90 protein-coding genes, 5 tRNA genes and 3 pseudogenes are annotated in these 111,595 nt (G+C 39.5%); 66 read left to right on the top strand and 32 right to left on the bottom strand.

What is annotated here, in order from left to right; genetic code table 11:
• Window positions 1-204: 204 nt before the first annotated feature.
• A tRNA-Lys gene (locus CHB62_RS05760) sits at window positions 205-277 on the bottom strand.
• A gap of 232 nt (window positions 278-509) precedes the next feature.
• Window positions 510-583: transfer RNA gene (locus CHB62_RS05755), tRNA-Thr, on the bottom strand.
• 255 nt (window positions 584-838) lie between these two features.
• Here CHB62_RS05755 and CHB62_RS05750 point away from each other — a divergent pair.
• The 10 genes from CHB62_RS05750 (at window position 839) to CHB62_RS05705 (ending at window position 11,503) form a co-directional block, all read left to right on the top strand.
• The gene (locus CHB62_RS05750; protein ID WP_009011273.1) at window positions 839-1,372 is read left to right on the top strand and encodes a DUF4199 domain-containing protein; all 534 of its coding nucleotides are present in this window, start codon (window positions 839-841) and stop codon (window positions 1,370-1,372) included.
• A gap of 110 nt (window positions 1,373-1,482) precedes the next feature.
• Complete coding sequence (locus tag CHB62_RS05745; protein WP_009011272.1) at window positions 1,483-2,436, top strand: glycosyltransferase family 2 protein; 954 nt, start codon at window positions 1,483-1,485, stop codon at window positions 2,434-2,436.
• Window positions 2,437-2,477: 41 nt separating this feature from the next.
• Window positions 2,478-2,981 carry a DUF6452 family protein gene (locus tag CHB62_RS05740; protein ID WP_089366057.1) on the top strand — a complete coding sequence of 168 codons (504 nt, stop codon included), beginning with the start codon at window positions 2,478-2,480 and terminating at the stop codon, window positions 2,979-2,981.
• Window positions 2,935-3,627, top strand: a complete 693-nt coding sequence (locus CHB62_RS05735; RefSeq protein ID WP_176414844.1) for a DUF6048 family protein — start codon at window positions 2,935-2,937, stop codon at window positions 3,625-3,627. The genes CHB62_RS05740 and CHB62_RS05735 overlap by 47 nt, the downstream gene beginning before the upstream one ends.
• A 151-nt stretch (window positions 3,628-3,778) precedes the next feature.
• On the top strand, window positions 3,779-4,795 hold the full coding sequence (locus CHB62_RS05730; RefSeq protein ID WP_089366049.1) for an FAD:protein FMN transferase: 1,017 nt from the start codon (window positions 3,779-3,781) through the stop codon (window positions 4,793-4,795).
• Window positions 4,796-4,847: 52 nt separating this feature from the next.
• A complete protein-coding gene (locus tag CHB62_RS05725; protein ID WP_089366048.1) occupies window positions 4,848-5,513 on the top strand; it encodes a Crp/Fnr family transcriptional regulator in 666 nt (221 codons plus the stop codon).
• Between the two features lie 890 nt (window positions 5,514-6,403).
• Window positions 6,404-8,488 carry a M3 family metallopeptidase gene (locus CHB62_RS05720; RefSeq protein ID WP_089366047.1) on the top strand — a complete coding sequence of 695 codons (2,085 nt, stop codon included), beginning with the start codon at window positions 6,404-6,406 and terminating at the stop codon, window positions 8,486-8,488.
• 131 nt (window positions 8,489-8,619) lie between these two features.
• Window positions 8,620-9,123, top strand: a complete 504-nt coding sequence (locus CHB62_RS05715) for a dCMP deaminase family protein (RefSeq protein ID WP_089366046.1) — start codon at window positions 8,620-8,622, stop codon at window positions 9,121-9,123.
• A gap of 161 nt (window positions 9,124-9,284) precedes the next feature.
• Window positions 9,285-10,955, top strand: coding sequence for a S41 family peptidase (locus tag CHB62_RS05710; protein WP_089366045.1), 1,671 nt, complete (start codon window positions 9,285-9,287; stop codon window positions 10,953-10,955).
• Between the two features lie 5 nt (window positions 10,956-10,960).
• Window positions 10,961-11,503: a 5-formyltetrahydrofolate cyclo-ligase gene (locus tag CHB62_RS05705; protein ID WP_089366044.1), complete on the top strand. Its 543-nt coding sequence runs from the start codon at window positions 10,961-10,963 to the stop codon at window positions 11,501-11,503.
• A gap of 375 nt (window positions 11,504-11,878) precedes the next feature.
• Here the strand turns inward: CHB62_RS05705 and CHB62_RS05700 are convergent, their stop codons facing one another.
• The 3 genes from CHB62_RS05700 to CHB62_RS05690 all read right to left on the bottom strand — a co-directional run bounded on the left by CHB62_RS05700 (window position 11,879) and on the right by CHB62_RS05690 (window position 14,799).
• Window positions 11,879-12,580 carry a hypothetical protein gene (locus CHB62_RS05700; protein WP_009011263.1) on the bottom strand — a complete coding sequence of 234 codons (702 nt, stop codon included), beginning with the start codon at window positions 12,578-12,580 and terminating at the stop codon, window positions 11,879-11,881.
• A gap of 14 nt (window positions 12,581-12,594) precedes the next feature.
• A complete protein-coding gene (locus CHB62_RS05695) occupies window positions 12,595-13,536 on the bottom strand; it encodes a hypothetical protein (protein WP_089366043.1) in 942 nt (313 codons plus the stop codon).
• 114 nt (window positions 13,537-13,650) lie between these two features.
• The gene (locus tag CHB62_RS05690; protein WP_009011261.1) at window positions 13,651-14,799 is read right to left on the bottom strand and encodes a replication initiation protein; all 1,149 of its coding nucleotides are present in this window, start codon (window positions 14,797-14,799) and stop codon (window positions 13,651-13,653) included.
• Window positions 14,800-15,143: 344 nt separating this feature from the next.
• On the opposite strand from CHB62_RS05690, the gene CHB62_RS05685 reads away from it, so the two are divergent.
• Entirely contained in the window at window positions 15,144-16,100 is a 957-nt protein-coding gene (locus CHB62_RS05685; protein ID WP_089366042.1) for a LuxR C-terminal-related transcriptional regulator, read from the top strand.
• 55 nt (window positions 16,101-16,155) lie between these two features.
• Entirely contained in the window at window positions 16,156-16,770 is a 615-nt protein-coding gene (locus CHB62_RS05680; protein ID WP_089366041.1) for a response regulator transcription factor, read from the top strand.
• A gap of 38 nt (window positions 16,771-16,808) precedes the next feature.
• On the opposite strand, the gene CHB62_RS05675 is transcribed toward CHB62_RS05680, so the two are convergent.
• The 3 genes from CHB62_RS05675 to kdsA form a co-directional block, all read right to left on the bottom strand.
• On the bottom strand, window positions 16,809-18,155 hold the full coding sequence (locus tag CHB62_RS05675) for a phospholipase D-like domain-containing protein (protein ID WP_176414843.1): 1,347 nt from the start codon (window positions 18,153-18,155) through the stop codon (window positions 16,809-16,811).
• A gap of 87 nt (window positions 18,156-18,242) precedes the next feature.
• Window positions 18,243-19,214: a KpsF/GutQ family sugar-phosphate isomerase gene (locus tag CHB62_RS05670; protein WP_089366039.1), complete on the bottom strand. Its 972-nt coding sequence runs from the start codon at window positions 19,212-19,214 to the stop codon at window positions 18,243-18,245.
• The gene (gene kdsA, locus CHB62_RS05665; protein WP_089366038.1) at window positions 19,211-19,969 is read right to left on the bottom strand and encodes a 3-deoxy-8-phosphooctulonate synthase; all 759 of its coding nucleotides are present in this window, start codon (window positions 19,967-19,969) and stop codon (window positions 19,211-19,213) included. The genes CHB62_RS05670 and kdsA overlap by 4 nt, the downstream gene beginning before the upstream one ends.
• Window positions 19,970-20,250: 281 nt before the next feature.
• Here kdsA and CHB62_RS05660 point away from each other — a divergent pair, with 281 nt between their 5' ends.
• Complete coding sequence (locus CHB62_RS05660; protein ID WP_089366037.1) at window positions 20,251-20,802, top strand: outer membrane beta-barrel protein; 552 nt, start codon at window positions 20,251-20,253, stop codon at window positions 20,800-20,802.
• Window positions 20,803-21,691: 889 nt separating this feature from the next.
• On the opposite strand, the gene CHB62_RS05655 is transcribed toward CHB62_RS05660, so the two are convergent.
• On the bottom strand, window positions 21,692-24,055 hold the full coding sequence (locus CHB62_RS05655) for a mechanosensitive ion channel domain-containing protein (protein ID WP_089366036.1): 2,364 nt from the start codon (window positions 24,053-24,055) through the stop codon (window positions 21,692-21,694).
• 184 nt (window positions 24,056-24,239) lie between these two features.
• On the opposite strand from CHB62_RS05655, the gene CHB62_RS05650 reads away from it, so the two are divergent.
• From CHB62_RS05650 to CHB62_RS05600, 11 genes are all read left to right on the top strand, one after another.
• Window positions 24,240-25,130, top strand: a complete 891-nt coding sequence (locus CHB62_RS05650; RefSeq protein WP_089366035.1) for an ATPase — start codon at window positions 24,240-24,242, stop codon at window positions 25,128-25,130.
• 284 nt (window positions 25,131-25,414) lie between these two features.
• Window positions 25,415-25,765: an NADH-quinone oxidoreductase subunit A gene (locus CHB62_RS05645; protein ID WP_089366034.1), complete on the top strand. Its 351-nt coding sequence runs from the start codon at window positions 25,415-25,417 to the stop codon at window positions 25,763-25,765.
• On the top strand, window positions 25,756-26,685 hold the full coding sequence (locus CHB62_RS05640) for an NADH-quinone oxidoreductase subunit B (protein ID WP_089366033.1): 930 nt from the start codon (window positions 25,756-25,758) through the stop codon (window positions 26,683-26,685). The genes CHB62_RS05645 and CHB62_RS05640 overlap by 10 nt, the downstream gene beginning before the upstream one ends.
• Window positions 26,686-26,703: 18 nt before the next feature.
• Window positions 26,704-28,278, top strand: a complete 1,575-nt coding sequence (locus CHB62_RS05635) for an NADH-quinone oxidoreductase subunit D-related protein (RefSeq protein WP_089366032.1) — start codon at window positions 26,704-26,706, stop codon at window positions 28,276-28,278.
• Between the two features lie 44 nt (window positions 28,279-28,322).
• Window positions 28,323-29,414: an NADH-quinone oxidoreductase subunit NuoH gene (gene nuoH / locus CHB62_RS05630; protein ID WP_089366031.1), complete on the top strand. Its 1,092-nt coding sequence runs from the start codon at window positions 28,323-28,325 to the stop codon at window positions 29,412-29,414.
• A gap of 12 nt (window positions 29,415-29,426) precedes the next feature.
• A complete protein-coding gene (locus CHB62_RS05625) occupies window positions 29,427-29,963 on the top strand; it encodes a 4Fe-4S dicluster domain-containing protein (protein WP_089366030.1) in 537 nt (178 codons plus the stop codon).
• A 12-nt stretch (window positions 29,964-29,975) separates the two neighbouring features.
• Window positions 29,976-30,515: an NADH-quinone oxidoreductase subunit J family protein gene (locus CHB62_RS05620; protein WP_089366029.1), complete on the top strand. Its 540-nt coding sequence runs from the start codon at window positions 29,976-29,978 to the stop codon at window positions 30,513-30,515.
• Window positions 30,512-30,820, top strand: coding sequence for an NADH-quinone oxidoreductase subunit NuoK (nuoK, locus tag CHB62_RS05615; RefSeq protein ID WP_004360908.1), 309 nt, complete (start codon window positions 30,512-30,514; stop codon window positions 30,818-30,820). The genes CHB62_RS05620 and nuoK overlap by 4 nt, the downstream gene beginning before the upstream one ends.
• A gap of 12 nt (window positions 30,821-30,832) precedes the next feature.
• On the top strand, window positions 30,833-32,887 hold the full coding sequence (locus CHB62_RS05610; RefSeq protein WP_089366028.1) for an NADH-quinone oxidoreductase subunit 5 family protein: 2,055 nt from the start codon (window positions 30,833-30,835) through the stop codon (window positions 32,885-32,887).
• A 4-nt stretch (window positions 32,888-32,891) separates the two neighbouring features.
• Window positions 32,892-34,403, top strand: coding sequence for a complex I subunit 4 family protein (locus tag CHB62_RS05605; RefSeq protein WP_089366027.1), 1,512 nt, complete (start codon window positions 32,892-32,894; stop codon window positions 34,401-34,403).
• Between the two features lie 12 nt (window positions 34,404-34,415).
• Complete coding sequence (locus tag CHB62_RS05600; protein ID WP_089366026.1) at window positions 34,416-35,855, top strand: NADH-quinone oxidoreductase subunit N; 1,440 nt, start codon at window positions 34,416-34,418, stop codon at window positions 35,853-35,855.
• Between the two features lie 637 nt (window positions 35,856-36,492).
• Here CHB62_RS05600 and CHB62_RS05595 read toward each other — a convergent pair.
• A complete protein-coding gene (locus tag CHB62_RS05595; RefSeq protein WP_240616242.1) occupies window positions 36,493-37,659 on the bottom strand; it encodes an IS4 family transposase in 1,167 nt (388 codons plus the stop codon).
• Window positions 37,660-38,100: 441 nt separating this feature from the next.
• Between CHB62_RS05595 and CHB62_RS15580 the strand changes: the two genes are divergently transcribed.
• Window positions 38,101-38,376, top strand: a complete 276-nt coding sequence (locus tag CHB62_RS15580) for a DNA glycosylase AlkZ-like family protein (RefSeq protein ID WP_497023416.1) — start codon at window positions 38,101-38,103, stop codon at window positions 38,374-38,376.
• A 20-nt stretch (window positions 38,377-38,396) separates the two neighbouring features.
• Here CHB62_RS15580 and CHB62_RS05585 read toward each other — a convergent pair whose 3' ends face one another.
• Genes CHB62_RS05585 through CHB62_RS05565 form a run of 5 tightly spaced genes read right to left on the bottom strand, consistent with a single transcriptional unit; the run spans window position 38,397 to window position 43,795 of the window.
• Window positions 38,397-40,094 (bottom strand): bifunctional alpha/beta hydrolase/class I SAM-dependent methyltransferase, encoded by a 1,698-nt coding sequence (locus CHB62_RS05585; protein WP_089366025.1) that lies wholly within the window; start codon window positions 40,092-40,094, stop codon window positions 38,397-38,399.
• Window positions 40,075-41,367 carry a phosphatase PAP2 family protein gene (locus tag CHB62_RS05580; protein WP_089366024.1) on the bottom strand — a complete coding sequence of 431 codons (1,293 nt, stop codon included), beginning with the start codon at window positions 41,365-41,367 and terminating at the stop codon, window positions 40,075-40,077. The genes CHB62_RS05585 and CHB62_RS05580 overlap by 20 nt, the downstream gene beginning before the upstream one ends.
• A complete protein-coding gene (locus tag CHB62_RS05575) occupies window positions 41,349-42,104 on the bottom strand; it encodes an SDR family NAD(P)-dependent oxidoreductase (RefSeq protein ID WP_089366023.1) in 756 nt (251 codons plus the stop codon). The genes CHB62_RS05580 and CHB62_RS05575 overlap by 19 nt, the downstream gene beginning before the upstream one ends.
• On the bottom strand, window positions 42,101-43,141 hold the full coding sequence (locus CHB62_RS05570; RefSeq protein WP_089366022.1) for a patatin-like phospholipase family protein: 1,041 nt from the start codon (window positions 43,139-43,141) through the stop codon (window positions 42,101-42,103). Before CHB62_RS05570 ends, CHB62_RS05575 begins: the two co-directional genes overlap by 4 nt.
• Before the next feature lie 27 nt (window positions 43,142-43,168).
• Window positions 43,169-43,795 carry a CDP-alcohol phosphatidyltransferase family protein gene (locus tag CHB62_RS05565; protein WP_004360929.1) on the bottom strand — a complete coding sequence of 209 codons (627 nt, stop codon included), beginning with the start codon at window positions 43,793-43,795 and terminating at the stop codon, window positions 43,169-43,171.
• A gap of 158 nt (window positions 43,796-43,953) precedes the next feature.
• Here CHB62_RS05565 and CHB62_RS05560 point away from each other — a divergent pair.
• Window positions 43,954-44,851: pseudogene (locus CHB62_RS05560) on the top strand (IS1380 family transposase); the annotation flags it as partial.
• Window positions 44,845-45,060: pseudogene (locus tag CHB62_RS15515) on the top strand (hypothetical protein). The pseudogenes CHB62_RS05560 and CHB62_RS15515, both read left to right, overlap by 7 nt.
• A gap of 126 nt (window positions 45,061-45,186) precedes the next feature.
• Here CHB62_RS15515 and CHB62_RS05550 read toward each other — a convergent pair.
• Window positions 45,187-45,591, bottom strand: a complete 405-nt coding sequence (locus CHB62_RS05550; protein WP_089366021.1) for a DUF3127 domain-containing protein — start codon at window positions 45,589-45,591, stop codon at window positions 45,187-45,189.
• Window positions 45,592-45,801: 210 nt separating this feature from the next.
• On the opposite strand from CHB62_RS05550, the gene dnaN reads away from it, so the two are divergent.
• The 33 genes and pseudogenes from dnaN (at window position 45,802) to CHB62_RS05385 (ending at window position 82,013) form a co-directional block, all read left to right on the top strand.
• Window positions 45,802-46,926 (top strand): DNA polymerase III subunit beta, encoded by a 1,125-nt coding sequence (gene dnaN / locus CHB62_RS05545; RefSeq protein ID WP_089366020.1) that lies wholly within the window; start codon window positions 45,802-45,804, stop codon window positions 46,924-46,926.
• A 95-nt stretch (window positions 46,927-47,021) separates the two neighbouring features.
• Complete coding sequence (locus tag CHB62_RS05540) at window positions 47,022-47,876, top strand: 3'-5' exonuclease (protein ID WP_089366019.1); 855 nt, start codon at window positions 47,022-47,024, stop codon at window positions 47,874-47,876.
• Between the two features lie 4 nt (window positions 47,877-47,880).
• Window positions 47,881-49,092, top strand: a complete 1,212-nt coding sequence (gene coaBC / locus CHB62_RS05535; RefSeq protein WP_089366018.1) for a bifunctional phosphopantothenoylcysteine decarboxylase/phosphopantothenate--cysteine ligase CoaBC — start codon at window positions 47,881-47,883, stop codon at window positions 49,090-49,092.
• Window positions 49,070-49,954, top strand: a complete 885-nt coding sequence (porD, locus tag CHB62_RS05530) for a type IX secretion system protein PorD (protein WP_009011232.1) — start codon at window positions 49,070-49,072, stop codon at window positions 49,952-49,954. Before coaBC ends, porD begins: the two co-directional genes overlap by 23 nt.
• 63 nt (window positions 49,955-50,017) lie before the next feature.
• A complete protein-coding gene (recN, locus tag CHB62_RS05525; protein ID WP_089366017.1) occupies window positions 50,018-51,691 on the top strand; it encodes a DNA repair protein RecN in 1,674 nt (557 codons plus the stop codon).
• Window positions 51,692-51,711: 20 nt separating this feature from the next.
• Complete coding sequence (locus tag CHB62_RS05520; protein ID WP_089366016.1) at window positions 51,712-53,394, top strand: tetratricopeptide repeat protein; 1,683 nt, start codon at window positions 51,712-51,714, stop codon at window positions 53,392-53,394.
• A gap of 88 nt (window positions 53,395-53,482) precedes the next feature.
• Window positions 53,483-53,557 (top strand) — tRNA-Arg (locus CHB62_RS05515).
• Between the two features lie 408 nt (window positions 53,558-53,965).
• Complete coding sequence (locus tag CHB62_RS05510; RefSeq protein WP_141240403.1) at window positions 53,966-54,436, top strand: hypothetical protein; 471 nt, start codon at window positions 53,966-53,968, stop codon at window positions 54,434-54,436.
• Window positions 54,437-54,757: 321 nt separating this feature from the next.
• Complete coding sequence (locus CHB62_RS15185) at window positions 54,758-56,827, top strand: RHS repeat-associated core domain-containing protein (RefSeq protein ID WP_240616243.1); 2,070 nt, start codon at window positions 54,758-54,760, stop codon at window positions 56,825-56,827.
• A complete protein-coding gene (locus tag CHB62_RS05500; protein WP_089366014.1) occupies window positions 56,824-57,291 on the top strand; it encodes a hypothetical protein in 468 nt (155 codons plus the stop codon). The genes CHB62_RS15185 and CHB62_RS05500 overlap by 4 nt, the downstream gene beginning before the upstream one ends.
• Window positions 57,292-57,567: 276 nt before the next feature.
• The gene (locus CHB62_RS05495) at window positions 57,568-59,883 is read left to right on the top strand and encodes an RHS repeat-associated core domain-containing protein (RefSeq protein ID WP_240616252.1); all 2,316 of its coding nucleotides are present in this window, start codon (window positions 57,568-57,570) and stop codon (window positions 59,881-59,883) included.
• Window positions 59,880-60,443, top strand: coding sequence for a lipoprotein (locus tag CHB62_RS05490; RefSeq protein ID WP_089366013.1), 564 nt, complete (start codon window positions 59,880-59,882; stop codon window positions 60,441-60,443). The genes CHB62_RS05495 and CHB62_RS05490 overlap by 4 nt, the downstream gene beginning before the upstream one ends.
• Window positions 60,444-60,611: 168 nt before the next feature.
• Window positions 60,612-62,795, top strand: a complete 2,184-nt coding sequence (locus tag CHB62_RS05485; RefSeq protein WP_089366056.1) for an RHS repeat-associated core domain-containing protein — start codon at window positions 60,612-60,614, stop codon at window positions 62,793-62,795.
• Between the two features lie 9 nt (window positions 62,796-62,804).
• On the top strand, window positions 62,805-63,221 hold the full coding sequence (locus tag CHB62_RS05480; RefSeq protein ID WP_025068434.1) for a hypothetical protein: 417 nt from the start codon (window positions 62,805-62,807) through the stop codon (window positions 63,219-63,221).
• Between the two features lie 207 nt (window positions 63,222-63,428).
• Window positions 63,429-63,776, top strand: coding sequence for a hypothetical protein (locus CHB62_RS05475; RefSeq protein WP_025068435.1), 348 nt, complete (start codon window positions 63,429-63,431; stop codon window positions 63,774-63,776).
• Window positions 63,763-64,176, top strand: a complete 414-nt coding sequence (locus CHB62_RS05470; protein WP_089366012.1) for a hypothetical protein — start codon at window positions 63,763-63,765, stop codon at window positions 64,174-64,176. The genes CHB62_RS05475 and CHB62_RS05470 overlap by 14 nt, the downstream gene beginning before the upstream one ends.
• Before the next feature lie 178 nt (window positions 64,177-64,354).
• The gene (locus CHB62_RS05465) at window positions 64,355-66,649 is read left to right on the top strand and encodes an RHS repeat-associated core domain-containing protein (protein WP_394341631.1); all 2,295 of its coding nucleotides are present in this window, start codon (window positions 64,355-64,357) and stop codon (window positions 66,647-66,649) included.
• Window positions 66,650-66,655: 6 nt separating this feature from the next.
• A complete protein-coding gene (locus tag CHB62_RS05460) occupies window positions 66,656-67,198 on the top strand; it encodes a hypothetical protein (RefSeq protein WP_089366010.1) in 543 nt (180 codons plus the stop codon).
• 31 nt (window positions 67,199-67,229) lie between these two features.
• Window positions 67,230-68,873 (top strand): RHS repeat domain-containing protein, encoded by a 1,644-nt coding sequence (locus CHB62_RS15180; protein ID WP_394341629.1) that lies wholly within the window; start codon window positions 67,230-67,232, stop codon window positions 68,871-68,873.
• Window positions 68,874-68,962: 89 nt separating this feature from the next.
• The gene (locus CHB62_RS05450) at window positions 68,963-69,316 is read left to right on the top strand and encodes a hypothetical protein (RefSeq protein WP_036895401.1); all 354 of its coding nucleotides are present in this window, start codon (window positions 68,963-68,965) and stop codon (window positions 69,314-69,316) included.
• A 62-nt stretch (window positions 69,317-69,378) separates the two neighbouring features.
• Entirely contained in the window at window positions 69,379-69,828 is a 450-nt protein-coding gene (locus tag CHB62_RS15175; protein ID WP_025839565.1) for a DUF6078 family protein, read from the top strand.
• A 294-nt stretch (window positions 69,829-70,122) separates the two neighbouring features.
• Window positions 70,123-71,007: pseudogene (locus CHB62_RS05440) on the top strand (RHS repeat-associated core domain-containing protein); the annotation flags it as partial.
• Window positions 71,008-71,089: 82 nt separating this feature from the next.
• Window positions 71,090-72,016 (top strand): hypothetical protein, encoded by a 927-nt coding sequence (locus tag CHB62_RS05435; RefSeq protein WP_240616245.1) that lies wholly within the window; start codon window positions 71,090-71,092, stop codon window positions 72,014-72,016.
• 141 nt (window positions 72,017-72,157) lie between these two features.
• On the top strand, window positions 72,158-72,679 hold the full coding sequence (locus CHB62_RS05430; protein WP_089366007.1) for a hypothetical protein: 522 nt from the start codon (window positions 72,158-72,160) through the stop codon (window positions 72,677-72,679).
• Window positions 72,680-73,027: 348 nt separating this feature from the next.
• Window positions 73,028-74,257 carry a hypothetical protein gene (locus CHB62_RS05425; RefSeq protein WP_089366006.1) on the top strand — a complete coding sequence of 410 codons (1,230 nt, stop codon included), beginning with the start codon at window positions 73,028-73,030 and terminating at the stop codon, window positions 74,255-74,257.
• Between the two features lie 185 nt (window positions 74,258-74,442).
• Window positions 74,443-75,639 (top strand): SH3 domain-containing protein, encoded by a 1,197-nt coding sequence (locus CHB62_RS05420; protein WP_240616246.1) that lies wholly within the window; start codon window positions 74,443-74,445, stop codon window positions 75,637-75,639.
• Between the two features lie 1,200 nt (window positions 75,640-76,839).
• Window positions 76,840-76,912, top strand: a tRNA-Lys gene (locus CHB62_RS05415).
• Window positions 76,913-76,951: 39 nt separating this feature from the next.
• Window positions 76,952-77,024: transfer RNA gene (locus CHB62_RS05410), tRNA-Lys, on the top strand.
• A gap of 98 nt (window positions 77,025-77,122) precedes the next feature.
• Window positions 77,123-78,547 carry a S8 family peptidase gene (locus tag CHB62_RS05405; RefSeq protein WP_089366005.1) on the top strand — a complete coding sequence of 475 codons (1,425 nt, stop codon included), beginning with the start codon at window positions 77,123-77,125 and terminating at the stop codon, window positions 78,545-78,547.
• Window positions 78,548-78,571: 24 nt separating this feature from the next.
• Window positions 78,572-79,876 (top strand): exodeoxyribonuclease VII large subunit, encoded by a 1,305-nt coding sequence (gene xseA, locus CHB62_RS05400; protein WP_089366004.1) that lies wholly within the window; start codon window positions 78,572-78,574, stop codon window positions 79,874-79,876.
• 41 nt (window positions 79,877-79,917) lie between these two features.
• Window positions 79,918-80,106, top strand: a complete 189-nt coding sequence (xseB, locus tag CHB62_RS05395) for an exodeoxyribonuclease VII small subunit (RefSeq protein ID WP_089366003.1) — start codon at window positions 79,918-79,920, stop codon at window positions 80,104-80,106.
• Between the two features lie 124 nt (window positions 80,107-80,230).
• Window positions 80,231-81,247, top strand: coding sequence for a branched-chain amino acid aminotransferase (locus CHB62_RS05390; protein WP_240616247.1), 1,017 nt, complete (start codon window positions 80,231-80,233; stop codon window positions 81,245-81,247).
• A gap of 280 nt (window positions 81,248-81,527) precedes the next feature.
• Window positions 81,528-82,013 carry a ferritin gene (locus CHB62_RS05385; protein WP_009011198.1) on the top strand — a complete coding sequence of 162 codons (486 nt, stop codon included), beginning with the start codon at window positions 81,528-81,530 and terminating at the stop codon, window positions 82,011-82,013.
• Between the two features lie 112 nt (window positions 82,014-82,125).
• Here CHB62_RS05385 and CHB62_RS05380 read toward each other — a convergent pair whose 3' ends face one another.
• The 8 genes from CHB62_RS05380 to CHB62_RS05345 form a co-directional block, all read right to left on the bottom strand.
• Complete coding sequence (locus CHB62_RS05380; protein ID WP_089366001.1) at window positions 82,126-82,665, bottom strand: hypothetical protein; 540 nt, start codon at window positions 82,663-82,665, stop codon at window positions 82,126-82,128.
• A 4-nt stretch (window positions 82,666-82,669) separates the two neighbouring features.
• Window positions 82,670-84,439: an ATP-dependent DNA helicase gene (locus tag CHB62_RS05375; RefSeq protein WP_089366000.1), complete on the bottom strand. Its 1,770-nt coding sequence runs from the start codon at window positions 84,437-84,439 to the stop codon at window positions 82,670-82,672.
• Between the two features lie 137 nt (window positions 84,440-84,576).
• Complete coding sequence (locus tag CHB62_RS05370; protein ID WP_089365999.1) at window positions 84,577-87,102, bottom strand: transglycosylase domain-containing protein; 2,526 nt, start codon at window positions 87,100-87,102, stop codon at window positions 84,577-84,579.
• A 92-nt stretch (window positions 87,103-87,194) separates the two neighbouring features.
• Window positions 87,195-88,106, bottom strand: a complete 912-nt coding sequence (gene miaA / locus CHB62_RS05365) for a tRNA (adenosine(37)-N6)-dimethylallyltransferase MiaA (protein ID WP_089365998.1) — start codon at window positions 88,104-88,106, stop codon at window positions 87,195-87,197.
• 114 nt (window positions 88,107-88,220) lie between these two features.
• Window positions 88,221-88,991, bottom strand: coding sequence for an acyl-ACP--UDP-N-acetylglucosamine O-acyltransferase (gene lpxA / locus CHB62_RS05360; RefSeq protein ID WP_009011193.1), 771 nt, complete (start codon window positions 88,989-88,991; stop codon window positions 88,221-88,223).
• An 18-nt stretch (window positions 88,992-89,009) separates the two neighbouring features.
• The gene (locus CHB62_RS05355; RefSeq protein WP_089365997.1) at window positions 89,010-90,398 is read right to left on the bottom strand and encodes a bifunctional UDP-3-O-[3-hydroxymyristoyl] N-acetylglucosamine deacetylase/3-hydroxyacyl-ACP dehydratase; all 1,389 of its coding nucleotides are present in this window, start codon (window positions 90,396-90,398) and stop codon (window positions 89,010-89,012) included.
• A 5-nt stretch (window positions 90,399-90,403) separates the two neighbouring features.
• A complete protein-coding gene (lpxD, locus tag CHB62_RS05350) occupies window positions 90,404-91,444 on the bottom strand; it encodes a UDP-3-O-(3-hydroxymyristoyl)glucosamine N-acyltransferase (RefSeq protein ID WP_089365996.1) in 1,041 nt (346 codons plus the stop codon).
• Window positions 91,445-91,494: 50 nt separating this feature from the next.
• Window positions 91,495-92,715, bottom strand: coding sequence for an HD domain-containing protein (locus tag CHB62_RS05345; protein WP_089366054.1), 1,221 nt, complete (start codon window positions 92,713-92,715; stop codon window positions 91,495-91,497).
• Window positions 92,716-93,198: 483 nt separating this feature from the next.
• Here CHB62_RS05345 and CHB62_RS05340 point away from each other — a divergent pair, with 483 nt between their 5' ends.
• Both CHB62_RS05340 and CHB62_RS05335 read left to right on the top strand, forming a co-directional pair.
• Window positions 93,199-93,408 (top strand): hypothetical protein, encoded by a 210-nt coding sequence (locus CHB62_RS05340; RefSeq protein ID WP_089366053.1) that lies wholly within the window; start codon window positions 93,199-93,201, stop codon window positions 93,406-93,408.
• A 123-nt stretch (window positions 93,409-93,531) separates the two neighbouring features.
• Window positions 93,532-95,073: a RapZ C-terminal domain-containing protein gene (locus tag CHB62_RS05335; RefSeq protein ID WP_089365995.1), complete on the top strand. Its 1,542-nt coding sequence runs from the start codon at window positions 93,532-93,534 to the stop codon at window positions 95,071-95,073.
• Window positions 95,074-95,229: 156 nt separating this feature from the next.
• Here CHB62_RS05335 and CHB62_RS05330 read toward each other — a convergent pair whose 3' ends face one another.
• Both CHB62_RS05330 and trxA read right to left on the bottom strand, forming a co-directional pair.
• Entirely contained in the window at window positions 95,230-95,586 is a 357-nt protein-coding gene (locus CHB62_RS05330; RefSeq protein ID WP_089365994.1) for a MarR family winged helix-turn-helix transcriptional regulator, read from the bottom strand.
• 9 nt (window positions 95,587-95,595) lie between these two features.
• Window positions 95,596-96,105, bottom strand: a complete 510-nt coding sequence (gene trxA, locus CHB62_RS05325; protein WP_009011186.1) for a thioredoxin — start codon at window positions 96,103-96,105, stop codon at window positions 95,596-95,598.
• A gap of 1,288 nt (window positions 96,106-97,393) precedes the next feature.
• Between trxA and CHB62_RS05320 the strand changes: the two genes are divergently transcribed.
• Entirely contained in the window at window positions 97,394-98,596 is a 1,203-nt protein-coding gene (locus tag CHB62_RS05320) for an esterase (protein WP_089365993.1), read from the top strand.
• A 1,286-nt stretch (window positions 98,597-99,882) separates the two neighbouring features.
• Here CHB62_RS05320 and sucD read toward each other — a convergent pair.
• Genes sucD through CHB62_RS05290 form a run of 4 tightly spaced genes read right to left on the bottom strand, consistent with a single transcriptional unit; the run spans window position 99,883 to window position 103,977 of the window.
• The gene (gene sucD / locus CHB62_RS05305; protein ID WP_009011182.1) at window positions 99,883-100,755 is read right to left on the bottom strand and encodes a succinate--CoA ligase subunit alpha; all 873 of its coding nucleotides are present in this window, start codon (window positions 100,753-100,755) and stop codon (window positions 99,883-99,885) included.
• 12 nt (window positions 100,756-100,767) lie between these two features.
• Window positions 100,768-101,907, bottom strand: coding sequence for an ADP-forming succinate--CoA ligase subunit beta (gene sucC / locus CHB62_RS05300; protein ID WP_089365990.1), 1,140 nt, complete (start codon window positions 101,905-101,907; stop codon window positions 100,768-100,770).
• Window positions 101,908-101,961: 54 nt separating this feature from the next.
• Window positions 101,962-103,026, bottom strand: coding sequence for a butyrate kinase (gene buk, locus CHB62_RS05295; protein WP_089365989.1), 1,065 nt, complete (start codon window positions 103,024-103,026; stop codon window positions 101,962-101,964).
• Window positions 103,027-103,065: 39 nt separating this feature from the next.
• On the bottom strand, window positions 103,066-103,977 hold the full coding sequence (locus tag CHB62_RS05290) for a phosphate acyltransferase (RefSeq protein WP_089365988.1): 912 nt from the start codon (window positions 103,975-103,977) through the stop codon (window positions 103,066-103,068).
• A gap of 149 nt (window positions 103,978-104,126) precedes the next feature.
• Here CHB62_RS05290 and CHB62_RS05285 point away from each other — a divergent pair, with 149 nt between their 5' ends.
• The 3 genes from CHB62_RS05285 to CHB62_RS05275 all read left to right on the top strand — a co-directional run bounded on the left by CHB62_RS05285 (window position 104,127) and on the right by CHB62_RS05275 (window position 108,758).
• Complete coding sequence (locus CHB62_RS05285; RefSeq protein ID WP_089365987.1) at window positions 104,127-105,512, top strand: toxin-antitoxin system YwqK family antitoxin; 1,386 nt, start codon at window positions 104,127-104,129, stop codon at window positions 105,510-105,512.
• 163 nt (window positions 105,513-105,675) lie between these two features.
• The gene (locus CHB62_RS05280) at window positions 105,676-107,595 is read left to right on the top strand and encodes a polysaccharide biosynthesis protein (RefSeq protein ID WP_089365986.1); all 1,920 of its coding nucleotides are present in this window, start codon (window positions 105,676-105,678) and stop codon (window positions 107,593-107,595) included.
• Between the two features lie 35 nt (window positions 107,596-107,630).
• On the top strand, window positions 107,631-108,758 hold the full coding sequence (locus tag CHB62_RS05275) for a nucleotidyltransferase family protein (RefSeq protein WP_089366052.1): 1,128 nt from the start codon (window positions 107,631-107,633) through the stop codon (window positions 108,756-108,758).
• A 253-nt stretch (window positions 108,759-109,011) separates the two neighbouring features.
• Here CHB62_RS05275 and CHB62_RS05270 read toward each other — a convergent pair whose 3' ends face one another.
• Together CHB62_RS05270 and CHB62_RS05265 are read right to left on the bottom strand one after the other, a co-directional pair.
• Window positions 109,012-109,887, bottom strand: coding sequence for an endonuclease/exonuclease/phosphatase family protein (locus tag CHB62_RS05270; RefSeq protein WP_089365985.1), 876 nt, complete (start codon window positions 109,885-109,887; stop codon window positions 109,012-109,014).
• A gap of 892 nt (window positions 109,888-110,779) precedes the next feature.
• Window positions 110,780-111,505, bottom strand: coding sequence for a toxin-antitoxin system YwqK family antitoxin (locus tag CHB62_RS05265; RefSeq protein WP_089366051.1), 726 nt, complete (start codon window positions 111,503-111,505; stop codon window positions 110,780-110,782).
• Window positions 111,506-111,595 lie beyond the last annotated feature (90 nt).

The raw sequence follows: 111,595 nt of genomic DNA, 5'->3' as shown, positions 1-111,595 counted from the left end.
ATAATTGGTGATTCTTCATGATGCAAAGGTAATAAATACTTATGAAATTATGTGCTTAAGAGGATAGACTTGCAACTGGGTTTTAGGACTGACCCGTAAGGATTGTAATGCCCTTGAATGAATGAGAAGTCTTTCAACTGTATTTGAATAATGGGATATAAAAAAAGAGAATAACTATATAGTTACTCTCTTATCTTACTTTAGTGATCCGCATGGGGCTCGAACCCATGACCCCAACATTAAAAGTGTTGTGCTCTACCAGCTGAGCTAGCGGATCTCCCTGTGCTCTTATTAAAAGCGAGTGCAAAGGTAGTGAGAATTTTTGATAACACCAAATTATTTATAACTTTTCTTGCCTCTTTAAGCAGTAAATAGATGAAATATACTGATTTGAGGCGTTTGGTAATTAAGTATCTGATGTACTAAGGTTCATTGATATTAATAAAAAGCGAAAGAGGATATGCCTCACGACATATCCTCTTCTATGTTCTTAGTCATTTTATTATTTGAGCCTCTTGTCGGATTCGAACCAACGACCCCGAGATTACAAATCACGTGCTCTGGCCAACTGAGCTAAAGAGGCGGGGTGGACAAGCGATTCCTATCGCACCGCTACAACCTTCTGCCCTTGCTCCGTTCCCGTCCTGGGGGATTCAAAGGGAGCTGGTCGTAGGAGACTTGTCCGTGTTGTGCTTATCACAAATAAGCGGGTGCAAAGATAGTGATTTATTTTTATCCCAGCAAGGAGACGTTAATACAATTTCTGTTTTTTAACAAAAAAAATTAAATTTAATAGTGTCCTACATTATTTATAATAAATAATACGTACTTTTGTAACATGATTCATGAAGATTACAAACAGTTGACAGCATACGCTCGATATGATGGTATTTATCTTGCTATCATTTGGGCGGCAAGTTTTGCTTGTCTTTTAGGTATAGAGGCATTACCAGTTTTGGCGCAATTTAGTTTTTTACTTATTCTTTCGACCCCTTTCTTCGTAGCTTATCGATTGAAGATATTTCGTGAGGAAGGGCGTAAAGGCGTTATATCTTTCCGTCGAAGTCTGTTCTATTGTCTACGTGTTTTTTTTAATGCAGCAATTATCTTTAGTTTTTTGCAGTGGTTGTATATGCGTTTCTTAGACAATGGAAAGCTACTCATGATGTTTAGTAATATCTATTCGAGTGCGGAAGGGAAAAAGACACTTACTGCTATGGGTTTCTCGTATAACCAGTTCATGGCGATATTACCAGATGTTTTACAACCTTATTCTATAGCTTCCAGCACTTTTATCACGGCAGTATTGTTTGGAGCAATTTGTTCGTTATTGATAGCTGGTGTCATGTCTAAGAATGTTAAACGCCAATAGTTATAAGATTATTAGGTAAATGGATGATAGATATTATAGGTCATAATCCTTATCTTTCAGCCTCGACTCCTAAATACTAAATTGATAATAGAAAATTCCTAATACATAATATGGATATATCAGTAATTGTTCCTCTTTACAATGAGGAGGAGAGTCTCCCCGAATTATACGCTTGGATTCAGCGTGTCATGAAAGCTAATGGCTTCACTTATGAGGTTATTTTTGTTAATGATGGCTCTAAGGACAAGAGTTGGGACGTCATTGAAGATTTGCATCGTAAGGATGCTGAACATGTGCATGCAATCAAGTTCCGTCGTAACTACGGTAAGAGCCCAGCACTCTATTGTGGTTTTAAGGCAGCGAAGGGTGATGTTGTTATTACAATGGACGCCGATTTACAAGACTCTCCTGATGAGATACCAGAGCTTTACAGGATGATCATGGATGAGAAATACGACCTTGTAAGCGGCTATAAGCAGAAGCGTTATGACCCATTAACCAAGACTATCCCTACAAAACTATTCAATGCGACAGCGCGTAAGATAAGTGGAGTACACAACCTGCACGATTTCAATTGTGGATTAAAGGCCTATCGCAGTGATGTAGTGAAGAATATTGAGGTCTATGGGGAGATGCATCGTTATATTCCTTACCTTGCCAAGGAGGCAGGCTTCGCACGTATTGGAGAGAAGGTGGTGCATCATCAGGCACGAAAGTATGGTAAGTCAAAGTTTGGTATTAATCGTTTCTTCAATGGTTATCTTGACTTATTGACCCTTTGGTTCCTTACCAACTTTGGTAAAAAGCCAATGCACGTCTTTGGTTTGATGGGTTCTTTTATGTTCTTCATCGGTTTTATCGCTTTTCTTTGGCTAATTGTTGAGAAGATTATAATGCTTCTTGGAGGAGAATATGGCGACTTACTCTCAAATCATGCATCCTTCTTTATAGCCTTGGTAGCGATGATATTAGGTACACAACTATTCCTTGCAGGATTCATAGGCGACCTCATAAGTCGTAGTAATCCAAGGAGAAATGACTATCAGATAGAGAAAGAAATGTAGGATGATAAGCCTTGCTTTTAAGCAGTTAACAAATTACAATGATGAACTACAGAAAGATTAAGCATGTATTGAGCAAAGTCTTCATGTGTATTACCTTCTTAGGAGGAATGGTATGGATGAGTTCTTGTTCTGATATTGACTGTCCTGTAACCAATGGTGTATGGTCAAATTATGTTGTAAAGGGCGATACTCTGCACGATACACTTACTATATCAGCCATTCGAGAGAATAAACCTGATACGATACTACTGAATAAACAGGTAAACACAACAAAGTTTAGTCTTCCTATGAGTTATAATGGAGAAAAAGATAAGTTTCGTTTTGTATTTACAAGTAAGGCTGGAGTGACAACTATAGATACGGTAACGATATCAAAAACCAATATAAGTCATTTTGAAAGTGTAGATTGTTCGCCAACTTTCTTCCATACACTCACAGCTATTTCAGCAAAGGGAACACGTGTGAAGAAGGTTGATATTAATAATCCAAACGTTGACTATGATGGTACGAAAGAGCATATATTTATCAGTTTTACTAACCCTTAATGTACTGTTCCTATTGACTCCGACGGTAGCCAATGCGCAGCGTCGCCCATCACTACCAAAGGTTAAGGAAGATAGTATCCCCTTTTTTAGAGGAGTAGCTGTTGGTGTCGACCTTGTTGGACCCGCTATGCGTTGGCTTGCCTCATACGGTCAGTATGAGGGAATGGTACGAGTTAATCTGAAGGATAGGTATTATCCCGTGATAGAAGTGGGTGTTGGTCAGGCTGATAAGACAGACGAAACCACAGGGACAACCTTCAAAACAACAGCACCCTACGGTCGTGTGGGTTGTGATTTTAATATGTTAAAGGATAAACATGACGCTTACCGATTCTTAGTAGGCGGTAGAGTGGGGTACACATCATTTAAGTATGATGTACTTAGTCCTGGTATTCTTGACCCTATTTGGGGCACTCAGTCCACTTATGGTAATCTTGGTAATAAAGGACGTCAGCTTTGGGCCGAGCTTGTTGGTGGTGTAGATGCTAAGATATGGGGGCCTATTCGTATGGGGTGGAGCGTTCGTTATAAGCTTCGTCTTGCTCGTAAGATGAGCGAAATAGGTGAACCTTGGTATGTTCCAGGTTATGGTCGTAGTGGTTCGTCACAGCTTGGTGCTACCTTTAATGTTCTTTTTGAATTATAATAAGATAAGTTGTTAGAAATAAGAGATATATCTTTAGATGTCTCAATAGCATCTTCATGTGATCATCAAGAGGGTTTGTTGTTCATGTGTTAAGGATGTTGTTCTCTATTTTTAACATGAGTATTGATACTAAATTAATATAAAACAGGAGATGAATAAGAAGAGATTATATTGGCAGATACCATTCCTTTTGATGCTAATCATTGGGTCTATCGTCATTGTTAGCTATCAACATTCAATGCCTTACCAGCACAACAAGGGATTTATCTTTGGTACAACCTATAATATTACCTACCAAAGTGATGAAGATCTCCAGCCACAGATAGAGGCAGAACTTAAGAAGGTTAATCAGACCTTCTCAACTTTTGAACCCAACTCAATGATTTCCTTGATTAATCAAAATAAGCCTGTAAAGGTAAATGAGATGTTCAGAGAGGTCTTCACACTTGCTGAAACGGTTTCAAAAGAGACTGATGGTGCATTTGATATTACTGTTGCACCGATGGTTAATATGTGGGGCTTTGGATTTAAGACGGGTCAACATCCATCTAAACAGGCTATCGACAGTCTTCATCAAATTGTTGGATATAATAAGGTGAAGTTGGTTGGTAATACCATTCAGAAGGATAACAAACGTATTATGTTAGATTGTTCTGCTATCGCAAAAGGCTACGGCTCAGATGTTGTTGCCCGTTTCCTGCGTCGCAATGGGGTAGAGAATTTTATGGTAGAGATTGGTGGCGAGATAGTTACGAAGGGTAATAGCGAGCAGCGTTTACCATGGAAGATAGGTGTTACAAAGCCGACGGATGATAGTTTGAATACCAATCAAGAAATTCAGACAGTACTGAATGTTACTGATAAGGCCATGGCAACGAGTGGTAATTACCGTAATTTTTATTATAAAGGAGGTAAGAAGTATGCTCATACCATCGACCCTAAAACAGGTTATCCAGTACAACATTCTCTTCTCTCTGCCACGGTCTTAGCCAAGAACTGTGCTACTGCTGATGCCTATGCTACTTCGTTTATGGTGATGGGAGTTGAGAAAGCGCGCAAATTACTTGATCGTCATCCAGAATTGATGGCCTATTTCATTTATTCTGATGCGAAAGGTAATCTGAAAACATGGTATAGTCCTTCTATGAAAGGGAAATATGTAGAATAAGTTATATTCGCTTTCTCTTTTGAAAGCGAATATATATTAGCTTTCAAACTCAATGCTTCAGCTCTACGATAAGCTTCTTGAACTACCACTTTTCATCGGTATTAGTACGGATGAATTGGCTGATATCGTGGGACAAACAAAGTTTGGCTTTTACAAGTTAGTGGCCGATAAGTCGCTTGTCAGTACGGATGATAAATGTACACATCTCTTTTTTCTGATGAGTGGAACACTCCGTGTGGTTAGTCATGCGGATAATTATTGTTATCGAATAGAAGAAGAATTGTCGGCTCCTGCCGTTATCCAGCCCGAACATCTCTTCGGTCTTATGCAAAGATACACAAAGGACTTCACGGCACAGACCGATTGTAGCCTCTTGTCATTGGATAAGACTGAGGTCTTACGCCTGCTTGATAACTACCTTATCTTCCGTCTTAACCTTCTTAATAGTATATCTATGCAAGCACAGCGAATGGGTCGTATTCCATGGCGTCAGCAGCCTATCGATATTCGTCAACAGTTTGTAAGTTTTCTTCGCCTACGTTGTCTCACTCAAGCTGGTAAGAAGGTGTTGAGGATAAGGATGGAGGATCTTGCCATAGAGTTACACCAGAGTCGCCTAAATGTTTCTCGAATGCTTAACACTCTGCAGCGAGAAGGATTCTTAACGATGAGTAGAGGGATTATTACAATCCCACAGTTGGAGACTCTACGGACGTAGTCTATTATCGAAATCGGCATAGATTACTATTTTCTCTATTATCCTTTGTTTGTCCCATTCAGCTTTTTGATGGATGTTTCAAACAGTTCTTATAGTCTTAGTGGACGCTATTTGTGTGTGAAACCTTGTGTCTGTCTGTGAGCAAATGAACACACTCTATTACATTGCCAAGTATCTCCCTGTTTACAGCCCATCAATCTATCCATACTTCTGGAGAGTTGGTAAATCTGTAAAAAATCATTACATTATATGAAGCTAAACACCTTTATAATAGGAGTATATTGTTTCTTAAAACAGAGTTTGTAACCTACAATAAATCAGTATGTTATAAACAGCTTTGAAGAAGACGCCTTTCTTGCTTCAAGAAGGGCGTCTTCAACGTGCAAGAAGGGCATGTTCTTGAACGCAGTTAAGCCTCTTCTTGTTTCTTCCTCGGCCTCTTTTCAAATGGAGTTGGGATTGCTTGTTGAAATAACTCAACAAATTTAGCTTATACAAATAGCGTTCTTTTTTCTTTTATCGACAGATTCGTAGGGTTCACCTCACTAATTGTTCTCCTCCTTGCGGGAGTGGTGGCGGATGGAGAGACAGGCTGTATAGGAGTAAGTTCACAAACCATTCCCCTTGCTGGGAAGGTGGAAAGAAAGAGAGTCTGCCTCTATGAGCATTGTTGTTTACTATCAACACCATCTATGTTAAGCATCAATAAGAATGCAGAAAGAGACAAGAAAGGGAGGTGTAATTCATCACTAAAATTACATTATCCGCTTAGTTCTTATCCATAACACACCATTGAGAAACAAAATTGCGTTAAATTCCACCTTCTTATATGGGTTTTCTCCTTTTTTTGAGTTATCTTTGTAGATTAAAATAAGAGAAAGTTAATAGAGATGATAGATAACGAATTAGATAAGAAAGAACGAGTAAATCCATTCTTTCTACCTTACGATACGCCGCATGACACAGTGCCTTTCGATCGCATAACACTTGCTGATTATGAAGAGGCAATGATGGAAGGCATCCGTCGCGATGATGAAGAGATTGAGAAGATAATTAATAATCCAGACGAACCTACCTTCGACAACACGATTATTCCCGAAGATGAGGTGAAGGGACGTAAGCATTATTATGACTTGCTGAGCCGTGTTGAGAGTGTGTTCTTTAATATGCTTAGTGCTGAGACATGTGATGAAATGGACGCATTGGCACAGAAGATGAGTCCAATTCTTACTAAGCATAATAATGATGTCAGCTTAAATCCAAAGATATTCGAGCGTGTTAAGTATGTCTACGAGCATCATCGTGAGTTGACACCAGAAGAGAATTGTCTGTTAGAGAAAAGTTATGAGGGCTTTGTACGCAGTGGTGCGTTGTTAGATGAAGCTGGGAAAGACAAGTTGCGTAAGCTAACAGAAGAAGCATCCATGCTTTCATTGCAATTCTCACAGAATGTTCTAAAGGAGAATAAAGCCTATACGCTACATCTCACAGACGAGAAACAGCTTGACGGACTACCTGATACAGCACGTGAAGCAGCACATGAAGCAGCAAAAGAGCATGACTTAGAAGGATGGGTTATCACCTTGGATGCACCAAGTTATAGTCCTTTCATGATGTATAGTACGCAGCGTGAGCTACGTCAAGAACTCTTTATGGCACGCAATACACTTTGCATAAAGGATAATGACACCAATAATCTGGAACTTTGCAAACGTCTGATTAATCTGCGTAGGGAGATTGCACAGCTTCTTGGATACGACACCTTTGCTGATTATGTGATGAAACATAGAATGGCAACAACGGTCGAGAATGTGTATAAACTCCTCAATGACCTCATTGAAGCATACAAACCAAAGGCTATCGAAGAACGTAAAGAGATAGAGACATTGGCTAAAGAGCTTGAAGGGAACGACTTTAAGATGGAGCCTTGGGACGTGGCTTATTACAGTCAGTTGCTTAAGAAGAAGAAATATGACCTCGATCCAGAGATGCTTCGACCCTATTTGGAATTGAACAATGTGATTAAGGGTGTCTTTGGATTAGCTACACGCCTATATGGTATCACCTTCAAGGAAAACAAGGAGATACCTGTCTATCATCCTGATGTTAAGCCATACGAGGTGTATGATAAGGATGGTAGTTATTTAGCTGTACTGTATGTAGACTTCTATCCACGTAAGGGAAAGCGTGATGGAGCGTGGATGACAGAGTTCCAAGGACAATGGATAGAGCGCGATGGCACGAATATACGTCCTCACGCATCACTTGTGATGAACTTCTCTAAGCCTACAAAGGATAAGCCTGCCTTATTGAGATTAGGCGAGGTCGAGACCTTCTTACATGAGTTTGGCCATTCTCTTCATGGCATCTTTGCGAATACACGCTTTGAGAGTCTGTCTGGTACCAATGTATGGTGGGACTTTGTTGAGCTTCCTTCACAGTTTATGGAGAACTTTGCAGTAGAGAAAGACTTCCTTCGCACGTTCGCTTTCCATTATCAGACAGGTGAGCCAATGCCCGACGAGTTGATAGAGAAGGTAATAGCCAGTCGTAATTATGGTGCCGCAATGGCTTGTCTACGACAAGTAAGCTTCGGCCTCTTGGATATGGCTTATTACACATGTAAGGACGAGTTCACCGATGATATTATTCCTTTTGAGAAGCAGGCTTGGGCACCAGCTATCATTGATGAACAGCGTATGGATACATGTATGACGGTGCAGTTCTCTCATATCATGGCGGGAGGATACGCTGCTGGCTATTACAGTTATAAGTGGGCTGAGGTACTCGATGCCGATGCTTTCAGTGTCTTCAAGAAGGAGGGTATCTTCAATCAAGAGGTTGCCCAGCGTTTTAGAGATAACGTTCTCTCACGTGGTGGGACGGAACATCCAATGGCTCTCTATAAGCGTTTCCGTGGTCAAGAGCCTACTATTGATGCCCTGAAAGAACGTGATGGACTTACAAAAGCATGAAGGTAAGGCTTTCCTCAATGCCCTTTAAGGAACGACTATGGTTGAGGGAAAAGCTATTGCCATCTATACTTCTTAAGTATCGTATCGTGCTCTCATTGCTAAACTGCAAAGTATAAAATTATAATAAGTAAATGAATAACAAGCATATAACAGAATCTTCATCAGCTTCTTCTCCCTTATTAGAAGGGAGAAGCAAGTCTGCTGTCGACTATCGTTATCTTCGTATGGCTCGAATATGGGCTGAGAACTCTTATTGTAAACGTCGTCAAGTAGGTGCGTTGGTCGTTAAAGACAAAATGATTATCAGTGATGGCTATAACGGAACACCGAGTGGTTTTGAGAATGTATGCGAAGATGAGGAGGGCATAACAAAGCCTTACGTACTCCATGCTGAAGCCAATGCTATCACAAAACTTGCTCGAAGTGGTAATAATAGCGAAGGTTCAACTCTCTATGTTACGGCCTCTCCTTGCATTGAGTGCGCAAAGCTCATCATTCAAGCAGGTATTCGCCGAGTTGTGTATGCTGAGAAGTATCGTCTTACGGATGGTATAGATTTACTGACAAGAGCTGGTGTTGAGGTTGAATACAAGAGTCTTGAGGAGGACAATGATCCCACTTTAGATTCTATTTAATCTGTATGCCAAATGCTTGTAGCCGTGTGATAGCGAGGAACAATCGGTCTTACAGACTCGAAAAAGATTGTTCCCACTATTATCAGAACCATATTTTATAGTTGAATTATCGAAAACTCTTTTAATTATCTCCTCTTCAGAAAGAGGGAGTTAAGGCTTTTATGAATCAGAATAAGAATAATCGTTTCATGCCGTTACTAATGGCGCTTTGTGTTGTCATTGGTATTTTTATTGGTACTTTCTATGCCAATCATTTCTCTGGTAACCGACTAAACATCATCAATAATGGTAGTAGTCGACTTAGCAACCTGCTGCACATCATTGATGATCAGTATGTTGATTCTGTTAATATAGACGAACTTGTAGACAAGGCAATCCCTGAGATATTATCAGAACTCGACCCACACTCTGTTTATATTAGTGCGAAAGACGTCCAACTGGCGACCGATGACTTGAAAGGCTCATTCTCTGGCGTTGGTATTGAGTTCAATATTCGACAAGACACATTACGCATTCAGAATGTTATTAAGGATGGTCCTGCTGATAAAGCTGGGTTATTAGCTGGCGATAAGGTTGTTAGCATCAACGGAAAGTCGTTTGTTGGTAAGATTGTCACTAATGAGGAAGCAATGCATCGACTAAAGGGACCGAAAGACTCTAAGGTCAAGATTGGTGTTAAACGATATGGTGAACAAGGTGTTAAGATGTTCACTGTTACACGTGGCGACATTGCTGTGAAGAGTGTTTCAGCAGTTTATATGCTCAATGATACGACAGGTTATATTCGTGTCAAGAGCTTTGGCGAACGCACCTATGCTGAGATGTTGGCTGCCTTACAGTCGCTTAACATCCGAGGTGCCGACCATTTGGTTATTGACCTTCGTGATAATGGAGGCGGTATATTGGAGGCTGCGGTACAGATGGCTAATGAGTTCCTTCCAAAGAATCGATTGATAGTATATACGCAGGGCCGTAAGAGTCCACGTGAAAACTATCGTAGCGATGGGAAAGGAAGCTATCAACATATACCAATGGTTGTACTCATCAATGAAGGAACAGCCTCTGCAGCTGAGATCTTCGCTGGTGCTATGCAAGATAACGACCGTGCAATCATTGTTGGACGTCGTTCTTTTGGTAAGGGTTTGGTACAGCAGCAAATACAGTTTAATGATGGTAGTCTGATAAGACTGACCATAGCACGTTACTATACTCCATCTGGTCGCTGCATACAAAAGCCATTTAAGCCGGGTGATAATGCCGACTACGATAACGATATACTCACTCGTTATCAGCATGGAGAGTTCTTCTCACAAGATAGCATTAAACATCAGGGGCCTGCCTACCACACTAATAATGGGCGTATAGTCTATGGTGGAGGTGGCATAACGCCTGATATCTTTGTTCCAGAGGATACTTCAAAGGTGACATCTTACTATAAAGAGGCTGTGGTAAGCGGTTTGATGCTGCAATATGCGTTTAATTATACAGATAAGAATCGTAAGAAACTAAGCGGTTTCGGTGAGGTCTTGCCTTTAGCCAACTACTTAGACCATCAGAACCTCGTAGGTGATTTCGTCGGATTTGCCGAGAAGAACGGATTGCGTCGTCGTAACTTGATGATAATGCGGTCACATTCTTTGTTACAGGAGTATCTCAATAGCCGTATTATCTATAATATTCTTGATGAACAAGCATGGATAGAATATGTCAATCGAAACGATGCCATGATTAAGGCGGCCGTTAATGCCTTTCATCCCAAATCTCTTCTGCTTCTTAAACCGAGGCCGAAGAGTGCGGATAAGTCTATGCTAATGCGAAAAAGCAAAGTGTAATAGCTATGGAACAAAACGAGAAATCCCTTCTTCGTAAGGAAGTAAGAGCACGAAAGAAACAGTTTACTGAAAAAGAACTGATTGTTCAGTCGGAGCCACTCATTAAGCGTGTGTTAAGTCATCCACGTCTACAAGAGGCAAAGACAGTCCTTTTATATAATTCACTGGCAGATGAGGTCTATACACACGACCTTATCCAGCAGCTTCATCAAGAGGGGAAAAGGGTTCTTCTACCGGTAGTTATGAGTGATACTGAGATGGAACTCCGTCTTTATAAAGGACAAGATTTCTTCAAGTCAAGTAGTTATGGCATACTTGAACCTATTGGAGAACCTTTTACAGATTTCTCTTCTATTGAATTTGCACTCATTCCTGGTATGGCTTTTGATGGTCAAAAGAACCGTTTAGGACGTGGGAAAGGCTATTATGATAGGTTCCTTCCACTACTTATAAATGCTTATAAAGTAGGCATCTGTTTTCCTTTTCAGTTCTTGCCAACTATTCCAACAGAGTCAACTGACCAAAGGGTTGATGAATGTATCTATTAGGTTTTATGAGAGAACGAAGAGGTTGTGTGGCTATAATTTTTCGTTCTCTTATGGTCTTAATGATATTTACCCATTTCTCCTCTTATCTTCTGTGACAGTGAGGGGTGTTAATGTCGATGATGTGGATCGTTTACACTAACGATAAGGGCTGATAACTGTGGTCTTTTTGGTGGTCAGGTGCTTCGTAATGTGTTGTTAGGAGGATTGCAAGTATTGTTAGGAAAAGTATAGACTATTCAAGGAGAACAAAGTGTACTTGGTTAGTCGGATGTTATCTATTGGTTGACAATATGATATAACACGCTATATGGCATAATTAAAGGAGTCTGCTATATAGCGTAATTAGTCTAAGTGAGCAAAGAGATAATGCTAAGTCTAAACCAAGTCTTCGTAGGCTTGGTTCATTTCATTCATTAAGTTCTCAAAGTTATCAGCGTTTAATGATACCTTTCTGAACATCATTTCTAAGTTTTCTTCCTCAAAGTTAACGGGCGACTCATGGAGTAAAGCCATCATTCCCGCTATCATTAATCGATAGACAGTAGCCTGATGTAGACCATTGACTCCTGTCTTAGCTTGTGTTATCCCTAAGGCGTATGCTTGCATCTGAACCCGAACAATAGAGCGAATGGCCAACGATACGGGTACACAGTCTTTGTCTATCAAAGCTGGACAGTCTACATAGTAGTCTTCTACAGACTGTAAATGTCCATTAAGTAAAGAGAATATTTGCTTCTGATATTCAGCAGTTACGAGAGTATAAAGTTCTTTACTTCCACAAGCATAACGTAAGAGTATCTTTGCTGAAGTAGTCTCTGAGAAATGACGTCGCTTCATATCTTCAGTCACAAACTCAAGGTCTGAATAGTTTAGACGTATGAGAATAGGAAAGAGAACAGACACGAATTGAGTAGAGAGGTTGTCGAAGTTGTTTACTAAAAGCTGTTTGTACTCCTTCGGTTCAATCCGTTTTTTCCCTGGATATAAGGCATCTACTTGTCCTGAAAAGAAAGAATGAAAGTAGCCTCTAACCATTGCAGAGGCTACTCTTGAACGACTAATATCTGTTATTCTCATATTATCTTTTACTACTACCTATGTCCACCAAAACTGCTGTTGTTACTTGGTACGTTTGAACGACTTGGAGTTGATGGAGCCTGATTGCTACTTGCTGGTGTGCTTGGGAATGATGAACGTGATGCATTCCCAAATGATGAACCACCGTAATTACCTGATGATTGACGACTTGGAGCAGGGTATTGCTGCTGTTGAGGTTGATATACAGGTCTGTTAGACTGCTGTCTTGGTCCATCAAACTGCTGATTATAAGAGCTATTTGGCGTAGAATAGGTATTATCTCTTCTTGCATTGCCAAAGCTACTATACCCGTTATTTTGCTGTGGAGTATTCCAAGCACCGCTATTCTGATATACGTCCTGGTTCGTTCTGGTACGGTTTGTTACGATAGGAGGGTTACGGCGTGCACCGAAACGGCCTGCGTAATAGCTATCATTATATCTGTTTCGCCCGCCACGATAGGTATAGTATTCTGCAGGAAGGGAACGATAATAATAGTTGCGGTCTGCATAACGATTATAAACCCTATAAGCATAGTTGTTGTTATACCAATAAACAGGACGATAGAAATAGTCTTCACCTATATAATAGTTATATTGGCGTGCATTTAAGACGTAGAACAAGTCACTATTGCGACGTGTCCAATAGTCACCGTAAAGAGAGCGCTCACCCTGCATATTAAGGAGGTAGTCAAGATTAATCTCGTACACTGCTTGATATTGTGCATCGGTAAGTCCAAGTTCGTAAGCCATCTTGTCTGACAAGAAAAGCGCTTGTCTTCGTGCCTCTTCATACCCAATTCGACCGTATGTGCTGCTGTATCCAACGTTATAACCATCATCATAAACAGCCATAGGACCACCATAACCACCACTGGCAGATAGGTATGCGCCACATGAAGAGAGTGAAAGACTTAGGAGACCTAAAGCGAATGTATATAAAATGTTCTTTTTCATATCTGTAACCTTTAATGTAAACTACTTTTGTTCATTCTCTATTGCAAAAGTAGTCTTTTGGTTTCAAATATCTTATAGGCAAATTCCTATTCGGTTGGGGAAAGTTCCTATAAGTTATTCCACTTCCTCTACGATGGTGTTAGGGACTTCCTTTGATTTCAACATTTCGTCAAGACTTTTGAAAGTGTAGGCTGCCTTGTCTTTTACAAACGTCTTAGAGAAACGGTCGCGTAGGCTCATAAGTTTTTGTACAGCTTCTTGATAAGTCTCAGCGGTAATGCGGTCTGCCATTGCTTGTGCATTCACAGGGGTGAAATCGAAGTATTGTACAAGATACTGTTGGAACTGTCGACGTTGAGTTTGCGTCATTTCCTGCAACTGTACATTCATCTTATCCTTTGCACGATGTATGATGAAGATTAGTTCATCAGGCTCACCACCACGCTGTCCACGGTCATATTTCTTCTCATACTCAAAGTGACAATCACAGAACCCACGCTCTGCAAGCTCCTTTAATTCTTGCATTGCTGGGTCGAGAACACGGCGGCAGAAATCAGAGAATTTCTTGTAGTTGTTTTCCAAACGAAGCATCTTGCGGAACTCCAAAGTCTTGATAACTGTACGACCTTTGTCCACCCAAGACTCGATGAACATATATATACGTTGTGTATAGCGGTTCTTACAAGCGAAGACAATCTGTTTTCCCAAACGATGATAGCCAAAGTCTAATGATACAAGACGCTCGGCAACAGTATGATCAAGCTTTAGAATGGCGTATTTGTTGTAGGAACGATCCTCTGGTATATATACATCACAAAGGTTAGTTGCCTTGGTGTACTTTCTTCCTTCAGCCGTTTTATATGGGATTTCGACAGGTATTGAAGCCAACATCTTCAGTGAGTTACGTAACTGTGGATAGTGGTTCGGGTCAACACCTAATTCCTTGAAAGGTAGCTTGATAGGCATACGTCCATCCTCATCCAGCTCATCCGTGTGGAATAAGTCAAGTTGAAAGCCTCGTTTATTGTTCAATATTCCATGTAAGATAGACTGTAGACTCTCAACAATAGACACCAAAATTCTAACCTGAATGAGTGAATAGTCATGGCGCATCATGGTCACAGCAATAGGCTGAAGAAGCCATGTCTCTTCTTCTATTGGGATAAGATCATTCGAGATAGTACGGCTTTTTAAGGGAGCTTTCTGTGCTTTTGCACCTCGTTTACGCGTTACCTTTCTTACGGCTGTTTTATCTGTTGTCATATTAACTGTCTTAGCTTATCATGTATCTTATAACACTTTACAAGCTACAAAGATACCGCTTTTATTTGGAACAAGCCACTAAAACAACAAAAATAGTTTCTTCTTAGTTTTTTGATGGCTATCTTGTAGATGCTGTTCTATTAATAAGTAAAGCCTCTTTGGGTAACTCGTTGTATGGTGTTAAGCCTTATTACGATTGGTGTTTACTATTAACAAATTTCGTGTGGTGTATTACTATGCGCCAGTAATAATTAATGATAAAAAACCAAATACTTTACAACTACTATTGCATTATTGACTTTTTTTTTGTTATTTTGCATACGATATCATTACGAAGTAACAAGATGAAGAATCAGAAGATGTATGAGCCTGATGATAAGATGATTTATCTTATCAGAGATAATTATGACTTATTACAAAGCTTAGGGTGCTTTGGAATAAGTTTGGGCTTTGGTGATAAGACCGTGAGAGAGGTTTGTGATGATCAGAATGTAGACACTTACACATTCTTGGCAGTCGTTAATTTTACGATAAATGGATATAAAGCTTTTGATGATGTAGACCGATTGTCAATCCCAACGCTTATGCAATACCTGCGAGCAAGCCATACTTACTATCTTGAATACAAGTTACCTTTCATACGGAAGGAGCTGTGTGCGTCTTTGGATGAGACTGATAATCTTGCTCGTCTAATCCTTCGTCTATATGACGAATATGCTCATTCTATCCATAATCACATGCAGTATGAGGAGAAGAATGTGTTTCCATACGTGGATTCGCTGCTGAAGGGTGAGGCAAATGATACATACGATGTTGAGACTTATTCTAAGCATCATAGTCAAACAGATGTGAAGTTACGTGAGTTGAAGAGTATTATTATCAAGTATCTACCTTCTGATACGCATCATAATAATCGTCTGACAGCTACTTTATATGATATCTATAACTGTGAAGCATGGCTTGAGCAACATGCTTTAGTAGAAGAAGAAATCTTCATACCAGTGATTAGACGCTTAGAACAAAAGAGTAAGCAAAATGACGTAAGTGTGAAGATATCAAACATGATTACGCAGAGTCCTCTGTCTGATGAGGTTCTTAGTGATCGTGAGAAAGATGTTATCGTTGATGTAGCTCAGGGTATGACGAATAAGGAGATAGCCGATCATCTTTGTATCTCAACGAACACTGTGATTACACATCGTCGTAATATTGCACGTAAGCTACAAATACATTCACCAGCAGGATTGACAATTTATGCAATTGTTAATAATCTTGTGGATATCAGTAGTGTGAAGCTATGATAAGTAAGAACAAGTAGGAAAAGAGAAACTCTCAGTTACTTAAAGACAAATACGAATGAAACATCCTTCTAACTTAGATATGGGTCGTCCTAAGATAGCCATAGTCGATTCCAATACACTTGTTATTTTAGGTTTGAAACAGCTTCTACAGAATGTAATGCCTATTATGACTGTGGAGTCGTTCTCTACTTTTCAAGATTTTGAAAAGGCGCAAGTAGACTCATTCTATCATTACTTTGTATCGCAAGTAATTGTCTTAGAGAACAGGCAGTTCTTCTCTCAATGTATCCATAAAACTATTGTTTTGACAATTACGAAAGACCCTAATTCACAACTCTCAGGCTTTCATAGCTTCTGTATCAATGTGCCTGAGGATGAGCTTGTCAAGGCAATCTTAAAGATAGCACAGTATGGTCATCCTGGTGGAAAGAACCTTCCTGAACTTCCTCAGGTACTAAAGAATAAGATACTTAGTAATCGTGAGATAGAAGTTATGTCGTTAATTGTACAAGGATTGATTAACAAAGAGATAGCAGAAAAGCTGAATATAAGTCTGACAACAGTAATAACACACCGCAAGAATATTATGGATAAACTCGGAATGAAGAGTGTATCTGCTTTGACAATCTATGCTGTTATGCACGGTTATATAGACATAAACAAGATATAAGAGCTTAATCTCAACCTTTATATATCTCCTTTCTATTATTATAAGAAAGGAGATAATAGATGAGCAAACCATCCACGGAAACGTTGCCAAGGTGTGCGCCATTGTTTCCACTTAGTTTCTGTCAGTTTAAAACTATCTTTCTTTTGTGCCTCAAAAAGGTTATCTAACTCGTGAGTCGTACATGCGTCTATAATGACAGCATTCTCTTCACGGTCCCAACGAAGACTTCTTGCATTAAGATTGGCCGATCCAACGGTACAGAATTGACCATCTACAGTAATAATCTTTGTGTGGTGGAAGCCTTTCTCATACAGCCAAACAATACATCCTTCTTTCATTAATTTGTGTGCATTATAGAACCCACAGTCAGGGGTTAGAGGGATATCACTCTTCACACTGAGTAGTATCTCCACCTTTACACCTCGTTTAGCAGCATTGCGTAAAGCCTTCTTCAAGGCCCTACTTAGTGTGAAATAAGGGTTGATAAGCTTGATACTATCTTTCGCATCATTGATAGCATTAACATAGAAGTAGCGGATAATATCTTTTGATGTATGTGGTTCACGGTTGATGATACCAACCATTTTATTCCCAACAGTACCACAAGTGTCTTGTTTTAAGCCTTTTATATAATCGGCATTAGATACACCACGATAGTATTTTGCACCATGTATCTTCTGTCCTGATGCCAAATACCACATTCTTAAAAAGATGTTTTGAAGCGTGTTAACCTCATCTCCCTCTATACGACAGTGCATGTCATGCCATGAACCAACGACTTTAGTACCATTGATGTAGTAGTCTGCCACATTCATCCCACCTGTGTAAGCCACCTTCCCATCAATGACAACAATCTTGCGATGGTCACGATTGAAGATATCATGCAACCACGGGAACTCCATAGGCTTGAACTCGTAAATCTGAATACCCTTTTCACGGATAGATTTCAAGTTCTTTTTCTTCATAGGGCGATTATTACTTGCATTGCCAAAGCCGTCGAAGACGGCCCTCACCTCAACCCCCTCTTTTGCTTTTGCTGCTAAATGCTTAATCAACTCCTCATTGATAGAGTCATTACGAAAGTTGAAGTATTCCAGATGAATACTCGAACGTGCTTGGTCAATCGCCTTAAAAAGGTCATTAAACTTTTCCCTTCCTGTTGTAAGTAAGGTCACAGAGTTGTTGTGAGAGAAGTGTACACCTTTCTTTCTAAGCTGGTTAACAATCAAAGAATCAGCCCTATCTGCCGTCATCTCATGTCTTTCAGCTAAAGAGCCTTGCGCCTCCGTCTGTGCTGAAAGATGTGTTGGACATATTATACTATATAGTGCCATCACCGTTGTGATGGTTTTTCTTATGCTAAAACTTACTTTTATCTCTCTCATTTTTCGTCGATAGCAGTAGCAATCTATTGTTGTAATAGATTGTCCCACTCAATATAAATACATAGATAAGATAATCGCATCTTATCTTTACAGCATACAGCTATAATGGTCTACAACACCTAAAAGGTGTTTCTCCTTATCGCATACCAATACAGTATGGATTTTGTTTTGCTGCATAATATGCTGAATCTCTGTTATCTTTGTTGTTGGCAAGACCGTTTTAGGGCTCTTTGTCATAATGTCACTGACCGTATGATCAAAGAATTCTGCCTGCCAATGCTCCATAGCTCTACGGATATCGCCATCAGTTATCAGTCCTATCACTTTCCCATTATCAACCGATACACCCAAGCCGAGCTTACCTTTGCTGACATGTATGATTGCTTCGCCTAAGTGCATATCCTTTGGTATGATAGGAAGTTCGTCTGAACGCATAACATCTTGTGCTGTTGTCAGTAGACGTTTACCTAACTCTCCACCTGGATGGAACTGTGCGAAATCCTGTGGCTTGAAGTCACGAACACGCATGAGAGCAACTGCTAATGCGTCACCCATGACCAGTGCAGCTGTTGTCGAGCTGGTTGGAGCAAGGTTGAGAGGACAGGCTTCCTTCTCGACCCATACTTTTAGGTGGGCTGTAGAATACTTTGCCAATAGGGAATTAGGGTTGGCACTCATTCCTATAATAGGGATATCCATGTGAAGAACTATCGGAATGAAACGGAGCAATTCGTCTGTTTGACCGGAATTAGACAGGGCTAAGACGACATCCTCCTTGGTCATTACCCCCAAGTCACCATGATAAGCGTCTAAGGGATTGACGAAGAAAGCAGGTGTACCTGTTGAAGAGAGTGTTGCCGCTATCTTTGCACCTATATTTCCACTCTTGCCAACACCGGTAACAATGATTTTACCCGTACAATGATACATCAAGCTAACGGCCTTATCAAAGTTCTCATCCAACTGATTTATTAAGTTGAGTGTTGCGTCTGCCTCCTCTTTTATACATTGTGTGGCATACGCTCTGACTTGCGTCAATCTCTCTTCTGCTTCCATCATATTAGTTTTCCTATTAATTCGTCTAACTTTTCAAGCTCTAACATATTGGCTGCATCAGACAATCCAGCGTCTGGTGTAGGGTGGACCTCAAAGAAGTAACCTGTTGCACCGAACGCTTTAGCTGCCAAAGCCATTGATGGTACGAACTTGCGATCGCCCACAGTTTTCCCGTCTCCAGCGCTTGGTCTCTGTACACTATGCGTACAATCCATAATGACATCGGGAACAATCTCTTTCATGTCAGGTATGTTTCGAAAATCAACAACAAGGTTGTTGTATCCAAAACAGTTCCCACGCTCCGTCAGCCACACCTCTTTAGCTTCGCTCTCTTGGCATTTCTGAACAGGATAACGCATGTCTCTGCCACTAAGGAATTGTGCTTTCTTTATGTTTACAATCTTGCCTGTCTTTGCGGCAGCCGCTAATAAGTCTGTTTGTCGACATAGGAAGGCTGGTATCTGAATGACATCAACGACGTCTCCTACGGCTTTAGCTTGATAACTCTCGTGAATATCAGTCAACAGGCGTAGTCCATATTTATCCTTGATAGCCTGTAACATCTCAAGACCCTTCTCAAGTCCTGGACCACGAAAGGAGTGTATACTCGTTCGATTAGCTTTATCAAAGCTCGCTTTGAAGATGATATCGATGTCGTATTTATTGTTGAGTCGCACTAACTCTTCGGCTACAATGCCGAGAAGCTCTTGACTTTCTATAACGCAGGGACCTGCAATGAAGGTAGGTTTATTCATCATTATTCGATTATATAAATAGCTTCTTTTACCATGAAGGGCTGATATTTTCTGCCAGAAGTGAGTACAAAGTTATATATAATAAGGTGAAGAGACAAGTAATTAACGTTCATTTAGATGTTTAAAGTAAAACTTATGCGTAAAATTTGGCAGTTTAATAGAAAACCCTTTACTTTGCACACAGAAAACAAAGCTTATTGTCTCTTACGGCTTAAACGGTTGTTGGGATATATAGCACAAGGTAAAACAGATATAATTCAGTATTAATTAAAAAGTTTTCTATTATGAAAAAGATTTTATTGTCACTTGCAGTAGCATTCGTTTCACTTGCTGCTAGCGCACAGGTTTACGTTGGTGGTAGCGTTGGTATCGCTTCTTCTAAGACAGACGGGTCTGATGCTGTTACTACTTATCAGTTCCTCCCAGAAGTTGGTTACAACATCAACGGTGACTGGGCAATCGGTACTACACTCGGTTGGGGTAAGGGTGACCCTGTAGAATTTGAGACTGGTGCTCGTAACTACGTTAAGGTTGCACCATACGCTCGTTACACTTTCGTACGCTCTAAGTATGTAAATGCTTTCGTAGATGGCGGTTTCGGTTATGCTCACTACAACCATGCTGATGCTGCAACTCCATCTATTAATCAGTGGGAAGCAGGTTTGAGACCAGGTCTCGCAGTTAACCTCAGCCCAAAGGTAAGCTTCGTAAGTCACATTGGTTTCGTTGGATGGAAGTCTGCTAAGTATGACGTAAGTGGTGCTAAGGCAAATAACGTTTGGGGTGCATCTCTTAATGGTAACAATATCACCTTCGGTGTATATTACAACTTCTAATCAATCGGGTTGAAGAAACTTAATAATTATATGGAGGAACGCTGTTTAGCGTTCCTCTTTTCGTTTCTGTTTCTTTCCCTTGTGGTGCCTACCTGCATGCCAAAACCTGTATTTCTCTGTGAAGGAAGAAAGACCTCTTTTTTTAGCTATCATCGTTTCCAGTAGATTAATTTAGTATTCTCTCCATACTTCAAAGGAATTAGTAGGCTTGTGAAAAGTCATTACAAAATATTGAGTAAATCATTCTCAAAAAAAGAGTATAATCTTTCCTAAATGTTAGCTTGTAACTCTCACGAAATCAATATATTACAAGTAGCGCTGAAGAAGACGCCTTTCTTGCCCTAAGAAGGGCGTCTTCTATGAGCAAGAAGGGCATGTTCTCAATTGCAGGTAGGCGTCTTCTATTACCTTATAGAGCATATAGTGGATTCTAAGGAAGTAAAAAAAGTAGCTTTCTCTCCAGTCTTTCCGAAAGAAAGGGAGTATCTACCGAGATAGAACTCGCTGTTATATTGTATTCAATGAGCAAAGAGAGATAATATCATTTCAGCCTTTACTTGTCCTGTTCTCCAACTTTTCTTCGAAAGAAAATAGGATTAAATGTCTAATAGTGGGTATTGGTAAGGGGAGTAAAATGTATTCTTTTACTCGCAGATCAATACTAATTTTTGCGCACAGCAATACAATATAAACAGATATTTTACCCTCGATTTTTTTCGTGTTTATACTCCGTACTACTCGTGTACATATTCCTCCCGTTCGTAAGAAAGGAACTTAAGGCTTGTGTTAGCTGCCATGAAAGAATAGAATGAGTCACTGATAACTAATTATATAGTAATGGTATTATTCAAGCTTTGATGCATTTTGAATACATGAATAGTCCCGTCACTTAATTATTATTTTGTTGTTTGATAGTGATTTCACGCTGTGGGAATGGGATTTCAATGCCATTCTTATTAAGCGTCTCGTAGATACATTCCATGATATCACCAATGTCACTACCTCGTGTAAATACATTCAGCCAAACAATAATGCTCAATGTAATGCAGCTATCATCAAAACTTTTAAGTCTGACAACGACTGGTTGTGCTTCGTAAGTGACTCCCAATGAAGTTATAGCGTCTGTAAGAAGAGCTTTTACCTCCTTAATATTAGTCCCATAAGCTACTCCAACCTCAAGGATATCCAACTCATAACCATGATTCTTTGTCATGTTCTTGTAGTTCTTGGTGAATAGTTGTGAGTTTTGGAAAGCAATAACCGAACCATCGAGGGCTTCTATCATAGTCGATGTATAGCTGATAGAGCTTACCCTACCACGAATGTCATCACAAATGATGTAGTCGCCAATCTTGATACGACCAGCCATCAGAGAGATGCCATAATAGATGTTTTCGAGGATATCCTTCATCGCAAAACCTATACCCGTTGACAGTCCACCCGTCACAACGACCAACCATGTGCTGCTGACCTTGATGATGCTAAGTGTAGTTAATAGCCATGCACCCCAGATAACAACCTGTAAGACATTGATATACATTGTTGCACGTGCTTCAGCTGTTGATGGGTCGTTTCGTTTGAGATACAATTTGATTGCATCACGAATCGTTAGGTTTAGATAATTAAATACGAACCAAAGAATGGTTACAACGGCTATGGCGTAGACACTAATCTTTATGTTCGTAGAGTCAATGAAGTTGTCACGAATCAAATCCCAAGTCAACCCACTAAGATTGAACACGTCTGTTGCCCAATAAACGGCCATAAAGAAAGATATGACCAAAGCAATAGGGATGAGAACAATGTCTATGAAGCGTAGTGCCCATACCTTTATAGGCGATAAGTTCTTGATAGGGTGTTTAGCTCTATATTGATTCAGATAGTCTTTGAAGAAGGCGATTGTAAGAATACATGCCAATTGCATTGACCACCAGATAATTACTTGTACGGCAAACATCGTATATCCTATCCATGCACTCACAAGTGAGAAGACAAAGACAAGTTGAGACATATAAGCGAAGTTCAGGTCGTAACGAGGTACAAGCTTGTGATATCTGTAAATCATTCTTGCCTGCCACAAGGTGTCGATAAGTAATAGAGGCGGGAAGAGGAGCGTCACGATAGAGCTTGGGAGCATTACAATACGGAAGGTAATGACGAAGAACCCAATCATTATCAATGGATAGTAGATGCGATAAGCGTTGTGTGTCTGTGAGCCTTCTACACGCAGGAGCAGGGAAGCAAAGATAACTGTCAGCATCCATGTGTACTCTAAGAGTAGGCTGCAAGCCATGTGTACGAAATTAGAAGGCGAGAACAATCTGATGATAACAAGTATGATACTAAACGTAATCACGGAAGCCAACATAATAATACACGTACGCTTTGCAAGGAAAGCATGACTCTTCTGCTCAAACCTATTGGTTTTCATGACCTTAGTCACTAAGAAGCGAATACTCAGATAGTTGATAAGGATGGCTATTAAACCATAAATGAGTATCATACTAAAAAGTGTGATAATCCACTTTACATCCCATTGTGAGGCAACAACAGGGTCGGAAGTGTATTTCTCGGAGAGTGTTGTGTTCATTTGGTTGAAGCGTAGTCGGGCAGTCTTTAGGAACTTGAAATAGTTGTCTCCAGAGTTCGTAAAGATACCAGACTGTATCTCCTCATACCTTTTCTGTGCGTAGGCATCGAGTGCTTCTAATTGTTGTTGGCTAAACTTATAGTATTGGATGTATTCTTTATAGGAGTCGTTGCGCTCTTTTAGCATCCTTCGAATACTTGCTGCAAGGGTAAGACAGACGTTACGGTCGGTCTTCATCTTAGGCGTGAGACCAAAGATATACATCGTACTAAGTACGTTGATTAATGAGTCGTAGCGTGCTATCTCTTCATTACTTTCTGTGATAAGGTCGTGGAAGGGACGGGTCTTGGTTTGAAAGTCTTTCCATAATTCGGTCGCTTGTTGGCAGGCATAAGTAAGGTCGAAGATGTTATCCGTCTTTTGAGAATAAAGCATCAAGGATATTTGAGCAGAATTATCACCAATCTCCTTCAGTTGGCTTGTAACTTGTTCGGTAATAAATCTTGATTTATTCAGCTGTTTTGTTAGTTCTAAATGCTGCGCAATCAGTTCAGAGCGTAGTACTTGTAGAGAGTTTTTTAGTGAGTCCTCTTGTAGAACAGCATGTGTCGGCAGTGTGAGGATGAAAAGTAATATAGTGATAAAAAATAGCTTTTTGCGCATATCTGTTTGACTCTAAAAAAGGTTGTTATGTATTATATAGGTGTACAAAGATACGGAAACTTTACCATTTAGGGCTGTATAGGAATGTAAAATGATACTAAAGATAGCTTTGTTTGTGCTTTTCTTATGTCACATGGCGTGTAAACGAATAAAAAATCGTAAGTTTGCACGAAAAAAGAGCACTATGATATTAATTGCCGATAGTGGAGGTTCTAAAACAGACTGGGCATTGATAAGTCTACCAACAGATACCAGTAAGTGCGTTCTGAGAGTCCGTACACAGGGATTGAATCCTTTTCATCAGTCGAAGGATGTCATTTTACATACATTAGAACAGGAGCTAATACCAGCGTTAATCAAGGCTACTGAACAAAACAACAATTCTCTAAGGAAGACAGATATAGCCAAGTTGGTCACACAGATATACTTTTATGGGGCTGGATGTACGAAGAATCTTTCACCCATTGTAAGTGAAGCACTCGGCATGGCATTCCCTTCTGCTTCGGTGAAAGTAGAGAGCGATTTGTTAGGTGCAGCTCATGCAGTATGCGGGCATGAGGCAGGAATCGCTTGTATATTAGGTACTGGTGCTAATAGCTGTCAGTATGATGGCGAGCAGATTGTTGCAAATATCCCCCCTTTGGGTTATATCTTGGGAGACGAAGGCAGTGGAGCTGTTCTTGGAAAGTTATTACTCAATGGCATCTTCAAAGGTGATTTGCCAACAGAGATACGTGATCTGTATTTAGAATGGAGCGGATTGAGCTATCCTGAAATTATTGATAAAGTATATCGTCAACCACTTGCAAACCGCTTTTTAGCAGGGATCTCAAGATTTATCAAAGACAACTTGCAACATACTGAATTAGAGGCTTTAGTAGAATATAATTTCGATAATTTCTTTAAGAAAAATATCTTGAAGTATAAGTCATCTCCAATCCGTACTATTTCTGCGGTTGGAGGGATAGCAGCAGCTTTTGAACCGCAATTAAGAGCCAGTGCTAATCGCTTCGATTATCAAGTTGGTAAGGTGATAGCCTCACCTATAGAGGGTTTGATTGAATATTATTCTTAGGATGAATTGTTAATTATGACTTGTGAATCTGATATTTATGTAGCCTGTTCTCTCTGCCCTTTGAGAACAACAAATAATTAATACAATGTATTTAACAGACAACCGATTATCGTCTTGTAAATATGGCAATACGTCGTTTGTAAAGTAGAGTTTGCAAAAAGTGGTATGTTTTTCTGTTCAAAATGCAGTTGTTCTCAAATAATTTTGTAACTTTGCAGATGTTTTAAAACATATTACATTAAGAGCAAGATTGCACAATTAAATTATAGCTATATATAAAGTTTATGTATTTCACACTTTTTGTTACCGTTTTGATAACGGCCGCATTCTTGGTAGTGGCAGCTTATGCTATCGCTAAGTTGATTGGTCCGCGTTCATACAATCCAGCGAAGGGTGAGCCTTACGAGTGTGGTATACCGACTTACGGAACCTCTTGGTTACCAGTACATATCGGTTACTACCTCTTTGCTATCCTCTTCTTGATGTTTGACGTGGAGACAGTATTCCTCTATCCATGGGCAGTCGTTGTAAAAGAAACCGGTCCACTCGCACTTGCAACGATTGGTTTCTTTATGCTGGTATTAGTATTTGGTCTTGCGTATGCTTGGCGGAAAGGAGCACTTGAATGGAAATAAGAAAGCCAAAAATCAAGTCTCTTCCATACGAAGAATGGAAAGACAATGACACGCTTAGCAAAATGGCAAGCGAATTGAACGATGGTGGTACAAACCTTGTTCTCGGTAACTTGGATCAGCTCATCAACTGGGGTCGTAGTAATTCTCTTTGGTCGCTAACCTTCGCAACATCATGTTGTGGTATTGAGTTTATGTCTGTTGGATGTGCACGTTATGACTTCTCTCGCTTTGGATTTGAGGTTACACGTAACTCACCACGTCAGGCTGACTTGATTATGTGTGCTGGTACAATTACGAATAAGATGGCTCCAGCATTGAAGCGTCTGTATGATCAGATGGCTGAGCCTAAGTATGTAATTGCTGTCGGTGGTTGTGCTATCTCTGGTGGTCCATTTAAGGATAGCTATCACGTTATGCGTGGTATTGATGAGATTATCCCTGTGGATGTTTATATCCCTGGTTGTCCTCCACGTCCAGAGGCCATTATCTATGGTATGATGCAGCTTCAACGCAAGGTGAAGGTCGAGAAATTCTTCGGTGGTGTTAACCATAAGCAGACAGCTGAAGAGCGTGAATTAGGTAAGAGTAATTCTGAGCTCATCTTTGAAGAGAAGTTAGGTATTAATCCAGAGGAGATAAAGGAGAAGCGTGAGGCTGCTTGGAACGAGGCAAAGAAACCTGCTCCAAAGCCAGCACGTCCTGTCGCTAAGCCTGCTCCTGCTGCTGTTAAGCCTGCTGAAGCAGCTGAGAAACCAAAGGAAGCTGCGGTTGCATCTTCTTCAGAAACTGTTGTTCCAAAGAAAGATACGATTGTTGTTGACCAGCCTGTAACAAAGGAAGATGTTGAAAAGTTGGGTAAAGAAATCGATCAGATAGGTGCAACAGGTAAGGTTTCAGACGAGACTTCTACTAATAATTAATATATAAGGTACGCGAGAATGAAATTAGAAAATAAAGAGTTCGGTTTTGATAGCTTTGCTTCTGAGATGGCAAAGCTAAAGAATGAGAAGCATTTCGATTACCTTGTAACTGTTGTCGGTGAAGACTTTGGTGTAGAGGAAGGTCTTGGATGTATCTATATCCTTGAGAATACAAATACTCATGAACGTTGCTCTGTAAAGCAACTTGCAAAGAAGGTAGGGGAGGAGTCTGTTATTCCTTCTGTCTATCAGCTTTGGAATGATGCAGACTTATTAGAGCGTGAGGTTTATGATTTCTATGGTATCAAGTTCCTTGGTCACCCTGATATGCGTCGTCTCTACCTAAGAAACGACTTTAAGGGATATCCACTCCGTAAGGATTATGACATGGATCCAAAGAAGAACATGTACACAACGGAGGATGATGTAGAAGTTGATACAACAACAGAATGGAATCTCAATAATGAAGGTGAACTTGTTCAGACACAACATGCGCTATTCACTGATGATAATTTCGTTGTGAATATCGGTCCTCAGCACCCATCTACTCACGGTGTGCTTCGTTTGCAGACTGTGTTGGATGGAGAGACGGTAACCAAGATCTATCCACACTTGGGATATATCCATCGTGGTATTGAGAAGCTTTGTGAGCAGTTTACTTATCCACAGACTTTGGCATTGACTGACCGTATGAACTATCTGTCAGCAATGATGCATCGTCATGCACTTGTTGGTGTTATAGAGGAAGGTATGGGCATTGAGTTGTCTGAGCGTATCCTCTATATCCGTACTATTATGGATGAGTTGCAGCGTATTGACAATCACCTCCTTTATACATCTTGTTGCGCTCAAGACTTAGGCGCCCTCACAGCCTTCCTTTATGGTATGCGTGATCGTGAGCATGTGTTGAATGTAATGGAAGAGACGACTGGTGGTCGCCTGATTCAGAACTATTATAGAATAGGTGGTTTGCAGGCTGATATAGATCCAAACTTTGTTTCAAACGTGAAAGAACTTTGCAAATACTTACGTCCAATGGTACAAGAGTATTTGGATGTCTTTGGTGATAATGTCATTACTCACCAACGTTTCTGCAATGTTGGTGTAATGGATGAGAAGGATTGCATTAGTTATGGTGTGACTGGTCCTGCTGGTCGTGCAAGTGGTTGGAAGAATGATGTTCGTAAGAACCATCCATACGCCATGTATGACAAGGTTGACTTCGAACAGATAACTTTGACACACGGCGATTCTATGGATCGTTACTATTGTCATATACAGGAGATTTATCAGAGCCTCAATATCATTGAGCAGTTGATTGATAATATCCCTGAGGGTGAGTTCTATATTAAACAGAAACCAATCATCAAGGTTCCTGAGGGACAGTGGTACTTCTCTGTTGAGGGTGCAAGTGGTGAGTTTGGTGCTTATCTGGATTCACGTGGTGACAAGACAGCATATCGTTTGAAATTCCGCCCAATGGGTCTGACACTTGTTGGCGCCATGGATAAGATGTTACGTGGTCAGAAGATTGCCGACTTGGTGACTACTGGTGCTGCGCTTGACTTCGTTATCCCTGATATTGACCGCTAACATGGTTATCAATAAAGTAATCAATTAAGAATTAAATTCATACTATGTTCGATTTTAGTATAGTTACAAAATGGTTCGATGAATTGCTTCGTGTCACTTGTGGACTAAGTAATTTTTGGGCCGTTCTGATTGAGTGCGTTGTGGTGGGATTGGCAATACTTCTTGCTTATGCTTTACTTGCAATAGTACTTATCTTTATGGAGCGTAAGGTCTGCGCCTATTTCCAGTGCCGTATTGGCCCTGTCAGAGTAGGATGGTGGGGAACTTTACAGGTCTTAGCTGATGTGTTGAAGATGTTGATTAAGGAAATCTTTGCTGTAGATAAAGCGGATAAGCTACTTTATTATTTGGCACCTTTCTTGGTTATTATCGCATCTGTCGGTACATTCTCTTTCCTTCCTTGGAATAAAGGTGCTCATATCCTTGATTTCAATGTAGGTATCTTCCTGGTGACCGCCATTAGTTCTATTGGTGTTGTTGGAGTATTCATTGCTGGATGGGGTAGTAATAATAAATATTCAGTCCTATCTGCTATGCGTGGAGCAGTACAGATGATTTCATACGAATTGTCATTAGGTGTATGTTTAATCTCTGCTGTTATCCTAACACAAACAATGCAGATTTCAGGTATAGTCGAAGCTCAGACTGGTCCTTGGCAGTGGTTGATAGTACAAGGACATATCCCAGCTATCTTGGCTTTCCTTGTATTCTGTATTGCGGGTAATGCGGAGGCTAATCGTGGTCCGTTCGACTTGGCAGAAGCTGAGAGTGAGTTGACTGCAGGTTATCATACAGAGTATAGTGGTATGGGATTTGGTTTTTACTACTTGGCAGAGTACCTTAATCTATTTGTTGTAGCAGGTATTGCAACTACTGTATTCTTAGGTGGTTGGGCTCCTTTGAACATTGGATTAGATGGCTTTGATGCTATTATGAATTATATTCCAGGTCTTGTTTGGTTCCTTGGTAAAACATTCGCAGTAGTATTCTTGCTGATGTGGATTAAGTGGACATTCCCACGTCTCCGTATCGATCAGATTCTGAAATTAGAGTGGAAGTATCTTATGCCACTATCATTGGTTATCCTTGTGTTGATGACGGTGTGTGTTGCATTCGGTTGGACGATTCACTATTAATGGTTAAAGAGAATGGAAGATAAAAAACTATCATATTTTGGTGAGGTCGGGAGCGCACTCAAGACACTTGCTACGGGTATGAAGGTGACCATGAAGGAATACTTCACACCAAAGTCTACCGAGCAGTATCCTGAGAATCGCAAGACAACCCTTCACGTAGCCAAGCGTCACCGTGGCCGTTTGGTCTTCAAGCGTGACGAAGAAAAGAATCACAAGTGTACTGCTTGTACAATGTGTGAGAAGGCTTGTCCTAATGGTACTATCAAGATTCTTTCAGAGATGGTTACCAACGAAGAGACAGGTAAGAAGAAGAAACAGCTCGTTGATTATGAGTATGACTTAGGCGATTGCATGTTCTGTGAGTTGTGTGTTAATGCCTGCAACTTCGATGCAATTGAGTTTACGAATGATTTCGAAAATGCTGTCTTCGACCGTTCTAAGTTAATTCTTCACCTTGATAAAGAGGTATATGAAGGAGGTTCACTGCCAGACCTTATCGACGGTGGTGCAGACTGGAAGGTAGGAACATTCAATACTAAAAAGAAATAAAGGTTTAGAGATATGGCAAGATTAATTATGTTTGCGGTTCTCGCCGTTATTATACTGGCTTCAGCCGTATTCTGCGTGTCGACGAAGCGTATCATGCGAGCTGCGACAGCATTGCTGTTTGTGCTCTTTGGCGTTGCAGGTCTCTACTTCCTGCTCGATTACACATTCCTTGGTGCTGCTCAAATCAGTATTTATGCTGGTGGTATCACAATGATGTACATTTTCGCTATTCAGTTAGTAAGTAAGCGTACATTGCAGGGTCTTTCTGAGCGTTGGTTAGGAAAGCGTACTTTCCTTGCAGCCTTCATTGCTTTAGTTGGTTTTGGTACAGTAATCCTTGTTCTGTTAAAGAATGAAGTTTTGCGTCACACTGTAGTGAACGGTGATTCTTTATCAAATGAGGTTACAATGGAAACCATCGGTCGTAATTTGATGACAGCTGATAAGTATGGTTATGTTCTCCCATTTGAGTTCATCTCTGTATTCCTTTTGGCTTGTATCATTGGTGGCTTAGTTATATTGAATAACAAAAAGAAGGAGGAAAGCAAATGATACCAGTAGGATATTTCTTTGTCCTTAGTGGACTATTGTTCTTTATCGGAGTATTTGGTTTTGTAACCCGTCGCAACCTTGTTGCAATGCTTATCTCCGTAGAGTTAGTTCTCAATAGCGTAGATATCAACTTTGCTGCATTCAACCGTTTACTTTTCCCTGATGGATATGAGGGTATGTTCTTTACTCTTTTCTCTATCGGTGTAAGTGCTGCTGAATCAGCTGTTGCACTCGCTATTATCATCAATGTTTACCGTCATTTCCACAGCGATCAGGTGAACAGTATTGAAAATATGAAATTATAAAGAGAAACAAATATGTTTGATTACGCATTTTTGATACTTCTTCTCCCGTTCCTAAGCGCTGTTGTGCTTGGCTTGTTCGGTATGAAGATGCCTCGCAAGGTCGCTGGTATTATCGGCACCTGTATGTTGGGAACACTATTTGTGCTTAGCCTCTACACTGCTTACCATTATTTCTTCTATACTGGTGAGTATACAGCTATGGGCGAGACCTTCAATGTAACTGATGGTCGTTTGGCAAATGGTACATACCCAACTGTTACAGTCTTCAACATTACATGGTTGAAGTTTACTGAACTTTTGACATTCAACATTGGTTTCCGTCTTTCTCCAATCAGTGTGATGATGTTAATCGTCATTACTACTGTCAGCTTGATGGTTCACATCTATTCATTCGGTTATATGGCTGAACGTGATGAGAATTATAAGTTTGAGGAGTATGAGCACGGCTTCCAGCGTTTCTATGCCTACCTGTCACTCTTTACGATGTCAATGCTTGGCCTTGTAGTGGCAACTAATATTTTCCAGATGTATCTCTTCTGGGAGTTGGTAGGTGTATGTTCATATCTGTTGATTGGATTCTATTATCCAAAGCACACTGCAGTTCATGCCAGCAAGAAGGCTTTTATTGTCACACGTTTTGCTGACTTGTTCTTCTTGATTGGTATCTTGTTCTTCAGTTTTTATGTTGGAACATTTAACTATGATCTCAGTGTAAACCCAGGTCTTGTTGAGACATTGAGTGGTTTGGCTAAGAATCCACATTTGACTTGGGTACTCCCAACAGCTCTTTTCTTGATGTTCATTGGTGGTGCTGGTAAGTCTGCGATGTTCCCATTGCATATCTGGTTGCCAGATGCTATGGAGGGCCCAACACCTGTATCTGCATTGATTCACGCAGCTACGATGGTTGTTGCCGGTGTCTTCCAGGTTGCATCATTGTTGCCAATCTATGTGCAGTTTGGTGCACAGGAGCAACTCCATTGGATTGCTTGGATTGCTGCTTTCACAGCTTTCTATGCAGCAGCAGTAGCTTGTGCTCAGCGTGATATTAAGCGTGGTTTGGCATTCTCTACTATCTCACAGATTGCTTACATGCTCGTTGCACTTGGTGTTTGCTTCTATGAGAAGGAGCACGGTTCATTCTATAGTGCAGAGTATCTCCACCATGGTGGTCTCGGCTATATGGCAGCAATGTTCCACCTCTTTACTCATGCAATGTTCAAGGCTCTGCTCTTCCTTTGCTCTGGTGCTATTATTGTTATTATTGGTAGCAACTTCAAGGAGTATATGGGTGGTTTGCACAAATACATGCCAATTACGAATATCTGTTTCTTGATTGGTTGCTTGGCAATTGCAGGTATTCCTCCATTTGCAGGTTTCTTCTCTAAGGATGAGATTATCTCAGCATGTAATGCACTTCCTGGTGTAGAAGGACAGGCTTTGAAGTGGATTATGACACTCGTAGCTGGCATGACAGCATTCTATATGTTCCGTCTCTACTACGTAATCTTCTGGGGTGAGTCTTACTACGAGCAGGACCCAGAGAACCGTCGACGTCCACAGGAAGTACCTTTCGTAATGTGGGGTCCATTGGTATTCCTCGCAATTATCTCTATCACTGCAGGTTGGATCCCATTTGGCCACTTTGTGAGTGCTAATGGTCTCAGCTATGATATCCATATTGACTGGAGCATTGCTACAACCAGTATCTTTGCCGCACTTATCGGTTTCGCTCTTGCAACTTGGATGTATGCTGGTAAGAAGCAACCTGTTGCTGATGCTTTGCAGCGTACCTTCCCACGTTTGCACAAGGCTGCCCTCAACAGATTCTATATTGATAACGCATGGCAGTTCTTTACACACAAGATTGTATTCCGTTGCTTCTCTATTCCAATCGCATGGTTCGACCGCCACGTTATTGATGGTACGTTTAATTTCATGGCTTGGGGTACACAAGAGGCTGGTGAGTCTATCCGTTCATGGCAGAGTGGCGATGTTCGTCAGTATGCCGTATGGTTCATCACTGGTACTGTAGCATTAACATTAGTATTACTTTGCTTGATTTAAAGAAATGAGTTGGATATTAACTGTATTTGTAATTATCCCCGCCCTGATGCTTTTCGCCCTTTGGGTAGCGAAGAATGATAATCAGGTACGCGGTGTGATGGTAGCCGGCTCTACGGCACTTTTGATAGGTGCAATCTGGCTGACTGTTTATTTCGTTCAGCAGCGCAACGCAGGTAATCATGATGCGATGCTGTTGACAAACTCCGTAATGTGGTTCAAGCCTCTAAATATTGCCTTCTCGGTAGGTGTAGATGGTATCTCTGTTGTAATGATTTTGCTTTCTGCAATCATTGTTTTCACAGGTACTTTTGCCAGCTGGCAGCTTGAACCAATGAAGAAAGAATACTTCCTTTGGTTTGTACTCTTGTCTTCAGGTGTATTTGGCTTCTTTATCTCTACGGATATGTTCACCATGTTCATGTTCTATGAGGTTGCTCTGATTCCAATGTACCTACTCATCGGTGTATGGGGTACTGGTCCTAAGGAGTATTCAGCAATGAAGCTTACCTTGATGTTGATGGGTGGTTCTGCTCTCTTGGTACTCGGCATCCTTGGTATCTACTACTTTAGTGGTGCTACCACAATGGATGTAATGGAGTTAGCACGTATGCATGCTATGCCTAAGAACATCCAGAACATCTTCTTCCCATTGGTGTTTATTGGTTTTGGTGTACTCGGTGCTTTGTTCCCATTCCACACATGGTCTCCTGACGGTCACGCTTCAGCGCCTACAGCAGTATCAATGCTCCACGCTGGTGTATTGATGAAGCTTGGTGGCTACGGTTGTTTGCGTATTGCAATGTTCCTTATGCCTGATGCATTGGAGATGTGGGCACCAGTATTCCTTGTGTTGACAACAATCTCTGTAGTATATGGTGCACTTTCAGCTTGTGTACAGACTGACTTGAAGTATATCAATGCTTATTCTTCAGTTTCACACTGTGGTATGGTACTCTTTGCATTGGTTATGACCACACAGACTGCTATCACAGGTGCTATTCTCCAGATGCTTTCACACGGTTTGATGACAGCCTTGTTCTTTGCATGTATCGGTATGATTTATCACCGTGCAGGAACACGTGATGTTCGTTACCTTGGTGGTCTTATGAAGGTTATCCCATTCTTGGCTGTATCTTATGTAGTAGCAGGTCTTGCTAACCTTGGTTTGCCAGGTTTCTCAGGCTTCGTTGCTGAGATGACAATCTTCGTAGGTTCATTTGAGAATGCAGGTACATTCCATCGTGTAGCAACAATCATTGCTTGTACAGCAATTGTAATCACTGCTGTATACATCTTACGAGTGGTAGGAAAGATTCTCTTCCAGAAAATTCCAAACAAGAAGTTCTATGAGTTACATGATGCTACATGGGACGAGCGATTCGCTATTGGCTGTCTAATCTTCTGCGTTGCAGGTTTAGGTCTCTGCCCACTCTTCTTTGAGAATATGATTATGGATGCGGTTCATCCTATCTTTGATCACATCTTCACATATATACCAAATTTGGGTAATCTTTAATAAACTGGCGAAATGAATTATAGTGATTTCTTTAAGATGATTCCGGAGGCAAGTCTCATTGCCATCCTGATTGTTTTGTTCGTTGCTGACTTTGCAACGGCAAAGACTGAAGAACGCAAGTGGTTCAATCCGCTGGCTTCTGTACTCTTGCTTTTGAACACCTTCGTGTGTCTTTATCCTATGGGCACACAGAATCTGTTCGGTGGTATGTATGAAACAACACCTGCTGTTGATGTGATGAAGGCTATCCTCTCTATGGGTACCTTTATCGTTGTCGTTCAGAGTCGTGTTTGGGCTGCAAAGAGCGGTAAAGAAGCTGAGTTCTATATGCTCATTGTTTCAACATTGCTCGGTATGTTTACCATGATGAGCGCAGGCAACTTCCTGATGTTCTTCCTCGGTCTTGAAATGGCATCTGTACCTTTGGCATGTACTGTTGCTTTCGATATGTATCGTAAGAATTCTGCAGAAGGCGCAGCTAAGTTTATCTTGACAGCAACCTTCTCAAGCGGTGTAATGCTCTATGGTATCAGCTTCCTCTATGGTCAGTTTGGTACTCTTTACTTCGCTGATATCGCTACAAAGATGCAGGCAACCCCATTGGTAATCATGGGTCTTGTGTTCTTTTTCAGTGGTCTTGGCTTCAAGATTTCTCTTGTTCCATTCCACTTCTGGACAGCTGATACCTATCAAGGTGCACCAACAACTGTTACTGGTTATTTAAGCGTAATCTCAAAGGGTGCTGCAGCCTTCACATTGTTGAGTATTCTCTTCCATGTCTTCGGTGACATGATGGAATACTGGCACGTATTGCTGATGATTGTAGTTGTTCTTTCAATTACTATTGCCAACCTCTTTGCTGTACGTCAGAACGAGTTGAAGCGTTTCATGGCTTTCAGTTCAATCTCTCAGGCAGGTTATATTATGTTGGCAGCTATTGGTAATAATTGGGCAAATTCAGTTGCAGCACTTAGTTACTACGTTCTGATTTATGTTGTTGCTAACATGGCAGTCTTCACTATTATCTCTGTTGTAGAGCAGAACAATGGTGGTAAGACGAATATTGATGATTACAATGGTTTCTATCAAACCAACCCACGACTGAGCTTCTTGATGACCTTAGCGATGTTCTCACTCGGTGGTATTCCTCCGTTTGCAGGTATGTTCTCTAAGTTCTTCATCTTCATGTCAGGCGTTAATGGTGCTGACATCAACACCACAATGGGAGCATGGGCTTACGGAGTTGTATTCATCGCTTTGCTCAACACTGTTATTTCACTCTACTACTATCTTAAGATTGTAAAGGCTATGTATATTGTTCGTACAGACAATCCATTGCCAACCTTCAAGAGTGACTGTAACACTAAGTTCGCTTTGGCTATCTGCATGGCAGGTATCCTCCTCTTCGGTGTTTGCAGCTTTGTATATGAGTGGATTGCAGCAGCAGTTTAATAGGCTACAGACTTATTAAATAAGTATATAAATCGCCCAAGGGTTTCGGTAAATCCTTGGGCGATTTTTTGTTGATTATGGTTTATGATGGGTGAGAGATGATACCGCTTTTTGTATCAGTTAGTCATTAATCTCTTATTATATGATGATTATAATGCCCTTTCCCTCTCATCTTTTTCTGATGTATTATCCCAAATCGCTCATTAGATCCTAAACATATTTTGTTTTATTATCGAGTAGATTGTTTGACTTTGTAATGCAGGCGTAGCGGGCTACGTCAAGTTATAAAGACAGACAAGATGCCGATAAGAAAATAAAAGATGTTAGGAAACAATACCATAGTAATAAGAATTATATATATTGTGGTCTGATAACCGATTTGGGATTATTATTTAGCACATATCGTGTTTGTGCCCAGCACGTGTTGTGCTGATAGTAAACACAAATGGTGCTGAGTGCAAATTAGCTTGCAATAGGTTATCAATTGCTCGCAATAATGTTTACATTAATATAGTCTTATAAGCTTCAAAAAAGTAATATTGCTGTCCGATAAAACCTCTACATGCTGCAATACTCTCTCTCAATCCTACTGAAATGCACATGATTAGTTCTAATTTCAAATTCCAAGCCCCCCCCACTAGAATAATGACAACTCTTCTGGTGGGGCTTTTACCTGGGTAATCAATCTATCCCAGTCTCTATGTGGCTGCTCAAAGAATCTTTGTATTGAGACATAACTCATAAGTAGAATTCTTATCATTGTTGCCAAGCCTGAGAAACTCCAAGGTCTCTTTATTTTGTTCTTCACTAGTGTTATAAGCTGATTGGCTATAAGCGTAATCCATATTTGTATTTTTATAGCGTTCGCACTCTCTCCATAGAAGTATCTTAGTGGGAAATTCTGTTTTATTTGTTTAAATAAGGTTTCTATTTGCCATCGTTTCTTATAGATAGCTATAATATCTTCTGCCGACATCTGAAAATCATTGGTCAGCAGTGATATAAATCTGATTTTCCCTTTCTTGGTCTTATCCTGATATGTGATTTTTCTTGCTTTATGGTAGATATCTTTTTCCTTTGTATGCTTATGGAAGAGAATGGTTTCTATACGTACAGCTCCATAATCTGTAGTCATCTGGTAATCTGTATCAGCAATTCTTTCAAAGCTAAGATTACTTTTCATCTTAGTTACATATATAACGCCTCTTTGCGTCAGTTCAGAGAACTTTTCATAGTTTATATAGGCTCTGTCAAAAGCAATCAGTTCCTCATTGGCGTATCGTTCTGGAATAAGTGCAAATTGGTCATGACTGGCTGCGGATGTGAACTTGATATCGCTTGGAACATTCTCATTGGCAAATATCTCTGTATGTACTTTTATTCCACCCTTTTTCTTACCAGTTTTGGGGTTACGTCCTACACCTTTAAAGACCAAGTTAGAAAACAGACTTATTGTCGTAGAATCTATTATCTTTAGATTCTTCAGCCATTTAGGCTGTCCACAATTTCGGCTGTCCGAGTAAAGCTCATGGCGGTATTTCTCATATAAGTTCATATAGATTGAACCGAATATCTCGGAATCTCGACGTTTGTTTGCATCTAACAAGGTACTTCGATAAGGAAAATGCTTTAAACCAAGATGATTAAAGCGATTAACATTAGCAAAGAGAGAGGCCTTTATCTCACGCAGAGAGTCTAAACGCATCATTACTGCATAAAGCATGACGACAAGATGATGCCATGCGTCAAACTTCTTTATATAGTGTTCACCTCCCTGAGCTTGGCTCAGAGATGCAAGTTCCAAAACGAAGTGCAATAAAAGAGTGTCCCTCTCCGAGTAGATGTACGACACCGCGAACCAGCATATCTATGACATGTTGAGCGGCGGAAAGAGCCTTGCCAAACAGCAAATTACAGAACGAATGGCTGAAAAAGGCTTACCTTCGGACACTGTTTTTATGAACCTTTTTTGGAGAATGCCGAATGCGAGGCACTCATTTGCAGCGGCCCTGAAGTGGGAAACGCACATACCTACATGCTCTTAGACGAGCGAGTAGCCCCTATACCCTTACCCACAAAAGACGAGGCGTTGAGCATTTTGGCACGCAATTACTTTAGAAGTCATGCCCCAGCAACGTTAGACGACTCCTGTTGGTGATCGGGATTGTCAGTGAAAGAGGCGCGATTGGGCGTTGAAATTATTGAAAAAGAGTTTTAAAAGGTCGTTTTCAACGATAAAACTTATCTGCTGCACGAATCTTCTTCAATCGACATCAAAGAGAAAGAAAGATTTATCTTTCTGTCTGCTTACGACGAATACATCATTGCCTACAAGTATCGCGGCGATGTTTTGCAAGCTTCTCACAACAGCAAAGCATTTACTAACGGTGTTTTCTTTCCCCTTATCCTACAAAATGGTAGGGCGACGGGTAATTGGAAAATGACTTTGACACGCCGAAACATCGCCATCAACACGTCTTACTTTGATAACAACGCCCCCAACAAATTTGTCTGCGGCTGAAGAAAAAGCCCGTTTACAACTTATTTCGTTCCATAACTAACGGTAAAGATACCGAAGTTATCGAGTTTCATGCCATATTTGGTTAAACCATAAAAGGCGAAAAGACTGTCTAGTTCGCGTTGCGAACGCCGCCGCATAATCCAATCACGCTCTTGATGGTTGTTTAATACGAAAGCAATCATTTTTAACTGAGGGTGCCAAGGCTGACCAGTATAGACCAAAAAGCCGCCCAGTTGTAGTGCGGATAAAGCACCAGAGATGGCCTTACAAACAAGCTCGTTATCACCAAACAGCTCAAATATACCAGAAATAATAACAATATTAGGTTCAAAATTCAGCTGTCGATATGAGTCTTTATTAAAACAATCAAGACGAGTAAACCGTATATTTTGAAGTCCTTGCTGTTGTATCTGTGCCTCGCCGAAAGCAATATTTGCTTCCGAAAAGTCGTTTATAACCACTTCTATTTCCGGAAACTTGCGTTTGATGTCGAACAAATAATTACCCGTCCCACCGGCAATATCGAGTATTTTCACGGGTTCATTGCGCTGTTTAAGCGTTTCAATACGCTCTTCTACGGTTGCGATGAGATGCTCTCGTCGTATTCTTACTCCTCGCCAACCAATGGCGTTAAGATAGCCTTTGTCTATCCATCGCCCAATTGGTCCGCATCCTTGTGCTTGGTTGCGATAAACATAATCCAGAGACATACCCGAATCAAAACCATATTTTAGTCCCACACGCATTCCTTTACTAAGAAATCCCAAGTGATGGAGCATCCATTTCTGCATCCGAAAGCCCCAACGTTCAATTCGGGGAAGCATATTCAAAGTCATTTTGTTATACTCGTCAACTGTAAATTTATCAGGCATACAGGTCGCCGGCGGTTGTTCGAGTGAGAAACAGCGGTTAATAAACTCAGCAATAGGATTGTAAACCTGCTCACGTTGCGTTTCAAACAATAGCCCGTGATAAAACCCTTTAAGCTTGACAAACCGCTTTTGGGTGGAGCTGATGTCAACAAAAAACCGCTTTTGCATATCGTCTTTCACCACGTAATCTTTACCGGCAGAGAGCAATAGCGTCGGTATGGTTATGGCAGCAGCATCTTCTACTATACGCTTTCCTGCTTTCAGCAAATCCAAGAGATAGTGCGCATCAATTTCTCTAGTAATTAGCGGGTCGGTGTCGTACGCCTTTTGCTGTTCCACATCATGTGTCAACACCTTCGATTTTACATAACTGGGCACTGTTAGGTGTTTGAAGAGCCGCGCTGCCAACGCAATTCCCGTCTTTGCAAAAGGCACATATAACTTAATGGTAAACGCAGGAGCAAGAAGTGCCATACCAGCAATACGGGGCGCAAAGTCGTGACACCACGCCGAAACAATTACACCTGCAATGCTGTTAGCCACCACAAAGATGTCTCTCTCAACAATTCCATACTGCTCATAGAGGTATTTTACGAAAGCATCCAAGTCGCGTACATAGTCCATAAAATGGGGCGAAACGGATTGCGAAGTATGCCCCAGTCCACGCATATCAAAGCCAAAGATGTTGAAATGCACAAATTGCTCGTTCTCGGCAAAGGCTTGCAAACGTCCCGAATGTTCGTGCCCGCGATGCAATATCACAATGGTTTTCTGCGAAGGGTTGTAATTCCACACCCTATAAAAAATATCTGCGTTGTCAAAACTCTTAAATGTTCCTGTTTCCATTTTTATCTTTGGTTAAATTTTTACTTATCATTAACTGCACCATTTCACCTATTCGGCGACTCCGAAAACGGCCCATTGTACAATGAATATATAGCTTTCGAGGCACATCTTCGGCTTTCATCTTCTCTAAAACTGTATTTACAATACGCTCCTCACAGGCTTTGGGGATAGTGGCAATATCCAAAAGCGGAAAGCAATGGTAATCTGCCGATGTGCGAAAGTAGGCGTTTTCGGGTAATTCGGCTGAAAGGTCGAACACCGAAACCTCTCCCAACATGGCGAATTTCCGAGCAGAACGGCATGAAAGCAAGCCTCCAACGAAGATGTTGGGTGCAATTTCTACAGGTGCCTGACGAGAAAACAACCACAATATGCGATACACTGCGATATAGGGAAAATAGAAAATATAACGCAAAAAACCGATGCAACCGTGGTCGTCTTTAAGAAAATGTCGATTAGAGCGATAATAAGCACGGCCCAATAAAAGCAAGACGAGTATGCCCCACAATAAAAAAATACTTCCTAAAACCGAATGTTCGATGGCAAACAATAACGCCGTCAACCCCACAGCGGCAACAAAAAAGTAAACCGTTGCTATTTGTTGGTTGCGCTTTTTACGGTAAGGAAACATCCATAACGTCAGAAAACCTGCCATCAAACCGGTAGTAATATCGATGAAATGGTGCTGATACACCAAAAGGGTAGACAGCATTAACAACACCAACCACATTCTCAGTAAGTTTCTGAACCTGCTATTTCGCACCCCACTCCAAAAGATGCAGGCATAACCTATATGTAAAGACGGCATCTGATTAAAAGGTGTATCGTACGTATTGATGAAAGAAAACAAGATATGGGCTGTTTCTGGACGTACAAAACTTTGTTTTAACGGAAAGATAATAAAACAAATTCCCGATAAAACGGTTATAAAAACGATGCGTTTACTTAATGTCGATAGCTGCCGAAAAGTATTGCAGAGGAAGAAAACCCATATAAAAAACACCACACTACTGCTATAAAAATAGATGGCAAAAGGTACAAACGGTATGGCTTTTTCAAACGAAAAGCAAAGCGAAGACACCTCTTTAAGCGATGCCGCATAGCTTGCAGCAAAAGTATAAACAGCATAGAATACACCCCAACAAATAACAAGGGCGATGTATTTGCTTACTTGCAAGCATTTGTTATCTATACCGCAACGCCGCATCAAACCGTTTGGCAAGGGCCGCTTACACGTCCATACAGTTTTGTTGTTTATTTGGGAATGCTCCATAATGTCTTTCGGTGCATAAAAGCCGATAACAAACAAGTGGGTAAAAGCGAAAGAAAAGCGATGGATAGGCGCATTTTTGGCGGAAACACCACCTGTTCTTTGCGCTGCGCTATGGCCTTTGTCATTGTTTCAACAGCTCGATTTAAGGGCATGCAGAACGGACATTTGGAAAGGTCATTACGGTATATCTCTCTCAATCGTGGCGTGTCTATGTAGCCCGGAACAAGTGTTGTAACCGTTATTTGATAGTCGGCAAGACTTCGGCGATAAGCATCGGCTATCTGTATCAATGCTCTTTTGCACTTGGCATATACGCTTGCGCACGGATAATGCAACAATCCTGCCACCGAAGCAATCACTACCAAATGTCCGCCGGATGCATTCATTGCTTCTCGTGCCACTTCCATCGCATTCAATGCACCCGCGATATTAACCTTCAACATTTGTGAAGTCTGCTCAAAATCCACTTCTTCAGTAACGCCGTTACGGTAATATCCAGCAGCAACAATCATCATGTCCAACCCCTTATCGGCACAAAACACTTCTACGGCAACGGTTAATGCGTCCTTATCACACACATCCAGCTGGTATGCAAGCAACAGTTTGTTAACCTCATCACTCCTGTCTATTCGTGCCGTATTTCGTCCGCACACCCCCACCCGATGGCCTTTGGCAGCATAAAACCGCGCCAAGGCCAAGCCGATACCCGATGTTCCGCCCGTAATAAAGATGTTCATACCTGTTTGTTTTTAAAATGTTGGGCAACCCTATCGTATCCGTATTGCCATTGAAAGTTCATATCTTTTACAAACTGGGCATAGGTTTTGGGCAGTTTCAGTTCTACCTGGAGCTTCAGAAGATTGATGTTTTTTTCGATGTAATGGCCCGAAAGTGCCTGGTTCATGTCGGCCGTGTCTACCCAATAGTTCACCGAATGCGTCATCACTTCTTGCAATCGGCGGTTTCCACTATATCCAAATACGGCTCTAATAAGTGCCTCGTCGATGGTGCCAAACCCCTTTTTCTTCTCAAAGATAATTGTTTCGCCAAGTTGTTCGGCCAGTTCTATGGGCATCAAATCAATAATTCCGCCCGCAAAATAGGCACCTTTGTAATGCACGGGCTGAACGTAGAACATATCCGAAACAGATATTCGGGTGGCAATGGGTAAGGGAACATCTTGAAACAGCTCAACTTGCGAGTCGATGGCACTACCCTCATAGCTTTTAAAATTGCAGTTAACAGCCGGCAAATCGATGTTTCTAGCTGTCTCGGCATCGGTAAAAAGCACCTTCCGATAAAGTTTTCTTCCGTTTCTTTCTTTACCGATGTCAGCCCTGTCAAACAACAATCGGGCACCTACTACGATGGTGGGAAGGGTTGGTCGAACAGCCAACGAGGGCAAAAGCGGGCGTATGTCGGTGGGCATGTCTACGATAAATTTATCGAAAATATTTTCTATATAAGGAGCATAGAATGTGTTTCGCACCTTGCGCTGGCAATAGACACCTATCTTATACAGCATTTTGAAACGTGTCATTCGGGTGTTTTGCACAAAGCGATACAGCTCTTCCGACTGTATAAAGGCCTTTCGCTGCTCGTCGGTAGCAAACGAGTTGATGATGTTGGCAGCGATACTGCCACCGCAAGCGGCAATCAGCAGGTCGGGCTTTACACCATAATGTTGCATCGCCGCATACATGCCGAGATACAAAGCATAACGTGTACCACCGCCAGAAAAAACCGCAACCGTTGGATAAGGTTTCTTTTTCATACTCCACTGCTTATCAATACCATCAGTTTACTCAGGCGTTTGCGAATTCCTGGTTACTTTTAACGTCTTCTTTATCCTAATCCACGTGCTGAGTACAAGCAACAAATCGATAACCCCAAAGATGTAAACAGAATATCCTGAAAGGTTTATACCAAACAAACAGACCACCCCGTAGAGGCCGAGAACGAAAGCACGGTCGCTCTTGCCCATCGGACCATCATACCGTCGTTCTGCCGACAGCACCTTTCCCATCACTCCTGCGTATTCATTAATAATGCTGAGGGCAATGAAAGCCACAATAAAATAAAGACTTTCGGGATGATACTTCAACAGCGGAAAATAAATAATGGTGTCCGAAACGACATCACCCACTTCGTTTAACAGCTCTCCCTTTCGGGTTATTTGATTGTAACGACGAGCCATCATGCCGTCTAAGGCATTCAGGGCCATACGTATCAGCAGTCCCACAGGCAGGCAAAGGTAGAGCCATGTACCCACATCGCCCGCAAACCAAAACAAAATGCCGATGACAAGTGAGAGGACACAAGCCCACAAGGTGATTTGGTTGGCAGTAACTTTTGCACGATGCAACAACTCTAAAATAGGCGTTAACACCCGTTGAAACTGCGGTTTGATGGAATAGACAGATATCATAAGTACTTTGTTTTACATGAACATTCTTAATTCCGCAACACTATTATAAATTAAATTTTTTAAGTACCAGAGCAACAAAAAGTTGCTCAGGATTTTGCCATGTCAGAGTTTTCACTTATCTTAGTGTTTCAAAAAAAAAAGAGAATCCGACGATGGACATGGCAAAGATACAAATTAAATCTGAGAGACTCACTCCTTTTGGGGTGTTATTTTCAATCATGGAGCAATTTGACTCCACACATTATCATCTGTAATCGACTCAACCCTCGGTCTAAGGTGTAGATCGTTCGGTTATCAGTACAGCGAAATCATTCGTTCTCTCATGAGTATCTACTTCTGTGGCGGATCATGTACCCCAGGATGTCACTACTCATTTGATGAACCACCTCTCGCTTCATCTGACACTTCGCACTTGTAGCTCTGATACTATCCTCAGAGCGATAAAGGAGTTGACGCAAGAAAACATTTCATACACATCAGATATGGGCAAGACCTACGATTTCAATACGGCTGACACTCTCAATACTTTATTGCTCAATTGTATATTTGCATCTGGCCAACTGAAAGGGAGTGAGATGTATGATGTTGATTTCGACCATCAGATCATAGAGATAGAGAAGTATGATGCAAAGCCTACATACAAGAAATTCTTTGGTTATCGCCCTGGCGTGTCGGTTATTGGCGATTTGATAGTCGGTATAGAGAATAGCAATGGTAACACAAATGTTCGTTTCCATCAGAAGAACACGCAGAAGAGGTTCTTTGAGAGATTTGAACAGAATGGACTCATTATCAATCGCTTCAGAACTGATTGTGGAGCATGCTCCAAGGAAATCGTGGAGGAAAAAAAAACACAGCAAGTCCTTCTATATCCGTGCTAACCGCTGCAGTTCGATCTACAATGACACCTTTGCTCTCAAAGGCTGGAAAACAGAGGAAATCAATGGCATTGAGTTTGAATTGAACTCTATCCTTGTTGAGAAGTGGAAGAGTAAAGCATACCGACTTGTGATTCAAAGACAGAAACGGATGGATGGTATGCAGGATTTTTGGGAATAATACTGCGTATTGCCTCAAGTCACATTGTGGGGTAAGGGGATATTGTATGCAGAAGTGGGTGTTTCAAATTCAAATTATCTGCAAATTCAGTAATGAGAGGATGTGTAAATGCAATAAGGATGTTGAAAGGCTTAGTTGCGGATTTGAGGTACTATAAATTTGATAATAGGTTTTGCTTTTATAGACATTGTGTTTACAACTCATAGTATCACCATATAATAAGGTATAAAGTTAAGATTTTTAGTAATAAGAATATCTGTTAAAACAAAAAGACAGACTCTACAAAATCAGAGAGTCTGTCTTTATCTATATCAGAAAATAGTGTAATTTTATTAGAATGGTAAGTCATCTGTAGAGTTCTCCTCTGGCTGTGCAGGAGGGAATGGGGCTGGTTGTGATTCTGCTGCAGGTGCTGGCTGCGGATTAATAGGGGCAGCTGCTGCAGGTGCACCAGCCATTACAGCCGTAGCATCAACACGTTGAATGTTCCATGCACGAATATTGTTAAACCAACGACCGTTGTATTCATGTGCATCAATATCGAAGCTAACATTGAGTTCTTCACCTGCTTTAATAGCAAACTGTTCAATTCTATCAGCGCCAAAAACATCGAAGACCATCTTTTTTGGATACTGGTCATGGGTTTCGATGACATACTGTTGTGACTTCCATGGTCCTCGAGCAGAAGTTCCTTCACGTGCAGGGAGGACAGCGATTACTTTTCCTTGTAAATCCATTTATCTACTTGTTTTGGTTATTTTAATACTTTATTCTGTTTGCGAAATTACTAAAATAGTTCTAAAAACCGAAACTTTTATACTTAATTTTTGTTTTTCACGGCGCTTTTTTGTATTTTTGTACGATGAAGAAGAAAGACGACTATGATGAGAAGTCTGGTGTCTTAATTCGGATATACATAATATGAATATTAACTAAAATACATACTAATGAGATTTAACCTTTCAAGTACTGCATTGAGCAGCCGGTTGTTGACTCTCTCTCGAGTAATAAATAGTAAGAACTCTCTGCCTATTTTGGATTGTTTCTTGTTTGAAGTCCATGATGGACAGCTTACAATAACAGCGTCTGACAGTGAGAATGTCATGCGTGGGACATTGAATCTTGAGAATTGTGAGGGCGAAGGTGATTTCGCAGTGAACAATCATACGATTCTTGATGCTGTGAAAGAACTTCCAGAACAACCACTAACATTGGATGTTAATTTGGATGAGATGAAGATATATGTTACCTATCAGAATGGTTCATATAATTTCCCTATTCTTGGAGCAGATGAGTATCCGAAGGCTCAATCAGTGTCTGAGAATGCAACAACGATCACACTTCAAGCTGAGATGTTGTCTGATAGTCTGACACGTTCACTCTTTGCAACAGCGCAAGATGAGCTTCGCCCAGTTATGAATGGTGTTTACTTTGATTTGAAGGAAGATGCTTTGGCTGTTGTAGCCAGTGATGGGCACAGACTTGTAAGGAATAAGATTTTCTCTATTAAGAGTGATACTCCAGCCTCATTTGTCCTACCTAAAAAGCCTGCTTCATTATTGAAGAATGTGTTGGCAAAGGATGGTGGAGATGTTATCATTCGTTTTGATGAGCGTTCAGCAGAGATTTCTTTTGCCGAAGGTAATCTTTCTTGCCGTTTGATAGAAGGTAAATATCCTAATTATAATAGTGTAATTCCTCAAGACAACCCTAACCAAGTCACGATTGATCGTAAGACTTTGATTGGTGCTTTGCGTCGTGTGTTGCCGTTTGCGAGCGATTCTTCTCAGCAAATTCGCTTCCATGTGTCAGCTGGTCTGATGGAGTTGAATGCTGAAGATATTGATTTCGCAACAAGTGCAAAGGAGAGTGTTATCTGTGGATATGGTGGTAATCCTATGAGCATAGGCTTTAAGGGTTCAAGTATGCTCGATATTTTGAATAATATTGAGAGTGATGATGTCATTATACAGTTGGCAGATCCCTCTCGTGCTGGTGTTATTGTACCAGACAAACAGCCAGAGAATGAGGACATTCTCATGCTGATTATGCCGATGCTATTAAGCGATTAAAAGAGTAATAAAATAAATCTTATTTGGGGGGATGGCTGTGTATCTCTATATAGCCATTCTCCTTTATGATTATATATAGGGTTATACACAAACGTATGAAGCTGAATTTGACAAAGCCATTGATAGTCTTTGATTTGGAGACAACTGGGCTTGACCTTGTAAACGACCGTATTATTCAAATCTCTTACATCAAGGTTTATCCTGATGGAAGGGAAGAAAGAGAGAATATCTTTATCAATCCCGGGAAGCCTATACCTGCAGAAGTAACGTTGTTAACTGGTATTTCGGACGAGGATGTGGCTAATGCGCCTACCTTTAAGCAGAAGGCAAAGGAATTATCAGAGAAGTTTGCAGGATGTGATTTTGCTGGCTTTAATTCCAATCGATTTGATGTTCCGATGTTGGCAGAAGAATTCTTACGTGCGGGTGTTGATTTTGATTTCTCAAAGTGTCGCCTTATTGATGCACAGAATATCTATCACAAGATGGAACGTCGCAATCTTGCTGCAGCATATAAGTTCTATTGTGGTAGGAAAATGGAGGATGATTTCGAAGCGCATAGAGCTGATCAGGATACTGAGGCCACATGGCGTGTTCTACAGGGTGAGCTTGATATGTATGCTCCTGGTAAGCAAGAAGAAGCAGAGCGTTCATTGAATAATGACATGGATGAGCTTGCAGAGTTCTCAAAAATGAATGATTTTGTAGACTTTGCTGGTCGTATGGTGTGGCGTGATATGACAGATAAGGATGGTAATCAGCTATTGGATGCTACAGGAAAACCACGCCGACATGAAGTGTTTAACTTTGGTAAATACAAAGGTTGGGATGTAGCTGAGGTATTACACAAAGATCCTGGTTATTATAGTTGGATGCTTGCAAGCGATTTCACCTATAACACAAAGCAGGTCTTGACGCGTATTCGACTAAGAGAGTTCAATAATAGATAAGGTGATGTTGACAGGGAAGAAAATAGTTTTAGGCATAACAGGTTCTATAGCGGCTTATAAGAGTTGTCTTATTATTCGTGAGCTGATAAAGAGTGGGGCAGAGGTACAGGTGGTTATCACCCCTGCTGGTAAAGAATTTATTACCCCTATCACATTGTCGGCCTTGACACATAAACCTGTCGTAAGTGAGTTTTTCTCACAGAAGGATGGTACGTGGAATTCTCACGTAGACCTTGGGCTATGGGCAGATGCTATGGTCATTGCACCTTGTACAGCTGCAACGTTAGGCAAAATGGCAAATGGAATAGCTGACAATATGCTTATTACTACCTATCTCTCTATGAAAGCACCTGTCTTTATTGCGCCAGCAATGGACTTAGATATGTATAAGCATCCTTCTACACAGAAGAATATAGAGACATTGCGTAGCTTTGGTAATTATATAATAGAGCCAGGTAGCGGTTTTCTTGCCAGTGGTCTGGAAGGGAAAGGGAGGATGGAAGAGCCAGAGAATATCGTCAAGGCATTAGACAAATTCTTCTCTGTTTCATCTGAGTCACAGTCTGCTTTATATGACCTAAAAGATAAAAAAATTCTTATAACAGCTGGTCCTACATACGAAAAGATTGACCCAGTACGTTTTATAGGTAATTATTCGTCTGGTAAGATGGGCTTCGCTTTAGCTGAGGAATGTGCCCGACGTGGTGCAAAAGTGGTGCTTGTAGCAGGACCAGTAAGCCTTACGTGTTCTGATGGCATCCAACGAGTAAATGTTGAAAGTTGCAAGGAAATGTTTGAGGCTGCTGTCAGAGTATTTCCTGATTGCGATGCTGCGATACTTTGTGCAGCTGTTGCTGACTTCCGACCTGAGGCGATTGCAGAAGAAAAGATTAAGCGTGTAGGTGACGACTTAGTCTTAAAGCTGAAGCCAACACAGGATATTGCTGCGACAATAGGGCGTATGAAGGAAAAGAGTCAACGCATTGTTGCATTCGCACTGGAGACGAATGAAGAAGAAAATAATGCTCAAAGAAAGTTGGAAAAGAAGAATGCTGATTTCATCGTATTGAATTCAACGAGGATACCAGGGACAACTTTTCAGGCAGATGATAACCAAATAACGATTATCAACAAAGAAGGTAAGAAGCGTTATGCAAAGAAACCAAAGGCAGAAGTGGCTCGTGATATTATTGATGAGCTTGTTGCTATTCTCTAATAGAGAATTATCAGCACAAGAGTTGAATGCGAAAGTGACCGTGAATCATAATCAGATTCAGGGTACGGATGCTTCTGTCTTTGAGAATTTACAACAGACTTTAGAACAGTTTATTAATACTCGTCAATGGACTCATTATCAGTTTCAAAGAAAGGAACGTATAAACTGTAACTTTAATATTACTGTTAGTAAGTATGACCCAGGTAATAACCTTTTCACCTGTACGGCTTTAATTCAGGCGAACCGCCCTGTTTATAATGCAGCCTACACTTCTACGCTCTATAACAATCAGGATGGTGATTTCAATTTCACCTTTGCTCAATTCGATCAGATTGAGTTTAATGAGGAGAATATAGATAATCAATTGACAGCTCTGATAGCCTATTATGCTTATCTTATCATAGGCTTAGATTTAGACTCTTTCGCTCCTATGGGTGGTGAAGATATTCTTCAACGTTGTATGGTTCTGACGAATAATGCACAGAATCTTAACTTTACGGGTTGGAAAGCTTTTGATAATTCACGTAATCGGTTTGCTATCATCAATGACTATCTTGATGGTGCAATGAAACCATTTCGCCAGTTACAATATGACTATTACAGAACAGGATTGGACGAGATGGCTAACAATGCTGAACGTGGACGTACAAACATAACTATTGCATTGGAAAATGACTTAAAGAAAGCACATGACAATCGCCCGATAAGTATGTTACCACAGATATGGACAGACTATAAAAAGGACGAATTGGCTAATATATACAAAGGGAAAGGTACACAGAAAGAAAAGGAATCAGTTTATGATATCCTCTTTGGCATCAATGCCAGTCAGAACATTACATGGGACAAAATAAAACAGTAGTAATTCTATTGTAGTATGAAATAGTCCTATATTCTAACTTCACTTAGTATTATTGATAAATATATGCTGAAACATCTATATATAAAAAACTACACGTTGATAGACCAGTTGGATATAGCCTTTCATTCTGGTTTCTCGGTTATTACTGGTGAAACAGGTGCAGGAAAGAGTATTATCCTTGGTGCTATTGGATTATTGTTAGGTAATCGAGCTGATAGCAAACAAATTAAACAAGGAGAGAAGAAATGTACTATTGAAGCACATTTTGACCTTTCTAACTATGGTTTTGATTCTTTCTTTGCAGAACATGATATTGATTTCGAGCCAGAAGATACAATTGTTCGTCGTGAACTAACGGCTACGGGCAAGTCTCGTGCTTTTATTAATGATACGCCAGTGTCGTTGCAGATGATGCGTGCATTGGGTGAGCAGCTAATAGATGTTCATTCACAGCATCAAAACTTATTGTTACAGAAGGATGATTTTCAACTGAATGTTATAGACATCATTGCTCAAGACAGTAAGGAACTGGCTGCTTATCGTTCAGCATTTCAGCAATATAAAGAGGCTGAACGACGTCTGTTAAGTGTGAAAGAACAGATCTCAAAGGCACAGGAAAACGAAGAGTTTATGCGTTTTCAGTTTAGTGAATTGGATAACGCAGGGTTGGTAGAAGGCAGGCAAGAAGAGTTGGAGCAGGAGAGTGAGACTCTCTCACATTCTGAAGATATCAAAACAGCTTTCTATGAAGCTGATAATCTGCTGAATGATGATGATAGTGGAGTTATTAGTAAGCTTGGAAAGAGTCTGGATAGTCTTAGCGATATAGAGAAGGTGTATCCTAAAGCACAAGAACTGATACAACGACTGTCATCAGTACATATAGAGTTGAAGGATATTGCAGGTGAGGTCAGTGGTGAAGTTGAGAATATCGACTTTGACCCTTCACGCTTAGATAGTATCAATCAGCAGCTTGACTTACTGAATACACTTGAACAGAAATTCCATGTTTCTACAGAGAAGGAGCTCATCGAGATTCGTGATAATATTGCAGAACAGCTTAAGAATATCGATAATAGCGACGAAGAACTGGATTTACTTGAACAAGATGTGAAAGCAAAACTTGTAGCTTGTGAAAAGCAAGCAGAGAAGTTAACAGGGCTAAGACATAAAGCTATAAAGATTGTTGAAGAACAGATGAAGAGCCGTCTTATACCGCTCGGTATTCCTAATGTTAGGTTTAAGGTTGATTTGTCGCCTAAGGCTCTATCATTAGATGGCGCAGACAAGGTTCAATTCCTTTTCTCTGCCAATACAAGTACAGCTATGGAACCAGTAGCACAGGTGGCTTCCGGTGGTGAGATTGCTCGTGTGATGTTGTCGTTAAAGGCAATGGTAAGTGGAGCAGTGAAGTTACCAACAATTATTTTTGATGAGATTGATACTGGTGTTAGTGGTAAGATTGCACAGAAGATGGCACTCATCATGCAAGAAATGGGCGATAATAATCGTCAGGTTATTTCTATCACTCATCTTCCACAGATTGCTGCTTTGGGTAGCTCACATTATAAGGTTGAGAAAGAAGAAACAGCAGAAGGTACTCGTAGTCACATGCGTGAGTTGACACAAGAGCAGCGTGTGACAGAGATAGCACAGATGCTTTCGGGAGCTGATATCTCTGATGCAGCTTTACAGAATGCTCGTGAACTGTTAGAATTAAGCAAGAAGAAAAAATAACACCTTACTAAAAACATACAATGAAAGAAAGAATGAACATGAAACTAAGAACTTTAATTTTGGCCATTTCACTTGTGTTTGGTGTGTCTACAAGCCTTTTCGCACAGCCTGCTGCTGTGAAGAAAGCTGCAGATGCAGCCTTTACATTGACAACTTTTAAGGCAGATGGCAGTATTTTGGCAACTTCTAATGGTGTTTGCATAAGTACTGATGGTATTGCTGTCAGTCCATGGAAGCCTTTTATAGGTGCTGATAAAGCTGTTATTGTAGATTCGAAGGGACAGAAGCATGACGTGGAATGTCTGCTTGGTGCGAATGAAATCTATGATATAGCAAAGTTTCAAGTGAGTGGTAAGACTGCTGCTGCACCTTTAGCAACAACTGTTTCTGCAGGTGACGAGGTTTGGCTTACTCCTATACTTAAAAGTGGAAATGCTGAGAAAGCCAATGTGACAAGCGTTGAAAAATTCATGGATAAGTATAACTATGCTATTTTAAGCTCATCTGCAACAGATAAGATGAATGGTGTTCCGGTCTTTGATAAAAAGGGACAGGTTATAGGTTTGTACAATAAATCTGGTGACTCCCAGAGTTCCACGGATGCTAACTATGCGAAGGAGTTTGTTCTTAAGGGTCTTTCACAGAATGATGTAACGCTTCGACAGAGTGATATACGAATCGGTTTACCTAACACGTTGGAAGAGGCTGTTGTTGCTTTGATGCTTTCTTCAGAGAAGCCTGCTAATATACATGAGGCTATTGTCAACGAATTTATTACTAAGTTCCCACAGTCAAATGATGGATATTATGCGTTAGCGAACATACAGATTGCTAAAGGTGAGGTCGCAAATGCTGATAAAACAATGCAGACTGCTATTGGAAAGGTTACTGCAAAGGATGAAGCTCACTATAATTTTGCTCGTCTTATTTATCGTAATGCGTTTATCCCTGAGTTTGAGGAAAAAGCTAAAGCTATTGGGTGGACACTTGATAAGGCTTTGGATGAAGTCCAAAAGGCTCAATCTGCAAAAGCCAATGATGCTTATCGCCATTTGCAAGCACAAATTACTTATGCAAAGGGTGATTATGCAAAGGCTTATACAGACTTTGAGGCACTAACTAAGACGAAATTTAATAATCCAGAGTTGTATTTGGAAATGGCACAGAGTCGCCAACATCTGGGAGGTACTGATCAGGAGATTCTCGACTTGCTCAATAAGAGTATCGAACTTTGTGATACACCATACGTATCTACTTCTGCACCATATTTCTATACACGTGGACAACAGCTGGAGAAGATGGGGGAGTATCGAAAGGCTGTACAAGATTATTATACGTATGAATATTTTAATCAAGGACGTCTTGGCGCAGCATTCTATTATATGCGTGAACAGTGTGAGGTGAAGGGACGTATGTGGCAGCAGGCACTACAAGACATTCTTGTTGCATCACGACTTGACCCTAAAGAAGCATTATACCCAACGGAGGCAGGAAGCCTTTTGTTACGTTTAAATAAGCTTGATGCTGCTATGAGTGCTGCTCAACAAGCAATCCAACTTGATGATACTCAGCCTGATGCATACCTTATCTTGGGTATAGCACAATGCGAAAGTAAACAGAAAGAGTCTGGAATAAAGAATATTCAAAAAGCAAAGGAACTTGGTAATACACAAGCCGATACGTTTTTACAGAAATATAAATAATTTGACAAGATAGTTTAATAGGTATGAAATTTGAAGGAATGGAATTTGGCAGAACCGAATTTATTCCGTACCTTTGCACCCGCATGATGGTTCCGTAGCTCAGTTGGATTAGAGCAACAGCCTTCTAAGCTGTGGGTCTTGGGTTCGAACCCCAACGGAATCACTGAGTGTTATAAGAGGAATATCCGCAAGGATGTTCCTTTTTTTATTTTTATTATCAGAGTGTTTATAGTGTTACAAGCTAAAGTACTGGTGGCATCGATAATAAAGAGGATTTTTTATTAGGCTTATTAATTCTTACTGATAGCTACTTTTATTTACCAATATTTGTTTATCTTTGTTTATTGGATGATATTACTTGTTATACAAATATTGCGGTCTTGTTATTAATATATAGCTAACTTCTCTTTATGAGAATTCCCAGGAACGTACGACGTCTATGTATTAGATGTTTGATATAGAGCCTAATGGAATAAGAGCTGTTTATCATAAAGCTATTGGAGATGGCTTTAATATAAGTCATGAAGGATAATCTGATAGATTCAGATATTTAAGAACAAATAAGATGGTTATGATGGACTGGTATCAAATAAAGAAACATATATATTATACTAATGATGATTATGTAAGAGATATAATTGCTTTTCATCTTAAGAGAGGTGCTATGACAGCTATCTACAACTATATCTGTAAAACCCCTTTCCTCTCTATGGAAGAGAGTATTAAAGATTTTGCAGACTGTATAGAACATGGTGTTCATAATCAAATAATAACTGTTTTCTTATATAATAAACCTGTTATTAGATGGTACTTAAATAGTACAGAACAATTAGAAATGGATATTGATGTTCGGTTTGTAAATAGTTTGAATGTTCATAATAAGATTTGTGAATTTCTCACAGGCTTATCTTGTTTAATCGACGATGATATCTATATATTAGATGATGTTATTAAGGAAAAGTCTTCAATCTTAATGGCTTTTAAGCCTCAGACACCACCTCAAATAATAGAAGGTAATCTACGTTTACAGCAAGAGACTTAAACAATATATAAAATCTTTTTGTGAAACAAGGTTGATTCATTACCTTTGTTGTCAAAAGGTAGATTCAATCTGTAGGAGAAGTGAACCACTGAATGTATAAGAATTCAACTCTATCATTTCTTTCACGCCATTCTGTATAGTTGAGTTGGCCTAATGAAGGTATAGGCTTCGGGGCTTTTTCGCAAGGACGTTCAGCAAATATTGGCTCTAATGAGTCGGTATATAATGTCCTCATTTACAGTTTGGAAAGATACAGTCTATCAAAGTATAATAAAGGAATAGATAAGTCTATACTTAGGATAGCAGTGTGAACGTCTGCAGGTGATGAACCTTACAGCGGATGGTCAGACTGTGATGGAAAACAGGTATCGCTATGATGCTGTGGATAATATCCTCGGTATCACGAATGCCGCCAACCCAACGTCGCTGACGAAACTCAACAAGGCGAAGTTAGGAGGAAGGAGTTCGCATACGTATGAGTATGATGAGCTGAACCGTCTTATTCATGCAAACGGTAAGGCGAAGCGTGCATCGTATGATATGGTGATGTCGTTCGGACGGATGAGTGAACCGCTCACAAAGGTGCAGAAGGTGGACTCAACGACAACTGCTAAGTCTTATAACTTTGCTTATAAGTATGAGGACAGTAACCACCCGACGGCTCCAACGCAGATTGGTCACGACCATTATACCTACGATGCTAATGGTAATCCAACGCTGGTAACGAACGACTCGGCGAACACTACCCGTGAGATGTACTGGGATGAGGATAACCGCCTCATGGTCTTAAGCGATAACGGTAAGACGAGTCGTTACACTTACAATGCTGCTGGTGAGCGTATCATGAAGAGTTACGGAACGATGGAGGGTGTGTATATCAACGGTGCGCCGCAGGGTATCACCTTCCACGAGACGGATAACTTCACGCTCTATCCAGCAAGTATCCTCTCTGTCAATAAGAATCGCTTTACAAAGCATTATTTTATTGGTGACAAGCGTATCGCTTCAAGGATAGGAACAGGTCTGTTCAATAACGTCTATGGGCGCAATGGCTCATACGTAACAGCTGGTCAGCAGGACTATGCAGAGCGTATGAATCAGATACAGACACAGAAGGAAGCGTATTATAAGAAGGTGGGTGTAGCTCCAGGTGTACCTACAGAGAAGGGTGCGTATGGTGATCCGGAGAACACGGGTGTTGGTTATAATGCCGTTCTCACAGAACTTGGCAACCATGATGTGCCTCAGGGTTGGATTCAGACTCCACGCCCCAACACCACACCGAATACCAACCCCGGTCCACCTGTAAGTTGGAATGACCCAAGCAACCCTGATGACCCACAGGCTGGATATGGTTATATTCCAAACGACACTACGAAAGAAGAAACCTTCTTCTATCACAGTGACCACCTCGGCTCAACATCTTACATAACTGATGATAAAGCCAACATCACCCAGTATGATGCTTACCTGCCATATGGTGAACTGTTAGTTGATGAGCACAGCAGCAGTGAAGACCTGCCGTATAAGTTCAATGGCAAGCAGTTCGATGACGAGACAGGCTTGTACTATTATGGTGCAAGGTACATGAATCCCATCACGAGTCTGTGGTATGGGGTGGATCCGTTAGCGGAGAAATATACAACTACTGGTGGATATGTCTATACTTTTGACAACCCAATTAAGTTGATTGATCCTGATGGGCGAGGACCTGGTTGGAATAGATTTACAGGAGGGTTACGTGTAATTGGAGGTAGTCTACAAATAATAGCTGGTATTACAGGAGGTATTGCTACATCTTGGTCAGGAGTAGGTGCTGTTGTAGGGGGAATAGCTGTAGTCCATGGGGTAGATGATGTTCAGGCTGGTGTAAGACAACTTTGGACAGGTAAAGAAGTTGATTCATTTACCTTTCAAGGAATTAAAGCTGGTGTAAAATTTGCTGGAGCTAGTGACAATACAGCAAATAGTATAGCAACTTTTTCAGACATCGGTTTAGGGCTAGTTGGTGGTGGAGCAGGCTTATTTAAAGTGCTTAACAAAGGAACTAAAGTTGCAGAATTCACAGTTGCGGAGAGTAAATTTGATTATTTCTTCGGCAGAGTAGTTGAAGGCAATGTGCATAATGTCCAAAGATCTGCTCAAAACCTGAAGGAATTAACCGCCTTAGGTATTAGTTCTAAAAAGCAATTAGCAAAAATATTTGCTACAACATTAGTCAAAGGAACTGAAGTTTCTAGAAGCACTAATAAATATGGTATTACAATAAATAAAGTTTTAAATATTGGTAAGAAAGGTCAGATTCAAACTAGTTTTTTCTATGCTGGCGGAGATATGACAAAAGCACCAAAAGTAACAACAATCATTCCCAAAATATTTAAAAAGAAATGAAACTTAAGATTATAAACTATTTTACATATAAAAAATTAAATTATGATTCAGTTTTTGATGATTCCCATAATGATTCTTATCGAATATATGGGAAATTAGTGGAAGGCAATTTTTATGCAAAAATAGCTTGGTCAAGCGACTTATTACAACCTGACTTCCTAAAAATATATCCTAAAGTATATGCTATAGGAATTGACCAAAATTTTGCTATTTATGATTTTAGAAAAAAACATAGGATTATGTGTTTGGATTTAATGTATCTTTTTTGCGAAATGGTTATGTATGACAAAAAGATATTTGTAGCTACTGAATTAGAAGTTTTTGTTATAGATATAAAGCAATATGAAGTCATAAAAACAATATCATTACCTGACACATACAATAAAATTGAAAATAATTGTGGTAAAATTGAAATTCATTGTATGGATAATACTTTAATAAAATATCAAATTAGTAATAATTAAAAAATATAAAATGTATGTAACCTCCTGACGAAGCTCACGGCAGAGCTTAGGAAGTCGATATCTGACAAGGGTTATATCTCTTACACCTACGACTTCGAGCGGCTGCATGAGGTGCTTTATCCAGAAAATCTCTTCAACCGTGTTACTTATACCTATGGTAAGGCTGGCGATAAGTATAACCGTGCCGGTCGTCTTGCCCTCGTTGAGGATGCTTCGGGTGGTGAAGCGTATTACTACGGCAGACAGGGTGAGGTGACAAAGACCGTCCGTACGGTGATGGCGAGTGTGGCGGATATCAGGACTTATGTCTATGGTGCTACGTATGACAGCTGGAACCGTGTGCAGACAATGACTTATCCTGACGGTGAAGTGGTAACCTATCACTACAATGCTGCCGGACAGGTGGAGAGCATGACGAGCAATAAACAGGGACGTCAGAGCGTTATTGTTGACAGGATAGGTTACGATAAGGAGGGTCATACGGTCTATACGAAGCTTGGTAACGGCACGGAGACCACCTACTCCTACGACAAGCAGCGTGAACGTCTGCAGGTGATGAACCTTACAGCGGATGGTCAGACTGTGATGGAGAACAGGTACCGCTATGATGCTGTGGATAATATCCTCGGTATCACAAATGCTGCCAACCCAACGTCGCTGACGAAACTCAACAAGGCGAAGCTGGGAGGAAAGAGTTCGCATACGTATGAATATGACGAACTGAATCGCCTTGTTCATGCCAGCGGTAAGGCTAAGCGTGCATCGTATGATATGGTGATGTCGTTCGGACGGATGAGTGAACCGCTCACTAAGGTACAGAAAATGGACTCAACGACAACTGCTAAGTCTTATAACTTTGCTTATAAGTATGAGGACAGTAACCATCCGACAGCTCCAACGCAGATTGGTCACGACCATTATACCTACGATGCTAATGGTAACCCAACATTAGTAACGAACGATTCGGCGAATACTACCCGTGAGATGTATTGGGATGAGGATAACCGCCTGATGGTCTTAAGCGATAACGGCAAGACGAGTCGTTATACTTACAACGCTACTGGTGAACGTATTATGAAGAGCTATGGAACAATGGAAGGTGTGTATATCAATGGTGCGCCACAGGGTATCACATTCCACGAGACGGATAACTTCACGCTTTATCCTGCAAGTATCCTCTCTGTTAACAAGAATAGATTCACGAAGCATTACTTCATTGGTGACAAACGAATCGCCAGCCGTATCGGTACAGGATTGTTCAATAACGTCTATGGACGCAACGGTTCATACGTAACGGCTGGTCAGCAGGACTATGCTGAGCGTATGAATCAGATTCAGACACAGAAAGAGGCGTATTATAAGAAGGTGGGTGTAGCCCCTGGTGTACCGACAGAGAAGGGTGCGTATGGTGATCCAGAGAACACGGGTGTAGGTTATAATGCCGTCCTCACCGAACTCGGCAACCATGATGTGCCACAGGGTTGGATTCAGACTCCACGCCCTAACACCACACCAGGCACCAACCCCGGTGCTCCTGTAAGCTGGAATGACCCAAGTAGTCCTGATGATCCACAGGCTGGTTATGGCTACATCCCTAATGACACTACGAAAGAAGAAACCTTCTTCTATCACAGTGATCACCTCGGCAGCACGTCTTACATTACAGACGATAAAGCCAACATCACTCAATATGATGCATATCTTCCATACGGTGAACTATTAGTTGATGAGCACAGTAGCAGTGAAGAACTGCCATATAAGTTCAACGGCAAACAGTTTGATGATGAAACAGGCTTGTACTATTATGGTGCAAGGTATATGAATCCTGTTACAAGTCTGTGGTATGGGGTGGATCCATTAGCGGAGAAGTATCAGAACATCGGCTCGTCCATCTATTGCGCTGGTAACCCAGTAAAACTTATTGACCCTGACGGTAATCGAATAAATTATTATAATACAATCTCAAAGAAGTTTTATACTTATCTAAATGGAAGATTCTATAACTACGAAGATGTAGTCTTCAATGAAGGTAAGAATAAATTTGTTGCAATTGGAAAACCAATAACTGTTAGCGGAAAGTCAAATGATATTATGACTATTACTCTTAAGTCCCTAAAACAACTTGACTCTTTCAAAGATCCCGTTATAGAAACAGTTTTCAATGACATAGTTAATTCAAAGAAAGAGGTTACTTTTAACAGAAGTTCGTCGGTCACTATCAACAATTTTGAACAGCACAGAGGAAGCTTTACTCATGCAATCAATTCGAGAGAATTTGACATTTACTTAGACTTCGCTTATGATTTAAGAAAGGGCTCCGAACTACGTAAGTTTAATACATCATATACAGACATAATAGGTCACGAGCTAAAGCATGCATATGACAAAATGAACTACATTGCTAATAACAATAAAGTTCCAGGCCACTCTTTTACATATGACGAATTTAACACCGTCGCATTTGAGAATCATATCAAAAGTTCTGAAGGGAATAGATACAGACGCACTACCTACGCTGGACTCCCAATCCCCGATGCCTATAATCGAGTTATTTTAGCAAATAAATCAAGTCGAAAAAGAAATATAAGATGAGAAAAATACAGTTATTCTTCTTTATAGTTTTTGTTGTATATCTCACTGGTTGCAACCAAGAAAACCATCATGCTGACTTCTTACGAGTTTTCGGATATTATCAAAATATCCATAGAAAAGCCTTTAACGTTACTAAAGACGTAGAAGACAGCATCTCCAACTTCTTGGTTTGCTATAATGACACTTGCAAATTAATGTTGAGATATGGGAACATCCATTATAGATATTTTATAGGTTCCAACGACTTAACTTATAAGGGTGAAAGGCACATCGAAATAGATAATGAGAATGCCACTGGCATAATATTCAAAGAGACTTTGGATGATCCATCACTCGGACGTTTAATGGACTCTATAGTGTTCATCGGCAATCAGACTTATATAGAAGAATTGAAACAAAAAGCAGCTAAAATAGGTTTTTCGTATATTGATTCAGATAGTACAAGAATGAGCTACTCTGAATCATGGTATGTTGAAGACTTTCCTTATATGAGAATTTATTTGCTTACATTCGAAAAAATGGGAAAAATCCAGACAGCCACCTTAACATATAATATATAAACAAATAATTTGAAATATAATTTACTGTAAATCAGAAATATATAAGGTTTTTAAGGGTTGACTAAGTATAATCGTGCTGGTCGTCTTGCCCTCGTGGAGGATGCTTCGGGCGGTGAAGCCTATTACTATGGTCGTCAGGGTGAGGTGACGAAGACCGTCCGTACAGTCATGGCGAGTGTGGCGGATATCAGGACTTATGTCTATGGTGCCACCTATGACAGTTGGAACCGGGTGCAGACGATGACTTATCCTGATGGTGAAGTGGTGACTTATCACTACAATGCGGCAGGACAGGTGGAGAGCCTGACGAGCAATAAACAGGGACGTCAGAGCGTTATTGTTGACAGGATAGGTTACGATAAGGAGGGTCATACGGTCTATACGAAGCTCGGTAATGGCACGGAGACTACCTATACATATGACAAGCAGCGTGAACGTCTGCAGGTGATGAACCTTACAGCGGATGGTCAGACTGTGATGGAAAACAAGTATCGCTATGATGCTGTGGATAATATCCTCGGTATTACGAATGCTGCCAACCCAACGTCGCTGACGAAACTCAACAAGGCGAAGCTGGGAGGAAGGAGTTCGCATACGTATGAGTATGACGAGCTGAACCGCCTTATTCATGCCAGCGGTAAGGCTAAGCGTGCATCGTATGATATGGTGATGTCGTTCGGACGGATGAGTGAACCACTGACAAAGGTTCAGAAAGTGGACTCAACGACAACTGCGAAGTCTTATAACTTTGCTTATAAGTATGAGGACAGTAACCATCCGACGGCTCCAACGCAGATTGGTCACGACCATTACACATACGATGCCAACGGTAATCCAACACTGGTAACGAACGACTCAACGAACACTACCCGCGAGATGTACTGGGATGAAGACAACCGTCTGATGGTTCTCTCTGACAACGGTAAGACAAGTCGTTATACTTACAATGCTGCTGGTGAGCGTATCATGAAGAGTTACGGTACGATGGAAGGTGTGTATATCAATGGTGCGCCACAGGGTATTACCTTCCACGAGACGGATAACTTCACGCTCTACCCTGCTTCGATAATCAGCATCAACAAGAATCGCTTCACAAAGCATTACTTCCTTGGTGACAAACGAGTTGCTTCAAGGATAGGAACAGGTCTGTTTAACAACGTCTATGGGCGTAACGGTTCATACGTAACGGCTGGTCAGCAGGACTATGCAGAACGTATGAATCAGATTCAGACACAGAAGGAAGCATATTATAAGAAGGTGGGTGTAGCCCCTGGTGTACCGACAGAGAAGGGTGCGTATGGTGATCCGGAGAACACGGGTGTAGGGTATAATGCCGTCCTCACCGAACTCGGCAACCACGATGTGCCACAGGGTTGGATTCAGACTCCACGCCCCAACACCACACCGAATACTAACCCCGGTCCACCTGTAAGCTGGAATGACCCGAGTAACCCTGATGATCCACAGGCAGGTTATGGATATATTCCAAACGACACCACAAAGGAAGAGACCTTCTTCTATCATAGTGACCACCTCGGTTCAACGTCTTACATCACAGATGATAAAGCCAACATCACACAGTATGATGCCTACCTGCCGTACGGCGAACTCCTTGTAGACGAGCACTCATCGAGTGAAGAACTACCGTATAAGTTCAATGGTAAGGAGATGGATGAAGAAACTGGACTGTATTACTATGGTGCCAGATATATGGACCCAAAAATCTCCATGTGGTTGGGGGTAGATCCTATGATAGAGAAATATCCAGAAATCAGTCCATACATTTATTGTCATAATAATCCTATTGTCCTAATTGACCCAGATGGGAGACAATCCAAAGTACCACCGACAATTATTCAAATAATAGATTATGGTACAAAAAATAGTAAAAAATTCTCATCTTTAATGAAAGCTGCAAATGTAAATAAAGCAAATATTAATAGTGTTATTCGCTTTGGAAATGAGACTAGTACGGATCCTATTACGGGGCATATCCAAATAACGAAGGATAAAAGAGTAAAATTCCAAGTTATAAAATTAACACACGAATTAACTAATAGGGCAAATAAAGCTAAGCTTGCAAAAGCTACAAATGATGTTGCAAATAAGAAAATATCTCCAGAAGTTTATGCTAAGAAGATAATGGAGATAGAACTTGATGGTCAGATAAACCAAATAAAGGTTGCGGCTGATATTGGGTTTCAATATCCAGGAGAAGAAAATAAAAGAATTAATTCCTTAATTCAAAATTATTCTAAAAATAAAAATATAAACTTACGGAAGATATTATCTCCCAACACCTCACTCAGAAAAGATTATATCAAACAAGGTAAAGCAGTACGAAAACGATAAAAAATAGATATGAAAAGATTTGGCTTACTATTGATTGGCGTAATGCTTGTTATTACAACTAACTGTAATAATCAGCAGTTAAATAACAGATATTCATCGAATAACTTATCATTTATAAAGAATGATAAACTTCATTATAATATCCTCTTAGTCGCATGTGACACCTGTGTTCCTATTATAAATAAGGGCTATAGAGTGCGTGTTAAGCTGACAGATAAACAGAAAAGTATCGTTAAGAAAATAAAAAAGGAAATGTGGAGGCACTTATTATCTGATAAGAAGACCGATTTTGCAGCAAATCTGATCCTCTATGATATTTATGATAAAGATGCTATTCTACTCTTTGGATTAGGCAACAATATAAGAGATTGGAGGAAAAATCTAAAACGGGATGATACATTGTTTTGGTTGAAGAAATTAAAATGAATTCGTATTGGTCATCAAATATAAAGCGTTATGAGGAATATTATATTCATTTTATCGATGCTTCTCATAAGGGCGGGACACTCCTAAAGCAGATACGAGCAATGGTAGGCTTTGGACAAAGAAAGTGAATTAATAAAAAATACTTATCAATGGAGTATGGCATATATTGCTCCATTGATAAGTTAAAGTTTTGATTTCCTCTATTAGATGATAAAGACAGGGAGAGTTATAAATAAAGAAGAAATGTCTGTGAAGTCTATCATAGCAGAAACTCTTATAAGCAAAGGTGTTGGACATATCCTCCCGTCAAGCTATCTAAAAAAGGCAACAACAGAGGCTAGGCATAACTATAGTGTTGCTTTACATAAATTAGAAAAATTACAGTCACGTAGAACTCCTAACATGAAATTAATTAGAAATGCTAAATCAGCAATGAGAGAAGCGAGAGCATTATATGGGACTTTGGTCTCATTTACAACAGGGGTAGAGACGGTAAAAAAAGAAGTTGGAAAGAAAGTACAATCACAATTACCTAAAGATTATGGTGGTCAATAAAATGGAATACAAACAAGTTTGTAGATATCTTCTATTGATGATCTCTGGCTGTATTATATATTTATTCTACAGTATTATAGTTGTTTATTACGATACTCAAGCAATAAAATCGGGTCCAATTAAGTCATATAAAATAGTGTCAGAACATAGTGGTGCTATAAATATAACTTCCTATATCATTGTACGTTATATGGGTAAGGAATATACTGTCACTGTAAGTAGGAAGGATATAAATGAAGGGAATCTAAATAAAATTTTATACCATAATAAATGGAATGATACACTTTTTTATGATGAAAAAGAGGATATATATGTTAGATTGGGAATCCTTTCATTAGGCTTACTCTCAGTACTTTGCATGAGATCCTACATGAAAGGCTATCATGAAAGTAAGGAATGAAGATTATTTTTGCCCTTTTGTTCTTGCTCTTGTAGAGAATGCTTCGGGCGGTGAAGCCAATTACTATGGTCGACAGGGTGAGGTGACGAAGACTGTCCGTACGGTCATGGCGAGCGTGGCGGATATCAGGACTTATGTCTATGGTGCTACGTATGATAGTTGGAACCGTGTGCAGACGATGACTTATCCTGATGGTGAAGTGGTGACTTATCACTACAATGCTGCAGGACAGGTGGAGAGCATGACGAGCAATAAACAGGGACGTCAGAGCGTTATTGTTGATAGGATAGGTTACGACAAAGAGGGTCATACGGTCTATACGAAACTCGGTAACGGCACGGAGACTACCTATACCTACGACAAGCAGCGTGAACGTCTACAGGCGATGAACCTTACAGCGGATGGTCAGACTGTGATGGAAAACAGGTATCGTTATGATGCTGTGGACAATATCCTCGGTATCACGAATGCTGCCAACCCAACGTCGCTTACAAAACTCAACAAGGCGAAGCTGGGAGGAAGGAGTTCGCATACGTATGAGTATGATGAGCTGAACCGCCTTATTCATGCAAGCGGCAAGGCTAAGCATGCATCGTATGATATGGTGATGTCGTTCGGACGGATGAGTGAACCGCTGACTAAGGTGCAGAAGGTGGACTCAACGACGACTGCTAAGTCTTATAACTTTGCTTATAAGTACGAGGACAATAACCACCCGACAGCTCCAACACAGATTGGTCACGATCATTACACGTATGATGCCAACGGTAATCCAACATTAGTAACGAACGATTCGGCGAATACTACCCGTGAGATGTATTGGGATGAAGACAACCGACTCATGGTCTTAAGCGATAACGGCAAGACGAGTCGTTATACTTACAACGCTGCTGGTGAACGTATTATGAAGAGCTATGGAACAATGGAGGGTGTGTATATCAACGGTGCACCGCAGGGTATTACCTTCCACGAGACGGATAACTTCACGCTTTATCCTGCAAGTATCCTCTCTGTAAACAAGAATCGCTTTACAAAACATTACTTCCTTGGTGATAAACGAGTTGCTTCAAGAATAGGAACAGGTCTGTTTAATAATGTCTATGGGCGTAATGGCTCATATGTAACGGCTGGTCAGCAGGACTACGCTGAACGCATGAATCAGATTCAGAAGCAGAAAGAAACATACTATAAACAGCAGGGCATTGCCCCTGGTGTACCTACAATGAAGGGTGCGTATGGGGATCCTGAAAATACAGGTGTGGGCTATAACACTGTGATTACCGAGCTGGGCGACCATAGTGTACCAGAGGGCTGGATACAGACTCCGAAACACAACACTACTGAAGGAAATGAGCCTGGTGCTCCAATTAGCTGGAACGATCCAACGAACCCAGAGAATCCACAGCCTGGCTATGGCTACGTGGACAATGACACAACGAAGGAAGAGACTTTCTTCTATCACAGCGATCACCTTGGTAGTACAAGTTATATCACAGACAGTAAAGGCAATATCACTCAGTACGATGCTTATTTGCCGTACGGTGAATTGCTTGTTGATGAACATAGTAGTAGTGAGGATATGCCGTATAAGTTCAATGGCAAGGAGATGGATGCAGAAACTGGCTTGTACTACTATGGTGCAAGGTACTTGAACCCTGTTACCTGTCTGTGGTATGGGGTGGATCCGCTGGCAGAGAAGTATAAAGAAATAGGTTCTTATGTTTATTGTGCAGACAATCCAATAAATTTATTTGATCCTGATGGTCAGAAGTTTATATACAATGCTCAAGGAAAATTCTTAAGGAAAGAAGGAAAAGATAATCTTGTATATATTGAACGAGATGGTAAATTGACTCAGTTAATTGATCATGGAAATGGTATGACAGATGAACAGTTTAATATTGCTGCTCATATTGTAGATGTAGAATCGAGTGATGCCCCAAATGAAAGCTTGTGGATTGCACATGCAGCTAATAATGCAGTTGATGATAAAGATGTGAATTACGCACATGTAAGAGTAAAAGGAGGGCCTAGAGTAAAGAACCATTCTTTATATGAACAACTGAATGATCAAAATTATTCGACTACTCCTGCATCAGCAAGAGTTGCTTATGATAAAGATTATCTTACAAGTTCTACAAGAACTACTGCAAGAGCAGGTATAATAGATGCATTACAATCAGATATTGATCCAACTCATGGTGCAACGTTGTGGGACGGAACAGATTTTGCAACTAAAGGGCTTAGCCATCCAAAATTTAGACAGTATAATAAAATAACAATACCAGATAATATCAGAAAAGATTATGTTTATCGAAATGAAAGCTATTTACAGAGGATAAAATCAAAGATGCAGGTGTCACCCGTTTTTGAGAGGAATGGAATTTTTATTCATGATGGCAAAAGTACAGCAAAATTCTCTCTAATAGCGACAGGTACATTTGGTAGAACTATATTTTGGCATAAAAAATAATTTTATATGAAAAAGTTTATTCTTATTTTATTCATTATTATTTTTTCAGCTCCTAGTATAAATGGGAAAGCTCAAAGAAAATGGCAAGGATATTTAATTCCACAAGGGTATGTTATTGTTGATAGCCTTACCTTAAATGGACAGAATACCCAAATAGCTATATTTAGCCCTTATAGTATGACAGCTGACGGTTGTGAAAAATACGTTGATAAAGGGGAAAATAGGATTCTTTTGATTAAGCGTGATTCTCACTTTTATAGATTTGATAATGTTATATCTAATGACGTTTATGGTTATATTGATGGGAACGAAAGTCTTAAAGAAAATGGGAATGGATTTGAATTGTGGTTTGAAAAAGGGCAGAGTTGTACTTTTGAGTATCACATTTATATTGGATTTTTTAATTCAAAAATTAAAATAACGCACATTACATTAATTACTTTATGTAATGATAAAAAGAAGGTAAAAAATATAAGATATAAAAACTTTTTACTTAAGAATTTTCATCGGAATTTAATCGATAAATTAAAAAATAAATATAGCATGTAATCTATTAGAAAGATATTTATCTTATGATCATATGCTATACTGGGAGGAGGAGAACCGCCTGATGGTGTTGAAAGACAACAACGGCATCAACCGCTATACCTACAATGCTGCTGGTGAGCGTATCATGAAGAGTTACGGTACGATGGAGGGTGTGTATATCAACGGTGCACCACAGGGCATCACGTTCCACGAGACGGATAACTTCACGCTTTATCCTGCAAGTATCCTCTCTGTAAATAAGAATCGCTTTACAAAGCATTACTTCATTGGTGACAAACGAGTTGCTTCAAGGATAGGAACAGGTCTGTTCAATAATGTCTATGGACGTAACGGCTCATACGTAACAGCAGGTCAGCAGGACTATGCTGAGCGTATGAATCAGATTCAGACACAGAAGGAAGCATACTATAAGAAGGTGGGTGTAGCCCCTGGTGTACCGACAGAGAAGGGTGCGTATGGTGATCCGGAGAACACAGGTGTAGGTTATAATTCTGTCCTCACAGAACTTGGCAACCACGATGTGCCACAGGGTTGGATTCAGACTCCACGCCCTAACACCACACCGAATACCAACCCCGGTCCACCTGTAAGCTGGAATGACCCAAGCAATCCTGATGACCCGCAGGCTGGTTACGGCTATATCCCCAATGACACGACGAAAGAAGAAACTTTCTTCTTCCATTCAGACCATCTTGGCTCAACTTCTTATATCACCGATGACAAAGCCAACATTACACAGTATGATGTCTACTTACCATATGGTGAACTCCTCGTTGATGAACACAGCAGCAGTGAGGACCTGCCGTATAAGTTCAATGGCAAACAGTTTGATGAAGAAACAGGCTTGTACTATTATGGTGCAAGGTACATGGATCCCAAAATTTCCATGTGGTTAGGGGTAGATCCGCTAATGGAGAAATACCCGAATGTTACAGGGTATTGTTATACGATGGATAATCCTATAAAGTTTATAGATCCTAATGGTAAGGAAACATATGTGATTAAAAACAAAACAGGTACTTATACTGTTGTTGGCGGTATTCTCAACAATAATAGAGGAATCTATATTGCCTCAAAAGATAAATCTGGAAAATATACGATTAAAGGAGAAATGATAGGGATTTCTACTTCTACCACAACTTTTTATAATACCGATGCCAATAAAGGTAAAGGGGGGTGGGCTATAGGTGCTCAAATTAATCCCAATGATAAAAGCGGTATAAATTTCCTTAATAAGATTGTAAGTTCTAATGTAACATTAGGCGATTACATGAATAATGCGCGAACAAATCATCCATATGACTTTAAGGTGACTAATGGAGGGGATAAAGTTATAAGTAACACTCAAACCTACATATATAGAGGAGTGCCAATAGGAAAAGATGGTTTCGGGTATATCTTATATTCATCCGGACGTGATATTGGCAATATGGCTGCTGGTATTGTTGCTGCAAAAAATGGTATTCCATGGAGTATCGCTAGAGCTGCGTTTGATGCTTACCAAACAAAAAATAATATGGATAAGCGCGGGTATTCTCTTGACAATATAGATGTAGAGGGAAAGTCTACGCGAAATGCAGAATATTACGGATGGTCGCAGATTTACAAATACTCAAATACTAAATCTAAAGCATCAAATCTTTGGAATAGTATTAAAAGATTCTTTTCTAAATAAAAATGAAGTACATAATTATATATGCATTCGTTTTATTTCTTGTTATTTCCTGTACAAACAAAAAGATAAAAAAGCGATATTATTGTGATATGAATAATATTTATATATCCGTTTCCGAGGGTGATAAGTATGATAGTCTCATCATTGGGGATACAGATTCTATCATTATTCGCAAAACCAATGGTTATTATGGAGAGATCCTGCTCTATTTTATTACCGGAACAGATACAATTTATGTAGATAACTTATATAAGAACATTTACAGGATACACCCACATTCCTTCTCTTATAAAACGATACGAAGAGATGGGGCTTTTAATGTGTTGGATTCTTTCCCCATGAAAGGGAGGAATATCGGTATTGTGGGTAACGGGGCTGAGTATTATTCTTTCTCGGCAGAAAAGAATGGTCGATACGTAAAAGATTTAGAGATTATCAAGTAAATTATTATCTTTGTAGTTGTAAAAAAGAATAAATTAACAGCTATATTTGATTAATCATATTTATGCAGATTGAAGAAATCCCCTTCGGCTACGCCTCATGCTACGCCACAGACAAAGAATGCGCGAAAGCAGTACACTGCCTTCGCCGCCAAGTTGCCCGACTATATCAGTTGCAACCCGAACCGCCGACAACGAACTATTGCGTAACGCCCGCCTACGTAGCACAAGTAGCGAAAGGCGAAGCGTGCCGCGAGTTTCGCAGTGACGCCCCCATGCGATACGCCCGAGGCATGCGCCGACTGTTCGACCATATCCCCAAAGCGCAGTACCACAGCGTGCGCTACGATGTAATGAACGTGTTCAGCAGCGAGCGCGCTTTCTATTACGCCCAAAAGGGAGACCAGCTCATTTCGCCCGAGCAGCAGGCAGAAATAACAACAATATTCAATGAATACGAACTCCCCGCCCCGCAATTCGACAGCTACGAACAGCGCCCCGACTGGGAACAATGAATCGATATAACGCGCACATTTACAACATGTTCAAGGCGGACAACACCGAACGAATGAATCGATACAACGCACTAAATCATTTCGCAATAGTACTGCAGAGATTCTGCACCCGCGTTGCAGTCTCACTGCAGAAGCCTTGCAGAAACACTGCAGCACGCATGCAGTAACACTGCAAGGCCTTTGCAGAAGAACTGCAAGACGTATGCAGTAATCGTGCAAACTAAGTAAATTAAAATTCTTCGATAATATAACAATGAACAATACGAGTACACGGAACAACCTCAACTACGCATCTACGGCAGACAGGGCGAAGTTGTTAAGACTGTCCGAACGGTCATGGCGAGCGTGGCAGATATTAGGACTTATGTCTATGGTGCTACGTATGACAGCTGGAACCGTGTACAGACGATGACTTATCCTGATGGTGAAGTGGTGACCTATCACTACAATGCTGCTGGACAGGTTGAGCGTCTTACGAGCAATAAACAGGGAAGTCAGAGCGTTATTGTTGATAGGATAGGTTACGACAAGGAGGGTCATACGGTCTATACGAAGCTCGGTAATGGCACGGAGACTACCTATAGCTACGACAAGCAGCGTGACCGTCTGCAGGTGATGAACCTTACAGCGGACGGTCAGACTGTGATGGAGAACAGGTATCGTTATGATGCTGTGGATAATATCCTCGGTATTACGAATGCTGCCAACCCAACGTCGCTGATGAAACTCAATAGGGCGAAGCTGGGAGGAAGGAGTTCGCATACGTATGAGTATGATGAGCTGAACCGCCTTATTCATGCAAGCGGTAAGGCTAAGCATGCATCGTATGATATGGTGATGTCGTTCGGACGGATGAGTGAACCGCTGACTAAGGTACAGAAGGTGGACTCAACGACAACTGCTAAGTCTTATAACTTCGCTTATAAGTACGAGGACAATAACCACCCGACAGCTCCAACACAGATTGGTCACGATCATTACACGTATGATGCCAACGGTAATCCAACATTAGTAACGAACGATTCGGCGAATACTACCCGTGAGATGTATTGGGATGAAGACAACCGACTCATGGTCTTAAGCGATAACGGCAAGACGAGTCGTTATACTTACAACGCTGCTGGTGAACGTATTATGAAGAGTTACGGTACGATGGAGGGTGTCTTTATCAATGGAGCATCATAGGGTATTGCCTTCTAAGAGTAACAAGAAGAGGCATGAAGGCGATTCTCGCTATAGAACAATAATAATCATTCAAGAAATGAAAAAGAAACTCATTTTTATTCAGCTCTGTATTGTATTGATTTTATTTTGTATAAATGTAAAAGGGCAGAATGCTTCTCTAAACAAAGCATTGGAAATCTCATACTATAATTTCTTAAGAACAGTACCTGACAGGTGGAAAGATAAATTTGACAGAAAAGATTTCTATCTCGTCAATAATTATAATCCATATGGTTTTAATGTTCAAAGAATAAAGGACTGGAATAATTTACACCTTAAGAACGGTAAACTTATAATAGGAAAGAATCTTGTCGGATATCCGCTTTTACAAATGATAGGCAGGGATACACTGCTAATAGAGATAGGGCAGATCTTTTGCAGACAAGATAAAATGTGGGCTTTTACAGACGGATATACATCACTCTTTAATGTGGATAATAAAACTTTTAAGGCAATAAAAATTTCTCAGAAAGACTTATACTACAAGCCTGAAAATGCTAAGAAGCAAGGAAAACTTATAGACTTTGACAGTATTTATGATAAGGCCGTTAATAGAGCGATTGGCTATTTGGGAAGATCGGGAGTCCCTCGGCATTTAATATATATAAATAAGGAATATTTTCCAAGTTGGTTTTTCAAAAACCAACAAGAGAATGTCATTGAAGGTTCTGAATATAAAAAATACATCAAAAAGAATTATTACATTATCGGTTGGCCTATTTTATTTATAAAAAAAGGAAATATAATCGTCAGGTTGCATTGTTCATACAAATCTGGTATAAGAAAGAAAATTATTTCAGAAGTCCAATATACATTTGACGAAAATAAAAATAAATGGACACTTCATAATGAAAATTCCACTACTATGTCTATTAAAATGAAATTAGTTGATGAGCATAGTAGCCGTGAGGACCTGCTATATAAAATCTACGGCAAGCAATACGATGAGGAGGGTGACTTGTAACTATGGTGTAAAATATAAGAAACCTGTAGTAAGTCTTTAGTATGTGGTAGATTCGTTGGCTGAGTAATATGCCACAATGGCTATATCGCTCAGTCGTACAGGGAATAATGCTGGAAGTGAAATTTATCAAAAACTTACGAGATGATGAATCTAAAAAAAATATTAAAGGAAGAAGCAACTTGGTATTTTTTGGCCTTAGCGGGGCTGTGGATACTACTCTATATGGGAGCGAATGTCATTATAGATACGTATTTCTATATGATATCATTAAACATTTTGATTTTTCTATTTTCTTATATAATACTTAGGATAAAGAAAAAAATGCATTACTACTCTTATGTTGTAGGCTGTGCGTTTTTTGCAGTTTGGTTAATCTTTTATAGTATATGCGATTTGAGAAGCAGAAGTTTGAAAGGTTATCTCACCAAACAACTCCCAGTATTGTATTATATTCCAACGGGTACTGCAGGAAGAGGGACAAGTAGTGGATTTAGAATAGAATGCAAAGGAAGTAAGCAAAAAATCTCAACAACTCAAGAATCAGATAGCCTGTATCAGATTTACGGGGACTCGATCATCAATCATGTCGTAGTACGATTTTTGCTAAAGGAACCTTTTCCTGATGTATATTATGTAGATAGCGTAGGAATAACTTACAAATAAGTTAGTTCTCTCAAAACATACTAATATGACGAACTAAACCGCTTAAATTTTGCTACAGGTATAGTTAAAAATGCCTTTTACTCTAATGAGATGACTTTTGGACTGATGGATAAGCCAATTTGTTAAGGTGTAGAAGGTGGACTCAGCATCGACAGCTAAGTCGTGAGGATAAGACAATCCGTTATACTTACAATGCTACAGGTTAGCGCATCGTGATGAGTTGCAGTATGATGGAGAGTGTATATCAATGCTATTGTTTGGTGCATTTCTCGCTGTAGGCTGACTTTAGTGCCTAATCATATCAATTCTGTAAGAACAAATATATAATGAAATAATAATTATAGTGTTATGAGTAAAGTATGTCTTTTATTACTTATTCTAAATGTCGTAGGGATGGTGAGTTGTATGGAACAGCCTCCGAAGCAATCTCGAAAACAACAGGGCCATCAAGAAAGACTTGTGAAGAGGGAGGTAGACTTGATAAAGAAAAATGACCACAAAATCAGAGAATATTATCGAGAACTTGCAGAAGTAGGACTTGATGGGGTCACGGTAATGCCTATAGACAAGAAAGTGGAGTATACGGATCTTGCAGTAGAATTGAATTTCGAAATCCTTAAAAGGATGGGATTCCAGCCTGTTAGCGATGTTGTGGCACAAAAGGCTCTCAAGAAGTATTATAATATAGATATATCTGAAAGAAATAACTCTCTGTTTAAAAAAGGACTTCGCAGATATGTAATTAAAGACGGGCTACCTCAAGAGCGTTTGGAACAGCGTAGGTCTATGGACGATGGAGCTACGGAAACCCTATTTTGCTTTTGGTATCGGAATATTTTTGTTCCTAAATACAACTATATTATATTCCATCCTATAATTGAAGGTGCTATCGATCTTGAAGGCTTTGATGACGAAGATGCTGATAATAATGTAGTCAAAAAGGGTAAATTATCTTACAGGACAGATGAAGAGCTTTTCTATAAAAATCAATTTATCTTCCACGACAGTAAGGCTGCACTCACTTGGCTTATGAATAATAACAGGAACTTCCTGCGTGATCTGTTCCTGGAATACGGCTATGACAAGTCAGATGTGATTAATAAGATGATGATAGATGAAGTGAAAGGGGAGGAAGAACTCCCTATAGGAAAAGAGTACAAGGAACTCTTTGTTTCAAAAGCTGTGGATGGAAGACTTCTCATTCATCAAGGACTGCTGCAGTATATGTTGAAACATGCTGATAGGAAGAATTTGTATTACTGTATGTTGGATGAATATTTATTTTCCTTGTTGGACTTGGAAAATGAACCAGAGTTCGACAACCTGACGAAGGAAGAAAGATACAAAGCCGGTGCATACATCGGGTATTATTATGGTCTGATGTATGAGAAATGTATAGGGACACCTTGTGATAATCAGGGTTTTGGATATGCCCTGTACTATCAGAAAGACTTTGTCCCATTCATCAAGAAGAATAATTACTTCCACTTGAAGGACTTTGATAAGATAATACAAAGGCACTATGACCGGTATCAGGAAGGAGTTGAGATAGAAAGACATCGTATGTCTGGTGAGTAGTATAATATTATGCTATTATTTAACTTTATATGGATAGCTTATCTCTAATGTCACTTTTTATGTCTATCGGTGGATGGAAAGAAGATCTCTATAAGGCATTTTTCTCATCAATGATAGTAAAGATTGCTATATGTAAGGTAAGGATGAATTATGAATTGATATAACAACCTATAGTAGAAAATTGGATGAAAGAACGCATATTTATAATATTTTGTTTGTTTGCATTGGTTGCTAACTTTTGTCAAGCACAGTCTTCTGGTTCCCACCATATAATGGTTGAGAATGAGTTTGTTAATACAGGATTAATGGAGTGTGAAGACAGTATGCAATCTCTCCTATTGGAAGAGTATGTGAAATCACATGGTTATAAGACACCAGACTATGACGTGTTCAAAGAAAAGTGTCTACAGTTATTTGGAATACGACTTCATCCGTCTGCACAAGTGTACAGCTTAGATATAAACAAGGATATTATATATTCAGTCAATGAGTTCGGCAGGTTTATTTTTACAGGCAATGAAAGTCTATTTTATCAGCCAGCATTAGACCATGAGCCGACTATGAGTGAGGCTCGAAAAGTTCTTTATACGAAAGAAAATGGCATAGCGGATATGTTCCTGGCATATAACAAATTACTTTTCAATGACAATCCCTCTTCTTTGTCTTATTTCTATAAAAACAAGGACAATGCGATAGATGTTGTCTTTGACCTAAATTATGAAAAGAATGACCAGCTTATCCGTCGTGCTATAGATTACGCTTGTCAAAATGGTTATATAGCCAATGATGTCAAGAATGTTTTGTTCTATAACAATCCATCAAGAGGATACAGGAAGAAATTAATTACCATGTTTTATCAGCAAGCGGTATCAAATAAAAGTTGTATGGAGGCTTTTGAAAACCTTGTTTATGCCTACTACAAGCATTATAAGCAAATCAACGTGGAGCAGAAAGTGAAAGATGAATGTTTGGTATGTTTGTTGGACTGTTTGAATAAATATGACGAAGCGCATCAAAGTAATATTCTCAAGGTAATGGATAAAAAAGCATACCAACATCTTTATAACTTTATGTTGGTTGACAAGGGAATTGCACAGAGGATAAGAAGAAATAATTATTATGGAAGAACTGCTTTGCGAGATATTGTTGAAGCAGCAATCCTGTTAAACTCCACGACAGATGATCGAACAGATTATTATATCGAAGATTCAGATGGTTATACTAATATACGTGAGTCTGGAAGCCCTAAAGCTAAGATAATAACTCGAATTAAATCGGGTAGTTTCGTTGATGTTATAAAGAAGAATGGGGAATGGTGGCAAGTAAAGACTGATAACGGTAAGGTTGGATATATCCACAAGAGTAGAATTAGATGTAATTAGTTTCTTCCTACATATCGGTTGAGATAGCCAATATCCTTTTATATTGTCTCTTATTATGCTTTTGTGTGTCATAAGATCTTTCTTACTAAAAATTAACTCACTACACTTAGCGGGCTATGCAAGTCGTTAAATGCCTCATTCCCTCATAGATTAGATTCTTGAAAAGATACAATTCGCAAAAATAGTAGATGTACATATTGAGTTAGCCGTCCTCTATATTAGACAATCTAAAGGTCTCTTTACGGAGTGTACATGACGTCTGGACGAAATGTACGAGGTGCTCGGAAAGTTTGTCCAAAGCCTCCGGACGATTTGTCCGAGGCCTCCGGACACATTGTCCGGGGCGTCCGGACAAATCTCTATTGGGCTAAATACTAACTTGAAAGGAAACAAAGATGATACTTACTTCGTATTTTTAGCTTTCCCCAAAATGTAGAGTGATGAAATTTATAAAACAACAGGAGAACTTATGTAAGTACTTGGAGGATTTTACATCTGCGAAACTTAGTACAACATCTCTTTGATTGTTCTGTATTTTTAGTAGACTACATGCTTTTTGTTGACTCTTCGTGTGTGTAAATAACTCCCTTCTCTTTCGTTATCAGAATGTGAAAGGTTACGTACGATATTGCGGTACACAAAGTCGCTGTTCGCTATTTTGGTTTTTCATTCAAGGCCAGTAACAAGATAAGGTGCACTTGCAGATAATGGATAGCCACATAATAGGACACCATTTATTCAGTAAACAGTAAAGGGCAACATTCCTTTTGTTGCTTCTGTGGAAGTTTTAGTTTTGGAAAATCGCTTCTAATTTTGCTGTCATATCTGTCATTATTATCATTGGTGTAACAATTTAATAATAAGTGATTTACGCTAAATGTTAAAACTGACAGCAAATGAAAATAAAAATAAGTTAGGGTGTAAATGATGTAATCGAACTATTATAAGTAATCAAACACATGTTAAACTACAATTGATGATTTGTTCGAATAATAAGATTAGATACATAATCCTAATAAAGAAAAATAGGGTTGTTTATAGGATTTATAACATTTTCTAATCATCATATTCTCATATAGTTATAAAGTATTTATTCTATAACAGCATAGGATTTATAAGAACTTTATTACTAAAAAAGATAGAAAAAGTTTGGTTAGTTCATAAAAAAGTAATACCTTTGCACTCGCAAAAACGAAATGAGCACCCTTAGCTCAGTTGGTAGAGCAACTGACTCTTAATCAGTGGGTCTAGGGTTCGAATCCCTAAGGGTGTACAAGAATTGATTTCTAACCCAGGTCTTTTCGTTTAGCATGCACCCTTAGCTCAGTTGGTAGAGCAACTGACTCTTAATCAGTGGGTCTAGGGTTCGAATCCCTAAGGGTGTACAAGAAGGATTTCCTCATATGAGGAAGTCCTTTTTCTTTTGTTTTTTTCTTATCTTTTCTACCGTATAATTCGATTATTTTGTGTAAGTTTGCACATTATGAAACGAACTCATTACAAATTATACATAATTGTTGCCCTTCTTTTGATAAGTACCACAATGTTGGCTTATAGTAGTGGGGTAGAGCTGATAAGTTATCCTGGAGGTAAGTGTTATATGTTTCGTGTAACATTAAAGGACAAGAATGGAACACCTTTTTCATTGGATAAACCTGATAGGTTCCTTTCAAAAGCTTCTATCCTTAGACGTGAACGTCAGGGATTGAAACTTGATTCAACGGATTTACCTGTATCTCCTGTCTATCTCCAGCAGATAAAGAAAAGAGGATGTAAAGTTGTTGCTATAAGCAAATGGAACAATTCTGTGCTTGTTCGTGGTGACAATCGACAGACGTTAGAAGACTTAAAGGTATTATCCTTTGTCAAAGATAGCAAGTTAGTGTTTACATCTCCAGATTCGATTCGTCCTTTTTCTCAGCGTGTACACTATAATTCAGTGCTTCAGACCCTTGACTCTTCTGCCCACGATTATTATGGTATGGGGAAAGAACAGATAGAGAACTTGAATGGAAGAAAATTACATAATCTTGGTTTCATGGGGCAAGGTATAACGATAGCAGTGCTCGATGCAGGGTTTATGAATGTTGATAAGATGCCTGCCTTTAAGAATTTAAGTCTTAAAGGAACGCGTAATTTTGTTGCAGGGTCTAAAGATGATGTTTTTAAGGAAATGGATCATGGGACAAAGACATTGTCTACTATCGCTATGAACCAACCCACTTTATTTGTTGGCACAGCTCCCAAGGCTGATTTTTGGCTGCTTCGCACGGAGGACTATCTAACGGAAAGTCCTGCAGAGGAAGATTATTGGATTGCTGCTGTCGAGTTTTCAGATTCTGTGGGGGTGGATATTATTAGTTCATCTCTGGGATATCATGGGTTTGATGATAAGACGCTGAACTATTGTTATTCTGATTTAAATGGAAAAACTGCGGCTATATCACAAGTTGCATCACGTTTAGCAGACAAGGGCATGATTCTTGTTAATAGTGCAGGAAACGATGGGATGGGAACATGGAAGAAAGTTAATGTTCCTGCCGATGCTTATAATATTCTCACAGTAGGTGCGGTTTCACCAGATAAGATAAATGCTCCTTTTTCTTCAATAGGTCCTACAGCTGATGGACGAATAAAGCCAGACGTGATGGCTTATGGTTGTCCGACAAATGTTGTATCGGGTAGGGGATATATTATTCCAGATAATGGTACATCTTTCGCTTGTCCACTCATTGCCGGAATGGTAGCCTGTCTGTGGCAGGCTGCGCCTAACAAATCAGCCTCAGAGATAATAAGTATAGTACGTCAAGCAGGAAGTAATTGTCAATCTCCAGATAATATTATGGGATATGGAATTCCTGACTTTTGGTTAGCATACCAGGCTGCTACTCGTTATAGTGAGAAGTAAAATAGTAGAAAAGAATCACAGAAAATGACTAAGACACTCTCACTTTTCGAATTGAACAGTCTTGTGGCAGATGTTATTAACACTACGATGTCACGTTCTTATTGGGTAGAAGCAGAACTATCTGAAGTCCGTGAGAATCGTGGCCATTGTTATATGGAGTTGATTGAAAAGAATGAGAATAGTAATGTTCCTATTGCACGGGCCTCTGCTAAATGCTGGAGTAATATCTGGTCTGCTATTAAACCTTATTTCATTCGTATCACAGGACAACAGATAAGAGCCGGGATGAAAGTAATGTTACAAGTTCATGCTCAGTTTCACCCTCAGTATGGTTTCTCCTGGATTGTAGATGATATTAACCCTGAATATACAATGGGCGATATGATGCGTAAGCGTCAAGAGATAATTCGTCAGTTGAAGGAAGAAGGAGTATATGATTTACAGAAGGAACTGAGTCTTCCATTGTTTGCGCAACGAATAGCTGTTATCTCTTCAGCAACAGCTGCTGGATATGGGGATTTTTGTAATCAGTTAGAGAATAATGAGTTGGGACTATATTTCCATGTAGAATTGTTCCCAGCAATCATGCAAGGTGATAATGTTGAAAGTAGTATTATTGCATCCTTGAATCATATAAATAATCGTGAAGAAGAATTTGATTGTGTTGTTATCATTCGAGGTGGTGGAGCAACTGCTGATCTTAGTGGTTTTGATACGTTAGGTCTTGCCGAAAATGTAGCTAATTTTCCATTACCCATCATTACAGGGATTGGGCATGAGCGTGATGAAAGCATCTTGGACATGGTTTCATATCAGCGTGTAAAGACACCAACAGCAGCCGCGGCCTATCTTATCGATCATCTTACTTCAACACTTATAAGAGTTGAGAGTGCCCAATCAACGATTATAGATTATGTAAAAAAAGCATTAGAAATAGAGAATATGCGCATTAAACATATTGGCGCTCAGATTCCCGTGTTGTTCTCTATCGTCCGAACAAAGCAAGAAGCACGACTTGAAAGTTTGTTTCAGTGTTTATTTACAGCGTCCAAAGAGCTTATGAAACAATCTGACTTTCTACTGCTCTCTTTACAACAACGGGTACAACCTGCAGTAAGAGGTCGGTTGTCTTCTGAGCATCATCGACTTGATGTACTTGAACATCGTGCTCGGTTGCTTGACCCTACTTTACTTTTAAAACGTGGGTATAGTATAACGTTACATAACGGTAAAGCTATTCATAATGCTAACGATTTAAAGATTGGTGATACGATAACTACTCTACTTGAAATAGGGCAGATAGAAAGTAAAGTTGAAAAACTATCTTAAAAGTTTATATGCAAATAGATATAATTTATAAATAAGGAATAATGAAAGATATTAAATACGAAGAAGCTGTTCGACAGTTAGAAAAGATTGTTGATAAGATGGAGAGTGGTGAACTTGATATTGATTCAATGGCTGCACAATTAAAAAAGGCACAAGAATTGGTAAAACTTTGTAAGGACAAACTAAAGCGCACAGATGCGGATATACAAAAGCTCTTGGAAAAGGAATAAGGTTGAGTTATTAATTATAAATTGACATATAAGTATATTTAACTTGTCAATTGGTTGTATGATAAAATAATTTTGTTTACTTTTGTATTTAATAATCATGAATAATAACTTAACACACAAGAATATGAAAAATATCGAATGGTCAAGTTTAACTTTTGGCTACATGGCAACAGATTATAATGTACGCTGTTACTATCGTAATGGTAAGTGGGGTGAAATTGAAGTCTCTTCAGATGAGTATCTAAAACTTCACATGGCTGCAACCTGTCTTCACTATGGCCAAGAGGCATTCGAGGGGTTAAAGGCTTATCGTTGTCCAGATGGTAAGGTACGTGTTTTTCGTGTAGAGGAGAATGCAGCACGTTTGCAGAATACAAGCCGTGGTATTGTAATGCCAGAAGTCCCAACAGACTTATTTGTTGAGATGGTAAAGAAAGTAGTCCGTCTCAACCAAGAATTTATCCCTCCTTACGAAAGTGGTGCCTCTCTTTATATTCGACCTCTTTTAATAGGAACTTCTGCTCAAGTAGGTGTACGTCCTGCCGAAGAATATTGTTTCTTAATCTTTGTTACTCCAGTTGGTCCATATTTTAAAGGTGGATTCTGTGCTAATCCTTATGTTATTGTTCGTGATGTAGACCGTGCAGCTCCGTTAGGAACAGGAATGTATAAAGTCGGTGGTAATTATGCTGCGTCATTGAGAGCCAACCGTCGTGCACATGAGCAAGGTTATGCGTCAGAGTTCTATCTTGATGCTAAGGAGAAAAAATATGTGGATGAATGTGGCGCAGCAAACTTCTTTGGTATAAAAAACAATACGTATATTACACCCAAATCATCCTCAATCTTACCTTCGATTACAAATAAAAGTTTGATGACGATTGCAGAAGATCTTGGTATTAAGGTAGAACGTCGGCCTATCTCTGAAGATGAGTTAGATAGCTTTGAAGAGGCTGGTGCTTGTGGTACGGCTGCTGTTATATCTCCGATTTCTCATCTGGATGACATGACAACTGGTAAGGTTTATAATTTTGGAGACAAGCCAGGACCATGGTCAACAAAGCTCTACGAAACACTTCGTGGCATTCAATATGGTACGATTGAAGATAAGCATGGTTGGACTATGGTTGTCATTGAGTAAGTTTACTTTAATACGAAAAGAAATCTTGTCAAGTTAAGAGACATAATTATCAAAAATTACATCAAAGTATCGATAAGCTTATTGCTTAGTGCTTTGATGTATATTTTTATGCAGGTAAAACACGTTATAAAGTCTTTGGGTAAAAGGAATTGATACTGTAGATAAATATTTATAAGTGAATTATTTGGAAAAATAACAATAAAGTAGTAATTTTGCAGTCGGAATTATGCTTGATGACTTTTTTATTAAGAATTAAGTTACATTTTAAATAATAATTGAAATGAATATATCAAAGAAAATGCAGGATGCGTTTAACGCACAGATTGCAGCAGAAATGTGGTCATCAAATCTTTATCTTCAAATGTCATGCTGGTTCCGTAAGGAAGGCTGGAAGGGTTTCTCAAGCTGGATGTATAAGCAGGCGGAAGAAGAAAGACAGCACGCAATGGATATGGCTCAGTTCGTTCTCCATCGTGGTGGTGAGGTACTCCTTACCAGTATAGATGCTGTTAAGACCAGTTGGACTGATGCTAAAGAGGTATTTATCGAGACATTAGCTCATGAGCGCAAAGTTACTGATCTTATCAATAAATTGGCTGACGTAGCTGATGAGGAGAAAGATCGTGCTTCACAGAATTTCATTGCGAAGTATATCGACGAGCAGGTTGAGGAAGAGAAGAATGTTCAAGATATCTTGGATTCTTTCTCTCACTTGGAAAGTCACGCTATTGCACATATCGATAGCAAACTTGAGCAAGCTCGATAAGAATGGAGAAAATAAAAATGTCAGGGCATTTAGCTCTGACATTTTTGTTTGTTTGTATTAGTTAAAACTTACGGATAAGATTATTCTTATCATATAGATTATTTATTTCCAACTATTTCTGATGTTGTTGGATGCTCTTTGGTATGAACTTTATCATATCTTTATTCAGATGAGTAACACTGATTTGCTGTCCATCCTTACTAAAAACAATTTTATAGAAACCTCCCGTTTTATCTTTCCGTTCGTAGGTGTAGGCAAATTTATTAATATTCCAACAAGTATCATGCTGTGCTGCAAGCTCTATTCTTTGGTAAAACGTCTTGTTAGGAATGGTGTCAAGTATTAGAGTTGCAGTATAGTTACCACTTGCAACAGTCTCCTCATCAGCTGCTAAACTGACAGAGTCGGGTATGAAAGGAGTAGTCTTAGCCACTTTGTATTTAGGGAAATGAATAGAAGTGATGTTGAATAAGTCTATATTCAGTTTCCCATTCTCAACTTGTGGAGTGAACTCCTTTGCGGCGACAGTATCCTCATCATTACTACCTTCAATTGTCTTACTCTTATGACAGGATGCAATGACAATAATAATAAGTACTATTACAAGCAATATTTTAGCTATATGTTTTGAAATACTATTCTTCTTTTCCATGTTGTTATAGTTTTTTGCAGAGAGGTTTTAATTTCTCTAATCTCTTTCTTGCAGTAGGATTGTTAGGACAGAGTCTAAGCGCCTTTTCATAGTTTGCTATGGCTGCATCCGTCATAGCTTCCTGTTCACATTCTTTTCCCATCATAACATATTCCACCGATAATTCTTTTAGGTATTTATCCTTTTCTGCCTGTTCTTTTTTCAGCGTCTCAATTTCATCTCGTAGCTGATTAATGATATTCAGTTTTCTCCTGATAAATCGTTTTGCTGCTGGACGTTCAATATCATATCGGCTATGAATAGCAAGGAAGAAGTTACGGAGGAAAGAATCAAAGTCGCCTTCGTTGAAAGCAGATATAGCGTCGTAGTACTCTTTATCTGCCTTACTCTGTTTAAGTGCTGTAGAGATAATATTATTATCATTATAGTGTTTGGCAAACTGTGTTACCTCACTTCTTACAAATACCTCATTCCTTCGAAGTGGTTCTTTTAATGTAATGCCCTCCAAACTTGTACACCGTGAAAGTGCAACGTATGCTTGTCCACCAGCAAAGACACCACCTGTGAAATCAATATTAACGTTCTTGAATGTAAGTCCTTGACTTTTGTGTACTGTAATAGCCCAAGCCAACTTAATAGGAAACTGTATATAAGTGCCAATCTGCTCTTCCTCAATTCGCTGTTCATCTTCATTAAATCGATATCTTATATTCTCCCACATCTCTCGTTGTACCTGTAGGTCGTTGCCTTCTTCGGTATGTATATATAGCATACCAGCTTCTTCGTCAATACCGATGATGATGCCTAAGGTCCCGTTTACCCATTGCTTTTCTACGTCGTTCTTAATGAACATAATATGAGCACCGACTTTAAGATTTAGTTCTATAGGAGTAGGTAGACTACTTTCAGGGAACTCTCCTTTAATTTCTCCCAAGAACATTACAGCGTCCCCATCAAGGCATTCAAGTCCTTCGTTGTTAATCCAGTCTACTGTATCTCGCTTGGTGGATAGTGTAATCATAAAATCCTCTTCAGTTTGTCCAGTATGTTTTAATTCTGCATCAACACGTTCATTAATCAGCTTAAAATCTATGTCAGTCGCTTGGTTGGTACGTATATGGTCAAGAATAGATATAAATAGAGGATCATTCTGACGATAGACCTTATTAAGTTCGATGCTTACAAGAGGATAATTCTGAAATACCTTAGCATCAAAGAAATAAGAACTTGGATAAAAAGGTTGTAAAAGTTTACGATCTTCTTCCTTTAGTACAGGCTCTAATTGATAGATATCTCCTACTAAGAGAAGTTGTTTTCCCCCAAAAGGTTCACGCATATTACGATTATATAGACGGAGAACCTTATCTATAAAGTCGATGATATCAGCTCTAACCATACTGATTTCATCAATAATAATCAATTCTACTTCTCGTAATAGTTTGCACTTGTCACTATTGTACTTCATCGTACTACGTAAGTTACGAGCGGAGTAACGTTTATCATTAGGTACAAGTGGATAGAAAGGAAGTTTAAAGAAGCTATGCAACGTACTTCCTCCTGCATTGATTGCAGCTATGCCTGTTGGGGCTAGAATAATATGTTTTTTCTTTGTTGTTGCTGCAATATAACGAAGAAATGTAGATTTTCCTGTTCCTGCTTTCCCCGTTAGAAATAAGCTATTATTGGTAAATTGAATAATCTGAAGTGCTTTCTGAAGTTCAGTATTATTCAAATCAATTGCATGTATATCGGTAATTGCTTTCTCCTTTGACATTGCTATCGATGTCTAATCAATCATATATATCCACAGAAAAGAAATTTTCTGTGGATATATAAAAGCTACTTCCGGCAGTTTGTTTATGACTTTTAGATAATCAGAAACATTTAATAGAATATATTGTTCTTGTTTCTTTATATTTCCATATCCTCACTGCGTGGCTTCTTCGCTTTCTTGATTATTTGTTGTGACTCATTATTATTGTTATTACCTTGTCGTTCAGGTGCCGGCTGAGGTACAGGCTCTAATATAAAGCCACCTTCATCGCTATTCTCATTTTCGTTGCTCGGCTCTTCTTCCTGATCTCTGTGACGTCTATGACCAGAAGATATATCTCGTAATGAGTCTGGTGTTGCACGACGAATGACTGAAGGCTGGCAATTATACATAGTAGGGTCTATATCTTCATCTGGGTCTAACTGCCATTTAGCATGATACTTTTGGAAAGTCTTATCCCGCATCAGACTATAGATAAATTCACCACAGATTGGTAGTGCCGTCTTAGACCCTTGTCCCAAGGCACCAGTTCGGAAATGGATAGAACGATATTCACCTCCTACCCATGCACCAACAACAAGTTTTGGACTAACAGCTATAAACCATGCGTCAGAATGGTTATTACTTGTTCCTGTCTTGCCTCCCCAATCGGTATCACCAAAGATATAATGACGCAAAGCCAGACTTGTACCGCCACCTTCGTTCACACCAGCTTTCAACATCTCCTGCATGAGGAATGCTGTCTTATAAGGTAATGCTTTCTCATGATCTTTGGGAGCAACATATACCTCATTCCCGTCCTTGTCTAAGATACGTGTTACAACTACTGGGACATGATGTTCACCATCATTAGCAACAGTGCTATAGGCATTTACTAACTCCAATAGATTAACGTCGCTGGATCCAAGTGCCAAAGAAGGTTCGTCATCTAACGGACTCTTTATACCCATCTCTTGTGCTGTTCGTATCACATTCTTAATACCCATCTCTTGGCCTACTCGTACAGCGATAGAGTTGATACTACGAGCAAAAGCACTCTTCAATGTGATTGAGTCGTTAGAGAATCTACCATTTGCATTGTGTGGTGTCCATGTCTTCATCTGGCCCGTCTTCTTATCGAGAACCTGCATACTGATATACTCATCACGACGTTTGTCACAAGGTGTTAATCCTTGATTAAATGCTTCTGAATAGACAAAGAGTTTGAAAGTAGAACCAGGTTGACGTTGTGCAACCACCTTATCATATTTCCAAGTCTTGAAGTCGATGTCACCCACCCAAGCTCTTACTGCGCCTGTCTCAGGTTCCATTGCAACCATAGCACAGTGCATAAACTTAACCATGTAACGGATAGAGTCCATTGAAGACATTTCTTTCTCTATCTGACCTTTCTCATAGTCGAAAAGTTTTACCTTGTGTGGTTTGTTCAGATAATAGAGAACGCTATCAGGCTGATTAGGATACTTCTGTAATAGTTTCTTATAGAATGGTTGACGTTCTGCAATCCCTTCAATGAACCCTGGAATCTCATTTCCTTGTGCATCGCGCCAAGGTTGCATACCTCGCCAATGGTTATTAAAATTCTGCTGTACCTTCTCCATTTGCTTTGTTGCAGCCTGTTCTGCATACTTTTGCATACGAGTGTCGATAGTAGTATATATTCTTAAGCCACTACTATAGAGGTCATAACCATTATCCTTCATCCAATCTTTGAAATATTCAGATATATATTCACGGAAATATTGTGCTTGTCCGTCATAATTTTCTTCGACGTGTATATCTAATTTCATTGGTAGTTTAGAGTATGTGGCATACTCATTACGTGGCAACACATTATGCGTAACCATATTATATAACACTGTATTACGACGTCGTATAGAATTCTTTGGATGTAATATAGGGCTATAGTAAGTTGTAGCTTTCAACATACCTACTAAGGTTGCAGCTTGATCAATAGACAATTTAGAAGGGCTTGTATTAAAATAAGTCTTTGCTGCTGTCTTAACACCGAATGAGTTGTTACCAAAGTCAACAGTATTAGCATACATTGTAAGAATCTCTTTCTTAGAATATATAAGCTCTAATTTAACAGCAATGATCCATTCCTTACTCTTCATGATGAGCATACGAAGACCTGGGACATGTCCCAACAAGCCTGAAGAATACTGCGTGCGGACACGAAACATATTCTTAGCTAACTGCTGTGTTATCGTTGAAGCACCTCGACCACCACCACGTGTTAAAGCGTCTTTGATGGCACCTCCGATACCCATAAAGTCAATTCCATGATGGCTATAGAAGCGTTCATCCTCTGTACTAATGAGTGCATTCCAAAAAGCTGGGTTAACTTCCTCATATTTCACGGGGGTTCTATTCTCCTTATAGAACCGACCTATTAAAACAGAATCAGCACTATAAATTTCAGATGCAGCGTATGTCGGTGGAGTCTTGATATCAATAAACCCTGGTGATTTACCAAACAACCACAAGAAATTAATGTCTACCATTCCCAAATAGAGGAAGATAGCGACAATAAACGATACTACTCCTACCGCTGTCTTGGTATACCAAGCACGCCCTTTATAAAGTTTAGCATACCAAGGAAAGAAATTTATAATCCCTCGGATGATACTTTTAATAAATTTGAAAATCTTCTTTACCATTTATTGTTATTCTTCATCATGAAAAGGCTTACCCGTTGATATCGTTCGTAAACGAGCTTCTTAGGGAGCCATGCTACCTCATACAAAGATAGCTATTTACTTGTATATGAAACTATTGTGCTGATATATTTTAAGATTTCTTCAACGTTATCTGGGTTGAACCATTGAAAGTCATCATCTTTCTTATACCATGTAAGTTGTTTCCGAGCATATTTACGTGTATTACTTTGAATCTTAAATATGGCTTCATCAAGTGTTGTTAATCCATCAAGATATTCAAACATCTCCTTATATCCGACCGTATTAAGTGAGTTAAGCGTCCTTTTAGGATAGACACGTAATGCTTCTTCTATCATCCCCTCTTCAATCATGTTCAGAACTCGTTGATTGATTCTGTCGTAGAGCTCATTCCTATCCCGGTTTAGTCCAATCTTAATAATATTAAATGGACGTTCCTTTGTTGTGTTTGACCGAAAGGAAGTGTATGTCTTCCCCGTTTGGATACATATCTCAAGTGCATGGAGGACACGTCGTGGATTTTTCCTATCTACAATTTCCCAATGCTCTGGATCAAGTTTCCTCAATAAGTTACACATCTCTTCCAACCCTTCAAGCTCTAAGCGTCGCATCATCTCTTCACGTATCTCGGGTCGGATTGTTGGTATATCATCAATCCCTTTACATACAGCATCAATATACATCATCGATCCACCTGATAGTAGAGAGATAGAGGTGTCTTGGCTATTAATGAGATTTAATACATCTTGCTCGTATAAACTTGCTGAATAATAATCTTCTAAGTGATGATTACCAACAAAATAGTGCGGTACACGTCGTTGTTGTTGAGCTGTTGGTGCAGCTGTCCCTATAGGTATTTCTGAAAATATCTGTCGAGAATCAGCATTGATAACAGGCACATTAAAATGTTCTGCGATAAGCAGTGTAGCTTCTGTTTTACCAACTCCTGTCGGTCCAGTAATTATTATTAGTGTCTTATTTTTCAAGCTGATAAATAATTATAACAGACTTCCACTACACTTTTACATCGTATGGATATGTTTTATACACTTGTTACCAAACACATATTCTCTCTCTTAAAAGAGAAAGGGGGAGAACTATTATCTTATAATTCCACGTTCTGATGCTTCAACAAAGTCGATGATATATTGTATCTCTGGAGTGAGTTGTAATTCGCTTTTAATTCTCTGAATGTTCTCAGCACGCGTGCCCGTACCATAAAGGATACGATAAGCATTGTGGATAAGTTCGATGAGTTCATTTGAGAAACCACGGCGACGAAGTCCTATAAGATTGATACCCATATAGCGTGCAGGCTCTTTACCTACAATAATATATGGTGGTATATCCATAGAGAAACGACTTCCACCCTGTACCATAACGTATCCACCGATATGGCAGAACTGATGACAGAGAATATTTGCAGAGATGATTGCATTATCATCAACAGTTACCTCACCTGCAAATTTCGTCGCATTACCAATAATATCACCAGAGCCAATGACGCAATCATGAGCAACATGTACACATTCCATCAATAGGTTGTTGTTACCAACTTTAGTGACACCCTTTGAAGCTGTACCACGTGAGATAGTAACATTCTCACGGATAGAGTTATTATCACCAATCTCACAAATTGACTCCTCGTTCTTAAACTTTAAGTCCTGTGGTTTAGTAGATATACTGGCACCAGGGAAAATCTCGTTGTTATTGCCTAAGCGTGCGCCTATATGGATGGTCACACTATTTTGGAATACGTTATTGTCGCCGATAACCGTATTCTTATCGATATAACAGAACGGGCCAATTATATTGTTATCACCAAGTTTTGCCTCTGGATGAACAAAGGCTAATGGGCTTATCTGATTCATGATAATATAATCTTATAATTACTTGTTCTTAACAATCTGTGCTGTGAAAGTAGCTTCTGCTACTACATGTTCACCAACAAACATATAACCCTTCATTGAACTAATCCCATGACGTACAGGACCGAGCAGCTCAACACGGAACATGAGGGTATCACCTGGAACGACTTTTTGGCGAAACTTAACGTCATCAATCTTCAGGAAATAGGTTGACCAACGCTCAGGCTCTTCTACTTGAGAGAGTACTAAGAGGCCACCACACTGAGCCATCGCTTCTACCTGCAGCACACCTGGCATCACAGGTTCCTGTGGGAAATGTCCTTGGAAGAATGGTTCGTTGCTGGTTACATTCTTTATACCAATAATACTTGTTGAGCCCATTGCAATGACCTTATCAACCAACTGCATTGGATAGCGGTGTGGTAAGAGTTCACGGATACGGATATTATCCATTAACGGTTCTTCGTTTGGATCATAGATAGGAGCCTGCACCTCATGCTTGCGTATTTCTTTACGCATTAAGCGAGCAAACTTATTGTTCACAGTATGACCTGGGCGAGTAGCTATGATACGACCTTTAATAGGCTTACCAATCAAAGCCATGTCACCAATGATATCCAAAAGCTTATGACGTGTACACTCATTATCCCACTGTAATGGCTTATGCTGAATATAACCAATGTTATTCGCATCCATACGTGGAACCTTTAAGAGGTCGGCCAACTGGTCAAGTTTCTCTTGTGAAACCTGCTGCTCATAGATAACAATGGCATTATCCAAGTCACCACCTTTAATAAGGTTAGCCTGCAAGAGCGGCATAATGTCACGTACAAAAACGAAGGTACGTGCTGGCGCAATCTCGGTTGCGTAGGTGTTAATATCATCCAGCGTAGCAAACTGACTACTAATAAACTTAGAGTCAAAGTTACACATAGCAGTGATAGAGAATTGTTCGTCAGGGAGAATGGTAATGACAGAACCATTCTTGTCCTTAATCTCTATTTTCTTACGAATGATGTAGTAATCCTTTGGAGCATTCTGGTCAACGATACCTACCTCGTTGATTTTATCAACATACATCGTCGCAGAACCATCAAGGATAGGAAATTCAGGACCATTAATTTGTATCAGACAGTTATCAATACCCATTGCATAAAGGGCAGACATTCCATGTTCTATCGTACTAACACGTGCCTCACCCTTGGCCAATACAGTACCACGTTGAGTGTCGACAACATTCTCTGCAACAGCGTCGATGACAGGCTGTCCTTCAAGGTCAATTCTTTGTATCTTGTAGCCTGTATTTTCTGGGGCAGGGTTGAATGTTACAGTAAGACTCAATCCTGTATGAAGTCCCTTTCCGAAGAGGGAGAAACTTCCCTTTAATGTTTTCTGCTTAACTGTTTCCATGTATGTTATTTATTCTTTTTCAGTTCTTCTATTTCTTTTTGTAGCGCATTCAATTGCTTGTACATCTCTGGTAAACGTTGGAAGATTGCTTGTGACTTAAAGTAAGCACGCTGTTCCATTGGAAGGGTTCCAATGAGTTGTTGATTACTCTTTAAGCTACCAGGAACTCCTGACTGTGCACCGAGAAACACCTTGTCACCAATAGTGATATGACCAGCAATACCCACTTGCCCGCCAAACATACACCATTGTCCAACTTTGGTAGAACCTGCAATACCCACTTGCGCAGACATTACAGTATTTTCTCCAATATCGTTGTTGTGTGCTATTTGAACGAGATTATCGAGTTTAACACCCTTACGTACGTATGTGCTACCCATAGTTGAGCGGTCAATACAGGTGTTGGCACCAATCTCTACATTATCTTCTATTGTGACAATACCAATTTGTGGAATCTTGTCATAGCTGTTGGTCTCTGGATTAGGAGCAAAGCCGAAACCGTCAGCACCAATCACACAGCCAGAGTGGAGGATGACATTGTTGCCTATCTTACAATCATGATAGATGCTTGCATTTGGATAAACAATACAATTGTTACCTAACTGCACACCATCCATTATCGTTGCATGAGGATAAATCTGACAGCCATCACCCAAAGTAACACTGTCACCGATATAAGCGAAGGCACCAATATACACATCCTTACCAACGGTTGCCTTAGATGAAACAAAGGCAAGAGAATCGATACCCTGCTTCTTAGGCTTCATACCCTCGTATAATTGCAGCAACTTTGCAACACAATCGCGTGCGTTCTTCACACGGATAAGCGTAGGCTTAACGGGTTTATCTACTTGAATGTCTTCATCTACGAGGACAATGCTGGACTCTGTTTCGTAAAGATAATGTATATATTTAGGGTTTGCAAGAAAGGAGATAGCTCCTTTCTTACCTTCTTCAATCTTGGCGAAAGTATTAATGGTAACGTTTTCATCACCTTCAATACAACCTTGTATGAATTGCGATATTTGTTTCGCAGAGAATTCCATTTATATTGCCGTTTATTGATTATTATTTGTGCAAAGATAGGGATTTTTATTTAGAAACGTTGATAAGAGAGGTAATATTTGCATATTTTTTTTGAGAGTAATTCTATGTTCAAAATCTCTGACGCCTCGGTTATATCCTTCATCGTACCATCTTTATAGAGAATACTGATGTGGTCGTCGAAAGGATTGTACATATCTTTCTGTACTCGATTTACTCCTACAAGGTAATCGCAGTCAGTGATACTTACTCCATATCGTTCTGAAATCTGTTGTTTAAGCTGTTTAAGTTCTTCTTCTGTAGGTTCCTTCTCTCGCACTTCCACCTTAAATATTTTCCGATTTATTAGATTTGATGACAAGAGTGAAAGTATCTTGTCATCATGTTGTTGCCATACTTTAATGGCACTCCATATATCGTTGTCATCCAATGCTATATAGTTATCCAATGCTTTTCCATCTTTATGGAAAGTATCGGCAGTTATGTCATTGTAAAGGAAGTAGCGAAGGGCAGGTGAGGCAAATAGTTCAACCCCTTTCTTTGCTAAGTGTTTGGCTCTGTGCAAAGCATTTATAAGAACATTCTCACATCCGACTGTTGTTTTATGCAGGTATACCTGCCAATACATAAGTCGTCGGGAAGTAAGATAATTCTCAATAGAATAGATTCCATTTGACTCAACCACCAACGCATCGTCAACCACGTTAAGCATCTTGATGATACGTGCTGAACCAATATTACCCTCTGTTACTCCTGTAAAAAAGCTATCTCTACGGAGATAATCAAGCCTATCCATGTCAAGTTGACTGGAGATAAGCTGATGGAGATAGGACTTTGGGTATTCGTTTTTGAAGATACTAATAGCAAGATTTAGTGCTCCATGCATGTCTTGATTGATTCGGTCCATCATCATCAATGATATTTCTTCATGCGTTATACCGCTGATGAGTGTGTTCTCCAAGACATGAGAGAAGGGAGCATGACCAATGTCGTGCATGAGAATAGCTGCTTGTACAGCCTCAGCCTCACTATCAAAGACAAAGACTCCTTTCTGTTGTAGTGACACAAGAGCCTCACTCATAAGATAAAAAGCACCTAAAGAATGTTGGAAACGTGTATGCTGTGCACCTGGATACACCTCCTGTGTCAGACCCAATTGTTTTATGCGTGTAAGTCGTTGCATAAGTGGATGACGAACGATGTCAAGTAACAATCCACGTGGCACTTTTATAAATCCAAAAACAGGGTCGTTTATTATCTTTGCATCTGTCATCTTTTCTATGTTATCTTGCTCTTTTATCATTAGATTACAAAGGTAATATATTTCCTTTAGACAACAGCCTGTCCTATTAATAATTTACTGGTATCATGTAGAAAAGACCATTCTGCTTCCTTTCAAAGCCATATTTGTTGTATTATATTCCAATTCCAATGTCAAATTTATCAGTTTCTCCTAAATTTTTAAGGGATTATCCTGCTTATTATTTCTTATTCTCAATCTGTGTACAAGGGCTTATTAATAATATCACGAAGACTTAGTACTGATTTTTTGAAAGCTTAATCAATGGTAAGATTGGGATTGCGAAAAACGTAAGTTGCAATTAGTAAGCCCCTGTTTCGCCTATGACAAACAAAACTTACATGGTTATCAGGCAGCAAGAATATCAAATCAGGGAAAACGATAGATTAGAATAAATAACATAAAAACTTGTCTGTTTCATTCCTTATCTATAATCTTTTCGTTAACTTTGTAGGCATGAAACGATTGATTAACTGGAAAGAATTTGTTGTGCTCTTCATAGTTATCGGGTGCATATACTATCTCACAAGGTCATGGTTTATTACTGGTGGAGTCCTCGCTATCCTACTGTTGATAGATGGTTTATTACGTCAGTATGACCATAAAAAGCAAAGTGAGAAACGTGCTGAAGATATTAAGAAAAAGCTTGAAGAGCAAGACGATTAACTTTAGACATGTGGTTTTGTAGCTTAATCATTCTAAAGCTATAAAATCATAGAGGTCATTATGTAGGAGGAGAACGAGGCGTTACGAGTCGTTCTGCAATTAGCCTACATAACAAAATGGATTATGGAGCAACTATTAGAACTATATACGAATTGGAAGGGTAGTAGACCCTCAAATGTAGAAAAGTTGGCTGGAGCAGGTAGCAACCGTGAGTATTACCGATTGTATGATGAAGAAGGTAATGCTGTTATTGGTGTTATAGGAACAAGCCGAGATGAAAATCATGCTTTCATCTATCTTGCTAAGCATTTTGAGAAGCGGCGCTTACCTGTACCACACCTATTGGCTGTTTCTTCAGATGAGCTTTGTTATCTACAAACAGACCTTGGTAACACTTCGCTCTTCGATGCGATACGGGGTGGGCGAGAGGCTGGAGGACGCTATAATCTTGCTGAACAAAAACTTTTACGCAATGCTATAAGAGAATTGCCAAATATCCAATTGCGTGGTGCAAGAGGGTTAGATTTCTCTAATTGTTACCCACAACCAGAGTTTAATCAGGAGAGTGTACTCTTTGATTTGAACTATTTTAAGTATTGCTTCCTTAAAGCAACTGAGCTCGACTTCCATGAATTAAAGCTTGAAGCAAACTTCCGTATGTTTGCAAAAGACCTAACCTCGGAGAAAATGGACTCTTTTCTCTATCGTGATTTCCAAGCTCGTAATATCATGTTAGACAAGGAGGGAAGCCCCTATTTCATAGACTTCCAAGGTGGAAGAAAAGGACCTTTCTATTATGATCTTGCATCATTTCTGTGGCAGGCAAGTGCAAAGTACTCTTTTAAGTTGCGTCGTGAGTTGGTATTTGAATACTATCAAAGTCTTAAGAATTATACAGAGGTTCCTTCTAAACGCCATTTCGTCAATCGATTGTCTTTGTTTGTTCTCTTCCGTACGTTACAGGTCTTAGGTGCATACGGGTTCCGTGGATATTTTGAAAGGAAGAAACATTTCATCGATTCTATCCCTCCTGCAATACAAAATTTACGTGATCTCTTGGCCTTAGGAGATGATGTTTTTCCTTATCCTTACATGATGGATATGTTGAAGCGACTGACATTATTGCCACAGTTTGCGCATATAGAGAAGCCTGCGGCCAACAGGACTGATGGCTTGAAAACAGCAGAGAAAGATGTTTATAAGGCTAATCCATTAGATGGTCCTGCCACATTCTCTAAATATGATGGTAAGGGTCCGCTGGTAGTGCGCGTGTTTAGTTTCTCATTTAAGAAGGGTATTCCTGAAGATACATCTGGTAATGGAGGCGGTTATGTGTTCGACTGTAGAAGTACTCATAATCCTGGTCGATACGAGCCATATAAGAAGATTACGGGATTAGACGAACCTGTCATTCGCTTCCTTGAGGATGATGGGGAAATACTCGACTTCTTGAAGCCTGTTTATAAGCTTGCTGACCATCATGTAGAGCGCTATATGCAACGTGGATTCACCGACTTGATGTTTTCTTTTGGATGTACAGGTGGACAGCACCGCTCTGTTTATAGTGCACAGCATCTTGCCGAACATCTTAATGAGAAATATGGGATAGAAGTACACATAACGCACAGAGAACAAGGTATCGAGCAGACTCTAAAAGCTAAATAATACTTAGGAGCTTTATAGGGTAGGTGGTTTTAGATAATAGAATAAGAATAGGGACGTATAGTTCGTGAGTATTTAACAGGCCATTTGGCAACTCACAGTCTATACGTCCCTATAATTATTAACGCTTATTCTTGCTCAGAAAGATTGCAATATATTCTATATTATCTCCTTTAACTCTTCAGGCACCGCTATAGAGTCACAATGCAAATGGTCTAACTTGTCTAAACCATGCTTTGTGATATGGAATCTTTGGCAGCGACCATCCTCCGAACAAGCACGTCGGCGAATAAGTGAAGCCTGCTCTAATGAGGCTATCACCTTTGAAGTATTAGAACGTGTCAAACCCATCTCTTCGGCTATCTCGCCTGCCAACATAGGTTTTTCGCTCTCTGAGAGTAGACATAACAACATCGCTTCATTGATGTTCAAGCCTATTTGCTGTTGTAGTCTACTTTCAAAAGAGGTGATGACACGAAATATTTCACGAATCTTACTGATGCAATGATTATCCATTATTGGTCTTTACTTCAATAAGACAGACTTAATAACCTCCTCGAACTGAGCCTTATTCATAGCTCCTGTCTGCATTGAGGGTTCGCCAGTCTTAGGGATGAAGAGTATTGATGGGATTGAACGAATGCCGAAAAGGCTTGCCAATTCGCGCTGTTTGTCTACATCAACTTTATATACATCAATCTGGCCTGCATAGTCACCAGCAATCTCTTCAAGGATAGGAGCCGTTGCTTTGCAAGGACCACACCATGTTGCATAAAAGTCTATAATAGCAGGCTTATCACCTTTAAAGTTCCATGTCTTAGGATTACTCTTAAAATCCATAACCTTCTGTTGGAACATCTCTGAGTTCATTTCTGTTACAGTCATCTTTGTTTCCTTTCCTTCATTTTGATTAGTTACTCCTGTTTGCTCTGTAGTCATTGCACTGTTATCCTGTTTTTTAGGATTGTTATCTGCCTTGCAAGCAGTCAGTGTTAATGCCATGATAGCCACTACAAGTGTTGCTGTACGTTTCATTATATGTGTAATCTTTATTTTACCGAAGTCCTTTTGTTACTCGGTTTGTTATTGTTTATTTTGCTTTCCTTAGGAAAACGTTGCAAAGATAAGTATTATTTTACTATCTACCAAATTTCCAATGGAAAATTATTCATGATGTCTCAAATTTGTCTCATCCGACCTTTTAGTTGCATTTTCATACGTTTTTTATTGCTTTTAAGTAAGTTCTCTGGGCGAGAAGATTGTTTTCTCTTACATTTACCAGTAGCTCTCTTAAAATAGTTCGGTACTTACTCCTTATTACGAAACAATCAGTAGAACGATGAAAAATCATGACATAATGCAAAGGTGTACATCTTCACGGTAAAAGCGTAGTGTCTGTAATAATTAAGCTTATAACATACAATAAATCAATATGTTATAAGTAGGGGCGAAGAAGATGTCTTTCTCGCTTCAAGAAGGGCGTCTTCTGCCTTCAAGAAGGGCATGTTCTTGAAAGAAGATAAGCCTCTTCTACACACCTCTCTCAGCCCTTTTCAATAGGAAGTGGACAGTGTGTCCTAAAATATCATTACATTCCCCGTCTGCACGTATGAAGGTCTTTCTCTTTTTTCAATAGTCATATTGGGGTTAGCTAACAATCTACTTCGCTCTCCATCATTTCTTTTTAGGGGGGTAAAATCTTTATGGTGTGAGGTGATGTCGCTTCCGTTGGTGTAATGCCACCAACTACCTTCCTTCTCCTACGTGGGTAGGACGAAGTCTACTTGGTTGATAGAATCTTTTTGTTCTATCTTTTATGTGTTTAAAACAAAGCTGAATTTTCAAAATGAAATTTGCTGTCACTGCTGTCATCTGATATTAGCTGTTAACTAATTGACTTATAGTATGTTTACATGAAATGTTAAAAATGACAGCAAAACAAAATTAAAATTATTTGTATAATAGCGTCTGTTAGTAATTACTGATAGTATCCTTGAATTTTAGTTTTTCTGTTTATGAATTTGATTTTATATGTTTTTTGATTACCTTTGCCAAAGAGTAATAGACTTTCAAATGACAGATTCCAACAGAGCTATAAATCAATTTTATGCTTATTGAGTATAAGCAGGGGTATTGTGAAAGAGCGTTTGAGGGAGTGGGGAGATTCTTCATATACTTGTCTCATAGCTTTTAGTTCTGTTGATAAAAATTTCTTTGAGCTGTAATTACGTACATAATATAATTAAATGTGTATCTACACTTTAAGAGATGAGTACTTATACGTTGAAAAAAAAGTTAATGCAATAAATTAAAACACGAAATCATGAAAAGGTTTGTCCTGTTCTTTGCTTGCCTTGCAAGTTTCTCCTTAGTAGCAGCACAGGAAGTGCTTAATTGGAAAGATAACGAGATTGTCTCACCAATAGTGAATGAAGACAATTCTATAACTATCAGTCTTTTTGCGCCAAACGCTGAGAAGGTGGAATTGACTGGCAATTTCTTATATGCAGGGAAAGATACTCCAGATAAGTATGCGGATGGAGATTGGCACCCACAGTTGATGAATAAAGATGCGAACGGACGATGGACGCTGACAACTCCACCCTTGAAGCCAGAGTTCTACAGTTATAATCTGATAGTTGATGGTGTAAAGATTACTGATCCAAAGAATATATATACTGTTCGTGACATTGGTAATAGATACAGTGTAGTACTTGTTGGCGGTGGTGTAGATGGGTTATATGCCGTAAAGAATGTACCTCACGGGACAGTTAGAAAAGTGTGGTATGATAGTCCAACGGCTGGTCTTCAACGTCGTATGACTGTCTATACGCCAGCTGGATACGAATCAAATAAGCGGAGTTATCCTGTTCTTTATCTGCTTCATGGCATGGGAGTCGATGAAGAGGCATGGGAAGAGTTAGGACGTGCAACACAGATTTTGGACAACCTTATCGCTGAAGGAAAAGCAGAACCAATGGTAGTAGTAATGCCAAATGGTAATATTTCGCAGGAAGCAGCTCCGGGTGAGGGATCTAAAGGACTTGTAGTAGCTACAACGCAGTATCCAAAAACAATGGATGGAAACTTTGAAAAAGCCTTTCCTGATATTATACAGTTTGTAGAAAAGACCTATCGTGTGAAGAAGGATAAGGCAAACAGAGCGATTGCAGGACTGTCTATGGGTGGCTTTCATTCGCTTTATATTGCTTTAAATAATCCAAACTCCTTTAATTATATTGGTTTGTTCTCTTCTGCTGTCAATCGAATGTCAAAGGATGGTGATACACTTTCTTATATATATAAGAATGTTGACGAGAAATTTAAGACGCTGTGTAAGAAATCTCCTAAGCTTATATGGATTGGTATTGGTAAGGACGATTTTCTCTCAAAGGATGATGATAGACTCCGTGCAGCATTGGATAAAGAATCTTATAAATACTCTTATCTTAAGACGAAAGGCGGACATAGTTGGCGAAACTGGAGAGAGTATCTGTCTACTTTTGTACAAAAGCTTTTCAAGTAAGAAGTATTGATAAAGCTTTCAGTTCATTTCCTACATACGTTTTGCTGCCTGTTATACGTTGTGTTGACTCTTTGTAGTGTTACTTTCAATTGGATATTTCTTCGATGTAAAACGTTCGTAAGCTGCAAGGGAATGATAGTAGAGATTTAAAATATGGTGCAATAGTATAAAGACTATGTCGGTCAATAGGATAGAATATTGTCAAATATGGAAATGTCTCTTGTTAGTAGTGCTGGTTTGGCCTATATATCTGGTTTACAGCATAGTTGTTGTTTATTACGATAATAAGGCACTTGAGACCGGACCTATTAAGTCATACGAAATCGTATCTAAGCATAGTGGAGCTGTAAATATTACCTCATATATTATAGTACGATATATTGGAAAGGATTACACCGTCACTGTAAGTAAAAAAGATATTAATGAAGACAAGCTATATATGCCTTTGTATTATAATAAATTGACTGATACACTGTTTTATGATATAAGAGATGATATATTTGTTAGGGTCGGATTTCTCTCATTAGGTTTACTTTCAATCTGCTGCATGTATCATTATATAAAAGGTTATCACGGTGAGAAGCAATGAAATATTTTCTTCAGTACGCCCCCTTATCCTTGTAATAAAGGTTATATGCGACGATGCATTTATACAAACAAATAGGATTATGAAACTAAAAGGTCTTCTTGAGAAAGATACTTTATGGTATTTCTTAGCTGTAGTAGGACTATTTCTGTTGTTATATTTGAGAAGAAATTTTATAATAGATACATACATCTATGCGCTCTCTTTGAGTACTCCTATATTCATATTGTCCTATATGCTGCTTAAAAGAATTGATGCTTTGCGTTATTATCTTCATGCAACAGGGATGTGTATTCTTTGTAGTATGGTTTAGTTTCTACGCATTAAATGTGGCGAGAAGCAAAAGGGTAGGGGGACATTTAACTGAATATATTGGCGTTGAACACTATACTCCTATAAGAAGAGAAAGCAGGTCATGTAGTAGCGGTATTCGATGTAAGTATAAAGGGGAGTTTATACAACTCTCGGCAACACCAACATCAGAAGAGCTTTATAGAATATATGGTGACTCTGTTGTTAATCACTTAAAAGTTCGATTAGTAGTTAAAGAAACATTGCCTCATGTGTATTACATAGATAAGGTGTTGATAACCAGCTCAAAATGATGATTTACAATAGGATTGTTAGAAATCAAATAGAGGAATACCCTTAGTGGATATTCCTCTAAATCTTATAGAAATTGGCTTAAATACCAAGCTTTTTACTTCTTTAATTGCTTCTTAAGGAGTTCTGGTATTTCACTTGTCTCACGTGCAACAGGTACCCCTACGGCCTCAAAAGCTGCTATCTTCTCGCTTGCAGAACCTGAGCCACTTGAGATGATAGCACCAGCGTGTCCCATCTGCTTACCCGGAGGAGCTTGCTGACCAGAGATGAATACAGCAACAGGTTTGGTAACGTTCTCCTTAATAAACTTAGCAGCACGCTCTTCAGCATCACCACCAATCTCTCCAATGAGAGCTATACTGTCTGTCTCTGGGTCGTCTTGGAACATACGAAGAAGCTCCTCAAAATAAAGTCCAACGACTGGGTCACCACCAACACCGACTGCTGTGGATTGTCCCAAACCAGCTTGTGTAAGGTTATAAACAACCTCGTAGGTAAGTGTACCACTACGACTGATAACACCAGTATGTCCCTTCTTGAAGATATTAGTTGGCATAATACCAGCCATACTCTCCTCTGGAGAAATAAGACCAGGACAGTTAGGACCAATTACCTTGACTCCCTTAATCTTAGCGTAACGCTGTGCTGCAACAGCATCAAGCGTTGGCACGCCCTCGGTAATACAAATGACGAGTTTCACACCACCATCAATCGCTTCAAGCATTGCATCTTTTGCGAATGGGGCAGGGACGAAGATAATAGATGCGTTGGCTCCAGTTGCAGCAACAGCATCCTTAACGGTGTTGAATACAGGGATGCCACATACTTCCTGACCAGCCTTGCCAGGAGATGTTCCACCAACCACGTTGGTGCCATACTCCTTCATCTTTGAAGCGTGGAAACTACCATCACGACCTGTAATGCCCTGTACGATTAACTTTGTATCTTTATTAATTAGAATACTCATAACTCTTGTGTTTTAAAGTTTTTTGCTTAGTTCTACAGCCTTATGTCCTGCATCTGCCATGCTTGTACCGACAGTGAAGTGAGTTCCCTCAAGGATAGCTCTACCTTCTGCTTCGTTAGTTCCAGTCAAGCGGATGACAATAGGGATGTCTGTCTCAATAACCTTGAAGGCCTCCAAGAGTCCGTTAGCAACATCATCACAACGGGTAATACCACCGAAGATGTTGATTAACACAACCTTTACATGCTTATCACTCAAGAGAAGTTTCATAGCTTCAACAATCTTCTCTGGGTTAGAACTACCACCAATATCGAGGAAATTGGCTGGTTCACCACCATATAACTTGATCATATCCATGGTTGCCATAGCAAGACCAGCTCCGTTAACCATACAACCAATGCTTCCACCAAGGTTCACATAGCTAAATCCCTTGTCTTTTGCTTCACGTTCCTTGCGTTCTTCCTCTGTAGGCTCGAATAATTCAGCAACATCTGGATGACGGAAGAGAGCATTGTCGTCAAAGGTCATCTTGGCATCGATAGCCTTCAAAGAACCATCTTTCAACATTACTAATGGGTTGATCTCTGCCAGTGAAGCGTCCTTCTCTGTAAAGAGTTTATAAATATTCTTGAAGATTGGTACGGCCTGTTTAACCTGTGCCATGTCATCGAAAAGCTTGAAAGCAGCCTCACGTGCAAGATAGTCGCTCATACCAACAACTGGGTCAATGACAATCTTCTCAATCTTTTCTGGTGTCTCCTTTGCTACTTGCTCAATATCCATACCACCAGCACGACTAAGCATTAACATAGGACACTTTGACTTGCGATCAACAAGGATACTCATGTAGTACTCTGAAGCAATGTCAACAGCTTCGCTGACAAGCACTCTGTCTACAATGAATCCCTTGATATCCATACCCAAGATAGCTTCTGCATGTTGGCGAATCTCGGCCTCGTTGCTACCAAGTTTAACACCACCAGCTTTGCCACGTCCACCCGTGTGAACCTGAGCTTTCACCACGGCTTTCTCAACACCTAATTGCTTGTAGGCTTCAACAGCTTCATCAGGAGTACGGCAAATAATGTTGCGATCTACTGGAAGCCCATAACTTGCAAAGAATTTCTTTGCTTGGTATTCATGTACCTTCATAAGATTTAGTTTTGAATTATAAACTATATGTTAATTGTTTAGGGTTCTTTTTGTTTAATAATCCTTCGCTTCACGCTCGCCTCGGAGTACTGCTAAGGCATTCTCCGTCAATGCCTGCATCTCATCTTGGCCTGGATAAACATAAATAGGTGCAAGGAACGAAAGGCGTTGCTTGAGTCGTTCGATGATATAATCAGACTTTGCCATACCACCAGTAAGCAGAATGGCATCTATGTTGCCGCATAACACCGCTCCTTCTGCAGCTATATTCTTAGCAATATGCCATATCATAGCTGATACAACAAGTTCAGCATGCTTGTCACCAGCATTGATCCAATTAATAATCTCACGTAGGTCATTTGTTCCAAGGTGAGAAATAAGACCTGCATGGCCACTGACTTTCTTCAATAACTGTTCTTCTGTGTATTTTCCACTGAAGCAGAGATGAATTAAGTCGGCTGCAGGAAGAGTTCCAGCACGCTCTGGTGAGAATGGTCCTTCACCGTCTAACGCATTGTTCGCATCAATTGCCCTGCCATGTGAATGGGCTGCGATAGAGATTCCTCCACCTAAGTGACATATAATAAGGTTTAACTTATTGTATGATGTTCCCATATCTTTTGCAAAGCGTCGGCCTATTGCTTTCTGGTTTAAAGCATGCCAAATACACATACGTGGCATGAGAGGAGAACCAGACAGACGTGCTTCTGGTTCCATTTCATCCACTACACCAGGGTCAGCAATAAAACTCTTACAGTTAGGAATATCTCGTGCTATTTCGTCTGCAATCATACAACCAAGATCACAAGCATGTTGATGAATAGCTCGTTGTTGGTCTATTATCATTTGCTTTGTGATAGTGAACACACCACTTGACACTGGTTTTGCAAGTCCACCTCGTCCTATAACGGCATCAAAGTCTAAAGGTATATTTCTTTTCTTTAATTCTTCAATAACGACCTGCTTGCGAAAATGATATTGGTCGGATATGCGCTTGAATTTGCTTAGCTCTTCTCTTGAGTGCGCAATGTCTGCAACAAAGACGGGTTGATCGTCATTTGCAAGCGATATCTTGGTTGATGTCGATCCTGGGTTGATAGCTAAAATCTTGTAAGCCATAATGTTTTATATGTATACCTTATATATAATGTATATAGACTATCTGGAGATAAGACTCGCAAGGGCGAGACTATAGTATTTAGATTCAATAGTATCACCACGACTTGGGAGCACTACTGGTGCCATAGTTCCTTGAAGAATAGCAGCAGTCTCGGCATGACAGAATAGTGTTATCGTCTTATAAAATAGATTGCCTGCCTCTATATCAGGGAAAATTAAAGCATCGGCTTCGCCATTTATGGGGGAGTTTATCTGCTTAATCTTCATAGCTTCAACTGAACAAGATGTTATTAAGTCTAATGGGCCATCTATTGTACACTTACCAAAAACTCCTGCTTCAGCTTCTTCTTTTAGTGCTCTATATGAAAGAGTATATGGGAAATGGCGCTCGTCTACCTTCTCTGAGCAATGGATAAGGGCTACTTTTGGACATTCTATCTCAAAGGCATGACAGAAATCTACAATATATTTTACCTGTGCTCTGCGTTGCTTATCATTTGGAGAAGGGATAACAGCAGCATCTGTAAAGAAAAGTAGTTTATGATACTCTGGTAACTTTGCAGCAGTAATATGCGTTAAGACCGTATCTTTTGGTAGGATTCCTACTTCTTTATCAAGTATAGCACGTAAGAGGACATCGGTATTAAGGAAACCTTTCATAATGATGTCAGCATCACCTTTCCTCACTACTTCAACTGCTTTTCGTGCTGCATCCTCTGGTGATTCAGCAAGAATTGATTGAAAGGAGTTCTTCTTAGCATAGTTTTCCATAGTTTGTTTAGAGCATACTAAAATAGGCTCTATGAAACCATCTTGTACAGCTTTACAAACAGCTTCTTGTGTATGGTTCTCTTCTGGCCACACAACTACTGTTCGTTTACAAATCTTTCTTTCATTAAGAAGATGAATTAGCTGTTTAAAGTCATGGATAATTTTTCTTTCTCCAGGCATAGTTAATCGATTTTCAGTTATAGATTTATATTGTGACAAAGATAATACTTTGTTTTGATATACGGTCGATATTTAAAGAAAAAAACATGAGAAAATTCTTTTTTTTGTATTGGTTGGTGTATATTTGCAAGTGAATTAGAGATTTGTATATGAAACGTTTGTACTTTATAATACTTTTAAGTACCTTATTTACAGTTGCTACAGCACAACGTGTAACACGTACTTATATCCCTCATGGGGCTTTCTTCTATAATAGTCAATGGCAGGGAGTACCCAATGCTAGTAAGGCTTCATATTATAGAGTCTTAGCGCTCGATGATAAAGGACAGAAGATGTTTTATGACTATTACATTACTGGACAATTACAAGCCGAGAAGCATTATATAAGTATTAACCGACAAAATGATAAATACACAGTATTGAACGGTGTTTGTCGGACTTTTCATAAGTCGGGTAGGGTAGAATCTGTCTTGCAATATAAGAATGGAAAAGCTAATGGTCGAGCGCTCTCCTTCTTTCCTAACGGTAATATAGGAATGAAATTATCTTATCGTAATGGTCTACTTGACGGCCCATGTTATACTTATACAGAAGGTGGCCGATTAGAATATACAACCATTTGGCGTAATGGAACTAAGGTAAATGAGATCAAAGGTGGTAAGGACCATTATATAAATAAAAACACAAACGAAGATGAATTCTGTGAACATTATCGTCATGACGAGGCGTTGTTAATGGCGCAGTCTAAAAGTATTAGTAAAGCAAGAGGAAATAATGACAAGCAAAAGATAGTAGAGGTTAAGGATACAAAAACGACCAAAGAGAATCTTAAAATGGATTATAAAGGTTCTCAGATAGTACAAGGTACAGCAACTACAGATGATGTTAAATCTTCAAAGGGCACAAAGAAAGAGTCTTCTATTAATTTAACAAAAGAAGATCGTTATGTTGCTAATATAAAGTATCCTGATAGTTCAGCTGAGAAAACAGAACCTGTTAAAGTAGAGAAGAGTTCAAAAAGAAATTCTACACAGGTAAGAATGTTTAACTTTCCATACCTTCTTAGCATGTTGAGTAATGATAATGAGAGAGTTAAAAGTTTAGATGTCTTGACTGATATTAGTCGTAAATTCCAACTCAACACTTCACAAATTATTGATGGGTTTGGTGCACAAAAGGAATTCATCTACCATCATAACATGTCTTATGATGTACAAAATAGCAATGATAAAATTACGGGTAACAATCCAAGACAGATTGGTTATTTTGGTACAGCCTTAGGGAAAATGCTAACGATAGAGCGCATTAATATTTTTACATGGTCGGAAGAAGAAATGTATCATATTGCCCAAGAAGCTATCAATGCCGGATATAAGCCACTTGGTGGATTAGATTATCAATCAACGAATGGTAATTTTGTACTTGAGCCTAAGGCTAACTCAACAAACTACGGTGAACATGAAGTCGTCGTTACCTTTACTCATCAGCCAAATCTCTATGCTGGATTATATCACATTCAGATGGATATAAGATAGAATAGAAGTTTTTTAGTTTATTAAAATAAATATTTATAGACTTCAGCTAACTATTTACTTTTTTTTAGTATATTTGCAGGATAAATTATATTTTCTACTAAAAGAGAACGAGAAGACTCATAAAATAAGGTGAGTAATTACCTATAAACAATTAAATGTGATTATGAAAATATTTGATAAGCTACTGAATTGGTATCTTTCGCGAAATGCCTTGCCATATTGGGTCATATTGGCTATTGACATTGTTATCTGTTATCTGTCAGGTATCTTTGTGTTTTGGATGTTTTTTCATGGTGCGGTTTCTCCTCAGCATATTGTATTATTATCCAAAACAATCTTCATGTACATGATTTTTAACCTTATTGGTTTCAGAATTTTCCGTACATATTCAGGTATCATTCGCTACTCCTCTTTTGTTGATTTACAGCGAGTAGTATTAGCAATGTTATTGTCTCTTGCGGTTGCGGAGGTAATGCATTATGTTGTCTATCATTGGAATCTTGAGTTTGTTCGTTTACAAGGTAGACAAATTGCAGCAATGTATCTTGTTGCAACAATAGGTATGATGGCTTTCCGTATCATAACGAAATCACTTTATGATGTGCTGTTTAACACTGATAAAGGTGTTCGTACGCTTATCTATGGTGTGAAGGATGGTGGTGTTGGATTAGCAAAAAGCATAAGAACAGACAAGCCATGCAAATTCCTTCTGAAAGGTTTTATTGCTCATGACCCATCCATTAGTGGTCGAATACTTATGGGTCAGAAGATATATCTGGTTGATGATAATCTTGCTGAGCGTATTAAAGCGTTGAAAATAAAGGCTGTTTTAGTTTCTCCATTACAGAACGCACGTTTCCGTAATGATACGAAATTACAAGATATCCTATTGAATCTTGGGGTTCAAATCTTTATGAGTCATGCTGAAAAAGAGTGGTCTAAAGACGATGATTACACGAAGGTACAGCTTAAGGAGATAAGTATTGAAGACTTATTACCACGTGATCAAATCAATGTAGACATGGATTCCATTGGTAATCTTTTACGTAACAAGAAAATCATGATTACGGGTTCTGCGGGTAGTATTGGCTCGGAGATGGTGCGTCAGATTGCTATATATAAGCCTGCTGAGCTTATTCTTATTGACCAAGCAGAGACTCCCCAGCATAATATTCGCTTAATGATGCAGTTTGAATGGCCTGATATTAAGGCTCATACTATTGTTGCGAGTATTTCTAACTATGACCGTATGGAGGAGATATTCAAGACATATAAGCCTGACTATGTATTTCATGCTGCAGCATATAAGCATGTACCTATGATGGAAAATAATCCATCAGAAAGTGTGCAGAACAATATATGGGGAACGAAAGTTATTGCTGACCTCAGTGTAAAGTATGGTGTTAAGAAATTTGTCATGGTCTCAACAGATAAGGCAGTTAACCCAACAAACGTAATGGGTTGTTCTAAACGTATCTGTGAAATCTATTGTCAAAGTCTTAATAAAATGATTAATGACCAAGCAAACGGTAAACCAACAACACAATTTGTAACTACTCGTTTTGGTAATGTATTAGGTTCAAATGGATCTGTAATACCTTTATTTGAAAAGCAGATTAAAGCTGGCGGACCTGTCACTGTTACTGATCCAAATATTATTCGTTTCTTCATGCTTATTCCAGAAGCATGTAAATTAGTGCTCGAAGCAGGTACACATGGAGGTGGAGGAGAGATTTTTGTCTTCGATATGGGTAAGCCTGTCAAGATTGCTGACCTTGCCAAGCGAATGATAAAGCTTTCTGGTGCTAAAAATATTGATATCGAATACACGGGCCTACGTGCTGGTGAGAAACTATATGAAGAAGTATTAAGTACAACGGAAAATACTCTTCCAAGCTTCCATGAGAAGATTCGTATAGCGGAAGTTCGTGAGTATGACTACAATGAGGTAAATAAGCAAATAGAAGCATTAATAGCTTTAAGTCATACTTACGATGATATGGCAATTGTTGAGAAGATGAAAGAGATTGTACCAGAGTATGTAAGTAACAATAGTAAATATTCTGTCCTCGATAATAAGTAGTTTATTATATGAGGGAGGAGGACTTAAATAGAATCATGGAATATAAGAATAATGATCCTTTTATCCGTATCTTCGACTTTCTTCGCTTTTGTTTAAAGGAGGAAGCACAGGAACCTGCGAGCTTAGAAGATATGGACTGGGATGAACTCTACGCCTTTGGTAATAAACAAGCTATTCTGGGTGTCTTGTTTCATGGTATAAAGAAACTTTCAGACTCTCCACATCGACCTAATAAACAACAAATTCTTAAATGGTATGCTACCTGCTCATTTATAGAACAAGCTAATAGACAAGCCTATAAAGATGCGTCAGCTCTTACAACATTATTGCAAGAGAAATATGGAGTGCATGGTTGTGTCTTAAAAGGACAGACGAATGCATTGATGTATCCGGACCCATATATGCGTACTTCTGGGGATATTGACCTTTGGACAGATGCTAAAACATTAGACATTATACGTATTTCTCGTCAGTTAGATCCGAAGGGTGAAATAGGATATCACCATATAGAACTAAGTTATTTTAAGACTCCTGTGGAGGTGCATTTCTTTCCTTCATTTATGGGAAACGTTTGGCATGAGTATAAATTACGCAAGTTCTTTGATCAATGTAAGAAAGAGCAATTTAAACACCAAACAGCTCTACCAGATGGATTAGGAAAGATTTATACGGTTACAGATGACTTTAATCGTGTATTCCAGTTGTCCCATCTTATGCATCACTTCTTCTTTGAGGGAATAGGATTAAGGCAGATGATCGATTATTATTACTTGCTGTTACGTGGTTTTAGTGAAGAAGAGCGTTTGAAGACAGTTCATATTCTAAAGAGTGTAGGAATGTATAAGTTTACTGCTGCCGTTATGTATGTCATGAAAGAGATTTTTTCTTTGCCAGATAAGTTTCTTTTGATGAAGCCAAATAACAGAATAGGTAAGATTCTTATGTCAGAGATTTTGATTGCAGGAAACTTTGGTTTCCATGACCATCGTTACTCGTTTGCAGGTAAATCTGTTTATTCCCAATATTTCATAGAGATATATAGAAACCTTCATTTTGCTATAGACTTCCCATCAGAAACAGTGTGGGGACGTCCCATTTCACGCTGGTGGCACATGATATATAAGGCTTATCTGCGTAGACAATTGGGTCATAGCTCAAAATGAGTAACTTGTTAAGTGTCATACGTCATGTGTATGTCATATACTTGAGTCCTTTTATTTTTGTTTGAAAAGTAAAGCGAAACTGCTATACAATATGCGAACACCAAAGGAGAATAGTGTTTATCTCCAATGGTGTTCGGTACTTAAAATAAATAAAGGGTCAATTGTTCTTTTGTTGTATAAGAGGTGATAGTATATCCGACTAATATTGTATTTCTTTCTATCTCACTTACTTCAGAATAAAAGGAAATCGATATTACTTTTGTAAAGTCTTATTTTTTGAATAAGAGAGTTTTACCATTACTGGATAATGATCAGATATATTACGCCGTGACTTACCGAGCCAATAGCTGTTGGTAAAGATGGCGTAATGCGGAACATCAAAATCTCTTGTAACAAAAATGTGGTCAATACGAGATTTACTACGGCTATCCTGCATAAAATCATTCCATGTTCCTGTGGGTGCCATACGCTGTTGAGCGTTGGTATAACAGTCGTATAGTATTCCAGAGTTAGAGAATATCTGATAGATCTCATCTGTTTGATCAACGTTAAAGTCACCCGTTAGAATGGTAGGTAGACCCTTTGCCAGTTGACTAATGCGTTTCAGAATTAGTTGTGCACTCTCTCTTCGTGCTACAACACCCACGTGGTCCATGTGAGTATTGAAGAAAAAGAACTTCTTGCCAGATGTTTTATCTTGAAATTCTCCCCATGTACAAATACGAATACAAGCTGCATCCCATCCTAATGAGGCGTGTTCAGGAGTTGAAGAAAGCCAGAAATTACCACTGTCTAATAGTCTGAGTTGATCTTTCTTATAAAAGATTGCTGCATATTCTCCCTTCTCCTTTCCATCTTCTCGTCCTATACCGATATAGTCATAACCATTCAGTCCTTTGCTTAAGTCATGTAGTTGATCTACAAGAACCTCCTGAGTACCGAATATTTCTGGCTGTTCAAAATTGATGAAATCGCATAATGGTGGACAGCGTAGTGTCCATGCGTTCCCCTCATGTTCATCATTAGGATTATTGTAACGGATGTTATATGTGCCCACATAGAGTTGTTGAGCATAAGAACTACTGCTTAGTAGTAATGCAAGGATTAGTGTTGTCAGTTGTTTATACATGATTTAAGTTCATTGATATTCAGTTGATTATATTGTAAACTAAGGATGCCTTTCATTTACAATATACTTTCTAATTTACAAAAGTACATAATGTTTTCTATATTTCATCATATTACCTCTCTTTTATTCAGACAATATGACATCCCTTAAGCTTAATCTTAAAGCAAGTAGGATTATGTTAGCTAAAACTAAATTGGACTTTAAGTTTAATTTGACTTGTATCATCATTGCGTAATCTCAGTAATTATAACATCCTTTAATGGAACCCGTGTTAGAATAAAAATATATTACATATAAACGAGTCAAAAGCATTCAATAAAAGAGTATAACTTACCTTAGAATATGTCATATAACCATCAATAAATCAAGATGTTACCTATAGCATTGTTGAAGACGCCCTTCTTGCGCCAAGAGAGGCGTTTTCAACACGCAAGAAGGGCATGTTTTGCAAGCTAAATAGGCCTCTTCTATAAGCTTAAAGACCATGTGTAAGAGGTTAGAAGGGCGAAAAATGTTTACATTAAGACCAAAAGTTGGTTTCATGAGCAGTTTCTATTTGTATTAATAAGCCTGTGTTGTTCTAATTAGAAAACAAGCTTTGTCCTAATGACATAATGAAAAGATGAACTTTTAAGTAGCCTTCTTTTAAGCATGTTTGCAGATAAACTGTCACCTATTCAAACACATCTATCGTAGAAAAGATAACAGTTATCGTTGGTTTTGTCACTTTTGCCTTGATGAATGAATAGTATTAAAGTCAACTAAACGCAAAAGACTGGAACTCATAGTAGGTCCCAGTCTTTTATTTTTTAATCCTTTCAAGGGAATATACAAGAGACAGAATAACACCAAAAGATTAATTTGTTTTTGATACTACTTTGTCAACGTAATTCTACTCCATTCTTATTGTACCATCATCGTTCGTCTTCATGCGTGGTTTAGACTCTATTTTAGGCTGTGATTGGGGCTTCGGCTTAGTGATAGGAGTAGGGTTGTGTCGTAGAACAGGCTTAGCCTTAACATTCTTCGCTGTTGTTGAGCGTTGTACAACAGGAGCCCTCCTTATAATTTGCCGAACAGTCACATTCTTCTTTACTGGTACAAATTTACTCTTGTGTATACCCGTGAAATAAGTTCCGTCAGGCCCTATCGTCACCCATTCATAGAGCGTACCTCGTGGAATTGTAGTGGTATCTTCGATACATAAGCCATCTACATAACGTGCGCGTTCGATAATCTTCTGCCCATACTGATCGTACACATAGGTCATTCCCTGTAGCTTTCCTTTCTCGTAGTTCTCGATGTAGTCGAGTCGAGGAGTCTCACCGGGATAACTTGTCTTTTTATACATATAGAGCTTACCCTGCTTCTCTCCTTTGACATAACTCACGATACTTGCGATATTACCATATCTATCGTAATACTTTACCTGTCCGTCTCGTAAGCCTTCCTTATAGTCTTCTTCCAGTAACAAGCGGCCATCTTCCATATAACTAACACAATGCCCTTCAAGCAAGCCTGTCTTTTTATTTTTATAAGAAATCGACTTTATTTGTCCATTGTCGTAGGTCTCTACAGTCTTCTTTACCTGTGCGTTACATGCTAAAGGTAGTTGCAAGTTCCAAAACGAAGTGCAATAAAAGAGTGTCCCTCTCCGAGAGATGCAGACGTTCTCGACGCGTAGCGAGAGGTTGTCTGCATCTCTCGG

It is taken from the genome of Prevotella jejuni (assembly GCF_900187995.1).
GTDB classification, from domain to species: Bacteria; Bacteroidota; Bacteroidia; order Bacteroidales; family Bacteroidaceae; genus Prevotella; species Prevotella jejuni.
This window is presented reverse-complemented; position numbering and strand designations above follow the sequence as displayed.

Excerpts from the sequence above, each read along its gene's own strand:
- CHB62_RS05750 (WP_009011273.1), top strand. The coding sequence starts at position 839 with ATGATTCATGAAGATTACAAACAGTTGACAGCATACGCTCGATATGAT.
- CHB62_RS05745 (WP_009011272.1), top strand. The coding sequence starts at position 1,483 with ATGGATATATCAGTAATTGTTCCTCTTTACAATGAGGAGGAGAGTCTC.
- CHB62_RS05740 (WP_089366057.1), top strand. The coding sequence starts at position 2,478 with ATGAACTACAGAAAGATTAAGCATGTATTGAGCAAAGTCTTCATGTGT.
- CHB62_RS05735 (WP_176414844.1), top strand. The coding sequence starts at position 2,935 with ATGATGGTACGAAAGAGCATATATTTATCAGTTTTACTAACCCTTAAT.
- CHB62_RS05730 (WP_089366049.1), top strand. The coding sequence starts at position 3,779 with ATGAATAAGAAGAGATTATATTGGCAGATACCATTCCTTTTGATGCTA.
- CHB62_RS05725 (WP_089366048.1), top strand. The coding sequence starts at position 4,848 with ATGCTTCAGCTCTACGATAAGCTTCTTGAACTACCACTTTTCATCGGT.
- CHB62_RS05720 (WP_089366047.1), top strand. The coding sequence starts at position 6,404 with ATGATAGATAACGAATTAGATAAGAAAGAACGAGTAAATCCATTCTTT.
- CHB62_RS05715 (WP_089366046.1), top strand. The coding sequence starts at position 8,620 with ATGAATAACAAGCATATAACAGAATCTTCATCAGCTTCTTCTCCCTTA.
- CHB62_RS05710 (WP_089366045.1), top strand. The coding sequence starts at position 9,285 with ATGAATCAGAATAAGAATAATCGTTTCATGCCGTTACTAATGGCGCTT.
- CHB62_RS05705 (WP_089366044.1), top strand. The coding sequence starts at position 10,961 with ATGGAACAAAACGAGAAATCCCTTCTTCGTAAGGAAGTAAGAGCACGA.
- CHB62_RS05700 (WP_009011263.1), bottom strand. The coding sequence starts at position 12,580 with ATGAGAATAACAGATATTAGTCGTTCAAGAGTAGCCTCTGCAATGGTT.
- CHB62_RS05695 (WP_089366043.1), bottom strand. The coding sequence starts at position 13,536 with ATGAAAAAGAACATTTTATATACATTCGCTTTAGGTCTCCTAAGTCTT.
- CHB62_RS05690 (WP_009011261.1), bottom strand. The coding sequence starts at position 14,799 with ATGACAACAGATAAAACAGCCGTAAGAAAGGTAACGCGTAAACGAGGT.
- CHB62_RS05685 (WP_089366042.1), top strand. The coding sequence starts at position 15,144 with ATGAAGAATCAGAAGATGTATGAGCCTGATGATAAGATGATTTATCTT.
- CHB62_RS05680 (WP_089366041.1), top strand. The coding sequence starts at position 16,156 with ATGAAACATCCTTCTAACTTAGATATGGGTCGTCCTAAGATAGCCATA.
- CHB62_RS05675 (WP_176414843.1), bottom strand. The coding sequence starts at position 18,155 with ATGAGAGAGATAAAAGTAAGTTTTAGCATAAGAAAAACCATCACAACG.
- CHB62_RS05670 (WP_089366039.1), bottom strand. The coding sequence starts at position 19,214 with ATGATGGAAGCAGAAGAGAGATTGACGCAAGTCAGAGCGTATGCCACA.
- kdsA (WP_089366038.1), bottom strand. The coding sequence starts at position 19,969 with ATGATGAATAAACCTACCTTCATTGCAGGTCCCTGCGTTATAGAAAGT.
- CHB62_RS05660 (WP_089366037.1), top strand. The coding sequence starts at position 20,251 with ATGAAAAAGATTTTATTGTCACTTGCAGTAGCATTCGTTTCACTTGCT.
- CHB62_RS05655 (WP_089366036.1), bottom strand. The coding sequence starts at position 24,055 with ATGCGCAAAAAGCTATTTTTTATCACTATATTACTTTTCATCCTCACA.
- CHB62_RS05650 (WP_089366035.1), top strand. The coding sequence starts at position 24,240 with ATGATATTAATTGCCGATAGTGGAGGTTCTAAAACAGACTGGGCATTG.
- CHB62_RS05645 (WP_089366034.1), top strand. The coding sequence starts at position 25,415 with ATGTATTTCACACTTTTTGTTACCGTTTTGATAACGGCCGCATTCTTG.
- CHB62_RS05640 (WP_089366033.1), top strand. The coding sequence starts at position 25,756 with ATGGAAATAAGAAAGCCAAAAATCAAGTCTCTTCCATACGAAGAATGG.
- CHB62_RS05635 (WP_089366032.1), top strand. The coding sequence starts at position 26,704 with ATGAAATTAGAAAATAAAGAGTTCGGTTTTGATAGCTTTGCTTCTGAG.
- nuoH (WP_089366031.1), top strand. The coding sequence starts at position 28,323 with ATGTTCGATTTTAGTATAGTTACAAAATGGTTCGATGAATTGCTTCGT.
- CHB62_RS05625 (WP_089366030.1), top strand. The coding sequence starts at position 29,427 with ATGGAAGATAAAAAACTATCATATTTTGGTGAGGTCGGGAGCGCACTC.
- CHB62_RS05620 (WP_089366029.1), top strand. The coding sequence starts at position 29,976 with ATGGCAAGATTAATTATGTTTGCGGTTCTCGCCGTTATTATACTGGCT.
- nuoK (WP_004360908.1), top strand. The coding sequence starts at position 30,512 with ATGATACCAGTAGGATATTTCTTTGTCCTTAGTGGACTATTGTTCTTT.
- CHB62_RS05610 (WP_089366028.1), top strand. The coding sequence starts at position 30,833 with ATGTTTGATTACGCATTTTTGATACTTCTTCTCCCGTTCCTAAGCGCT.
- CHB62_RS05605 (WP_089366027.1), top strand. The coding sequence starts at position 32,892 with ATGAGTTGGATATTAACTGTATTTGTAATTATCCCCGCCCTGATGCTT.
- CHB62_RS05600 (WP_089366026.1), top strand. The coding sequence starts at position 34,416 with ATGAATTATAGTGATTTCTTTAAGATGATTCCGGAGGCAAGTCTCATT.
- CHB62_RS05585 (WP_089366025.1), bottom strand. The coding sequence starts at position 40,094 with ATGGAAACAGGAACATTTAAGAGTTTTGACAACGCAGATATTTTTTAT.
- CHB62_RS05580 (WP_089366024.1), bottom strand. The coding sequence starts at position 41,367 with ATGGAGCATTCCCAAATAAACAACAAAACTGTATGGACGTGTAAGCGG.
- CHB62_RS05575 (WP_089366023.1), bottom strand. The coding sequence starts at position 42,104 with ATGAACATCTTTATTACGGGCGGAACATCGGGTATCGGCTTGGCCTTG.
- CHB62_RS05570 (WP_089366022.1), bottom strand. The coding sequence starts at position 43,141 with ATGAAAAAGAAACCTTATCCAACGGTTGCGGTTTTTTCTGGCGGTGGT.
- CHB62_RS05565 (WP_004360929.1), bottom strand. The coding sequence starts at position 43,795 with ATGATATCTGTCTATTCCATCAAACCGCAGTTTCAACGGGTGTTAACG.
- CHB62_RS05550 (WP_089366021.1), bottom strand. The coding sequence starts at position 45,591 with ATGGATTTACAAGGAAAAGTAATCGCTGTCCTCCCTGCACGTGAAGGA.
- dnaN (WP_089366020.1), top strand. The coding sequence starts at position 45,802 with ATGAGATTTAACCTTTCAAGTACTGCATTGAGCAGCCGGTTGTTGACT.
- CHB62_RS05540 (WP_089366019.1), top strand. The coding sequence starts at position 47,022 with ATGAAGCTGAATTTGACAAAGCCATTGATAGTCTTTGATTTGGAGACA.
- coaBC (WP_089366018.1), top strand. The coding sequence starts at position 47,881 with ATGTTGACAGGGAAGAAAATAGTTTTAGGCATAACAGGTTCTATAGCG.
- porD (WP_009011232.1), top strand. The coding sequence starts at position 49,070 with ATGAGCTTGTTGCTATTCTCTAATAGAGAATTATCAGCACAAGAGTTG.
- recN (WP_089366017.1), top strand. The coding sequence starts at position 50,018 with ATGCTGAAACATCTATATATAAAAAACTACACGTTGATAGACCAGTTG.
- CHB62_RS05520 (WP_089366016.1), top strand. The coding sequence starts at position 51,712 with ATGAAAGAAAGAATGAACATGAAACTAAGAACTTTAATTTTGGCCATT.
- CHB62_RS05510 (WP_141240403.1), top strand. The coding sequence starts at position 53,966 with ATGATGGACTGGTATCAAATAAAGAAACATATATATTATACTAATGAT.
- CHB62_RS05500 (WP_089366014.1), top strand. The coding sequence starts at position 56,824 with ATGAAACTTAAGATTATAAACTATTTTACATATAAAAAATTAAATTAT.
- CHB62_RS05495 (WP_240616252.1), top strand. The coding sequence starts at position 57,568 with ATGGCGAGTGTGGCGGATATCAGGACTTATGTCTATGGTGCTACGTAT.
- CHB62_RS05490 (WP_089366013.1), top strand. The coding sequence starts at position 59,880 with ATGAGAAAAATACAGTTATTCTTCTTTATAGTTTTTGTTGTATATCTC.
- CHB62_RS05485 (WP_089366056.1), top strand. The coding sequence starts at position 60,612 with ATGGCGAGTGTGGCGGATATCAGGACTTATGTCTATGGTGCCACCTAT.
- CHB62_RS05480 (WP_025068434.1), top strand. The coding sequence starts at position 62,805 with ATGAAAAGATTTGGCTTACTATTGATTGGCGTAATGCTTGTTATTACA.
- CHB62_RS05475 (WP_025068435.1), top strand. The coding sequence starts at position 63,429 with ATGATAAAGACAGGGAGAGTTATAAATAAAGAAGAAATGTCTGTGAAG.
- CHB62_RS05470 (WP_089366012.1), top strand. The coding sequence starts at position 63,763 with ATGGTGGTCAATAAAATGGAATACAAACAAGTTTGTAGATATCTTCTA.
- CHB62_RS05465 (WP_394341631.1), top strand. The coding sequence starts at position 64,355 with ATGACTTATCCTGATGGTGAAGTGGTGACTTATCACTACAATGCTGCA.
- CHB62_RS05460 (WP_089366010.1), top strand. The coding sequence starts at position 66,656 with ATGAAAAAGTTTATTCTTATTTTATTCATTATTATTTTTTCAGCTCCT.
- CHB62_RS15180 (WP_394341629.1), top strand. The coding sequence starts at position 67,230 with ATGCTATACTGGGAGGAGGAGAACCGCCTGATGGTGTTGAAAGACAAC.
- CHB62_RS05450 (WP_036895401.1), top strand. The coding sequence starts at position 68,963 with ATGAATAATATTTATATATCCGTTTCCGAGGGTGATAAGTATGATAGT.
- CHB62_RS15175 (WP_025839565.1), top strand. The coding sequence starts at position 69,379 with ATGCAGATTGAAGAAATCCCCTTCGGCTACGCCTCATGCTACGCCACA.
- CHB62_RS05435 (WP_240616245.1), top strand. The coding sequence starts at position 71,090 with ATGAAAAAGAAACTCATTTTTATTCAGCTCTGTATTGTATTGATTTTA.
- CHB62_RS05430 (WP_089366007.1), top strand. The coding sequence starts at position 72,158 with ATGATGAATCTAAAAAAAATATTAAAGGAAGAAGCAACTTGGTATTTT.
- CHB62_RS05425 (WP_089366006.1), top strand. The coding sequence starts at position 73,028 with ATGAGTAAAGTATGTCTTTTATTACTTATTCTAAATGTCGTAGGGATG.
- CHB62_RS05420 (WP_240616246.1), top strand. The coding sequence starts at position 74,443 with ATGAAAGAACGCATATTTATAATATTTTGTTTGTTTGCATTGGTTGCT.
- CHB62_RS05405 (WP_089366005.1), top strand. The coding sequence starts at position 77,123 with ATGAAACGAACTCATTACAAATTATACATAATTGTTGCCCTTCTTTTG.
- xseA (WP_089366004.1), top strand. The coding sequence starts at position 78,572 with ATGACTAAGACACTCTCACTTTTCGAATTGAACAGTCTTGTGGCAGAT.
- xseB (WP_089366003.1), top strand. The coding sequence starts at position 79,918 with ATGAAAGATATTAAATACGAAGAAGCTGTTCGACAGTTAGAAAAGATT.
- CHB62_RS05390 (WP_240616247.1), top strand. The coding sequence starts at position 80,231 with ATGAAAAATATCGAATGGTCAAGTTTAACTTTTGGCTACATGGCAACA.
- CHB62_RS05385 (WP_009011198.1), top strand. The coding sequence starts at position 81,528 with ATGAATATATCAAAGAAAATGCAGGATGCGTTTAACGCACAGATTGCA.
- CHB62_RS05380 (WP_089366001.1), bottom strand. The coding sequence starts at position 82,665 with ATGGAAAAGAAGAATAGTATTTCAAAACATATAGCTAAAATATTGCTT.
- CHB62_RS05375 (WP_089366000.1), bottom strand. The coding sequence starts at position 84,439 with ATGTCAAAGGAGAAAGCAATTACCGATATACATGCAATTGATTTGAAT.
- CHB62_RS05370 (WP_089365999.1), bottom strand. The coding sequence starts at position 87,102 with ATGGTAAAGAAGATTTTCAAATTTATTAAAAGTATCATCCGAGGGATT.
- lpxA (WP_009011193.1), bottom strand. The coding sequence starts at position 88,991 with ATGAATCAGATAAGCCCATTAGCCTTTGTTCATCCAGAGGCAAAACTT.
- CHB62_RS05355 (WP_089365997.1), bottom strand. The coding sequence starts at position 90,398 with ATGGAAACAGTTAAGCAGAAAACATTAAAGGGAAGTTTCTCCCTCTTC.
- lpxD (WP_089365996.1), bottom strand. The coding sequence starts at position 91,444 with ATGGAATTCTCTGCGAAACAAATATCGCAATTCATACAAGGTTGTATT.
- CHB62_RS05345 (WP_089366054.1), bottom strand. The coding sequence starts at position 92,715 with ATGACAGATGCAAAGATAATAAACGACCCTGTTTTTGGATTTATAAAA.
- CHB62_RS05340 (WP_089366053.1), top strand. The coding sequence starts at position 93,199 with ATGAAACGATTGATTAACTGGAAAGAATTTGTTGTGCTCTTCATAGTT.
- CHB62_RS05335 (WP_089365995.1), top strand. The coding sequence starts at position 93,532 with ATGGAGCAACTATTAGAACTATATACGAATTGGAAGGGTAGTAGACCC.
- CHB62_RS05330 (WP_089365994.1), bottom strand. The coding sequence starts at position 95,586 with ATGGATAATCATTGCATCAGTAAGATTCGTGAAATATTTCGTGTCATC.
- trxA (WP_009011186.1), bottom strand. The coding sequence starts at position 96,105 with ATGAAACGTACAGCAACACTTGTAGTGGCTATCATGGCATTAACACTG.
- CHB62_RS05320 (WP_089365993.1), top strand. The coding sequence starts at position 97,394 with ATGAAAAGGTTTGTCCTGTTCTTTGCTTGCCTTGCAAGTTTCTCCTTA.
- sucD (WP_009011182.1), bottom strand. The coding sequence starts at position 100,755 with ATGAGTATTCTAATTAATAAAGATACAAAGTTAATCGTACAGGGCATT.
- sucC (WP_089365990.1), bottom strand. The coding sequence starts at position 101,907 with ATGAAGGTACATGAATACCAAGCAAAGAAATTCTTTGCAAGTTATGGG.
- buk (WP_089365989.1), bottom strand. The coding sequence starts at position 103,026 with ATGGCTTACAAGATTTTAGCTATCAACCCAGGATCGACATCAACCAAG.
- CHB62_RS05290 (WP_089365988.1), bottom strand. The coding sequence starts at position 103,977 with ATGCCTGGAGAAAGAAAAATTATCCATGACTTTAAACAGCTAATTCAT.
- CHB62_RS05285 (WP_089365987.1), top strand. The coding sequence starts at position 104,127 with ATGAAACGTTTGTACTTTATAATACTTTTAAGTACCTTATTTACAGTT.
- CHB62_RS05280 (WP_089365986.1), top strand. The coding sequence starts at position 105,676 with ATGAAAATATTTGATAAGCTACTGAATTGGTATCTTTCGCGAAATGCC.
- CHB62_RS05275 (WP_089366052.1), top strand. The coding sequence starts at position 107,631 with ATGGAATATAAGAATAATGATCCTTTTATCCGTATCTTCGACTTTCTT.
- CHB62_RS05270 (WP_089365985.1), bottom strand. The coding sequence starts at position 109,887 with ATGTATAAACAACTGACAACACTAATCCTTGCATTACTACTAAGCAGT.